The following is a 112074-nucleotide window of genomic DNA, read 5'->3' as shown; positions in this document are numbered from 1 at the left end:
TCCTCCTCGGCCTTGAGCACGCGCTCGATGTTGGTCTGCTGCTGCTTGAGCTCAGGGAAAGCCTCGCCCATCTCGGCCACCAGCGCGGCGACGATCTTGTAGAAAAAGCTGCCAGTGGCGCCCAGCTTGTTACCGTGGCGGCAAGCGCGACGGATGATGCGGCGCAGCACGTAGCCACGGCCCTCGTTGGAGGGCAGCACGCCATCGGCGATCAGGAAGCCGCAGGAACGGATGTGGTCGGACACCACCTTGAGCGAAGACTGGCTTTCATTGGCGCAGCCAATGGCCGCCGCCGAGGCGCTCAGCAGGTTGGTGAACAGGTCGATTTCATAGTTGGAGTGAACGTGCTGCATCACCGCACTGATCCGCTCCAGGCCCATGCCGGTGTCCACCGACGGCGCCGGCAGCGGATGCAACACGCCGTCGGCGGTGCGGTTGAACTGCATGAACACGTTGTTCCAGATTTCGATGTAACGGTCGCCGTCTTCTTCCGGCGAGCCCGGCGGGCCGCCCCAGATGTCGGCGCCGTGATCGTAGAAAATCTCGGTGCAGGGGCCGCACGGGCCGGTGTCGCCCATGGTCCAGAAGTTGTCGGACGCGTACGGCGCGCCCTTGTTGTCGCCGATGCGAATCATGCGTTCGGCGGGCACGCCGATCTGTTGGGTCCAGATGTCATAGGCTTCGTCGTCCGTCGCGTAGACGGTGACCCAGAGCTTTTCCTTGGGCAGCTTCAACACGCCGGTGAGGAAGGTCCAGGCGAAGGTGATCGCATCTTTCTTGAAATAGTCGCCGAAGCTGAAGTTGCCCAGCATTTCGAAGAAGGTGTGGTGGCGAGCGGTGTAACCGACATTCTCCAGGTCGCTGTTCTTGCCGCCGGCGCGTACGCACTTCTGGCTGCTGGTGGCGCGGGTGTAGGCGCGCTTTTCCTGGCCCAGGAAGCAGTCCTTGAACTGGTTCATCCCCGCGTTGGTGAACAGCAGGGTCGGGTCATTGCCTGGGATCAAGGAGCTGGAGGAGACACGGGTGTGACCTTGCTCTTCGAAGAAGCGAAGGAAGGCTTCACGGATTTCTGCGCTTTTCATTAGGTTCTTCCACGGAGGCTGCGGCCAAAGGCCAGTGCGCAACATCATCAGACGGAGCGACGGCAAAGGGCCGCATTATATCGGCCCTTTGCCGGGGGTACAGCGTGTTTATACGATAGAAACGTTCAATTAGACGGCCTGCACCTGTCAGTTGCGCGAAAACTCGACAAATGCCCGCACCACCTGTTCGAGCTGCGTGCGGTTCACATCCATGTGCGTGACCATACGCAGGCGTGGCGCCGTGCTCAATTTGATGCCCCTTTCGCCAGCAAAATCCTTGAACGCCTGGTGACGGTCACCCATCTGCACGTAGACCATGTTGGTCTGCACCGGCTCCACGGGGTAGCCGGCATCGCGCAGCGCCTCGCCCAGCCACTGAGCGTTGGCGTGGTCGTCGGCCAGGCGCTGCACATGATGATCCAGCGCATACAGCCCCGCCGCCGCCAGCGACCCCGCCTGACGCATGCCGCCACCGACCATCTTGCGCAGGCGCCGCGCCTTGGCGATCAGCGCTGTGGAGCCGCACAGCACCGAGCCCACTGGCGCGCCCAGGCCCTTGGACAGGCACACCGACACCGAATCGAAATGCCGGGCGATCTCCCGCGCCTCCACGCCCAGCTTGACCGCCGCGTTATAAAGCCGCGCGCCGTCCAGGTGCAGGGACAGGCCATGTTCGTGGGTAAACGCGCGGGCCCTGGCCAGGTAATCGAGCGACAGGACCTTGCCCTGCATGGTGTTTTCCAGCGCCAGCAGGCGGGTAGGCGCGAAGTGAAAATCGTCGGGCTTGATCGCTTCCAGCACCTGGCCCAGATCGAGGGAACCGTCGGCCTGCGCCTCCAGTGGCTGGGGTTGAATCGAACCGAGCACCGCCGCACCACCGCCTTCGTATTTGTAGGTGTGCGCCTGCTGGCCGACGATGTACTCCTCGCCGCGCTCACAGTGGGCCATCAACGCCAGCAGGTTGCTCATGGTGCCGGTAGGCACGAACAGCGCGGCGGCAAACCCCAGGCGCCGGGCCAGCTCGGCCTCCAGGCGATTGACGCTGGGGTCTTCGCCGTAGACGTCATCGCCAGTGGCGGCAGTGGCCATGGCATCAAGCATACCGGGCGTGGGTTGGGTCACGGTGTCGCTGCGCAGGTCTATGACGTTCATCAAGCAGGCCTCTGACGGTGGGGTGTAGTGACGATTACTGCGGGCAACGCCGCGCAATATCAAGCCCTGTGTGGTCAGGAATCGAATATCCATCAAACAAACCGATCTAGGTGATCGATACGGCAATCGTGCAGTTTTGCAAAAACCGTGTTAAAAACCCTTCGCCGTCAGGGTTCTGACGGCAACGTTCTCAGGGCGGGGTGTAATTCCCCACCGGCGGTAATTGCGCGCAATGTGCATAGCCCGCGAGCGCTTGGCGCCTCGAACTGCTCACGCAGGACGGCGGCAAGGTCAGCAGACCCGGTGTGATCCCGGGGCCGACGGTCATAGTCCGGATGAAGAGAGAACGGGATTGGCACCCAAGCGCCGCGCGTCGACCTCATGCCTGCATGACGTCGCTGTTCGTACCCTTGAAATCCCATTCGATTCATAACGCCCTGTTTTTTTCTTAAACAGGAGTCAGAACATGCAACCCACCGCTATCGACAGCAAAAGCAAAAACCATCACGGCGAGCGCGTCGCGTTTATCCAGGCCTGCTGGCACAAGGATATTGTCGACCAATCCCGCAAAGGCTTCCTCGCCGAAATGATCGCCCAGGGCTACCAGGAATCGGACATCGATTTCTTCGAAGTCGGCGGCGCCTTTGAAATGCCCCTGCACGCCAAGCTGCTGGCCAAGACCGGCCGTTACGCCGGCATCGTCGCCGCTGCGCTGGTAGTGGACGGCGGCATCTACCGTCACGAATTCGTCGCCCAATCGGTGGTCAGTGGCCTGATGCAGGTGCAGCTGGAAACCGAAGTGCCGGTGTTCTCGGTGTCCCTCACCCCGCACCACTTCCACGCCGGCAGCGAGCACCACACCTTCTTCTACGAGCACTTCGTGCACAAGGGCCAGGAAGCGGCGCGCACCTGTGCCGATACGCTGCACAAGATTCGCGCGATCTATCAGAGCGAGCTGCAAAAGCGCGTCAGTTGAGTCCGATTGCCGCCCAATCGCACGGGCAGTCCCGTGCGATTGGGCATCCTATATAAGTAAAGCCAGCAACCGCGGTACCGACGATGTAATGGCGTTGACGCTTGTCACAAGCGCTTCCCAACCATCATCGGAGTCACCATGTCTCACGTTCCTTCACTTCCCCTTGCCCCTCGTGGCGCTGACCTTCAATGGCTCATTGACGGCCGCCTCAGCGCGCCCGCCAGCCGCACCCGCTCTCTCAACAGAGACCTCCATATTCAAAAAACGCTGACGTTCATTACGCTGCATCAAACGCCTCTCGTCACCGTCGAACGAGAGTTGGCCGATGAACTTCACGACTACATCGTGTTTACCACCCACGACGAGGACGACCGAATCCACGTCGATATACGCCCTCAAGATAACGGCCTCATGGTGGTGATCAATAGCGAGCACTTTGTGGTTACCTTGGCCGGGTTGAACCAGTTCGTCGTCTTTCGAACGCAGGGTGGCAATGACTTGATCCACATCGCCGAGAACGTGACGCGGCCGATACTGGTCGACTCGGGGGAAGGTGACGATCATATCTTCGCCGGAGGCGGCTATACGCGCATTTTTGCAGGCCCTGGCAACGATATAATCCTGAATCACCGAGGCCCCGCCTATATCGAAGGGGGCGACGGCGCGGACCAGATTTTCTCCCTCGCAGACGGTGAAATGACCGTCTACGCCGGCGCAGGAGACGACAAGGTTATCGCCGCAAGCGGGCTGGCGTTCATCAATGGCGGCGAAGGCGACGATCAATTAACGGGCGGGAGCGCGCACAACATCCTGACAGGAGGCCCCGGCAACGACTTGATACAGGCAGGCCCCCGCTCAAACGTGCTGTATACCGGCGAAGGGCTGGACGTGGTCACGCAGCTCAAACCAGATGACAAGGTCTTCGCCAACCCCAACAGCGGCCTCGCAGCGGCAGGACAGTTCATCGCACATGGTTTGACGCCCTCGGACACCTCACCCGAGTGCCCTCACCCTCAAGCGCTGGTGACCGATATCCAACCGCTCTCCCTGCAAAACAGCGGCATACGAGTCATCGGCAGCGTGGAATTTCAACAGCGGGTAAACGATGACTTGCAGCTGCTGGCCAACTCGCCCAACGGGCAGCACCTGTTCCGGGCGCTGGATGCCGCCGAACTGCGCAGCGGTACACCCATCAACATTTATGAGCTGCAGGACGAGGCCAATGGCCTGTTCGTGCCCAGCCCTGCTTCGACGCCTCCCGCATTCATTCAGGACAACAGGCCCGGCACGCCCTCCTATGGCGGCGCTGTGTATTACAACCCTTCGTTCATCGGCAATCGAATGAGCAATATCCCGTTGCTCTATCACGAACTGTGCCATGCCTATAACGTCGTCACCGGCACTTCGTTGCAGGGCGCCAGCCTTGACGGTGCAGACGGCAACAAACCGCGTCCGATCATCTCCAATCACGAACTTCAGGCAGTCGGCCTGCCGACAGACGCCATTGCTTTCGATTTCGACAATGACCCGTCCACGCCACCCACCCACACCAACGCCACACCGTTCACCGAAAACGGTATCCGAGAGGAGCTGGGCATGCCGCCGCGCAAGCAATATTCATCTCCACCTATTTGAACGCGGCGGCGCTCTCCGAGATCGGCACGATCAGGATCCCGGCGCGCAGGCCATTCTTCACCTTCGGGTTGGGGAAGATAATGCGCGCGCCCTCCTCCTCGATCACCCAGCGGGTCTTGGCCACGTCTTCGGCCAGCAGGTAGCCTTTGTCCAACTGCGAAAAGTTTTCCACGTCTGCCGGCAGATGCATCAGAAAGGCGTCGCTGTGTTTGATGACCTCACGGGCGACCGCGAACAGTTGCAGGCCGTCCAGGGTCTCGCCCGCAGGCTCCGTGTCCTCGATGATCTGCGTCAGGCGCGTTTCCAGACGCGACACATCAACGCCCTGGTTGTGCCCGAACGGCCGCGCCTTGCCCAACTCCAGGGTAAAGGCCTCGGCATCGAGCTGCTCATAGGTGAACGCGGTAAAGGTGATCGAGGCTTTATTCTGCAGCAGCACCGCTTGCATGCCGGCGGCGCTCAGGCGCGCCAGTTCGCGGCGCGAATGCTGGCGACCTTCTTTCCACGGGTAAAGCGCAAACTGCTCGATCTTCGAACCGCGAATGGCGGTGTGCAGGTCGTAATGCAAGCGCCAGCGGCCCGGCAGGCTGAAAAAGCTGCGGGCCAGTTGCTCGAGCTCGGCGGCGCGGATGGCCTCCGGGCCGATGTTTTGTTCATGCCGACCATTGAACAGCCGGTTGACGTCCAGTTCCAGGTAACGCTCGCCGCGACGCATGGCCTCGGGGTTACCGAACAGAAACAGAATACGGTTACGCGGTTTGATCTCGCCCCGGGCGATGCCATGCAACAGGCGGTCGAGCAGTTCGATCGGCGCGGTTTCGTTGCCATGGATGCCGGACGACAGCAGCAGGTCGCCGCCGGCGTCCAGGGCCTGCGGCGGGCGCACTTCGAGCGCGCCCTCGCTGAGCCAGCGCATCTGCACGCCGTCGACAGTCAGTTGAATTTTTTGCGCCGGTTCACGACCGGCGAGGGTCAGTTCAAGCAGTTTGCCGAGGGCGAGCATACGCAGCTTCCTTAGTGGTTGCAGCCTGGGCCATGGACGTGATCGTCGTCATCGCCGTCGACGTCGGCCGGTTCCATTTCCAGTTGCAGGCTCATCAGGTTGGTGGCCAACGGGCGCATCAGCAGGTTGGCGTACTCGGCGTCGCCCTCTTCCACGTCCACACCGATCAGCAACTGGCCACGGCCATCGTGCTGGATCCAGATCTCCTTGCCCTGCCAGACCACGGCAACGCGCGTGCAGGAGGTTTCCAGCTGGGTGCCGTCGGTGTCTTCAAGGATCAGTTTCAGGGTGTCGGTGGTCATAAATAACTCTCAGCCGTGGATGGGTATTAATTGATCTGGAACGGATAAACCGAGCCCAGTTTAAGGATTTGCGTCAGTTCATCCAGTGCCGTCCGGCACTCAATCAGCAATTGCGGGTCAGCCAGGTCGGTTTCGCGCAGGCTGTCGCGGTAGTGTCTGTCGACCCACTGAGTAAGGGTCTCGTACAGCGGCGCGGTCATGATAACGCCCGGGTTCACCGCCGCCAGTTCGGTCTCGTTCAACGCCACGCGCAAGCGCAGGCACGCCGGGCCGCCGCCGTTCTGCATGCTTTGCTTGAGGTCGAACACCTTGACTTCGCGGATCACGCCACCGGCGGTGGTGAGGGTTTGCAGGTAACGCCACACGCGCTCGTTGGCACGGCATTCCTGCGGCACGATCAGCAGCATCGAGCCGTCCGGCAGGGTCAGCAACTGGCTGTTGAACAGGTAGGAACGCACCGCGTCCTCGACGCTGACCTCGGCGCGCGGCACACACACCGCCTGAAAATGGCCGCCCAGCCTGGCCAGCTTGCCGTGCAGTTCGGCGAGCACCTGCTCGGTGTTGAGGAACGCATCCTCGTGATAGAACAGCACCTCGCCATTGCCCACCGCGATCACATCGTTGTGGAACACCCCGGCATCGATCACCGCCGGGTTCTGCTGGGCGTAGACCACGCCGTCATCCGCCAGGCCGTGCAGGCGTGCGACGGCCTGGGACGCTTCCAGGGTCTGGCGCGCCGGGTACTTCTGCGGCGCCGGGTAGCGCGGGTCGAAGGCGCTGCGGCCGAACACGAAAAACTCCACACCGGCCTCGCCATAGCTGCGGCAAAAACGCGTGTGGTTGGCCGCGCCTTCGTCGCCGAACTGCGCCACCGCCGGCAAGGCGGCGTGATGGGCGAAGCGCTGCGCGTCGGCGAACATCGCCCCCAGCACGCGGCTGGTGGTGGGGTGTTCGATGCTGCGGTGGTATTTGCAATTGAGGTTGGCGGCGGTGAAGTGCACGCGGCCGTCAATGGTATCGGCGCTCGGGCTGACCGTGGCGGCGTTGGCCACCCACATGCTCGAGGCGGAGCAACTGGCGACCAGCAACGGCATCGCCTGCCTGGCGGCCAGCTCGATGACCTGCGCGTCGCTGCCGCTGAAACCAAGGCTGCGCAAGGCGGCCACATCGGGGCGCTCCTGGGGCGCGAGCACGCCTTGCACAAAGCCCATGTCCATCAGCGCCTTCATTTTCTGCAGGCCCTGCAACGCCGCTTCCCTGGGGTTGGAATGCTGCTGGCTGTTGCTCTGGGACGCGACGTTGCCGAAGGACAAGCCGCCGTAGTTATGGGTCGGCCCCACTAGACCGTCAAAATTGACTTCACAGGATTTCATCGGCGAGGCTCCACGAACATCTGTTTTTATAGGCTTCAAAAGTCTCAACACACCCCTCCCACAAGGGCACACACACACTTTCAGAGCAGTGTGATGCCCGGGGTCAGTGCTGCTGGCAACGTCAGACTCGGGGTCTCCAGCGACGCCACCGGATACGCGCAATAATCCGCCGCGTAATACGCACTGGCGCGATGATTGCCCGAGGCGCCTACCCCGCCGAACGGCGCGGTGCTGGCGGCACCGGTCAGTTGCTTGTTCCAGTTGACGATGCCCGCCCGGCTTTCTAGCCAGAACTGCTGGTAGCGCGCTTCGGAGTCCGACAGCAAGCCTGCGGCCAGGCCGTATTGAGTGTTGTTGGCCTCGACAATCGCCGCCTCGAAATCGGCGTAGCGAATCACCTGCAGCAGCGGGCCGAACAGTTCTTCGTCTTCGCGCTCGCTCACGTGCGTCACGTCGATAATGCCCGGGGTGAGCAGCGCGGCCTGGTCCTGGGGTTGAGTCATCTCCAACAGCGCGACCGCGCCATTGGCCAGCATCCATTCCTGCGCGTCCATCAACGCCTTGGCCGCCGCGAGGGAAATCACCGAGCCCATGAACGGTGCCGGTTGCTGGTCGAACGCGCCCACTTCGAGGGTCGCGCAAACCGCCACCAGGCGTGCGAGCAGGGCATCGCCCCAGGCGCCTTGCGGCACCAGCAGGCGGCGCGCGCAGGTGCAGCGCTGGCCGGCCGAGATGAATGCCGACTGGATAATGGTGTACACCGCTGCATCCACATTAGCCACTTCATCGACCACCAGCGGGTTATTGCCGCCCATTTCCAGGGCCAGGATCTTGTCCGGGCGCCCGGAGAACTGCTGGTGCAGGTGATTGCCGGTGCGGCTGGAGCCGGTGAAGAACAACCCGTCGATGCCAGGGTTGGCGGCCAGCGCGATGCCGGTCTCGCGTGCGCCCTGCAGCAGGTTCAGCACGCCCGCTGGCAGGCCGGCGTCGATCCAGCATTGCACGGTCAGCTCGGCGACTTTGGGGGTCAGCTCGCTCGGTTTGAACAGCACGGTATTGCCCGCCAGCAACGCCGGCACGATGTGTCCGTTGGGCAAGTGGCCCGGGAAGTTGTACGGGCCGAACACCGCCACCACGCCGTGGGGTTTGTGACGCAGCACGGCGGTGGCGTCGCCCAGAGGGCCGCTCTTCTCGCCGGTGCGCTCACGGTAGCTTTGCACCGAGATGGCAATCTTGTTGGCCATGCTGGTGACTTCGGTGGCCGACTCCCACAGGGGCTTGCCGGTTTCTTCACCGATGCAGCGGGCGATTTCATCGGCGCGCTTTTTCAGGGTGGCCGCGAAGGCTTCGAGCACGCTGATACGCTCCTCCAGCGAGCGCCGGGCCCAGGCCGGGAACGCCTGGCGCGCGGCCTGCACGGCGGACTCGACCTGCTCGACAGTGGCGCCGTGGCCGGCCCACAGCACCTGCTGGGTCACCGGGTTGCGCGATTCGAACAGCTCTCCCTGGCCGGCCAGCCAGCTTCCTGCGATATACAGCGAATTCATTATTTCGACTCCCGGGCAGCAGACAACGGTACGGCGCGCACTTGATCGCCCACTACCAGTTGCAGGCGCTTGGCGGTCAACGGGTCGACTACCAGCGTACCGGCAGCCAGGCGCGCCGGCGCGGCGGTGATGCGGCAGTCTTCGCGCTTGCGGTTATGGATCAGGAACGGCGTGGCGTCGTCCCCCGGCGTGCCGATGGCCAGCACCAGCGCCTGGCTATCGCGCACCGCACGGATCCTGGCGGTTTCACATTCCACTGCCGGGCCGGCGTCGAAAATATCCACGTAGCCCTGATAACTGAAACCCTCGCTCTTGAGCATGCTCAACGCCGGTTCGGTATCGGGGTGCACCTTGCCAATCACGTTGCGCGCGTCTTCGGAAAGAAAGCAGCTGTACAGCGGAAACTTCGGCATCAGTTCGGCAATGAACGCCTTGTTGCCCACGCCGGTGAGGTAGTCGGCCTGGCTGAATTCCATCTTGAAGAAGTGGCGGCCCAGGCTTTCCCAGAACGGCGAGCGTCCGGCGTCGTTGGACACCCCGCGCATCTCGGCGATGATCTTGTTGCCGAACAACTGCGGGAACTCGGCGATAAACAGCATGCGCGCCTTGGCCAGCATGCGGCCGTTGAGGCCATTGCGGTAATCGGCGTGCAGAAACAGCGAGCACAATTCGGAATTGCCGGTGAGGTCGTTGGCCAGAAACAGCGTCGGGATCTCGCGGTAGATATTCAACTCCTGTGAGGCGCTGACGGTGAGGCCGACACGGAAGTTGTACCAGGGTTCGCGCAGGCCAACGGCACCGGCAATGGCGGAAATGCCTACCACCCGGCCTTCGTCGTTTTCCAGCACGAACAGGTAGTCGGCATCGCCGCGCCCGGCGTCGCCACGAAAGGTCTTTTCGGCCCAGCCTACCCGATGGGTCAAGCGTTCCTCGTTGGCCGGCAAGGTGGTGAGGCCGGTGCCGGTGCTGCGCGCCAGATCAATCAGGGCCGGTAAATCGCTGCTGCGTACGGGACGAACGATCATGCTATCTCCTCGAACGGGCCGCTGTGGTCAGCCACCCGCGAAACTCTCTCTTTAAACCGCAACCAGACGCACACTCGCGCCTTCGCCCACGCCCAACGCTTCAGCCGCCGCCAGGTCGAGGACCACCGGTTTGCCGGGCGCGTAGTCCAGCTCCAGCATTACCGCGCGGTAATCCTGCAACTGCGCGTTGCTGACCAGGTACTGGCGGCCTGCGCCCTTGACCATCTCACCGATCTTCACTGGCACCACGCGGCTCTGGGCAATCGAGCGAATGCCCGAGACTCGTGCATGCAGGGTCGGGCCGCCGTCGAAGATGTCGATGTAATGGTCGGTCTCGAAGCCTTCACGCATGAGGATGTCGAACGTGATCTGCGCCCGCGGGTGCACCTGGCCCATCGCCTCCTGGGCGGCGTCCGGCAACAGCGGCACGTAGATCGGGTAATGGGGCATCAGTTCGGCGAGAAACGTGCGGCTTTTGAGCCCGCACAGGCGCTCGGCGGCGGCGTAATTGAGGTCGAAGAAGTTGCGGCCAATGGCGTCCCAGAATGGCGAATCACCGTTCTCGTCGCTGTAACCGACGATCTCGGTCACCACCGAGTCGGCAAAGCGCTCGGGGTGGCTGGCGACGAACAGCAGGCGGCCACGGGAATTGAGTTCCGACCACGGCGAACCGACCAGCTCAGGCACCACGTAGAAACTGGTGAGCAGGCTGTTGCCGGTCAGGTCGTGGCATTGGGAAAGCACGTGGATCTTGTTGTGGATCTTCAGCTCGCGGGAGGCGTGCACGAAGGTTTCATTACGGAAACTGTAGAACGGCTCGGAGTAACCGGCCGAGGCAACGATGGCGGAGCAACCGGCGAGCTTGCCGGTGGCGGTGTCTTCGAGCACGAAGAAATAGCTTTCTTCGCCGTTGAAACTCACCTCGGCGGCGAATGAGGCTTCGCTGGCGGCGATCTTGTCGCTCAGGCGTTCCACATCGTCCGGCAGGGAAGTGACACCAATCGGGCTGTCCGCAGCCAGACGCTGTACCTCGCCCAGGTCAGCCATTTGCGCGGGGCGCATCACCAGCATGGGGTCACTCCTTAACTCGAAAAACTCATGGGGAAAATACCGGGAAGCCCGGGTACAACTCAGTTCCAATGTGGGAGGGGGCTTGCTCCCGATAGCGGTGGATCAGTCTCTGATGTATCAACTGACAGACAGCAATCGGGAACAAGCCCCCTCCCACATTGGGTCCGGTCCGGCGGATAGATTTTTATCAGGCCTGGGTCAGCGTTTTTACCGCACGCTCAAAACGATCCAGGCCTTCGTTGATGTCTGCCTCTTCCACCACCAGACTCGGCGCAAAACGCACCACGTCCGGGCCGGCTTGCAGGACCATCAGGTTTTCTTTCTCGGCCGCGTTGAACACGTCCTTGGCCCTGCCCTTGAATGCGTCGCTGAGCACGCAACCGATCAACAGGCCCAGGCCGCGCACCTCGCTGAAAATGCCGTATTGCGTGCCGATCTGCTGCAGGCGCGCCTTGAACTGCTCGTGCTTGGCGTTCACGCCCGCCAACACGTGCGGGGTGTTGATCACGTCGATCACCGCTTCGGCCACCGCGCACGCCAGCGGGTTGCCGCCGTAAGTGGTGCCGTGGGTGCCGACCACCAGGTGTTTGGCCAGCGCTTCGGTGGTGAGCATCGCCGCAATCGGGAAACCGCCGCCCAGGCTCTTGGCGCTGGTGAGGATGTCCGGCGTCACGCCGTAGTGCTGGTAGGCGAACAGGTGACCGCTGCGGCCCATGCCGGTCTGCACTTCGTCGAACACCAGCAGCGCGTCGTTGGCATCGCACAGTTCGCGCGCGCCTTGCAGGTAAGCCAGCTCGGCCGGCAATACGCCGCCCTCGCCCTGGATCGGTTCGAGCACCACCGCGCAGGTCTTGTCCGACACGGCAGCCTTCAGCGCGGCCAGGTCGTTATAAGGAACGTGGGTGATGCCGGTAATTTTAGGCCCGAAGCCATCGGAGTACTTGGACTGGCCACCGACGTTGACGGTGAACAGCGTCCGGCCGTGGAAGCTGTTGAGCGCGGCGATGATCTCGTACTTCTCAGTGCCGAACCGGTCGAACGCCACGCGACGGGCCAGCTTGAACGCGGCCTCGTTGGCTTCGGCGCCGGAGTTGCAGAAGAACACGCGCTCGGCAAAGGTGGCGTCGATCAGCTTGTGCGCCAGGCGCAGGGCCGGCTCATTGGTGAAGACGTTGGACACATGCCACAGCCGGTTGGCCTGTTCGGTGAGTGCACCGACCAGCGCGGGGTGCGCATGGCCCAACACATTGACCGCGATGCCGCCGGCAAAGTCGATCAGCTCGCGACCGGCCTGGTCCCACACGCGCGAGCCTTGGCCACGCACAGGGATGAAGGCGGCGGGTGCGTAGTTGGGCACCATTACCTGGTCGAAATCGGCACGTTGCACCGGGGCTTGCTCAACGGACATCGGAGTCTCCTGAAGAGGAACGCCCGCCTGAAACTGGCGGACGATGCAGGGATTGTAAGGACAGTTTTCCGGGCGACCTTGCCGCCAAGCGACAACTTCTTATAGCGCAAACCCCGGTTTTACGCGGGTTTACGCCAATGCGACATATAGCATCGCAATGGCGCAGTTTAAACGGATGAGACGGTTTTTTGCGGCAGTGGCGCAGGAATTTTGCGCCTCACACCTCAACCGCGCTCGGACGGCACCGACGACAACTCGAACGGGCTGCTGCTGCGGCGCTGGTTGCGGTCTTCACGGGGGGTGGCGCCGAAGAAGTTGCGGTAGGCGCTGGAGAAGTGCGGCCCCGAGGAAAAGCCGCACGACAGGCCGATCTGGATGATCGACTTGCTGGTTTGCATGAGCATCTGGCGCGCCTTATTCAGGCGCAATTCCAGGTAATACTGGCTGGGAACACGGTTGAGGTATTGCTTGAAGATCCGTTCCAGTTGTCGTCGCGACACGCACACGTGCTGGGCGATTTCATCGGTGGTCAGCGGTTCTTCGATATTGGCTTCCATCAGCAGTACAGCCTGGGTCAGCTTCGGATGGCTGGAGCCCAGGCGGTTTTGCAGCGGAATACGCTGGCGCTCGCCGCCTTCGCGGATGCGCTCCACCACCAGTTCTTCGGAGACGGCACCGGCCAGCTCGGCGCCGTGGTCGCGGGCCAGCACCGCCAGCAGCAGGTCGAGCACCGACATGCCGCCGCAGGCCGTCAGACGGTCGCGGTCCCAGTCGAACAGGTGGCTGGTGGCAATGACCTTGGGGAAGCGCTCGGCAAAGTCGTCCTGCCAGCGCCAGTGCACGGCGGCACGGTAGCCGTCGAGCAGGCCGAGCTGGGCCAGCGGGTACACACCGGCCGACAGGCCACCGATCACGCAGCCGGCGCGCACCAGTTGCTTGAGCGCGCTGCTGAGCTGGGACGCGATGACGGTGGGCGGCTCGTCCGCCAGCAGAAACAATTTCTGAAAGCCTTCGAGCTTGCCCGCCCACGGCTCGCCCGGCAGTTGCCAGGCGCCATGGATCGGCGGCTCGGCGTGCAGAAACGACAGTTCGTAGATCACCTCCGGATGCACCCGCTGAGCAACGCGCAAAGCCTCCTCAGCCAGCGCAAGCGTCAGTGCCTTGGTGCTGGGCCAGATGAGAAAACCAATTTTGTGGGCGGTCATTGAGGCTATCCGAAACGAAGAACGGTAATGAAGACAAGGGCCAATGCTAGCCCGTAAACCAACACAAATCTCAAAAACTGATGAAGATCAATGTGGGAGGGGGCTTGCTCCCGATGGCGGTATGGCAGAGACACCTGTGTTGACTGACACACCGCTATCGGGAGCAAGCCCCCTCCCACATAAAACAAAAGCAATTCCAGGCCGTGAGGACTATTTCAGGCTGCCGGACAGGAATTGCTGCAAGCGCTCGGACTGCGGGTTCACCAGCACTTCGCGCGGGTTGCCGCGCTCCTCGACGATGCCTTTGTGCAGGAACACCAGCTGGTTCGACACCTCACGGGCAAAGCCCATTTCGTGAGTCACCACCACCATGGTGCGGCCTTCCTGGGCCAGGTCCTGCATCACCTTGAGCACATCGCCCACCAGCTCCGGGTCGAGCGCCGAGGTGGGTTCGTCGAACAGCATCACCTCCGGTTCCATCGCCAGGGCGCGGGCAATCGCCACGCGCTGCTGCTCGCCACCGGACATGTGGCCGGGGAAGGCATCCTTGCGATGGCCTACGCCGACCTTGGCCAGGTAGTGCTCGGCCTTTTCGCGGGCGTCTTTTTTCGACACGCCGAGCACATGCACCGGGGCTTCCATCACGTTTTCCAGCGCGGTCATGTGCGACCACAGGTTGAAATGCTGGAACACCATGGACAGCCGTGAACGCATGCGCTGCAACTGTTTGGGGTCGGCGGCGCGCAGGGCGCCGTCCTTGTTGGCCACCAGGTTCAGCTCTTCGTTGTTGAGCAGAATCTTGCCGGCGTGGGGCTGCTCCAGCAGGTTGATGCAGCGCAAAAAGGTGCTTTTGCCTGAACCGCTGGAGCCGATGATGCTGATCACATCACCGGCCGCGGCGGCCAGGGACACGCCCTTGAGCACTTCATGACTGCCATAGCGTTTATGCAGGTCTTGGACTTCAAGCTTGTACATGCGGTCGGTTCTCACAAAAACAGGTGGTCAGTCGTTGAGCAAGCGCCCGTGACGCAGCGCTTCGCGCCCCGCCACCTTGGCCAGCCAGAAACCCGCTTGGGCATAACGCAGCCGTTCAACGGCGAACAACACCCCCGAGGTGCCCGCACAAATGGTGCTGACGCGGTCGTTGACGGGGTCGATCACTTCAAAAATTTCATCGCCGGCGTCTACCCGTTCACCGGCTTTACGCAGGTAACTGATCACCCCGGCGTGGGGCGCGAACAGCAACTCGGTGCCTTCGAAGGGCACGCCCTCGCAGGCCTCGTACTGCGGCGCGGGCCATTCGCCCCTGATCAGCCCCTGCTCGGCGAGAAACGCGAGGATGCCTTCGGCGTGGAAGATGGCTTCGTCACGCCCGGTATCGGCCTGGCCGCCCAGCTCCAGGGTGGTCGCCAGGCACGCCAGCGGGATCTGCGCCTCGGGGAACGCCCGCGACAACCGCAGCCACGGCAACGAACAGGCCTCGTCGAACGAGCTGCCGCCGGAATCTTCCGCCAGCAGACCGACCTTCACATTCAAATGCGCCGCCAGCGAACGCCACTGCGGCCAGTGCTGGGGCAATGCGTACATGTGCAGCGCGGCTTCGGCGTCGCAATGCAGGTCGAGGACGATGTCGGCAGTGCAGGCATGGCTCAGCAGTACGCGCTGCATGCCCTGCAACTGGCTGCCGGGTTCGGGCAAGGCGTTGAGCGCGTCGCTCATGGCCTGGCGAATCAGGCGCACATTGGCATGGGGATCATCGCCAAGCTTGCCGTGCAGCAACTGCGTCACCGGCTCGCTGAGTTCGACGAAATCACGGTTGAAATTCTTGCCGCTGCCGACTTCGAAACGGCCCTGGTGGCTGCCTTGCAACAGCTGGCCCAGGCCCATCGGGTTGGCCACCGGCACCAGCTCGATCACCCCGTTGAGGGCGCCTTGCTGTTCCAGTTCGGTGAGGCGTTTTTTCAGCTCCCAGGCGGCGCGCATGCCGGGCAGTTCATCGGCGTGCAGGCTGGCCTGGATATAGGCCTTGCGCTCGCCGCTGCCAAAGCGAAACACGCTCAGTTGGCGCTCGCAGCCCAGGTGGCCCCAGGGCAACAGGTGATCGATACGTTCCATATCAGTGCTTCCGTGGAGCCAGGTAGCTCAGCCAGCGGCGCTCGGCCAACTTGAACAGGCGCACCAGGATGAAGGTCAGGCACAGGTAGAACACGCCGGCGGTGATGTAGGCTTCGAACGGCAGGTAATACTGCGCGTTCACCGTGCGCGCGGCACCGGTGATGTCGATCAGCGTGACGATGGAGGCCAGGCTCGTGGTCTGCAGCATCATGATCACTTCGTTGCTGTATTGCGGCAGCGCACGGCGCAGGGCCGACGGCAACAGGATGCGGCGGTACAGCTTATAGCGCGACATGCCCATGGCCTTGGCCGCTTCGATCTCGCCATTGGGCGTGGCCTTGAGACTGCCGGCGATGATCTCGGCGGTGTAGGCGCTGGTGTTGATCGCAAAGGCCAGGCACGCGCAGAACGTGGCGCTCGACAGCCACGGCCAGAGAACGCTTTCGCGTACGGCTTCGAACTGGGCCAGGCCGTAGTAGATCAAAAACAGCTGCACCAGCATCGGCGTGCCGCGAATCACGTAGGTATAGAGCCAGGCGATGCCGTTGACGATCGGCTGTTTGGACACGCGCATCAGGCCCAGGGGCAAGGCAGCGAGCAGGCCGAAGAACAGCGAAATGGCGAGCAGTTTGAGGGTGGTCAGCAGGCCGCCGAGGTACAGCGGCATGGCCTCCCAGATGACGTTGTAGTCGAAGATCATAGATCGGCCGCCCTTACGCCTACCGAGTAGCGCTTCTCGAGGTAACGCAAGGCCAGCAACGACACACTGGTGATCACCAGGTACATCGCCGCCACTGCGAGGAAGAAGGTAAAAGGCTCACGGGTGGCGTCGGCCGCCTGTTTGGCCTTGAACATCATGTCTTGCAGGCCCACCACTGAAATCAGCGCGGTGGCCTTGGTGAGCACCAGCCAGTTGTTGGTAAACCCGGGGATCGCCAGCCGAATCATCTGCGGCACCATCACCCGGAAAAACACCTGGAAAGCGCTCATGCCATACGCCAGGCCGGCCTCGGCCTGCCCCTTGGGAATGGCCATGAAGGCGCCGCGGAAAGTTTCCGACAGGTAGGCGCCAAAGATGAAACCCAGGGTGCCGATGCCGGCGGCCATGGGGTTCAAGTCGATATAGTCGTCAAAGCCGAGCATCGGCGCGACGCGGTTGAGCAGGTCCTGACCGCCGTAGAAAATCAGCAGGATCAACACCAGGTCGGGGATCCCGCGGATCACCGTGGAGTACAAGTCACCCAGCCAGGCCAGCCAGCGCACCGGCGACAGGCGCAGCGCGACCCCGATCAGACCCAGAACAATGGCCAAGGCCATCGACGACAAGGCGAGCTGAAGCGTCAACCATGCGCCATCGAGGATAACGGCCCCGTAGCCTTTCAACATGATTCAGGTCCTCGAAAAGGGGGATGAAAAAATGGCGCAAACTTCAGAATGCTCTGTTGCTTGCGCCATTGGGGACGGACAGCTACGACGGTTTACTTGGTTTCAGGACCGTAAATGTCGAAGTTGAAGTACTTTTTCTCGATGGCCTGGTACTTGCCGTTGGCACGGATCGCGGCAATGGCTGCGTTGATGCGGTCCAGGTTTTCCTTGTCGCCTTTACGTACCGCGATGCCTACGCCGTCGCCGAAGTATTTGACGTCGGTGAAGGCCGGGCCCACGAACGCGTAGCCTTTACCGGCGTCGGTCTTGAGGAAACCGTCTTCGAGCAGGGTGGCGTCGGCGACGGTGCCGTCGAGGCGACCGGCGGCCACGTCCAGGTAGATTTCGTTCTGGGTGCTGTAACCCTTGATGTCGGCACCTTTTGGCGCCAGCACTTCACGGGCGAAACGGTCGTGGATCGAGCCACGCTGTACGCCGATCTTCTTGCCCTTGAGTTCGTCCAGGCTGTCACTGACGGTGGTGCCTTCCTTCAATACCAGGCGCGCCGGGGTCAGGTAGTAGCGGTTGGTGAAGTCCACGGACTTCTTGCGGTCGTCAGTGATGGACATGGACGACAGAATCGCGTCGATCTTGCGCACTTTCAGCGCAGGGATCAGGCCGTCGAATTCCTGCTCGACCCAGGTGCACTTGACCTGCATCTCTTCGCACAGGGCGTTGCCGATGTCGTAGTCAAAGCCGACGATGCTGCCATCTGGCGCCTTGGAGGCAAACGGAGGGTAAGCCGCTTCGATACCAATCTTCAGAGGCTTGCCTTCAGCGAAAGCCTGCATCGACAACACGGACAGCGCCAGGGCGCCCAACAGCACGAGTTTCTTCATCATGGGACTCCATCGGTATAGGGCAAAACAGCAGTATGAGCTATGGCCCACGATGCGGCGAATAGCGGCGCTGCGTCCGTGCTCAGGCACAGCCTGCGACGACGAGCGAGTGATCGGCATTCTAACGACAGGCCGGAAGCCGATATTTCTTCAATGCGACAACAATTTACAGAAGCACTGAGAAAGCGGTTCCAGCACATTGACAGCCTCTGATTTTTATGCAGAGACAAAAGATATTAAACCTGTTGATGCTGCAAATTGCGGGCCTATTATTCGCAAACCCTTCTGGCACGGCAAGTGTGGTGTTAAATCTTATTTCAAAGGGGGATGAGGGTGCGGCTTTTTGGAGCGAGGGTGTAGGGGGATGCCTCAGGTTTGGGCGGCAGGTTACACATTTGCGCCGGGCGGTAACGCCAGGAAGTCGGTCACTGCAGAAGTGGATATTTATTGGTAATAGAGATTGGCCCTGCCAATGTGACTCAAAAAATGTGGGAGGGGGTTGCTGTCGAGGGCGGTGTGTCAGCCACAGAGGTTTGACTGATACGCCGCCATCGGGAGCAAGCCCCCTCCCACATTGGAGTTTCTGTGTTGGCCGAGCCTTACGCGGCGTTCATGGTCTTGTGCGTTTCGATCAATTGCGCCACCACACCCGGATCAGCCAGGGTGGAGATGTCGCCCAGCCCGTCGTACTCAGCCGTAGCAATCTTGCGCAGGATGCGCCGCATGATTTTCCCCGAACGCGTCTTCGGCAAGCCCGGCGCCCACTGGATCACGTCCGGCGAGGCAATCGGGCCGATCTCCTTGCGCACCCAGTTCTTCAGCTCCAGGCGCAGCGCTTCGTTCGGCTCTTCGCCATTTTTAAGGGTGACGTACACATAGATGCCCTGCCCCTTGATGTCGTGCGGCACGCCCACCACCGCCGCTTCCGCGACTTTCGGGTGCGCCACCATGGCACTTTCAATCTCCGCCGTGCCCATGCGGTGGCCGGACACGTTCAGCACGTCGTCCACCCGCCCGGTGATCCAGTAGTAGCCGTCCTCGTCACGCCGCGCACCGTCACCGGTGAAGTACATGCCACGGAAGGTCTTGAAGTAGGTGTCCACAAACCGGTCATGGTCGCCAAACAGCGTACGCGCCTGGCCCGGCCAGGAATCGAGGATCACCAGATTGCCTTCGGCGGCGCCTTCAATCAGGTTGCCCAGGTTATCCACCAACGCCGGCACCACGCCAAAGAACGGCCGCGCCGCCGAACCCGGCTTGAGCGCATGGGCGCCCGGCAGCGGGCTCATCATGTTGCCGCCGGTTTCGGTCTGCCACCAGGTGTCGACAATCGGGCAACGGGATTGGCCGACGTTCTTGTAGTACCAGTCCCACGCTTCCGGGTTGATCGGCTCACCCACCGAACCGAGCAGACGCAGGCTGCTGCCGTCGGCGCCTTCGCAGGCAGCGGTGCCCGAGGCCATCATTGCGCGGATTGCGGTCGGTGCGGTGTAGAGGATATTGACCTTGTGCTTGTCGACGATCTTCGCCACCCGGGTGATGTCCGGGTAGTTCGGCACGCCTTCGAACAGCAAAGTGGTCGCGCCATTGGCCAGCGGGCCGTAGACGATGTAGGTGTGGCCGGTGACCCAGCCAACGTCGGCGGTGCACCAGTAGATTTCGCCCGGACGGTAGTCGAACACGCGCTCATGGGTGAGCGCCGCGTACAACAGGTAGCCGCCGGTGGTGTGCTGCACGCCCTTGGGCTTGCCGGTGGAGCCGGAGGTATAAAGGATGAACAGCGCTTCTTCAGCGCCCATCTCTTTGGGCGCACACACGGTGCCGGCCACTTTCATCAGGTCTTCGTACCAGATGTCGCGATGCTGGTTCCACTTGATCGCGCCATTGGTGCGCTTGCACACGATGACCTTCTGGATGCTGCTGGTTTCCGGGTTGGTCAGCGCGTCGTCGACGTTGGCCTTGAGCGGAATCTTCTTACCGGCACGGATGCCTTCGTCGGCGGTGATCACCACTTTCGACTTACAGTCGATGATGCGACCGGCCAGGGCTTCCGGGGAAAAGCCACCGAACACCACCGAGTGGATCGCACCGATGCGGGTACAGGCCAGCATGGCGACCACGGCTTCGGGGATCATCGGCATGTAGATGGTCACCACGTCGCCACGGTGCACGTCCTGGCCACGCAGGGCGTTGGCGAACTTGCAGACCTGCTCATGCAGCTCGCGGTAAGTGATGTTGCGGCTCTCGGCAGGGTCATCGCCCTCCCAGATGATCGCGATCTGGTCGCCACGCTCGGCGAGGTGACGGTCCAGGCAATTGTAGGAAACGTTCAAGGTGCCATCGGCGAACCACTTGATGTCGACATGGTGATCGTCGAACGAAGTCTGCTTCACCGTGGTGAAAGGCTTGATCCAGTCCAGACGCTGGGCTTGCTCGCGCCAGAAGCCATCGGGATTGACCACCGACTGCTGGTACATCGCCTTGTAGGTCGCCTCGTCGGTCAGCGTGTTGGCTGCTACTTCGGGACGAACGGGGTACAGGGAAGCCGCACTCATCTTTCTTACCTCGGTGACATAGTTGTTGTTGTATGGCCCAGTTGTAGCCGGGCCAGACCTATAGAACCATTCGACGATGGTAGTAACAAGACCCTACAAATTGCCCCGCCATAGCCCTTGCTGCTCTGGCCCGCGCCCCGTGGCGCTTTGCGACGTACTGAAAAAACCCTGATCGGCCGATTGTTACAAAAACCACCAAAAGTGTTTATCAAAAGCACGGGTATATGAACAACGCCCGCACGCCTAAAATCAACTCCGCCAACAAGGCACCGCGATTAACAACGCAACAGCCCCCACCCAGGCCACGTTAATCCGAACTTCCCAACTCTCAAGTGACACGCGTGGCCTCACAAGGGCCTCGTGACCCCTCTCGCCCTGAAAAAGGTAGACAGACCCGATGAAAGCTTTATTGATAATGACCCTCAGCAGCCTGTGCGCCACCGCCGCCCTGGCCGACGAGGCCCCCACTGAACTCGCCGGCCGCGACGCGCCGATTGTTGAAGACTACAGCTACAGCACCCACCTCGATGTCGCCAAGGTGGTGCACATGAGCAACGTTCCCGATGTATGCCGCGTGGTACCGGTGCAAATGGAATATGACGATTCCCAGGGTCAGCGGCATATTCTCAAGTACCACGTGATGGGCGGCGGTTGCTCCAACGGATAAGCGGATTCTTGCTCGCCGCAGGACATTGCTCTTGCGGCCAAGAGCCATCTGCTGACTGGAATGCGATTCAGGCGCTGCCCCCAATCCCATTGTGGGAGCGGGCTTGCTCGCGAAGGCGATAGCCGCCACACCACCACAATACTCGCCAAATGCCCTCCCCCAGCATCAACAAACCACCCCACCCCCCCTCAAAAATTTCCAGCCTCGCTAACCCCCTGTAAATCCTCGCCTTAGCCCAAATACCCGCCTGCCTGCGCCCCCACCGTGACCATCCGCCACAACACAAAGCCGATTTTTTCCCTATAATGCGCGGGTAAATCGGGCCTGCAATATCCCTTTACACAGGGACGAAGAGCCAGACCTGAGGCATCGCCAGGGCAAGCACCTGCACCTGCGCCCCTCAAGCCTCACGCAGCACCCGTTAGCCCATTCCGTTTTTTTGCCTGCGCGAGCTGTTGCAACAAACGATTCCTTAAGATCCACCGCGGCCCGAGGGCCGTGTGAACACCCAACCATCCGGTTTCACACGGGCACCTTTGCGCCCTCACGCAGGAGACGACACGTCATGCTGAGCTGGGACGAATTCGACAAAGAAGAAGACGGCGAAGTCGCCACCAAAGGCGCCAATGCCGGCCACGCCACCGAAGCCAACATGGACCGCCTCGACGGTGCCGGCGCCGCAGCCGCCATCGAAGCCCGCGCCGTCACCGCCAGTGACTCCGCCGCCATCGTGCGCGCCAAGGCAGCGCTGGACAAACTCGACGTCGCCGAAGGCCTCGCCGAACTCGAAGGCTCCGCCGCCCGCGTCGCCGTCGACGAAAAGCGCATGATCAACTGCCGCGCCGACCTCAACCAGCTCGTGCCTTTCAAATACGACTGGGCCTGGCAAAAGTACCTCGACGGCTGCGCCAACCACTGGATGCCGCAAGAGGTCAACATGACCGCCGACATCGCCCTGTGGAAAACCCCCGAAGGCCTTACCGACGACGAACGCCGCATCGTCATGCGCAACCTCGGCTTCTTCTCCACCGCCGACTCGCTGGTCGCCAACAACCTGGTGCTGGCCGTGTACCGCCTGATCACCAACCCGGAATGCCGCCAGTACATCCTGCGCCAGGCCTTCGAAGAAGCGATCCACACCCACGCCTACCAGTACTGCATCGAATCCCTGGCCATGGATGAAGGCGAGATCTTCAACATGTACCACGAGATTCCATCGGTCGCCAAAAAGGCCGCCTGGGGCCTCAAGTACACCCGCTCGATCTCCGATCCGAAGTTCGAAACCGGCACCGTCGACACCGACAAAGAGCTGCTGCGCAACCTGGTCGCCTACTACTGCGTATTGGAAGGCATCTTCTTCTACTGCGGCTTCACCCAGATCCTCTCCATGGGCCGCCGCAACAAGATGACCGGCGTGGCGGAACAGTTCCAGTACATCCTGCGTGACGAGTCGATGCACCTGAACTTCGGTATCGACGTGATCAACCAGATCAAAATCGAAAACCCGCACCTGTGGGATGCCGAGATGAAGGAAGAAGCGACCCAGATGATTCTGCAGGGGACGCAACTGGAGATTGAATACGCGCGGGATACCATGCCGCGCGGCGTTCTCGGCATGAATGCGGCGATGATGGAGGATTACCTCAAGTTTATTGCTAATCGTCGGTTGTCGCAGATTGGGCTTAAAGAAGAGTATCCGGGGACTACGAATCCGTTCCCTTGGATGAGTGAGATTATGGATTTGAAGAAAGAGAAGAATTTCTTTGAGACTCGGGTTATTGAGTATCAGACGGGTGGTGCGTTGAGCTGGGATTGATGATAGCAAAACGAAATGCTATAAAAGGCTAACCTACATGGACGTTGGGAAGCTTTTAGAAGGCCCCGCACATGCGGGGCTTTTTTATTTCAAGGAGCTAAAAAATTGGCTAGAGCAAAAAAAATACTTAAACCTCAGACTAAAACGCTTACGTTCTATAACAATAAGGGCGGCGTATCTAAAACAACCACGCTCTTTAATGTTGGCGCGTATCTATCTAAAGCCGGTAAAAAAGTTTTATTTATCGATGCAGATTCTCAATGCAACCTGACAGAGCTGTTTTTTGCTAACGACACCGAATATTTTGACAATCCTTCGAAGAAACTACCCGGCGATTCAATCCTTGATGTTTTTCGCCCACGCCTAGATGGCGCAGCAGCCAGAATCAACGTAGAAAATGTCAAGCTTGCGGAATCCAACATATATCAAAATCTGTTTCTTGTAAGAGGTGATATCGAATTCAGCGCTCAAGCAGAGCCTTATTTTGGCACGTCGATAAACCAAGCCATCACTACAAACATAAATGAAAAAAACACTTATATTAGTTTTCGCAGACTTATAAAAGACCTCGGACAGCATCTTGAATTAGATTATATTCTAATAGATTTAGGACCGAGCACGGGCGCCATTACTAGACTGGCGTTCCTCGCATCTGACAGATTTATTATTCCAGTAACCCCCGACCGCTTTTGCTACCTCGGAATAAACACGCTACCCAAACTCATCGAAGACTGGATAAAACATGACAAAATTATATTGAGCACTCTTGAACCTTACGGCATTGAAAGCAACTACGGCTCACCTGAATTTTGCGGACTAATAAATCAAAACTTTCAAGTTCATAAATCCCTGATTAAAGAATCATATCAAAAATGGTCAAAAAAAATAAAAACCGAAATAAAGTCAAAACTGATGGGTTCAAGCATAATTCGCATTAAGCAAAATCTTAGTGATCCGATAATCTGTTCAATTGAAAACTTAGGCCAGCTAGTTCCCGTATCACAAATGCTCGGAAAGGCCATCTTTGACTTAACGCAAGCGGATTCAGCACTTGCATCGAAAAGCGGTATCCAATTTTACGGAAGCGTATGGGAGCCTTGGGAGAAAAAAATTAAAGCTTACCGCGCCGAAATTCAAAAAATCACTGAGGCTGTCGAGTGATGGCGTATTCGTACTTTGCCTTCTTGGATGTCATGGGCTACCGATATTATTTAAAGAAAGACGAACTTGACGGCACAGAAATTTTCAAAGAAAAACTAATAACCTCATATAGAGCATTCGAACAAATAGATCTCGCCACCCTCAATCACAAGAGCATATCTGACTCTATATTTATGAGCTCTGCAACGGACATTGTTGGCTTTCTAAAAGCGACGAAAAATGTTTATCTTAGATTTTTAGAAAACGGTCTTTTGATACGGGGCGGAATAGCATATAACAAACACTTCCAAAACCAACATATAACTTACAGTCACGCACTAACAGACGCCTACAACCTAGAGTCTTCCAAATCTCTATTCCCAAGGATACTAATTCACAAATCAGTATTAGAGAAGCTAAAAAATGAGAGTCAAGGAGATGCACAAAGCCAGGAGCTATCTCAACTAATTCAGCAAAGATTGATAATAAAGTGTGGAGAACATTACCAACTTCACATTATAGACAAACAAAATTGGTCAACCGTTTATGAACACGCGAAGCTTGTCTACAAATCCAATGAAAAAGCTATAAATGAGGATCCTAAATTATTTGAGTATCACACATGGCTTCATAATTATATCTTTCACTTCAAACCCACGCGTAGTAAAAAACAGAAATATATCGAGCATTTCGAATTTTTAAGCTGAATTACCATTGTCAGACCAAAACGTGATGAGGTCTGCATTGACCATGCAGTCGGTTCTGCATATGCTGCATTCGGTGCCTAAGAAACACCTCACACAGCGGACTGACCGCACCCGACAGTAGCGGCTTTTTTGTGCCTACGGTTTTCTCGTGGGCATCGAAAATCTCTGTTATGCCGGGAGTGGGCTAATAAAAGACCCGAAAGGGGAATATGTCCGGCCCTCTGTGTGGGGTTTCTTAACTCCCGGCACCCAGCCCTAAGAAAGCTGAAATCACACAGAGGTAATGGAAAATGCCTAGAATTTTCACCTTCCGAGCGAAGCCTTACTACTACGTAAGAAACGCCGTTGGAGCGCCTCTGGCCTCGGAGGTATGCCATGCATGATCCCCTTGTTCCTATCGTATTCACACGTCAAAACCTCTCTCTGCACACCCTCCTTCTGGAAAACCAACCCTGGTTCTGCGCTCGCGACCTTGGGCGTTTAATGGGCTGGTTTCTGGATGAGCGAACGACCCGCAAACTCGATGAAGACCAGCGAAGAACTATAAAACTGTTATTCCACGGCCAACCTGAAGAAATGCTGATGATCAGCGAGTCCGGAGCCTACGCATTACTGGTCTATCACTACACGCCAGGCAATCGCCTACTCCGTAGCTGGCTCACCCATGAAGTCGTACCGACTTTGCGGGACGAGTGGCAGCCCCAGACGGCAGAGCGCCCGATGTTGAGCATGTTGGATTGGCCAGAAATGTCGTTAAACCTATTGCATTGGCAGGATGAAGGCTGGATACGCCTTCGGGATATGCCGTACTTGCTGGTGAATCGCACCTACCGTAAAGAGTCAGCAAGGCTTCCGTGGTGGCGAAAGCTCATTCAACCTTTCCGAACGAAGCAGCACACTTACTGACGTAAACGAGCGCCAAATCCAACCGACGTGTAGGAAATTTCCTAGACGCAATAATGGCTACTTAGTATCGTCCGAGGGTTTTCTACCCTCGGCGGCTGTATGGATAGTACGAAAGACAAAACGGATTGGAGCGACGCGGAGCTGGCAGCGGCGGTCGAGGCTTATCTAAAGATGTGGACCTGGGAAAAGACCGGGCAACCCTTCAACAAAGCCCTCGAAAACCGTCTTCTGCGCGAGGGCCCGGTTGCCGGTCGCGCAAAAGGCTCCATCGAATTCCGTATGCAAAACATCTCCACCGTACTCGTCCAAATGGGTTGGGACCGTATCCAAGGCTATAAGCCAGCCAAAAACGTAGGCTCAGGCGTAGAGCAGCGCATCCGTCATGCCCTAGCTGCACAGGGTATCTTTGAGTCCGAAGACGCTGCCCAAACTGCCGATGAGCAAACACTTATCCGCCGCGCCTGCAAACTTCAGCAACAACCGTTCCCAAAACTACCGGACGGCATCGTCCAACCGCAGAAAGTGTCCACCGTCAGCGCAGCCTTTGTGCGTGACCCAAAGGTTCGCGCTTGGGTACTGAAGCAAGCCAACGGAATCTGCGAAGGCTGCGGTTCAAATGCGCCTTTCGAGGTCGACGGCCAGCCATTTCTTGAAGTACATCACGTCAAGCACCTCGCCCAGAAGGGTTCGGATCGCATCTCCAATGCTGTAGCCTTGTGCCCCAATTGCCATCAGCGTTGTCACCGGTCGAGCGACCGGGATGCTTTCACTGAAGCGCTTTACGCCAAAGTCGGAAGATTGGCACGGGAGTAAACTCCTGCGGTCACACCTGATGCACGTTCAAACATATTCGATAGGACCGAGGCCAACCCGTGAACCCAGACATGCTCGAAGCCGGCCCCGCTGACGCCAAAGTACTCTCTGTCTTTGACTTCGACGGCACCCTCACCCACCACGACAGTTTCGTGCCCTTTCTCAAGTTCGCTTTCGGCACGGGCGCGTTCTATGGCCGCATCGTGAAGCTGGCGGTGCCGGGCCTGCGCTTTCTGGTGCGGCAGATCAGTCGGGACGAGTTGAAGGCGCAGTTGATCCGCACCTTTATGGCCGGGGTGGAGAAGACGTGGGTGCAGCGCAAGGCCGAGGAGTATTGCCAGCGCAATTGGGCGCGGTTGATGCGCCCGGCGGGTGTGTTGTCGGTGGAGCAGGAGTTGGGCTCGGGGGCGGTGGTGACGCTGTGTTCGGCGTCGCCGGCGTTGGTGTTGCAGCCGTTTGCCGATCGGCTGGGGATCCGCTTGATCGGGACCGAGCTTGAGGTGGTGGATGGCGTGCTGACCGGCAAGCTCACGGGGAATAATTGCCGCTGCGAGAACAAGGTGCTGCGCCTTGAAGCCGTGTATGGGGACCTGGGGGCCTATCGGCTCAGGGCCTGGGGCGACACGCGCGGAGATCGCGAGTTGCTGGCGGCGGCGCAGGATGCGCATTTTCGGCATTTTCATGCGAAAAAGAAGCGGCGGCCGCGGTTGCAGCGTTGATGCGCGAAGTGGGGGTTGGCGGTGGAGCGAGGCGATCCCATCGCTGCCTCGCGGGGCTCGACAGCTCTTATCAAACACAAAATAACTTTTTGATTTAAAACCTGAAATTCCAGACAGCCACATTCCTGTGGCGAGCAGGCTTGTCCTGCGTTGGGCTGCGCAGCAGCCCCAAAACCATGCTCCGGGCAGCGTCAGGTATACCGTGTTTCCCTTGATTGGGGGCGCTGCGCACCCCAACGCGGGGCAAGCCCGCTCGCCACATAGGCTCCAGCTTGCTGCGCGACAGCGTTAAGTCGAAGACTTGGCGGAGCCTCCCACATTTTTGCTCTGCGTCAGTCTGATAGTTGCGTAGTATCGGGCCATCCCTCTCACGGACCCGAGCCCCATGAAGTTCGATACGGCCTATAGCCTGAGTCTCGATGACAAGCTGTCGATCTACGACGTGCGAGACCTGAATTTCGACGAAACCGCCGCCTACGATTCCGACAAGGACAGCTTCCTGTGCCCCAACGATGCATGCCGGGCGGCGTTCGAGACGGGCAATACGCTGGCCACGTTCAACGCGAAAAACGTCAACTACCTGCGCACGCCCCACTTCAAGAACAGGACCGGCACCCAGCATATCGACGGCTGTCGCTATGCCAGCCTGCACAAGGCGGCGAGCGGAGAAAGCGACGACGCGCGCGAGGATAATTTCCCCTCAGAATTTGTGTTGACCCGCCGCAGCTACCCGCGCAAAACGCCAGCTGCCGGCAGCCAGGGGCAGGCCTTGCCTGAGCCTGCGAACCCGTCCGCCAACCGCGTCAGCCTGCCCGTGAGTTCAAGCGACACCACCCCGGACAAGACCAGCGTGTTCGCCCACCCGGTGGAATGTTACGTGTCGAACATCGACGACAAGGACCGGCTCAAGGCTATGCCGCTGAAGATCGGCGAGCACACCGCGACCTATTGGACGTTTTTCAAGAAAATCGAATACCTGCAGGACAACAAGGGCCTCATCTACTGGGGCAGGATCAAGGCCATCAAGGACTACACCAGCAGCTTTCGCATCGACTTCGACAAGAAGGTGTGGCTCGACAAAAAACCGTATTCGGTCAACGTGTACCTGAGCAAAAAACTCATCGAGAACTACCGCAAGCGCACGGCGTTCCTGGAGCAGATCAAGGCGGCGGCGAGCAGTGAGCGGGCGTTGTATTGCTTCTTCTACGGCGTGACGCCGGAGCTGAAACAGGTGCCGAGCAAAAAGAACCCCGAGCAGACGTTCGGGGTGTTCAGTGCGAATATCGAGAACCTGGATCATCTGATTATTCGCGAAGCGCCGGGGCTGCAGACGCTTTAAGCAGTCGCGCGTGCACACGGCGCATTTGCCCAGTAGATGAACGGCGCAAACAACTGTACAAAAAACCAGTATAGTTTGCCTTCCCGTCGAATCCTGGAGAAACCCCATGTCCTCTCTGGCAATGAGCTCGTTCGTAGACCAGCAGATCGTCCTGCACCAATTCACCGCCAAACACAGCGTACAGGCCCGTGCCATGCTGGGCTGGAGCCACGAAGACCTGGCCCGCCAGGCCGGGGTTTCGGTGGCGTCGGTGCAACAGTTTGAAAGCCGCGCGCAGGTGGACGATGAGGTGCGCCTGGCGCTGGCGTTTCGGTTGGAGGCTGAAGGCCTGGTGTTCTTCCCGGGGTTTGCGCCGGGGTGGGGGATGAGTGTGCGCCGGTTTGATACCGCCGCGCCCGAGCCGGCCGCCCCAGGCATTCTCTCGCGGTTCATGGGTTCAACAGCGTCATCAATTGACTCATCAACCCCTCAACCGAATGGTGCGTAGTATCCAATCGAATAACCGGACACTTCAGCGGTTTCAACCAGCGTTCATGCCGACACGCACTGCACAGGCTGTGGTTGCTGCCATGGTAGCGCGCGGCCCAGGCCAGGAATGCCGTGCTGTCAGCATGGCGGCTGCCGCCTTCCAGTATCTGGTCACCGTAGCGCCGCACTTCCCGCAGGCGCAGGCGGTGCAGTCGGGTTTGCGGGCTCAGGCTCTGAAATATCACCTGGGTAAACCAGGAGATCATCGAATCGCCCCAGCCACAGAGTGAGCCGGATAGCGCCCCCTTCATGGCCGTGCCGTGATCAGGTCGCACTCCCCTGCCGCTTGTAGCAGCGCTGAAAAACCTTGAAAAGTCATTTTCCAAAGGTGTCCGCGCCTCAGCTTGAGACGCGCGCCTGCGCACCTTGAGTCTCAACCTCCAGCCACCAAGCGTGCCCGCGTTCCGGTTGATTCAGGCTGAACGCCTGCCCCATTGGCGGCGTGGTAATCGACACGTTGCGCTCCCAGGCCAGGGCCATGATGCGGTCGAAGGGTTCGTGCCAGGCGTGGAACGCCAGATCGAATGTGCCGTTGTGAATCGGCAGCAGCCAGCGGCCCCTGAGGTCGATGTGGGCCTGCAGGGTTTGCTCCGGTTGCATGTGCACGTGGGGCCAGTCGACGTTATAGGCGCCGGTTTCCATCAGCGTCAGGTCGAACGGGCCGTACTGCTCGCCGATGCGTTTGAAGCCGTCGAAATAGCCGGTGTCGCCACTGAAGAAAATGCGCCGCGCAGCATCGATCATCACCCACGAACACCACAGGGTCTGGTTGCTGTCAAACAGCCCGCGCCCGGAAAAGTGCTGGGCGGGCGTGGCCACGAAACGAATGCCCTCCACCTCCGTTCCTTCCCACCAGTCCAGTTGCCGCACTTTGCTGGCGTCCACTCCCCATTTAACCAGCGTGTCGCCCACGCCGAGCGGTGCCAGAAAGTAACGGGTCTTGTCGGCCAGTTGGATGACAGCCTTGCGGTCCAGATGGTCGTAATGGTTGTGGGACAGAATCACCGCCTCCAGCGGCGGCAGCGCTGCAAGGCTGATGGGCGGCTGATGAAACCGCTTGGGCCCGGCCCAACTGAAAGGCGATGCGCGCTCGGCAAACACCGGGTCGGTGAGCCAGAACTTGCCGCGCATTTTCAGCAACACGGTGGAGTGTCCCAGGCGAAACACGCTGTGATCGGGCGCGGCCAGCAGTTGCTCACGCGTCAAGGGTTGCACCGGGATCTCGCCCACCGGCCGTGTGTTGCGCGGTTTGTGGAACAGCATCTTCCAGAAGATGCCCAGGGTTTTGCCAAACCCGCCGTGGGGCACCCGGGTGCCGTTGCTGAACTGCCCCTGTGCCTGCTCGGCAGGCGCGGTGTCTTGGGATGAGGTGGTGGCCATTACAACAAAGCTCCTGCGAACTGCGGGAAAATTACACTGCACAGTGTAGTTTCAAGATTGCAACAAAACCCGGAGCAAGTAAACTGCCGAGTGTAATTTCTCTCGGAGCCCATCGCCCGCCATGACTGCCCCCCAACGCCTCACCGACCGCAAGCGCGAAGCCATTGTGGCGGCGGCCATCGCCGAGTTTCGCGCCAATGGGTTCGAGGTCACCAGCATGGACAGGATTGCCGCCACCGCCGGTGTCTCCAAGCGCACGGTGTACAACCACTTCCCCAGCAAAGAGGAGCTGTTCGCCGAGATCCTCCATCAACTCTGGGCCAGCAGCGTCGCGCAACTCGACATCAGCTACGCCGGCGACCGCCCGTTGCGTGAGCAACTGCGCGGCTTGCTCGCCGCCAAGATGCAGATGATGTCGGACGCCAACTTCCTCGACCTGGCGCGCGTGGCGATCGCCGCCACCATCCATTCGCCGGAGCGCGCGCAGGATATGGTCAACCGCCTGAGCTCACGCGAAGAAGGCTTTACCCAATGGGTGCGCGCCGCGCGTGACGATGGCCGCCTCAGTTGCACCGACCCGGCGTTCGCCGCGCACCAGATCCAAAGCCTGCTCAAGGCCTTTGCGTTCTGGCCGCAGATCACCCTCGGCCAACCCACCCTGGAAGCGGCCGAACAAGCCCGCGTGATCGAGTCGGCCATCGACCTGTTCCTCGCGGGCTACGAAGTCCGCCCCACGCCCCTCACTGGCACTGTGCAATAAGCGACATCGACGGTCGCTTTTGGCGCATTCGTCACCCGATTTGTGCAAATGGCCTCCAAGGCCACTGATTATTCCCTTACAAATAACTGACAATATTCCCGGTCATTATCCGATCAACGGTTGATCCAGCGAACGCGCACCGCCGTACCTGTAAAAAATCAGCTGGGCCAGGAATTTATGGAAAACAGACGAGGCAAAGGACTTTCATTTGCCAGGCGTATCTACCAGCCAAGGATCATCGGCCTGGTTGTCGGCAGCATCAGTGTCACCGGTGCGTTATACCCGCTGGCCATGCCGGGTTGGGTGTGGGCGTTTCTGCTGTTCAACGGGTTCATATGGGGACACGCGGCGTACCAGTTATCGACCCGTTCGCAATTTCCCTACCAGGCCGAACAGCGCAACTTCCTGTACGACTCGGTGTTCGGCGGCTTCTGGGTCGCCGCCGTGCAATTCACACCGCTGACCACCGTGACCATCCTGTCGATGATCACCATGAACAATGTCGCGGCCGGCGGCAAGCGTCTGTTCCTGCGCGGCCTGCTGGCCCAGGGCGTCGGCATCGCAGTGGCGTGGGCGCTGTTCGGTGTGCGCTTGAACCCCGATGTCAGCCGGCTTCAGGTCTACAGCTGCCTGCCGATGTTGACGCTCTACCCCATGGCCATCGGCATGGTCTGTTACCAATTGGCAATCAAACTGTCGGAACACAAACGCGCGCTCGGCGCCCTGAGCCGTACTGACAGCCTCACCGGCCTGCTCAACCACGGCTCCTGGAAAGACCTGCTGCACCTCAAGTTCCACGAGTGCCAGCAACAGCGCAGCCACGCCACCATTGCGCTGATCGATATCGACCACTTCAAGCAGATCAATGACACCCACGGCCACATCGTTGGCGACACAGTGCTGCGCGAGCTAAGCCTGGAACTGCGACGCAAGCTGCGGGAAAAGGACCTGGCCGGGCGTTACGGCGGCGATGAGTTCTGTGTGATTCTTCCGCAAATGCCGTTGGCTGACGCCGCGCAGATCATGGAACGCATGCGCGAGACCTTCAGCAATTACCGTCACCCGCAGATTCCCGAATTAAGGGTCAGCCTGAGCATCGGCCTGGCGGATTTCCAGCCCTTCTTCAGCGATGCCTCGATGTGGCTGAATGCGGCGGACCGCGCGCTGTACGACGCCAAGGACACCGGACGCAACCGGGTCAAGGTCAGCGACCAGGTGATTGCCCATTTCGCCTGAAGTCGTCGTACGACACCTCGTCAGAATCTTCTTTCATCGCGCTCCGGCGACAGCATAATGCCACTATCGGTCACCTGCCCAAAAAAGGTCCTGCCCCTGGGGCGAACTAGTTGTCAGGCTGATCACTCATAAGCCCGTTCCACCTTCTGTCGGCATCAGGAAGTCGACAATGAGCACGTCCGCCGTAGGCCAAGCGCCAAACGGGGCAAGCGCCAATCCATGGATAACTCACGACGTTGCTTGTCCGAGCACTGCACATGCTATTCAACGCCTACAAAAAAACCATCACTGCCCTGCAACACACCCTTGCCCAGCAATCCAGCCTGCTCGACGCCATTGAGCGTTCCATGGCCGTGATCGAATTCGACCTGCAAGGCACCGTGTTGCGCGCCAATGACAATTTTCTGCAAGCCATGGGCTACCGCGCCGAACAAGTCATCGGCCAGTCGCACCGCCTTTTCTGCACGCCCGAATTTGCCCGCAGCGCGCAATACAGCCAGCTGTGGACCCAACTGCGCAATGGCCAGTTTCAGTCCGGCACCGTTGAGCGGCTGAGCAGCAATGGCCAGTCAGTGTGGTTGGAAGCCAGCTACAACCCGGTGCGTGACGAAGCGGGCACTGTGATCAAAGTGGTGAAGTACGCCCTGGACGTGACGCCACGCCTGCAGGCCGAAAGCGAGGCCAACGCCAAACTCGAAGCCATCGGCCGCGCCATGGCGGTGATCGAGTTCAACCTCGACGGCACCATCATCACCGCCAACGAGAATTTCCTTACGCGTATGGGCTATAGCCTGGCGCAGATTCAGGGCAAGCATCACCGCCTGTTCTGCACGCCGGAATCGGCCAACAGCGCGGCCTATGCCGATTTCTGGAAGCGTCTTAACCAGGGCGAACTGTTCAGCGGACAGTTCGAGCGAATCGACAAAAATGGCCAGACCGTGTGGCTCGAGGCCAACTACAACCCGGTGTACGACGCCAGCGGGCGCCTGTGCAAGGTGGTGAAGTTCGCTTCCGACATCACCGCCCGCGTGCAACAACATGCCGCCGACGCCGCGAGTGCGGCGCAGGCGTATCACATCTCCGTCAGCACCCGCGACATCGCGGAACAAGGCGCCGAGGTGATTCAGCAATCGGCCAGTGGCATGCGCGAAATTGCCGCAGACATCGACGGCTCGTCGCAACTGATCGCCAAACTGGGCGAGCGTTCGCAACAGATCACCGCCATCGTCAACACCATTCGCGGGATTGCGGATCAGACCAACCTGCTGGCCCTCAACGCGGCCATCGAGGCGGCACGGGCCGGCGAACAGGGCCGCGGTTTTGCGGTAGTGGCCGATGAAGTACGGCAACTGGCGGCCCGCACCAGCGGTTCGACCATGGAAATATCCGGCATGATCGCAATGATCCAGGAAGAGACCCGCCAGGCCATCGACAGCATGGACGGCACCCGCGACCGCGCAGCCCTCGGCGTGGACCTCGCCAACCGCGCCGGCACGGTGATCCTGCAGATTCGCCAGGGCACCAGCGAGGCGGTGCAGGCAGTGAGTGCGTTTGCCGGTGAGCGGGTCAGCAACTGACCCTGCTTGATCCGCCAAACGGTGCCAATGCCAAAGGGTGCCTAATGTGGGAGGGGACTTGCCCTAATGCCAGTCAGTTAAGCGCAGCTCCCCTGTGGGAGCGGCGGTGCGACGATTCGACTTGCCCGCGAAAGCGGTGGGTCTTCAACATCAATGTTTGCTGGGCCGACGCCATCGGGAGCAAGCCCCCTCCCACATTTTGTACAGCGTTCGGCAGACCATTTCGGTCGGCTCTCAGGCCGCCACGCTTTTGCTTTTGCTTTTGATCTGGAAGCGCCCCGTCAAACACGCTCCCACATTTGAGCTTGCTCTCACATTGGGAATTGCTGCACATCCGAGTCCGCATACCTCAGTTGGGCCTCGCTCCGGGCACGTGCTGCGCCAACTGCTCAAACAGCGTCACCACCGAACGCAACGCCCGGCAATCCGGGCGTGTCAGCAGCCATAGCGCGGTATCGTGCCCTGCCAGCGCAGGCCCCAGGGGTTGCAGTTGCGCGTCCAGTAAAAAGTCCGGCAAGGCCGCCACCCCAAGCCCGGCCCGCACCAGTTCGGTCACCGAGAGCATGCTGTTGCAGCGGTAACTGAGGCGCACACCCGGCAGGTGTTCACGGCGCCAGGCCACGGTGGGGTGATCGGGCAGGAAATCATCCGGCGCGATCCAGTCCAGCTCGGCCAACGCGCGGCCCGCGTGCCGGCGCGCATACTCGGCGCTGGCACACACCCGATACGCCACGCTGCCCAGGTTGCGTCCGACCAGGTGCTGCGGCGGCGTCCGGGTCAGGCGCAGGGCAATGTCGGCATCGCGGCGGCTGAGGTTGGCAAAGTCATTCGACGTGCTCAGCTCCAGCGTCAGCGCCGGGTAAGCCGGCATGAACTGCGCCAGTGCCGGCAACAGCAGGCTTTGCAGCACAGAGTCGGTGCAGGTCAGGCGTACCGTGCCGCTGATCACCTCGCCGCCCTGCTCCACACCGATGCGCGCGGCTTCCAGGGCCTGCTCGGCACGTTCAGCCTGCTGCGCCAGGTTGCTTGCCAGGCCGGTGGGCAGGTAACCGGCGCGGCTTTTTTCAAACAGCGTTTGCCCCAGTGCCGCCTCCAGCCGCCGCACCGCGCGGAACACCGTGGACACATCCACCCGCAACAACGCCGCCGCCCGCGCCAGGCTGCCGCCGCGCACCAGCGCCAGGATCAGGGACAGGTCGGTGTAGTCGATTTGATAGTGCGTAGCTGCATTGAGCATGTGGGAAAACGCCAATTTTGATTGCGTGAGCGCCAATCTATAGTGCGCATCAGGACACAACAAGCCATGGGATGCCTCTGATGAAAACCACCGCTCTGCACATTGCCCTGATCGGCGACTACAACCCGGATGTGATCGCGCACCAGGCGATCCCGCTCGCGCTGCAACAGGCCGCGCACACCCTGGGCCTGACGGTGCACGTCAAGTGGCTCGCCACCGACACGCTCACCTCCACGGCGCTGTTGCAGGGTTTCGACGGTTTTTGGTGCGTGCCCGCCAGCCCCTACCGCGACACGCAAGGCGCCTTGCGCGCGGTGCGTTTTGCCCGCGAACAGCGGCGCCCTTTCCTCGGCACCTGCGGCGGTTTTCAGCACGCTGTGCTCGAATATGCCCGCCATGTACTGGGCTGGGCCGATGCCGAACACGGTGAACTGGTGCCGGATGCCCAGCGTGCGGTGATCGCGCCGCTTGGCTGCGCGTTGGTGGAGGCGATCGACACCATACGTTTGGTCCCCAACACCCGCATCGCCGATGCCTACGGCCAGCTGGATCTCGAAGAAGGCTACCGCTGCCGCTACGGCATCAACCCCGCCTTCGAAAGCGCTCTGCTGGAAGGCGACTTGATTGCCAGCGGCCACGACGCCGCCGGCGAGCCGCGCGCCGTCGAACTGCTGAACCACCCGTTCTTCGTCGCCACGCTGTTCCAGCCCGAACGTGCGGCGCTCAAGGGCACCACGCCGCCACTGGCGATGGCGCTGCTCAAGGCCTGCCAGGCGCTTTCGGCATGATCGCCAACACACCCGCGCCGCCCTACTACGCGGTGATCTTCAGCTCGCTGCGCAGCGAGGGGGACCAGGGTTACGGCCAGGCAGCCCTGCGCATGCTGGAACTGGCCCGCGAACAACCGGGGTTCCTCGGCGTGGAGTCGGCGCGCGAGGACGGGCTGGGGATTACGGTTTCGTATTGGCGTAGCGAAGCGGCGATTCTGGCGTGGAAGCAAAACGCCGAGCACACGCAGGTACGCGAGCAAGGGCGCGCCAGCTGGTATTCGGCGCTTCATACGCGCGTGTGCAAGGTCGAAAGGGCTTACGCCTTTTCAGTCTGAAATGCACACCTCTGTGGGGAGGGGCTTGCTCCCTCCCCACAATTTGATCTTTACCGGGTCAAGAAAGACCCTAAAACACCCCGCGCGCACGTTAATGTCGGTTTGGTGATAGCGCCGTTCACAATCACTTGTTAAAAAGGAAGCCTTCTCAAGTTACCTCCACGAAAGGACTTCGCTTATGCCTGTCACGTTTTCCAAGAGCGCTTTGCTGCTCGCACTGATGCTCGGTCTTGGCCAGGCGCAGGCAGCCGACTCGATCAGCCCGGCCGAGTTGGCGACAAACGAAGGCATCCCCTACCCGGCCGTCATCGCCCACCGTGGTGCGTCCTACGATGCCCCCGAATCCACCGCCGCGGCCTACAAGGTCGCGCGCGACCTGGGCGCCGACTACCTGGAAATGGACCTGCAGCGCAGCAAGGACGGCGTGCTGTTTGCCCTGCACGACAATAACCTGCAGCGCACCACCGACGTGGCCAGCAAGTTCCCCGAGCGCAAAGACGCGCCGGCCAACGAGTTCACCTGGAAAGAACTGCAAACCCTCGACGCCGGCAGTTGGTTCAACGCCGCTTACCCGGACCGCGCCCGCCCGGGCTTCGTCGGCCTGAAAATCCAGAGCCTGGACGACATCATCAAAATCGCCGAAGGCAACCCGCAGCACAAACCCGGCCTGTACATCGAGACCAAGGAGCCCAAGCAATTCCCGGGCATCGAAGCCGACCTCAAAACCAAGCTGCTGGACAAGGGCTGGCTGAGTTCCGCCGGTTCCAAGCTGGGCAAGAGCAACACCGGCGTCGGCCAGGGCAAGGGCCGCGTGGTGCTACAAACCTTCGAGGTGTCGAGCCTCAAAGAGCTGCAAAAGGAAATGCCGAACACGCCGAAGATTCTGCTGCTGTGGGTGGGTGAAGGCAGCATCGAGCCGAAATCCAAACAGACCTTCGCCGAATCCGGCGAGCCGACCAAGGCCGCCTACTACGCCAAGCAAGAGCCGAAAGACGCCGCCGAGTTCGAAAAATGGGTCGACCAGGCCAAGGACCTTGGCGCCATCGGCACCGGCCCTTCGGCCGAGCAGACCCATCACGGTGACCAGAGCTACACCGACCTGGTGAAACCGCAAATGAACAAACTGACCCACGATAAAGGCCTGCTGGTGCACGTCTACACCGTCGATGAGCCGGTGGATTTCGAAAAAGTGATGAACGCCGGTGTCGACGGCATCTTCACCAACCGCGCGGCCGAACTGCTGAAGTTCTACAAGCGCTGGCCGTCGTCCAGCGTGCAGGACCTGCTCAACGACTATAAATACTGAGGCATTGGTGTCAGTGCGCCATTAAGGATGAATTAAGTTGCGCTGGTTAATCTGGCGCCACTTAAACAGTTCACCCAAGAGGACACACCATGAAAACTTTGACTGCCCTGTTCGCTGCCACCGCCCTGACCCTGACCGCCGGTTTGGCTCAGGCGGATGTTCGTCCGGATCACATTGATGGCCTGCTCAAGTCGGGCGCCGTGATGCCTTTCGACAAGCTCAACGCAGCAGCCGTGGCAACTCACCCTGGCGCTTCGATCACTGACACTGAGCTGGACACCAAACACGGCTTCGCTGACCAGTATGTCTACGAAGTGGACCTGACCGACACCACCGGCAAGCGCTTTGAAGTGAAGCTCGACGCCAAGACCGGTGCCGTGCTGGAAAACAAGCAAGACACTTGAGTTGAATCCCCAAAAAACCGCGCCACCTTCGGGTGGCGCGGTTTTTTTATGGGCGCAGGAAAATTCCTACTTTATTAAAGGAAATTACCCTCACGCCACCCAAGGTCGTTAAAATCCCCCGCATCGGGCAGGGAACCACGCCCTTCACGCTGCGCACAGAGGCTGCTGCATGGAACCAAAAGCTGCCGACATCGCTACCATTGGCCGGATCAGCGCCGTGCCCGCGATGCTTCAGGTCATCAGCGACATGACCGGCCTGCGCTTCGCTGCCGTGGCCAGGGTGACCGACGACACCTGGACCGCCTGCGCCGTGCTTGACCACCTGGAATTCGGCCTCGGGGTCGGCGGCGAGCTGGACCTGACCACCACTATCTGCCACGAAATCCGCGGTTCCCATGTGTCCGTGGTGATCGACAAGGCCAGCGAAGACCCGCTTTATCACGACCACCACACGCCGCGTATCTACCAGTTTGAAAGCTATATTTCGGTGCCGGTGTTCCGCACCGACGGGCGTTTTTTCGGCACCATCTGCGCCCTCGACACCAACCCCGCCAACCTGCGCAGCAGCGCGATCCAATCCACCATGGAGTCGTTCGCGCGGGTGCTGTCGCTGCAGATCGAAGCCGAAGAAGCCCTGCAACATACCGAAGCGCAACTGCACGAAGAACGTGGCACCGCAGAACTGCGCGAGCAATTTATCGCGGTGCTGGGCCATGACCTGCGCAACCCCTTGTTCGCCATCAACTTCAGCGCCGAACGCCTGCTGCGCAAGCATTCATCAGCGGCCACCGACCCGCTGGTGCAGCACATTCTCACCAGCGGCCGGCGTGCTGCGCAGTTGGTCGAAGACGTGCTGGATTTCGCCCGTGGCCGCATGGGCAGCGGCATTCCGCTGCACCTGAGCGATTGCGAAGGGTTGCAGAGCGCCCTGCAACACGTGGTGTCCGAAGTGCAGAGCGTGCACCCCACGCGGGTGATTCGCGCCGATATCGGCGACCTGCGTGGCGTCCACGGCGACCGCGAGCGCCTGGCGCAGTTACTCTCGAACCTGGTGGCCAACGCCATCCATCACGGGCGCCCTGAGGGACCTGTGGACGTCACGGCGAAGATCGAGCATGGCCTCTTCACGCTCTCGGTAAAAAATTCCGGGCAGATCAGCCGGCAGGCCTTGCCTCGCCTGTTCGAGCCCTACGCGCGCCCCGTCACCGACACCCCGCAAGCAGGCCTGGGCCTGGGTTTGTATATCGTCAAGCAGATTGCCGACGCCCACGGCGGGGATCTGGAGGTATTGACCTGCGAGCATTCGGGGACGTGCTTCACCTTCATGCTGACGACGCGCTGAGCAAGTTTTCAAAGCGTCACAAAATCGTCATCCAGCCTTGCAATGATTCGCGCATGCGAACCTGTGAAACGTCCTACAGGCGCTTTCCCTGCGAGACTCCATGAACCACAGCATTGACCACAGCCACCAGGATCCCGATCTGTTTGGCCTGCTTTACGGTTTCCGTTTTCGCCCCGGTGAAAAGGGCGAACAGATCGACTCCGCCACCGCCCTGCAGGCCCTGCAACAACCGGCCGACCCCGACGAGTTTTTGTGGCTGCACCTGAACCTGGCCCACGCCGCGTGCGAACGCTGGATGCAGGCGCATCTGGATTTGCCCGAGGAGTTCTTCGAAGCCCTGCACGAAGGCTCGCGCTCCACGCGTATCGAACATGTGGACTCGGCCTTGCTGGCGGTGGTCAACGACGTGGTGTTCAACTTCAGCAGCCTGGTGTCGTCGGACATTTCCACCTTGTGGGTGTGCGCCCGCAGCCGCCTGCTGGTGAGCGCGCGCCTGCAACCGTTGCACTCGGTGGACAAGTTGCGTTCCTCGGTGAAGGCCGGTGAGGGCTTTCGCTCACCGCTGGCGCTGCTGGTGCATTTGCTGCGCGATCAGGGCGAAGTGCTGACGCAGATCGTGCGCAAGACCAGCATCAGCGTCGACCATATCGAAGACCAGCTGCTGTCCTCGCAACTGGCCACCAACCGCGCCGAACTCGGTGCCGCGCGCCGTGTGCTGGTGCGCCTGCAACGCCTGCTGGCGCTGGAGCCGGGCTCGCTGCTGCGCCTGCTCAATCGCCCGCCACAATGGCTGCAAAAGGAAGACGTGAAGGAGTTGCGCAAATCCACCGAGGAGTTCGCGCTGATCATCAACGACCTCACGGCCCTGGGTGAACGTATCAAGCTGTTGCAGGAAGAAATCGCCGCCAATCTCAACGAGCAGAGCAACCGCACGCTGTTCACCCTGACCGTGGTCACGGTGCTGGCGTTGCCGATCAACATCATCGCCGGTTTCTTCGGCATGAACGTGGGCGGCGTACCGCTCTCCCAGGACCCGGAAGGCTTCTGGATCCTGGTGGCGCTGGTGGCCACCTTCACCTTGATCGCCGGGCGCTGGGCCTTCCGCAAACGCAAAGACTACTGATTGCAATGCAATCAACTGTGGGAGGGGGCTTGCTCCCGATAGCGGTGGGTCAGTGACACATCAGTGCCTGACACTCCGCTATCGGGAGCAAGCCCCCTCCCACATGGGGTTGGCGGTGAGTTCTGGACAAGTGGCCATTTCATTCGCGTGAACACTGACCTGTTGCAGTATCTCTGTAACATTTTGTAATGATCATGGGCGACATCCTTCCTCACACAGGATGCTCCGGCATGGCCACCCCTTCACTGACTGCCTCCACCACCGCCTCACACGGCGATCCCAAACCCCGACTGGACAAGAAACCCGGCCTGATCACCGTGATCATGTTCTTCGCCGTGCTTGCCATGGGCCTGTTGTTCACCGCCTACAGCCTGATGCACGACATGAAGGAAATGGGCGCCGTTGTCACCACCTGGACGCCGTTCCTGCTGCTGGGTGTGGCGTTGTTGATCGCGCTGGGTTTCGAGTTCGTCAACGGCTTCCACGACACCGCCAACGCGGTCGCAACCGTGATTTACACCAACTCGCTGCCGCCGCACTTTGCGGTGGTGTGGTCGGGGTTCTTCAACTTTCTCGGCGTGTTGCTTTCCAGCGGCGCGGTGGCATTCGGCATCATCGCCCTGCTGCCGGTCGAGCTGATTCTGCAGGTGGGCTCCTCGGCCGGTTTTGCGATGATCTTCGCCCTGCTGATTGCAGCCATCCTGTGGAACCTCGGCACCTGGTGGCTGGGTTTGCCGGCCTCCTCTTCCCACACCCTGATTGGCTCGATCATCGGCGTCGGCGTGGCGAATGCCTTGATGCACGGGCGTGACGGCACCAGCGGCGTGGATTGGGGCCAGGCGATCAAGATCGGTTATGCGCTGCTGCTTTCGCCACTGATCGGCTTCGGCTTTGCCGCGCTGCTGTTGCTGGCCCTGCGCGCCTTCGTCAAGAATCGCGCGCTGTACAAGGCGCCCAAGGGCGACGCCCCGCCGCCGTGGTGGATCCGCGGCATGCTGATCGTCACCTGCACCGGCGTGTCGTTTGCCCACGGCTCCAACGACGGGCAAAAAGGCATGGGCCTGATCATGTTGATCCTCGTCGGCACCCTGCCGATGGCCTATGCCCTCAACCGCGCCATGCCCGCCGAGCAGTCGTTGCAGTTCGCGGCGGTGGCCGAGGTGACCCAGGTGGCGCTGGTGAAAAGCGCACCGCAGCCATTGCTCGGTGACCCGCGCCCGGTCCTCTCCACCTACGTGCGCACCAAGGAGCCCACGGCGGACCTGGTGCCGGCGCTGGCCGCCCTCACCGGCCACATCGGTGACGAAGTAAAAGGCTACGGCTCCCTCGCCAAAGTCCCCGCCGAAGCGGTAGGCAACGTGCGTAACGACATGTACCTGACCAGCGAAACCATTCGCCTGATGGACAAGGGCAAGGTCGGCAACTTCGACGCCGACACCCAGGACAAGCTGCAACTGTTCAAACAGCAACTCGACAACTCCACGCGCTTTATTCCGCTGTGGGTGAAAATCGCCGTGGCCATCGCATTGGGGCTGGGCACCATGGTTGGCTGGAAGCGCATCGTAGTGACGGTGGGCGAGAAGATCGGCAAGACCCACCTGACTTACGCCCAGGGCGCATCGGCGGAAATGGTCGCGATGCTGACCATCGGCGCGGCGGATATGTATGGATTGCCGGTGTCGACCACCCACGTGTTGTCATCGGGCGTGGCGGGCACGATGGTGGCCAATGGTGGTGGGTTACAGATGCGCACCATCCGTAACCTGCTGATGGCATGGGTGCTGACCTTGCCGGCGGCGATTCTGCTGTCGGGCAGCCTGTACTGGCTGTTCACCCAACTGTTCTGACCGGACACTGTTCAAAATGTGGGAGGGGGCTTGCTCCCGATGGCGGCAGGTCAGCTACCTGAAAATTGGCTGACCCACCGCTATCGGGAGCAAGCCCCCTCCCACAGGGGTTTTCTGTGTTTTTCAGGACGTGAATAACCCGGCCATTATGTTGAGGCGCTTCTTGTAGACGCGCCGCGCCTCCAGCGCCTCTTCCAGGCTGACCGCCACAAACCCCGCCCGCTGGTTCGGCTGCATCTGTCCGATCAAGTCCAGGTCGGCACTGATCACGGTGCCGATCATGGCGTAGCCACCGCCCGACACCGCGTCGCGGTGCAGCACGATCGGCTCCAGACCCGCCGGTACCTGGATCGAGCCGATCGGGTAGCAGCTGTCGACAATATTCGACGGATCGGAGCCGGCGCCAAACGGCTGCTCCCGTGGCTGAAAGCTCAACGCGCTGCCGCCCTTGAAGCGATAGCCGATGCGGTCGGCCTCGGAGCCCACCGTCCAGGGTTCGGCAAAAAAGCTGCTTTTCGCGCCCGTGGTCAAGCGCTCGTAATACAGCCCCGGCACCACGCGCAGGGTTATGTCGCCGCCCACCGAACGGCGCAAGGCCATCGGCAGGCTGTTGCCGACACGACCCGCGCCGCTGGCTTCGCCGACCGGCAACACATCGCCCTCCTGCAGACGCCGGCCATGGAAACCGCCCAGCGCGCCCAGGGTATAAGTGGAGCGACTGCCGAGCACCAGCGGCACATCAATGCCGCCCGCCACGGCCAGGTATGTGCGTGCGCCGGCCACGGGAAACGTGAAGCGCAGTACCTGGCCGGCGCGCACCGCAAAGGCGGTGTCCTGGTGCACCACCTCGCCGTCCAGGCGCGGTGACATCAATGCGCCGCTGAGTGCCACCAACGCGTCCAGCGTAAACTCAAGCTCAGGGCCGATCAAGGTGCATTCCAGCCCCGCCGCCCCCAGCGGGTTGCCCACCAGGTGGTTGGCCGCGCTCAGCGCGTATTGGTCCAGCGCACCCGAAGGCGGGATGCCCAGGTGGTAATAACCTTCGCGGCCCAGGTCCTGCACGGAGGTGGCCAGGCCAGGTTTGAGCACCTTGATCATGCCAGCGCCTCCTGCAGGGTTTTCGGGTAGCCGACGGGGTCGGCGAGAAACGCGTCGAGGGAAAATTCCACCGGGCGGATGCGCAGGTCGAAGCGCCCGGCGTCCACTTCAGCCACCGCCAGGTCATAGGCATCACGGTCAATCGGCTTGAACTGCACGATGTCGCCAGGCCGGAAGAACACCATGTGCTCCTTGAGGTAAGCCAACTGCTGCGCCGGGTCGTAGATCGGTGCCGGGGTCACCCCAAACATCTGATAACCGCCGGCGCCGCGCACCGAGTAGATGCAGCCGAAACAGCCGCCATGGCCCAGGGTCAGTTTGGGCGTGTCGGTGCGCGGGCGCAGGTACTTGGGCACCTGCAACTGCCGCGCGCGCTCGACCATCTGAAACATGAACGGCAAGCCCGCCACAAACCCGACCATCGACACAAACCACGGCGCACCGCTGTGGGCGTGGATGAACGCGTCCACATCGGCCAGGCCGTTGATGCGCGCGGCGTATTCCAGGTCAGTGCCGCTGGGGTCCTGATGACGGTCGCGAAAACGCATCAGGGTTTCATGGGTCCAGGGGTCGTTGTAGAGCACCGGAATTTCGATGATGCGCGTGTGCAGGGTGCGCTCGGCCACGGCCTGGGCCTCGGCGCTTTGCACGGCGTCGAGCAACACGTGGGGCGCGATACGGTCGGGATCGAAGCGGATCTGGAACGAGGCGTTGGCCAGACAGATATCCAGCACGCCTTCCAGCGCCAGACGCTCCACCGCGCGGGTCACCGCCATGCCTGTGAAGAAGGCCTCCAGGGACATGCTGTCGCTGACCTCGGCGAACAGGTGTTCGTCAGCACCGAAGCTGTAGCGGATGGGGGACGTTTCAGCCATGTCTGTTCCTCTTGGAATCATTGTAGAAAGGCAGGCAAAAAAGTTAGCGGGTCGATCTTATTGGGGGGTTCTGACGTCAATACCGGCGCGGTCCAGCGCTTCACGGGTGGCTTCCACCAGTTCCAGCGCGCCGGGGGTGTCACTGTGCAGGCAGATGGAGTCGAATTCGATGAACAGGTCTTCGCCTTCCACAGTGCGCACCCACCCGCTCTGGCACGCGCGCAGCACCCGCGCCGCCACGGTGGCCGGGTCCAGCGCACGCACGTTGCGGGTAAACACGATGGAGCCGCTGAGGTCGTACTCACGGTCGGCGTAGAACTCGCGCACCACGGGTTGCCCCAGCTCGCTGGCAACGCGCCAGATCACCGAGTTGGGCATGCAGTACAGCAACAGCGTCGGCTCGATGATTTGCAGGTTTTGTACCAGCAGGCGCGCGGCTTCCTCGTCGCGGGCCAGGTGCATATAGAGCGCGCCATGGGGTTTGATGTGCTGCAGGGTCACCCCCTGGGCCCGGGCGATTTCGCGCAGGGCGCCGAGCTGGTAGAGCATGTCGTCCACCAGTTCCTGGGCCGGCGCGTTGATATGGCGGCGGCCGAAACCGACCAGGTCGCGAAAGCCCGGATGCGCACCGATGGCGACGCCCAGCTGTTTGGCGCGCGCCACGGTGCGGCGCATGGTGCCGGGGTCGCCGGCGTGAAAGCCGGTGGCGATATTGGCCGAGCTGATATAGGCCATCAACTCCGCGTCGACGCCGTCGCCGATGGTCCAGGGGCCGAAGCCTTCGCCCATGTCTGAATTGAAATCCACTGCCTGCATCGCGTGCGCTCCGTCAAAGGGGATGCAGCGAAAGTAGGCTGCCCCTTGACCCCTTGGGAAGATCTATTATCAGATGGGGCATCTTCTGAAAATCAGATACCCCCAAGTACTGGAGAGGCAGATGTCCCTCACCCTGCGCCAGGTCCGTTACTTTGTCGCCACCGCCGAAATCGGCCAGATTTCCCAGGCGGCGATTCACTTGAACATCTCCCAATCGGCGGTCACCACGGCGATCAAGGAGCTGGAAGCCCTGCTCGGCGTGCAGTTGTTCATGCGCTCGGCCCAGGGCATGAACCTCACCGACGCAGGCCGGCACTTTCTCAACCGTGCCTATGTGATCGTGCGCAGTGTCGACGACGCGCTGAACAGCCCCTTGCCGGACCACCGCGCCAGCGGCGTACTGCGCGTCGCCGCCAGTTACACCGTGCTGGGCTATTTTTTGCCGCACCACTTGCAGCGCATGGAGCACTGGCACCCGGACGTGACCATCGAGGTGTTCGAACAGGAGCGCCAGGCCATCGAACAGGGCCTGCTCGACGGCGGGTTCGACATGGCCGTGGTGCTCACCGCCAACCTCACGCACCCGGCGATCGTCTCGGAAATCCTGTTCAACTCCGAACGCCGCCTGTGGCTGCCCAGCCATCATCCGTTGTGCGAACGGGGCGCGGTGAGCCTGGCGGACGTGGCGCAGGAGCCTTATATCCTGCTCACCGTGGACGAGGCCGAACACAGCGCCATGCGCTACTGGGAACAGGCCGGGCAGACGCCAAACGTGCGGCTGCGCACCAGTTCGGTGGAAGCGGTGCGCAGCATGGTCGCCAATGGCAGCGGCGTGGCGATCCTGTCGGACCTGGTGCACCGGCCCTGGTCGCTGGAAGGCAAGCGCATCGAAACCCTGACCGTCACCGACCCGGTAACGCCCATGAGCGTGGGCCTGGCCTGGCACCGCGAGCGCGCGTTTACCCCGGCGATGCAGGCGTTTCGCGACTACTTCCACGACGCGTTCCTGGCGCCGCAGCAGTTGTCGGCGCGGCGTTAGAGCTGCGCTTGCAGCACGCCGGCCAGCCAGTCCATGAACACCCGCACGCGCAACGGCAAATGCCGCTGCCCGGCGTACAGCAATGAAACGTCCAGCGGCGGTGCCGGGTAGTCCGGCAATACCGCCACCAGCTCACCGCTGGCCAGTTCAGCGCCGAGGCCCAGGGCTGGCACCTGAATAATCCCGAAACCGCCCAGGCATGCCGACTTGTAGGCATCGGTGCTGTTGACCGTGACCCGCCCGGCCATGGGCAGGCGCTGCACCTTGTTGCCCTGCAGGTATTCGAACCCCGCCGAGCGTGAGCCCAGTGGCCGCACGTAATGCACCAGATGGTGGTTGGCCAGGTCGGCGAGTGTGTGCGGCGTGCCAAAGCGTTGCAGGTAGGTGGCGCTCACGCAGTTGAGCATCGGCAGGCTGCACAGCCAGCGGGCCACCACACTCTGGTCCGGCTGCGCACCCACGCGCAGCACGCAGTCGAACCCTTCGGCGAGCAGATCGACCTGGCGGTCGGTGGTGCTGATTTCCAGCTCGATCAGCGGGTGCGCGTGCATGAAGTCGGGCAGGCGCGGCAGGATCAGGTCCCGCGCCATCACATTGGGCATGTCCACCCGAATACGTCCCGCCAGTTGCGCTTCATCCTGACGAAACAGCCCTTCGAGCTCCTCCATGTGCGCCAGCAGATCCTTGCTGCGCTCATACAGCACAAGGCCGTCCTGGGTCGCCTGCACCTTGCGCGTGGTGCGCTGCAACAGGTGCGCGCCGAGCAGTTCCTCCAGCGCCTGCACATGCTCGGACACAGTGGAGCGCGGCAGGCCAAGGCGCTCGCCTGCCTGGGTAAAACTCGACAGTTCGGTGACCCGTACAAAGGTGCGCAGCAGTTCAAGCTTGTTCATGGATTGTTCGCCTTATCCGGCCAGTGATTCCGGTATAGCGCTGTTTATCACGTTGCGGTCGGACAAATACACTCATTCCACACCCACACGCAGAGGCACTCACCATGACCCGTAAAATCGCATTGATCACTGGCACCAGCCGTGGCCTGGGCAAAAACGCCGCCCTGCACCTGGCAGCGCAGGGCGTCGACATCATCGGCACCTATCACAGCAAGGCCGACGAGGCGCAGGCGCTGGTGACGCAGATCGAGCAACTGGGCGGCCGCGCGGCGATGCTGCAACTGGATGTGGGCCAGAGCGCCACCTTCGACGCGTTCGCTGGCGACATTACCCGAGTGCTCAGAGATGTTTTCGCACAGGATCACTTCGATTTTCTGGTCAACAACGCCGGGATCGGCATTCACGCAAGCTTTGCCGAGACCACCGAAGCGCAGTTCGATCAGTTGCTGGCGATTCAATTCAAGGGGCCATTTTTTCTGACCCAGAAGCTGTTGCCGTTGATCCGCGACGGCGGACGCATCCTCAACGTGTCCAGCGGCCTGGCGCGCTTCAGCCTGCCTGGTTACGCCGCCTATGCCGCGATGAAAGGCGCGATGGAAGTGCTCACCCGCTACCAGGCCAAGGAACTCGGCACCCGTGGCATCAGCGTCAACATACTCGCCCCCGGCGCCATTGAAACCGACTTCGGCGGCGGCGCCGTGCGCGACAACGCCGGCCTCAACGCCATGGTCGCCAACAACACCGCCCTGGGCCGCGCCGGCTTACCGGATGATATCGGCGGCGTCATCGCCAGCCTGCTGGCCGACGGCAGCGCATGGATCACCGGGCAACGTATCGAGGCGTCGGGTGGCATGTTTTTGTAGGAACCTGTCGCGCAACACGTCGTAGCCCCAGTGATACACGTAGGTGTACGGCAGAAAAAACAGCAGCACGCCAATGTCGAGCATCAGGGCCTGCAACAGGCTGATCTTCATCCACGCGGCAATCAACGGCACGGCCACGATGATCAGCCCGCCTTCGAACATCAGCGCGTGCAGCACGCGAGTCCAGGCGCCGCCGGCGAGTTGCAGGCGCAACGTGAGTCGGTCGAACAGGCTGTTGAAGATGATGTTCCAGGTCAGCGCCAACAAACTCATGCCCAGGGTCACCGCGCCCATTTCCAGCGCCGGTCTGCCGGTGATCCACACCAGCAACGGCGTACAGATCAACAAGGCCAGGCCCTCGAAACCGAGGGCCTGGCAAACGCGTTCAGTGATCGATTTGGTAGGGTTCATGGCCCGGCTCCGTGATTGACGACGGTTGCCATGCTCACCCGCCACACCGATACTTCATAACCAATAACCATCGACCAAGGCGATACCTCATGGCCTCTCACGAAGTGCTGCAGGCGTTTGTTCAGGCCGCCACCCAGGGCTCTTTTTCAGCGGCGGCGCGCAAGCTGGGCAAGAGCCAGTCGACCATCAGCGCGGCGGTGGCGAGCCTGGAGATTGACCTGGATGTGGTGCTGTTCGACCGCAGCAGCCGCAAGCCCACACTGACCCCGGCCGGGCGTGTGCTGCTGCAACGGGCGGAACAGGTGCTGGAGGCCAGCAGCCGCCTGCAACTGGCGGCGAGTCAACTGGCACAGGGCCTGGAGCCGAAAGTGACGATTGCCATGTCGGACACCTACCAGTCGCCGCGCTTCGAAACCGCAATCCTCGTCTTTGCCGAACGTTACCCGGACCTGGAGCTGGAATGGCTGATCGCCGAATGCGATGACCTGGTCGACCTGGTGCAAAGCGGCCGCGCGCACATGGCGTTTATCGAGCAGCAGGACGTCTACCCGCCCGACCTCACCAGTTCGCCGGTGCAGGAGCGCACCGAAACCGCATTGTTCGTGTCACCGCAGCATGCCCTGGCGAGCCTTGCGCAGGTGGACCCGCAGCGCTTGAAACAGCACCGCGAACTGCGCCTGGCGAGCATCGTCAAACCCTACGACAACCGCGCGGCCGGGCGCGTGTGGTCGGCCGCCAGTTACCTGATGCTGATGGAAATGGCGCAACTGGGGTTCGGCTGGGCGCCCCTGCCCCGCTGGCTGGTGGAGCGCTTCGGCAATGCCAGCCTGGTGGAACTCAAGGTACGCGGCTGGCCGCGTTCGGTGGCGATCGACGCGTTATGGTCACGGCAACGACCACCGGGGCCGGCAGGGAGCTGGTTGCTGGGGCAGATGCTTGACTGAGCCCTTTCAGACAAAGGGCATTTGCGTGTGACCAGCAGGCTTGTGGTGGTGGCGAGCGGGCTTGCCCCGCGTTGGGGTGCGAAGCAGCCCCAAACCATACTCCTCGTAGTGTCAGGTACACCGCGTTTTCCTTGATTGGGGGCGCTTCGCACCCCAACGCGGGGCAAGCCCGCTCGCCACAGGAGTGATCTTCTTTGTCTGGGCGATCAGGGAAGGCGTTAAACTGCTTTCCTCACTGCGCCGTTCGGTTTTCCCTATGCAAACCCGCCTTGTTTCCTACGAAGCGCTGACTGCTGTGCAACAGCAGCAACTGCGCGACATCGAAGTTCACCCCGAGCAACTGCCGTTTTCCGGTGACATGTACTGCGCCCTCAATACGCTGCTGGTCAACCCCAGCCCTGGCGTGAAGGGATTTGCCCTGCTGGCCGACGAGATTCCCGTTGCCTTCCTACTGCTCAAGCGCCCCCCGTGCCTGCCCCAATGGGCCGATGAACACAGCGCGACGCTGCACGCGTTGCAGGTGGATCGGCGCCAGCAAGGGCGCGGGTTTGGCAAGGCTTGCCTGCTGGCGTTACCCGCTGTGGCCATTGAAACCTGGCCGCAGATCAAGGCACTGGAATTGTCGGTGGACAGTGACAACGTCGCGGCGATGGGCCTGTACCTGCGGGCGGGGTGGGTGGACAGCGGGGAGGCGTACAAAGGGCGGATCGGGTATGAGCGCAGGTTGCGCCGGGCGTTTGATTCATGACGGTAAATGTCACGTAAACATGACTTCAGAAACGAATGTCATGTTTACGTGACGTCAGCTGCTGGTGCTGGCTCAGGCCTTCTGCCCAACCGGCAACCAGACCTCTACCGTGCCGGTGCCCTTGCGCCCGTCAAAGTCCGCGCTGTAGCGCTCGAAATCCGCCCCCACGACCTTGTAGCCCGACTGCGGCAGCCATTCGAACATGATGCGCTCGTACGTCTGTGCCAGTGCCTGCACCGGCCCGTGATGGGCGAACACGGCGTAGTTGAGCGGCGCGATCTCGATGGATTCGAAGTTGCCGGGCACATCGCCTTTGGTGGGTACTTCAACACCGGCCATGTAGTCGAATTCGCCATGGTGCGCGTTATGACACACGCCATAGGTCACCCCGCCGACGCGCTTGCCGATGTCCTTGATGCAGGTGTCGAACAGCTCCCACAGGCGCGGGATGTCACCGATGGTGGCCTTGGAATAACGCCCTTTTACGCCCGCAATCACCATGGCCCTGCCCGCTTCCATGCGCGGCTCCAACGGTTGTTTTGTCTGCTGATCCATACGAACAGTCTCCTTCTTATGAGGGAACAAACCCGCGTCGAGTATAGGGGTATATCGGCGCCCTGCTCCATGCGGAAATTTTTCCCACGCGTATGGACAACTGGCCATCATCGACCGTATTGTCTGCCGCAGGCCACCGCAGTGGCCAACGTCGCTCGGACGGTTCCGGGCGCTTACGTACTTCGAGGCAACAATGGCCGACCAAGGTTCGCCGCGCCGCTTTGCGCGCATAGATCGACTCCCTCCCTATGTTTTCAATATCACTGCCGAGCTGAAGATGGCTGCGCGTCGGCGCGGCGAAGACATCATCGACTTGAGCATGGGTAACCCTGACGGCCCCACACCCCCGCACATCGTGGAAAAAATGGTCACCGTCGCCCAGCGTGAAGACACCCACGGCTACTCCACCTCTAAAGGCATTCCGCGCCTGCGCCGGGCCATTTCGCGCTGGTACAAGGACCGTTATGACGTGGACATCGACCCCGAGTCGGAGGCCATCGTCACCATCGGTTCCAAGGAAGGCCTGGCGCACCTGATGCTGGCCACCCTGGATCAGGGCGACACCGTGCTGGTGCCCAACCCGAGCTACCCGATTCACATCTACGGTGCGGTGATTGCCGGCGCCCAGGTGCGTTCGGTGCCGCTGATTCCGGGCGTGGACTTTTTCGCCGAGCTGGAGCAGGCCATCCGTGGCTCGATCCCCAAGCCGAAGATGATGATCCTCGGCTTTCCGTCCAACCCGACCGCGCAGTGCGTGGAGCTGGATTTCTTCGAACGGGTGATCGCCCTGGCCAAGCAGTACGACGTGCTGGTGGTGCATGACCTGGCCTACGCCGATATCGTCTACGACGGCTGGAAAGCGCCGTCGATCATGCAGGTGCCCGGCGCCAAGGACATTGCGGTGGAGTTTTTCACCCTGTCCAAGAGCTACAACATGGCCGGCTGGCGCATCGGTTTCATGGTGGGCAACCCGGAACTGGTCAACGCCCTGGCGCGGATCAAGAGTTACCACGACTACGGCACCTTCACCCCGCTGCAAGTGGCGGCGATTGCCGCGCTCGAAGGCGACCAGCAGTGCGTGAAGGACATCGCCGAGCAGTACCGCCAGCGCCGTAATGTGCTGGTCAAGGGCCTGCATGAGCTGGGCTGGATGGTCGAGAATCCCAAGGCGTCGATGTACGTATGGGCGAAGATCCCCGAGGCGTATGCCGCCATGGGCTCGCTGGAGTTTGCCAAGAAATTGCTGCTGGAAGCCAAGGTGTGTGTGTCGCCGGGCATCGGCTTTGGCGAGTATGGCGACGACCATGTGCGCTTTGCGCTGATCGAGAACCAGGACCGGATTCGCCAGGCCGTGCGCGGGATTCGCGGGATGTTCAGGGCGGATGGGTTGGTTGCCAGGGCCTGAATTCAATGCTGTAACAACGGTGGGAGGGGGCTTGCTCCCGATGGCGATGGATCAGTCACCAGATGCAGTGACTGACACTCTGCCATCGGGAGCAAGCCCCCTCCCACATTGGATTGGGCTCACACCGTTGTTTTGCGGTGTGGCTTACACCACCAGCGACAACAACATGATGAAGATCAGCGCCACCACCGACAGGATGGTCTCCATCGCCGTCCAGGTCTTGAACGTCTCCACCACGGTCATGTTGAAGTACTGCTTGACCAGCCAGAACCCCGCATCGTTGACGTGCGACAGGATCAACGAACCTGCTCCCGTCGCCAGCACCAGCAGCTCACGGTTGACCCCCGGGATCATGCCCACCACCGGCACCACAATGCCCGCGCCGGTAATGGTCGCCACGGTCGCAGAACCGGTAGCCACACGAATCACCGCCGCCACCAGCCAGGCCAGCAGGATCGGGTTGATCTGCGCGCTCACCGCCATATGGCCGATCACGTCGCCCACGCCGCTGGTCACCAGCATCTGTTTGAAGCCACCGCCGGCGCCGATGATCAGGATGATCGCGGCGGTCGGTGCAAGGCTGGCGTCGAGCAGCTTGAGGATCTGTTTGGCGTGGATGCCCTGGCGATGGCCAAAGGTGTACAGCGACAGCAGCAGCGCCAGCAACAGCGCAGTGATCGGGTGACCGATCATGTCCATCCAGTTGCGCACCACATGGCCGTCCGGCAGGCCGATGTCGGCGAAGGTCTTGAGCAGCATCAGGAACACCGGCAGCAGCACGGTGACCAGCGTGATGCCGAAGCTCGGCAGGGTTTTCGCTTCCGGCTCGCGGGCCAGTTGGTCCACCAGTTCCTGGGACGGGTTGCCCGGAATGTACTTGGAAATGAACGTACCGAAGATCGGCCCGGCGATGATGGCCGTCGGCAGCGCAACGATCAGGCCGTACAGGATGGTCTTGCCGATGTCCGCACCGAACACGCCGATGGCCAGCAGGGGCCCCGGGTGCGGCGGCACCAGGCCGTGCACCGCCGACAGGCCGGCGAGCAACGGGATACCGATCTTGATCAGCGACACGCCGGTGCGCCGCGCGACGATGAATACCAGCGGAATCAGCAGCACGAAGCCGATCTCGAAGAACAGCGGGATGCCCACCAGGAACGCGGCGAACATCATCGCCCACTGCACCTTTTCCTTGCCGAAGGCGCGGATCAGGGTCTGCGCGATCTGATCGGCGCCGCCGGATTCGGCCATCATCTTGCCGAGCATGGTGCCCAGCGCAAGGATGATGCCGACAAAGCCGAGCACTCCGCCGAAACCGTCCTGGAAGGCCTTGATGATCTTGTCCACGGGCATGCCCGAGGTCAGGCCGAGAAAGCCGGCCGCGATGATCAGTGCAATGAACGGGTGCACCTTGAATTGGGTGATCAGTACGATCAACCCGATGATAGTGACCACTGCATCAAGCAGCAGGTAGGACTCGTGGGACATGCCAAACATGGGGGGTCTCTCCTGTTTGTTGTTGTTATTAAAGCGGGTGTTGAATTTCCTGCCGGGGATAGCGCTATCTCTTCCGGCAAAAAATCAATGAGTAGGTTCAAAACCGTGCTTGAGCCACCAGGCATTGGTTTGCTCGGCCAGCGCTTCGACGCTGTCTTCGCTGGCGTTGAGGGCCAGGGTCAGCGGCTCGCCTTTGGGCGATTCAAGGGTGGCGAACTGGCTGTCGATCAAGCTGGCCGGCATGAAATGGCCGGGGCGATGGGACACGCGGTCGGCGGCCACCGCACGGGTCAGATCCAGAAACACGAAACCCAGGCCCGGCGCGGCTTCGCGCAGGTGGTCGCGGTATTTTTTCTTGAGGGCCGAACAGGTGAGCACGGGATGCTCGCCGGCCTTGAGCGAACGGCGCAGCTCATCGCAGAGGATGTCGAGCCAGCCGGCGCGGTCGTCGTCGTTGAGGGGGTGGCCGGCGCTCATCTTTTCGATGTTCGCGGCAGGGTGAAAGCTGTCGCCTTCGATGGCGGTGGCGCCGTTCAGGCGGCACAGGGCCTCGCTGACGCTGGACTTGCCACAGCCGGAAACACCCATGATGACCAGGGCGGTAACAGGTTGACTCATGAAACACCTCAGGACGCAGATAGCGCTACCTTTGCACGCTGTAAGGCTAGTGCAAAAACAGGCTTTTCCCGCGCCGTCTTGTCTTTTTTTATGGAGTGACGCGTGCATCCGTTCCAACTGACTTGCTTCTAGCACTGAACCGGATCAGGCAACCCAGGGTTCAATCATTTGCAGCCCTTCGGAGACAGCGCTACCTTAGTGCCTCGATTTTTGTTTGGCAAGCCGCCTGATGACCTCCAAGAACGATAAGAATACGCGCACCACGGGTCGCCCGACCCTCAACGAAGTCGCCCGTCTGGCCGGCGTCAGCCCGATCACCGCCTCGCGCGCCCTGCGTGGCATCAGCAGCGTGGCCACGGAACTGGCCGAAAAAGTGCGGCAGGCCGCCGCCGAGCTCAACTACGTGGTCAACCCCGCCGCCCGCGCCCTCGCCTCGGCCCAGAGCCATTCGGTGGTGGTGCTGGTGCCGTCGTTGTCCAACCTTTTGTTTATCGAAACCCTCGAAGCCATCCATCAGGTGCTTAGGCCCAAGGGCTTCGAAGTGCTGATCGGCAACTCCCACTATTCGCGCGACGAAGAAGAAAACCTGCTGCGCAACTACATGGCCTACCAGCCACGCGGCCTGCTGCTGACGGGTTTTGATCGCACCGAAAGCGCGCGACGAATGGTCGAATCCAGCAACGTGCCCTGCGTGTACATGATGGACCTGGACCCCAATGCCGGGGTGAACTGCGTGGGGTTCTCGCAACTGGCAGCGGGCGAAACGGCCGCCGCGCATTTGCTGTCCCGTGGGCGCAAACGCCTGGCCTATATCGGCGCGCAGCTGGACCAGCGCACCCTGCTGCGCGGCGAAGGTTTTCGCCGGGCGCTGCAACAGGCCGGCCTGTACGACCCGGCGCTGGAAATACTGACACCGCGCCCGTCTTCCGTGGGCCTGGGCGGCGAACTGTTCCTGCAGTTGCTGGCGGCGCACCCCGACGTGGATGCGGTGTTCTTCGGCAACGACGACCTGGCCCATGGCGCGCTGCTCGAAGCCATGCGCCACGGCATTCAGGTGCCTGGGCGAGTGGCGGTGCTGGGGTTCAACGACTTGCCGGCGTCCTCGTTCATGGTGCCGCGCCTGAGCAGCATCAGCACGCCACGCGAAGCGATCGGCCGGCGAGCAGCGGAGCATTTGTTGACGATCATGGCGGGTAATCGGATTGCCAAACCGGTGGTGGATATGGGGTTTGAGTTGCAGGTGAGGGAGAGCACGTAGGAGGCCTGTAGGAATGGGCTGACATTGCGGTAAGCACCTTGCTCCGTTGCCTACGCTTACGTCAGAATCCGCCGGCTTGTGCGCCAGGGTCAGTCTATCTAAGGTTTGTCCGTCGCCGAATTTCTCGGTGGTCGGGTTTAGTAGCCCGAATTCCTTTGCACAATATGCACAGGCCCATTATGGCGGCTGTGCGTAGGGCGCCCTCGGGCGCGCCGGGTTTTGTGCGGGATTACCGGTCTACTAACCTGCGTACAGCTGCCACCTCTCGTTTAGTAGCGATGCGGGCGCCGGCAAAAATCAGGTACTTAGCCATGCAAAGTGTCAATCCCCCGCATACGCTCTTCACCCTCGTCCCCGATATTTCCACCGAATCCCTGCTGACCAACAGCTACGAAACCGTATGCTCCGTCAGCACCCTGCTGCTCGACCTGTCCGATGACCTCACGGGCAAACACCGCGATGTTGCGCTCGCCATTCATCAACTGAGTGAGCTGAGCGTATTGCTGGTGGGCAAAGCGATGGATCAACACATGCCACGCACTTGAAAGCCGGCCGCAATAAAACGGTGCAGCGCTGTGCCAAGCAGACTTGTCGTGGCGAGCGGGCTTGTTGTGGCGAGCGGGCTTGCCCCGCGTTGGGGTGCGAAGCGCCCCCAATCAAGCAAAACGCCGTGTACCTGATACGGCTCAGCGCCTGGCTTTGGGGCTGCTGCGCAGCCCAACGCAGGACAAGCCTGCTCGCCACAGGGAATCTGCGCTTAACTGAACGGCATTAGGGCTTGCCCCGCGTTGGGGCGCGAAGCGCCCCCAATCGAGCAAAACGCGGTGTACCTGATACGGCTCAGCGCCTGGCTTTGGGGCTGCTGCGCAGCCCAACGCAGGACAAGCCTGCTCGCCACAGGGAATCTGCGCTTAACTGAACGGCATTAGGGCTTGCCCCGCGTTGGGGCGCGAAGCGCCCCCAATCGAGCAAAACGCGGTGTACCTGATACGGCTCAGCGCCTGGCTTTGGGGCTGCTGCGCAGCCCAACGCAGGACAAGCCTGCTCGCCACAGGGAATCTGCGCTTAACTGAACGGCATTAGGGCTTGCCCCGCGTTGGGGCGCGAAGCGCCCCCAATCGAGCAAAACGCGGTGTACCTGATACGGCTCAGCGCCTGGCTTTGGAGCTGCTGCGCAGCCCAACGCAGGACAAGCCTGCTCACCACAGGGAATCTGCGCTTAACTGAACGGCATTAGGGCAAGCCCGCTCGCCACATATTACGGACTGTGCTCGCCTCGCATCCCCTGCTAGATTGGCCATTCTCAATTGCCAGGGGCGCACCATGGGGCATTCGCTGAAAATCTTGGGCCGCACGTCTTCCATCAATGTGCGAAAAGTACTCTGGACGTGCCAGGAACTGGGCATCGACTACGTGCGTGAGGACTGGGGCATCGGCTTCAAGCCCACCCAATCCGCTGAATTCCTTGCCCTCAATCCCAATGCGCAGATACCGGTGATGATCGACGACCACGGCGTGCTGTGGGAGTCCAACACCATCTGCCGCTATCTCGTGGGCCTTTACCAGCGCCATGACCTGTTGCCCATCGAGCCGGCGCCGCGCGCCCGGGTGGAGCAATGGATCGACTGGCAAGCCGTCGAACTCAACCGCGCCTGGGGCGCTGCCTTTACCGCGCTGGTGCGAAACAACCCGGAGGGTCTGGATGCGACACAAATCGCCGCCGCCGTGCAGGTGTGGAACGACAGGATGGGCATTCTCGAACAACAGTTGGCGAACACCGGTGCCTACGTGGCCGGCAATGAGTTCACCCTCGCCGACATCCTGATCGGCCTGTCGGTCCATCGCTGGCAGATGACGCCAATGCAGCGCCCGCACTATCCCGCCGTCGCGGCGTACTACCAGCGCCTGGCCCGGCACGCGGGCTTTCACACCTTCGCCCTGGACGGTCACAACTGAAAAAACAGGGGCGACACGCGTTAAGTTGTAAGTAAACGTGTTTAGCTTGACGCTGAATGCCATTCCTTACCGCTCACCAAAGGGTCCCTCATGTCGACACTCACCGCCTCTTCCACGGACGGCATCGATCCGGTCCGGGCCGCCCATATCAGTGCGCGCATCGACCGCCTTCCTCCCGTTGCGACTATTTGGCGCCTGGTGGCGTTGCTGTCGATTGGCGGTTTTTTCGAGCTGTATGACCTGTTCCAGACCGCCTACATCAGCCCAGGCCTGATCAGCGCCGGCTTGTTCCACATCGGCAGCGAAGGCGTGTTCGGCTTCTCCGACCAGGCCGCCTTCGCAGCGGCGACGTTTCTCGGCCTGTTCTTCGGCGCCAGCCTGCTCAGCCCCATCGCCGACCGCTACGGGCGCCGCGCGATCTTTACCTTCGCGCTGGTCTGGTACACCGTCGCCACGGTGTTGATGGGCCTGCAGACCTCCGCCCTGGGCATCATTTGTATGCGCTTTCTGGTGGGCATTGGCTTGGGGATCGAGCTGGTGACCATCGACGCCTACCTCTCGGAGCTGGTGCCCAAGCGCATGCGCAGTTCGGCGTTTGCCTTTGCGTTTTTCATTCAGTTTCTGTCGGTGCCGACCGTGGCGTTGATGTCGTGGTGGCTGGTGCCCCAGGCGCCGTTTGGCATTGCCGGGTGGCGCTGGGTGGTGCTGAGCAGTGCGGTGTTTGCGCTGTTTATCTGGCAACTGCGCAAGCGCCTGCCGGAGTCGCCGCGCTGGCTGGCGCAGCAAGGTCGGTTCGACGAAGCCGGCGCCATCATGGACAACCTTGAAGCGCGCTGCCGCAAAGATCACGGTAACCCCCTGGATGAACCGGAACCCGAGGCGGTCAACGTGCAGGGCAATGGCCGGTTCGCCGATATCTGGCAACCGCCCTACCGCCGCCGTGCGCTGATGCTGATCGTGTTCCACGTATTCCAGGCCATCGGTTTCTTCGGCTTTGGCAATTGGCTGCCAGCGCTGCTGTCGGGCCAGGGCGTCAGCGTGACCCACAGTCTGTTGTATGCGTTCATCATCACCCTCGCCTACCCGCTGGGGCCGCTGCTGTTCGTGAAGGTGGCCAACCGCTTTGAAAACAAGTGGCAGATTGTCGGCTCGGCCATGGGCGCGATGATCTTCGGCAGCCTGTTCGCCTTGCAGACCAGCGCGGTGGGGCTGATCTTCTGCGGCGTGATGATCACCTTCTGCAACGCCTGGCTGAGCTACAGCTACCACTCGTATCAGGCCGAACTGTTCCCGACCAATATTCGCGCGCGGGCGGTCGGCTTCTGCTACTCGTTCAGCCGCTTGTCGACAGTGTTCAGCAGCCTGTTGATCGGTTTTATCCTCGAACACCTGGGCACTCCGGGGGTGTTGGCGTTTATCGCCAGCAGCATGCTCATCGTAATGATCACCATCAGTTGGTTCGGGCCGCGTACGCGCAACCTGACACTGGAAAACATCGCCCATTGACGGCAAGGGTTGGCCGTCGACGGGCCATCGGTTGCCGCGACATCGGCCCGAGGCCCAATAAAACGGGCACGGCGCACGCGGCACGCTATTTGCTCCAGAGTTCGTACTGAACACTTGCGCAGGTGACCGATCATGCTGGTTAACAACAACACCCAGGCCGTATCTAACGTCCAACAGGTCAATCGGCCCGACATGGACCCGGCCAATGCGGCCGCCAGCACCCTGTACAGCGGCGTGCTGGCAGCAACGCAGCCTGCCTTGACCCTGCCGGCCGCGCAGAAGGATCTGGACAAGGCGAGCGGGCGTATTGACGAGGCGTTTGCCAAGACCCGTGTGCAGCTCCAGGCCTCGGCGCCCGCCTCCGGCACGCGCGCGGAACTCACCGAGTACATGAGCAAATCCCCGGGCGAACGCATTCGTGAGCAGTTGCTCAAGGAACAGGGGTTGACCGAAGAGCAGGCGCAGGCGCTGCCGCAGGAAAAACAGGACGCGATTTCCAGGGAAGTGGCTGCACGGTTGAAGGAACAGCAGCAGGTGGCGTCGACCACCGGGCCGGCTGAGCCGGTAAAACAGGCGCTGGCGGCCCTCTAATCAAGCATTCAAATGTGGGAGGGGGCTTGCTCCCGATTGCAGTGTGTCAGTCGTCAAAGATGTTGACTGAACCACCGCTATCGGGAGCAAGCCCCCTCCCACATTGGCTTCTCTTTCACCGAGTATCGCCTTTCACATGGGTTTGCATGTGTGGGTGAGTTACTGCAATTGCAACGTCGAGTTGAATTGACCGATCGCGTCCACCACGTGCCGTGAGCCTTCCTGGATTTCCAGGATCACCTGCCCGGCCTCGTTGGCCAATTCCACGCCGAGCCCCGTACGGTTCAAGCTCGACTGCATACTCGATACCGCGCTCGCCGACAGGTCGTGGTTCTTGCGCACCACCTCGACAATCTCCAGCGTCGCCTGGCTGGTGCGCGCGGCAAGGCTGCGCACTTCGTCGGCCACCACCGCAAAACCGCGTCCATGCTCACCGGCGCGGGCGGCTTCGATGGCGGCGTTGAGCGCCAGCATGTTGGTCTGCTCGGCGATGCTGCGGATGGTCTGCACGATGGTGCCGATGATCTCCGATTGCTTGTTCACCGCGTCGATGCTCACGGCGGCCTGGTTCAGGTCGTGGGAAATGTCTTCGATAATCTGCACCGTCTGCTGCACCACCTGCGAGCCCTTGCGCGCGCAGACGTCGTTTTGCACCGAGGTGGCGTGGGCCGAATCGGCAGCGGTGCGCAGGCTGGTGACCTGGTCGGTGATGTCGCTGGCGAATTTCACCACTTTGTACAACCGACCGCTGGCGTCGAAGATCGGGTTGTAGGAAGCCTCCAGAAACAGCGTCTTGCCGTATTTGTTCTTGCGCTCAAAACGGTGCGAGTGATACTCGCCCCGGTTGAGCGAGGCCCAGAACGCCTTGTAGGCCGGTGACTCAACCTCCTCACGGTGACAAAACAGGCTGTGGTGCTGGCCGACGATTTCACCCAGCGAGTACTGCACCGTGCTCAGGAAGTTATCGTTGGCGTTGAGGATCTGCCCCTGGGGCGTGAACTCGATCATCGCCATGGAGCGACCGATCGCATCGATCAGGCTTTGGTTTTCGTGTTCGCGGTGGACCCGCGCGGAAATATCCGACGCCACTTTGATCACGCTGAGCACCCGCTGCTCGTCGTCCAGCACCGGCATGTAGCTGGCTTCGAGCCAGACCTCCTCGCCGCGTTTATTCAGACGCATGAAGGTGCCGCTGATGGCTTCTCCCCGCGCCAGGTCGCGCCAGAGCGTGGCGTAGGCCTCGGTGTGGGTGTAGGCCTCTTCGCAGAACAGCCGGTGATGTTTGCCGCGAATGTCTTCCACGCTGTAGCCCATGGCTTTGCAGAAGTTGTCGTTGGCATCGAGGATCACCCCCGCAGGATCGAATTCGATCATGGCCATGGAGCGGCCGATGGCGGCGAGTTTGGCGTTGGACTCGGTGAGGGCGCAGGAGAAACGCTGAATCTCGAGCAGGTCGGATTTGTGGTGGAGGTTGAACATGGTCGGATCTCCCTGATTCCCGGCGCTGAGGGGCGCATTTCCATTCGAATGAGCATAGCCACGACCAGGCGCTATGCAAGGCGACAGTGCCGGGACGAACGCTCAGGGCGCTTTGAAGACTGCTTGCTGAACATCGACCTTTTTCGGAATCAGGCGGTTGGCGAAAAACAGCTCGGCGGTACCTTGCTGGGTAGCGATGTCGGCGGCTGTCAGCGGGCGGATCGGCGTGGGTGAGCGATGCTCGAAGTAACGCTTCACCACGGCCGGCGGCAGGCCCAGGGTCTTGGCCATCAGCGCGATACTTTCCTGCGGCTGGTCCAGGGACAAGCGCTGCGCCTTGCCCAAGGTTTGAATGATCGTGGCGATGGCATGGGGGTGCTGCTTGGCGAACCGGCTGCTGACCACGAAGAAACTGCCCGCCGGGTTGAGCCCCTGCCCGTCGCCCAGCACTCGGGCAGAACCGTCGACCACGGCGGCCGAGTAGTAAGGGTCCCACACCACCCAGGCGTCCACCTTGCCCTGTTCAAACGCGGCACGGCCATCGGACGGCGACAGGTACACCACGTTCACGTCCTGCCACTGCAACCCGGCACGCAGCAGGCTCTTGAGGAACAGGTTGTGAGCACTGGAGCCCTTGAGCAATGCAACACGTTTGCCCTTGAGCTCGGCCACGCTGTGCAGCGTGCTGGCCTTGGGCACCAGAATCGCTTCGGTTTTGCCGTCATTGGGCTCGACGGCGATGTATTGCAGGTCGATGCCGGCGGCCTGGGCGAAGATCGGCGGGATGTCGCCGATATTGCCAATGTCCAGGCTACCGGCATTGAGCGCTTCCATCAGCGGCGGGCCGCCGAGAAATTCGACCCATTGCACCTGGGTGCCCGGCAGCGCCGCTTCGAAAAGCTTGTGCTCACGGGCCAGCACCATGCTCACCGAGCCTTTCTGATAGCCGACACGCAAGGTTTCAGTGTCGTCAGCCAGTGCCGTTTGGGCCAGCAACGTCAGCGCCAGCAACGAGCCCGCCAGCAGGTATTTTAGTGGTTTCATGGGTAGCCTCTTGATGATCCATTGGGGCGATCCTAACAAGCAGGCTTATTCTTTAATAATATTTAAAACTCACCAATATATGATCAAAAAGAATATAAACCTTGATGGATTAACCCATAACCGAACGCGCTTATAATCCTCGCCCCCTGATCACGCGCACCTGAACACAATGTCCGAAGTGTCCATCCAATTGCTGAGCGAACCGCTCTGGCCGCTGCTGAACAAGTTTTACCGCGCCCACGGTTCATCGATGAAAGCGCTCAAGGGCGGTCGATTATGGGTGGCGCGTGACGCCGAGATCGTCGCCGGGCTATGCCTGACGCCGGTGGTGGGCGGGCACTGGCTGACGGGGCTGTTCGTCGACCCGGCGTATCGCGGGCAAGGGCTGGCGGCGCGGCTGGTTCTGCGCGCAGTGCAACCGGTGGAGGGCACGGTGTGGCTGTTCTGTCACCCGGACCTGCAGGGTGTGTATGACCGGATGGGCTTCACGCAGGAAACGCTGTTGCCGCAATCGCTCAGCGAGCGGCTGGTGCGCTATAAACGCAACAAGCCGCTGATCGCGATGGGCTTAAAAACCTGAAATGCAGCCCCATGTGGGAGGGGGCTTGCTCCCGATTGCAGTGTGTCAGCTACTCAAGCGTGACTGGCACTCAGCCATCGGGAGCAAGTCCCCTCCCACATGTTCAAGCGGTGTGGCGTCAGAGGGTTACTCTTCTACCGCCGGCTCCAGCTCAGGGAACAGCACGTCGGTAAACCCGAATTTGCTGAAGTCGGTAATCCGCGACGGGTACAGCCGGCCGATCAGGTGGTCGCACTCGTGCTGCACCACCCGCGCATGGAAGCCGTCGGCAAAACGCACAATCGGTTCGCCCTTGGGGTCGAAACCTTCGTAGCGAATCTGCTGGTAGCGGTTGACCGCCCCGCGCAGGCCGGGCACCGACAGGCAGCCTTCGTAGTCCTCTTCCAGCACCGGGCTGAGCGGCGTGATCAGCGGGTTGATCAGGATAGTCTGCGGCACCGGCGGCGCGTCCGGGTAGCGTTCGCTGGCCTCGAAACCGAAGATCACCAGTTGCAGGTCGACGCCTATCTGCGGCGCGGCCAGGCCAACACCGCCGACATGTTCCATGGTCTGGAACATGTCATCGATCAATTGCCACAGCTCGGGGCTGTCGAACATTTCCGGCGGTACAGGCGCGGCGATACGCAGCAGGCGCTCGTCGCCCATTTTCAGGATGTCACGGATCATCAATCAGGCTCTACGGGAGTGGGCTTGGAGTGGTCTCGGCCTAAGCCTGAGACATGCTGTTTCTCATCGGTGTGGCCGGGCTCATCAAATTCCTTTTCGCCCGCGTCCTTGCCCTCGGCCGACATGTGTTCGATCACGGCGTTCATCTCCGCGCCGAGCAACAGCACGGCGGCGGAAATATAGAAATACAGAAGCAGCACGATGATCGCACCGATACTGCCATACATGGCGTTGTAGTCGGCGAAGGTTTTAACGTAGTAACCAAAGCCCAGGGACGCGACGATCCAGACCACCACGGCCAGCACGGAGCCTGGGGTGATGAAGCGAAATTTCTGCTCCACGTCCGGCATCACGTAATACATGAGGGCCACGGCAAACATCAGCAGAATCACGATCAACGGCCAGCGCACAATGGTCCACAGGGTAACGACGAATTCCTGCATGCCGATCTGCCCCGCCAGCCACTCCATCACTTGCGGGCCCAGCACCATCAGTGCGGCGGCGGCCAACAACATGCCGGCGATGCCGATGGTGTAGAAAATCGACAGCGGGAAACGCTTCCAGATCGGCCGGCCTTCCACCACGTCGTAGGCGGCGTTCATCGCGCTCATCATCAGGCGCACGCCGGCCGAAGCGGTCCACAGCGCGATCACGATACCCACCGAGAGCAGGCCGCCCTTGGATTGCTGCAACTGGTCGATCACCGGGTTGACCTGTTCCAGCGCCTGGGGCGGCAACACCAGCTCCGATTGCAGGCGCAACCAGCTGAAGAAGTCCGGCAGGTGAAGGAAACCGATCAGGGCAATGAGGAACAGCAGGAAGGGAAACAGCGAAAACAGCATCTGGTAGGCCAGTGCCGAGGCGTAGGTGGGCATCTCATCATCGATGAATTCGGTGACGGTGCGCATCAGCACCTTATGCAGCTTGAGGCCTTGTAGTACCGGAAAGATCATAGCGTCTCCTTTCGCCGCAAAAAGGTCAGATTCGTGGGCGACTCAGGGGCCGTTTTCTACATCAAAGTAGCCCATTTGGCGACTTTGAAACAATTTCCAAAGTTTAGTTGCAGCAGCTGACACAAAAACGGCCATCCGTGGATGGCCGCAGGTCTGCGCAAACGCAGTGCCGGGTCAGGCTTTGTCGACGGTATTCTTGACCGCATCCTTGGTCTTGCCAACGGCTTGCTGGGCTTCGCCCTTCAGTTCCTGAGCCTTGCCTTCAGCACGCAGTTTGTCGTTATCGGTGGCTTTGCCGACGCCTTGCTTGACGTTGCCGACGGCTTCGTTAGCCATGCCTTTTACCTTATCGGAAGTGCTGCCCATGGTATTACTCCTGATAACAATCAAATGGTTTTTAATGACTACTTAAAGATTGACCCGGGGCCGTTCTGTAGAGTTTCAATTATTTTCAGACGGCATTTGATCGCTCCATAAAGGTTTGGCTTTATGTTTTGCAGCCAACCCACGAGAATGCCCGGCAGATTCAGGCTGAAACGCTGAATAACAGATCCCGTAGGAAGGTTATGAAACTCGATAAGACACAGGCCATCGCCCGCAGAAACCAGGCATTGGGCGGCGCCGTACTCGGCGTCAACAACTGCCACTTCACCGACCTGGACCGCAAACGCAACATCTGGTGGTTCGACCTGCCGCTGGTGCGCATTGGCGTGGGCCAGTACGAGTGGATCCACCTGTTGATGCATAACGCCGAGACCGACCAGTTGCTGCACCTGAAGGTGCCCACGCTGTTCCTGCGCGAGAACCTGGAAGGGCTGGTGGTGCGCAATGCAGGCAAGCGCAAGCCGGAGATCACCCTGGAGTTGAGCGCGGACAAGGATTCATACCTCAAGGATGTGCGCCCGGCGGGTGCAGGAATCAGCTTTGCGCAGTTCGCCCTGTAAAAATGTGCAGGCCATAAAAAACCCCGCATTGGCGGGGTTTTTTATTGGGTTACTTTTTCAGGCCCAGCTTCTTCAGTTCTTCATCGCGCAACTCGCGCCGTAGAATCTTGCCCACATTGGTGGTCGGCAACACATCGCGGAACTCCACCGCCTTGGGCACCTTGTAGGCGGTGACGTTGGCGCGCATGTGTTCCATCACTTGGTCCTTGGTCAGGGTTGCACCGGGCTTGACCACGATGAACAGCTTGATGATCTCCCCGGATTTTTCGTCCGGCACGCCGATGGCGGCGCACTGCAATACGCCCGGCAGGCCGGCCAGCACGTCTTCCAGCTCGTTGGGGTAAACGTTGAAGCCGGACACCAGAATCATGTCCTTCTTGCGGTCGACAATGCGCAGGTAGCCGTCGGGCTGGATGATCGCGATGTCACCGGTCTTCAACCAGCCTTCGCTGTCGAGCATCTCGGCGGTGGCGTCTTCGCGCTGCCAGTAGCCCTTCATCACTTGCGGGCCTTTGACGCACAGCTCGCCGGTCTCGCCCAGCGCCAGTTCGGTGCCGTCGTCGGCGATGACCTTGCACGCCGTGGACGGCACCGGAATACCGATGGTGCCGATCTGGATATGCTGAATCGGGTTGACCGTGGCCACCGGGCTGGTCTCGGTCATGCCATAACCTTCACAGATGCCACAGCCGGTCACGGCCTTCCAGCGCTCGGCAGCCGCCAGTTGCAGGGCCATGCCACCGGACAGGGTGACCTTGAGCGCCGAGAAGTCCAGCTTGCGGAAGCCTTCGTTATTGCACAGCGCCACAAACAGGGTATTGAGGCCGACAAAGCCGCTGAACTTCCACTTTGACAATTCCTTGACCATCGCCGGCAGGTCGCGCGGGTTGCTGATCAGGATGTTGTGGTTGCCGATCAGCATCATCGCCATGCAATGAAAGGTGAACGCGTAGATGTGGTAAAGCGGCAGCGGCGTGATGAGGATCTCGCAACCCTCATTGAGGTTGGAGCCCATCAGCGCCTTGCACTGCAGCATGTTGGCGACTAGGTTGCGGTGGGTGAGCATCGCGCCCTTGGCCACGCCGGTGGTGCCGCCGGTGTATTGCAGCACCGCCACATCATCGCTGGCCGGGCTCACTTCGTTGACGGTCTGGCCATGGCCCCTGGCGAGCACATCATTGAACTTGATCGCCTTCGGCAAGTGGTAGGCCGGGACCATTTTCTTCACGTACTTGATGACACTGTTGATCAGCAGGCGCTTGAGCGGCGGCAGCAGGTCGGCCACTTCGGTGACGATCACGTGCTTGACGGCGGTTTTGGGCAAGACCTTTTCCGCCAGATGGGCCATATTGGCCAGGCACACCAGGGCCTTGGCCCCGGAGTCGTTGAATTGGTGTTCCATCTCCCGCGCGGTGTACAGCGGGTTGGTGTTGACCACGATCAGCCCGGCACGGATGGCACCGAACACGGCGACCGGGTATTGCAGGACGTTGGGCAGTTGCACCGCGATGCGGTCGCCGGGCTGCAGGTCGGTGTGCTGTTGCAGATAGGCGGCAAAAGCGCCGGACAATTCGTACAGCTCACCGTAGGTGAGGGTCTTGCCCAGGTTGCTGAAAGCCGGCTTGTTGGCGAAGCGCTGGCAGGACTGCTTCAATACCGCCTGAATATTCGGATACTCGTCTGGATTGATCTGTGCAGCAATCCCGGCGGGGTACTTATCCTTCCAAAAGTCTTCATTCATGGAAGCCCACTCCTCAGCGACGCGAATTCATCATCGCATTTGATGCGATTATTATTGGTGTATGTTTTTTGTACGGTGAATCCGGCGCTTCAAGCAGGCCCAGACGTCACAAAGCGCGCCGAGAGTAGCAGCTTTGCCAAGGGCCGCCTAGAGCCAAACGAGGGCCCCGCAGTCATAATCACGACTGTCCTACAATATTTGGTCACACTTTAAACACGCGTTGAATATCCCGGCAAACCGCTCTGGAACAAGCCCTCCAGCGCACTCCAAAGCAAATGCGGAAGGGGGCTTGCTGCCGATAGCGGCATATCAGTCACCCAATATGTTGACTGACCCACCGCTATCGGGAGCAAGCCCCCTCCCACACTTTTAGACCATTTCAGTTACAGGTTCAGGCGATGTCGCGCAGCTCCCGTCGCAGGATTTTCCCTACCGGCGTCATCGGCAACGAGTCGCGCAACACGATCTGCTTGGGCACCTTGTAGCCGGTGAAGTTGGCCTTGCAGTACGCCTTCAGCTCTTCAACGCTCACGCCCTGGGCACGCGCCACCACGAACAGCTTCACCGCCTCCCCCGTGCGCTCGTCCGGCACGCCGATCACTGCGCAATTGGCCACGGCCGGATGCGCCATCACCACGTCTTCGATCTCGTTGGGGTACACGTTGAAACCCGAGACGATGATCAGGTCTTTCTTGCGATCGACAATGCGTATGAAGCCGTCCTCATCGATCACGGCAATATCGCCGGTCTTGAACCAGCCTTCGGCGTCCAGCGCCTCGGCGGTGGCTGCCGGTTGCTGCCAATAGCCCTTCATCACCTGCGGGCCCTTGATGCACAGCTCGCCACGCTCGCCCAACGGCAGCTCGACACCCTCGTCGTTGATCACCTTCATTGCAGTGGCCGGCACGGGAATGCCCACGGTGCCCAGTCGCGACTTGTCGCCGTACGGGTTGGCGCTGGCCACCGGGGAAGTTTCGGTCAGGCCATAACCCTCGCCGATCGCGCAGCCGGTGAGCTGCTGCCAGCGTTCCGCGGTGGCCTTGATCAGCGCGGTGCCGCCGGAATTGGTGGTTTTGAGGTGAGAGAAATCCAGCTGCTTGAACTCCGGGTGATCCATCAGCGCGACAAACAGCGTGTTGAGCCCCAGCAGCCCGGTGAAGCGCCACTTTTTCAGCTCCTTGATAAACCCGCCGATGTCCCGTGGGTTGGTGATCAGCACGTTGTGGTTGCCCGAGACCATCATGCACATGCAGTTCGCGGTGAAGGCATAGATGTGGTACAGCGGCAGCGGCGCGATCATCACCTCCTGCCCCTCCTTGACCAGCGGCAGGCCGTCGTCGCCAGTCTGCGACATACAGGCGCGCACCTGCTGCATGTTCGCCACCAGGTTGCGGTGGGTGAGCATCGCGCCCTTGGCCAGGCCGGTGGTACCGCCGGTGTATTGCAGCACGGCGATATCGTCCAGGCTCACCGGATGGCGCGTCACGTCCAGGCTTGCCCCCATACGCAGGGCGCGCTTGAACGGCACTGCGCGCGGCAGGTGGTAGGCCGGTACCATTTTCTTCACCTTGTCGACCAGGGTGTTGACCAGCCAACCCTTGGCGGCCGGCATGAAGTCGCCCATTCGGGCTTCGATCAAGTGGTCGATGGCTGTGTCGGCGCACACCTCCTGCACGCGCGAACCGAACAGGTTGAGGTAGACCAGCGCACGCACGCCGGCATCCTTGAACTGGTGGCGCATCTCGCGCGGGGTGTACAGCGGGTTGGTGTTGACCACGATCAGCCCGGCGCGCAAGGCACCGAACACGGCAATCGGGTAATGCAGCACGTTGGGCATCTGCACCGCGATGCGCTCGCCGGGCTTGAGGTCGGTGTGCTGCTGCAGGTAACCGGCGAACGCCGCACTCTGGCGCTCAAGTTCGGCGTAGGTCAGGGTAATCCCCATGTTGCTGAATGCCGGACGGTCGGCGAAGGTCTTGCAGGAGCGCTCGAACACTTCGATCACCGAGGTGTAGGCGGTGAGGTCGATGGTATTGGGAACACCGGGCGCGCGTTTGTCATTCCAGAAATCAGGTTGCATTATTCTTGTCCTCTTACCTGAGTGTGTCCGGCCGCTGCTATAAAAAGCGGAGCTTTGGGGACGGTAGCAGCTATAACCAAACAGGCAAATACGCTAAATCGTGTCATTGATTGTATGAATCTTGCCGCTGAGGCATGGGCAGATACCTGGTGCGCGATACACTGCACCCATCCCGAGCAAAGGAAAGCGCCATGAACCACAGCACCTTCTGGCTGACCGCGACTGACCAAAGCCGTCTGTACGTCAATCAATGGCTGCCGGAGGGTCCCGCCAGGGCCGTGGTGATGGTGTCCCATGGCATGGCCGAACACAGCGGGCGCTATGGGCGCCTGGCCGCAGCATTGTGCGCCGGCGGCTACGGCGTGTATGCGCTGGACCAGCGTGGCCACGGCCGTACCGCCGAGTCAGGCACCCTGGGCCTGTACGCCGAGCAGGACGGCTGGAACACGGTGGTCGGCGACCTCGCCAGCCTGCACCAGCACATCGGCCAGCAGCAGCCGGGGTTGCCGATCATTCTGCTGGGTCACAGCATGGGCAGCTACATCGCCCAGGCCTACCTGCTGCACCACAGCGCCAGCCTGCATGGGGCAATTCTCAGCGGTTCGAATTTCCAGCCGGTGGCCCTGTATCGCGCCGCCCGGGTGATAGCGCGTGTCGAACGCGCTCGACAGGGCTTGCGCGGGCGCAGTGCGCTGATTGACTGGCTGTCGTTCGGCTCATTCAACAAGGCGTTCAAACCGACGCGTACAGCATTTGACTGGCTCAGCCGCGACCCCGTCGAAGTCGACCGTTACATCAACGACCCGCTCTGTGGTTTTCGTTGCACCAACCAGCTGTGGATCGACCTGCTGGGCGGCTTGCAGCACATCAGCAAAGCGTCCAACCTCGCGCAGATCGATCCGGGCCTGCCGATTCTGGTCGTGGGCGGCGAATGTGATCCGGTGAGTGACGGCAAGCGTCTCAACAGCCTGGCCCAAGCCCTGCGTGAGGCCGGCTGCCAGCACCTGCAATTGACTGTCTACCCGCAGGCGCGGCATGAAGTGTTCAACGAAACCAACCGCGATGAAGTGACCGCGGATGTACTGCACTGGCTCGACCAGGCCCTGACCCTGCGCAGGCCGGCGCGCTGCGAATGACCTTTGCAGAACCGGCCATTAAATTACCGACTAGCCACAGGATGCACCTTTAGATGACCCAGGTAACCAACACACCGTACGAAGCCCTCGAAGTCGGCCAGACCGCCAGCTACAGCAAGACCGTCGAAGAGCGCGATATCCAGCTGTTCGCCGCCATGTCCGGCGACCACAACCCGGTGCACCTGGACGCCGAATACGCCAAGACCACTATGTTCAAGGAGCGAATCGCCCATGGCATGTTCAGCGGCGCGCTGATCAGTGCCGCCGTGGCCTGCGAGTTGCCTGGGCCGGGCACTATCTATGTGGGCCAGCAGATGAGCTTTCAGAAGCCGGTAAAGATCGGCGACACGCTGACGGTGCGCCTGGAAATTCTGGAAAAGTTGCCAAAATTTCGCGTGCGCATCGCCACGCGCGTGTTCAACCAGCGCGACGAACTGGTGGTGGATGGCGAAGCGGAGATCATCGCGCCACGCAAGCAGCTTGAATTGACGCTGACCCAGTTGCCACCGATCAGCATTGGCTGAGTCCAAACCCAAATCCAACGCAAAAAAATGCGGGAGGGGGCAAGCCCCTCCCGCATTGGGTTACAGCGCAGTGCTTACGACTGAGCGCGAGCCTGGTTACGCAGGGCTTTCACTTGGTCGTGGTTGCGTTGCACGCCATGGTACTGACGCTCTACCAGGTCACGAATGCCCAGCAGGTTGTGCTTGTTGATTTTCTCGATCGCCTCTTTGTAAGCCTTCAGTGCGTGGTCTTCACCGCGCTCGGCTTCGTTCAGTACGGCTTCTTCGTCCTTACCGCTGACCATCGACTTCACGTCGACCCAGCCACGGTGCAAGGCGCCGGCAACGCTGCCGGAATCTTCCGGATCGCCACCCAGAGCACGCACGGCGGTTTTCAGTTCTTCGGCAGCGCTGGCGCAATCAGCCGAACGCTTGGCAAACAGAGCCTTCAGTTCCGGGTGCTTGATGTCTTCAGCGCACTCTTTAAAACCTTTCTGACCGTCAATGCTGGTCTCGATCAGGTCGTTCAGTACGGAGATGGATTCTTTATTGATGTCAGTCATTTTTCAATTCCTTATGGCAGGTTTAAAAGGATGCAAGAGTAATTGCAGTGTCCGTGCCAGCTTTCTGAAAAATATATTCCTATTTAAAATCAAACATTTATGAATTATTGAACCATCTGCGCCGATGTTATTTGCATGATCTGTCCTTTGGCCTTCATGCAGAATGCCTGTATTTTCACTGTCATCGTCTTAACCGCCCAAGATCGCCATGAATCCAGAGAAACTCGAACTGCTGATCACCCGCCAGATGCCCTTCGGCAAATACAAGGGCCGGATCATCGCCGACCTCCCCGGCCCCTATCTCAATTGGTTCGCCCGCGAAGGTTTCCCCCATGGCGAACTGGGCGGCCTGCTGGCCTTGATGCAGGAAATCGACAGCAACGGCCTGGCCGAACTGCTGGAACCACTGCGCGCCAAACACGGTAAGCCCGCCCCTCGCCATTAGGAGTTTCGCCATGCCAGGGAATGCAAACAACGAGCAGCACTGGCGCACTATCGCCCAGCGCTATGAGCAGGAGCCAGGCCCGATCAACCTGGAGAACGGCTACTTCGGGCGCATGAGCCGCGCAGTGCAGGCGCAGTATCTGGAACACGTAGCGTTCATCAACCGCAGTAATTCGCTGCATGTGCGCCAGCGCTTCGAGCGCGGTGACAATGACGCCATCCGCTGCCAACTGGCCGGCTTGATCAACGCCGATCCGCAGGCGATAGCGTTCACCCGCAACGCCACCGAAGCCCTGCAGTCGCTGATCCGCAATTACAACCGCCTGCAACCGGGCGATCAGGTGCTGATCAGCGATCTGGAGTACGACACGGTCAAGGGGGCGATGCGCTGGCTGGCGGGCTATCGAGGTGTGGAGGTGATCGAAATCGCCCACCTTCATCCGGCCAGTTTCGACAGCCTGGTGCACACCTATCGCGAGGCATTTGTGCAGTATCCGCGCCTGAAGCTGATGGCACTGACCCATGTCACCCACCGTACCGGCCTGGTGATGCCGGTCGAAACCATCGCCAGGGCCGCGCAAGCACACGGCGTGGATGTGATACTCGACGGCGCCCACGCGCTGGGCCAGATCGACTTCAATCTCGCCGAACTGGGTATCAGCTTTGCCGGCTTCAACCTGCACAAGTGGATCGGCGCGCCGCTGACCCTGGGTTTCCTCTACATCGCCCCCGAGCGCCTGGCCGATATCGACCCGGACATGGGCGAGTGCCACTACCCCGCCACCGACGTGCGCGCACGCACGCCCTATAGCACACCAAACTTCCCTGCGTTGATGACGTTGCCATGGGTGCTGGAAGAACATCGCAGCCTGGGTGGCGCGGCGGCCAAGGGTGCGCGGCTCAATTACCTGAGGGACATGTGGGTGAGTCAGGTGCGGTCGCTGCCCGGGATTGAAGTACTCACGCCGGATGACCCCAGACTGTATTGCGCGATTACCGCATTCAAGTTCAATGGGCGGGACCAACAGGTGATGGTGGACCGTCTGCTCAAGGAGCACGGCCTGTTTACCACGACCCGCACGGGGCCGGCATTTGGCACGTGTATTCGGGTGACGCCAGGGGTGGTGACCTGTGCTGAGGACATCAATGTCCTGATCAACGCAATCACTCAACTGGCCACCGACTGACAGGTGGGAGGGACTTGCTCCCTCCCACACTAGCCCTCGTCCACATCAGGCATGTGTGACTTTGAGGTTTTTACAGGCAAAAAAAAGCGGCACACCGACCAAGTGCGCCGCAAAAATGCCGTTAAGCACAGCAACAACGATTCTTTACATCCGATCAGTCCAACAGGGCCAGCGCTTGCGCAGTGACTTCCTGAATACGTGCCCAGTCGCCGTTCCTGATCCACTCCGGGTCAAGCATCCAGCTACCGCCCACGCACATCACGTTCTTCAACGCCATGTAGCTCTTGATATTGGCCGGGCCCACGCCGCCGGTAGGGCAGAACTTCACTTCGCCAAACGGGCCGCCCAGCGCCTTGATTGCCGCCACGCCGCCGCTGACTTCAGCCGGGAACAGCTTGAAACGGCGATAACCCAGGGCATAGCCTTCCATGATGCCGGACGCATTGCTGATGCCCGGCAGCAGCGGGATCGGGCTGTGCACCGAGGCTTCCAGCAGGTCGCGTGTAATGCCGGGGGTGACGATGAATTGCGAACCGGCCACCTCGGCGGCGTCGAGCATCTGGCGGTCAAGCACAGTGCCGGCACCGGTGCACAGTTCAGGGCGCTGCTCGCGCAGCACCTGAATGGCCTTGAGGCCGAACTCGGAACGCAGGGTTACTTCCAGCGCGGTCAAACCACCGGCTGCCAGCGCATCGGCCAGCGGCAGGATGTCCTGTTCGCGGGCGATGGTGATCACCGGCAGGATCCGCGCCCTGGCGCAGAGGCTGTCGATCAGGGCAACTTTGTCCGCCATGGAAACGGTCGGTTGAGGGCTTTTCATAGCGGCTGATCCTTGGCTCATGGGCACCAGTAAATCTCTAAGGTAGGTTGCAAAAACGCGCGAATCGGCATGGCAGCAACGTCGTCACTGGCCAGCGCGGCGCTCAAGGTGGTCAATTTGGCGCTGCCGGAAATCGACAGCACGGTGTACCTGGCCGTGGCCAACAGCGCGCGACTCATGGTCAGGCGCTGATGGGGCACGGTCGGCGCCAGCATTGGCCAGCAACGGCGGGTACCCTCCGGCGCCAGCGCATCGCCAAGGTTCGGGCTGTCGGGGAACAGCGAGGCGGTGTGGCCGTCATCGCCCATGCCCAGCACCAGCACATCAATGCCAGGTAATTCGGCCAGCAGGTGATCGGCCTGCTCGGCCGCGTCTTCAAGGTTGGCCGCAGCGCTGTAGAGGCTCAGGAACTTCGCCTTGGCGGCCGGGCCCTGCAACAGGTGCTGCTTGAGCAGGCCGGCGTTGCTGTCGGCGTGTTCCACCGGCACCCAGCGCTCGTCCGCCAGGGTGATGGTGACCCTGGACCAGTCCAGGCCCTGCTTGGCCAACTGCTGGAAAAACGCCACCGGGCTGCGGCCGCCGGACACCACCAGGGTGGCCTCGCCACGCGCGCTGATGGCCGTGCGCAGTTGTTCGGCCACATCATTGGCCAGGCCGTCCGCCAGCAGCGCAGGCGTGCGGTACTCATGGGCCGTTACGCCCTGAGGCAGTTTCAATTCAGATATCGCCATACCACGACCTCCCATCCCGCGTGATCAGTGCAATCGAGCTCATCGGCCCCCAGGAACCCGCCGCGTACGGCTTGGGCGCATCACCGGATTTTTTCCACCCGGCGATCAACTGGTCACACCACGTCCACGCGGCTTCGATTTCATCTTTACGGACAAACAGGTTCTGATTGCCGTTCATCACTTCCAGTAGCAACCGCTCGTAGGCATCGGGAATCCGTGCGCTGCGATAGGTATCGGAAAAATTCAGTTGCAGCGGGCCGCTGCGCAGTTGCATGCCCTTGTCCAGGCCCTGCTCCTTGGTCATCACGCGCAAGGAAATGCCTTCGTCCGGCTGCAGGCGGATGATCAGCTTGTTGCTGATCTGCAGGCGCTGCTCGGGGGCGAATATATAGTGGGACGGTTCCTTGAAGTGGATGACGATCTGCGACAGTTTTTGCGGCATGCGCTTGCCGGTGCGCAGGTAGAACGGCACCCCGGCCCAGCGCCAGTTGCGGATATCGGCACGCAGGGCGACGAAGGTTTCGGTGTCGCTCTGGGTGTTGGAATTTTCTTCTTCCAGGTAACCCGGCACCGGCTTGCCGGCGCTGTAGCCGGCGATGTACTGGCCGCGCACCACCTGGGTGGTCAGGCCTTCCGGGCTGATCGGCGCCAGGGCCTTGAGCACCTTGACCTTCTCGTCGCGGATGCTGTCGGCGGACAGGTCGGCCGGCGGGTCCATGGCGATCAGGCACAGCAGCTGCAGCAGGTGATTCTGGATCATGTCGCGCAGCTGGCCGGCCTTGTCGAAATACCCCCAGCGCCCTTCGATGCCGACCTGCTCGGCCACGGTGATTTCCACGTGGGAGATGTAGTTCTGGTTCCACTGGGTTTCAAACAGGCTGTTGGCGAACCGCAGGGCGATCAGGTTCTGGACGGTCTCTTTGCCCAGGTAGTGGTCGATGCGGTAGGTGCGGTTCTCCGGGAAAAACTGCGCCACGGCATCGTTGACCTTGCGCGAGGATTCCAGGTCCGAGCCGATGGGTTTTTCCAGCACCACGCGGGTGTTGTCCGCCAGGCCGACCTTGGACAGGTTCTCGCAGATCGCGCCATACACCGCCGCCGGGGTGGCGAAGTAGGCGATCAGACGTTGCTCGCTGCCAACTTTTTCGGCGAGGGCGACGTAGTCGTCGGCCTTCATGAAGTCGACATGCAGGTAGGTCAGGCGCGCCAGGAAACGCTGGGCCACGTTCTCATCCAGCGCCTTGCCGACGTACTTGCGCAGTTCTGTTTCGATATGGGCCAAGTGCTGCTGCTCGGAACCGGCTTCACGGGCCAGGGCCAGGATGCGCGTGTCGTCGTGCAGCAGATCGGCGCCATCGAGGTGATAGAGGGCAGGAAATAACTTGCGAAGCGCCAGATCACCCAAGGCGCCAAACAGGGCAAAGGTGCAGGGTTCTACGGTTATCGAGGGCATGATGTTTGTTCTTTTATCAAGTTAAGCTACAAATACCTTTTTTCAAGGTATCACTCAAGGAAAAATGTAGTAATAACCACAACATTTTCCCGAGTTACGCATTCCGAGTGGTGGTGTTCAGCTACCCTCAGTAGGATAGGCCACCGCGAAAAGCCACTCATCGATTGGTTACCGCCTTTTTATTTGCATCGTCGCCCGAAGGAAAGACTGAATGGACCGCGTGCGAAATCTTCTGGAACAGATCCGGAACCGCCTCGAAGAATTGAACAAGGCCGAGAAAAAAGTCGCCGAGGTCATCCTGCTCAACCCGCAGCAGGCGACCCGCTTCTCCATCGCCGCCCTTGCCCAGGCCGCTTCGGTCAGTGAACCGACGGTCAACCGCTTCTGCCGTTCGTTCGGCGTCAGTGGTTACCCTGAACTTAAATTGCAGCTGGCGCAAAGTCTGGCCAGCGGCGCGGCCTATGTCAGCCGCGCGGTGGAAGCCGATGATAACCCCGAGGCCTACACGCAGAAGATCTTTGGCAGCGCCATTGCCTCCCTGGACAGCGCCTGCCAGGCCCTGGACCCGGCCCTGATCAGCAAGGCGGTGGATTTGCTGATTCAGGCGCGGCAGATCCACTTCTTTGGCCTGGGCGCTTCGGCACCGGTGGCCATGGATGCGCTGCACAAGTTTTTTCGCTTCAACCTTGCGGTCACTGCCCACGCCGACGTGCTGATGCAGCGCATGATCGCGTCGGTGGCGCATACCGGCGAGCTGTTCGTGATTATTTCCTACACCGGGCGTACCCGTGAGCTGGTGGAAGTGGCGCGCATCGCCCGCGGAAACGGCGCCTCGGTGCTGGGGGTGACCGCCGAGAACTCGCCGCTGGCCAAGGCCAGTACGGTGAGCCTGAACATCCCGTTGCCGGAAGACACGGACATCTACATGCCGATGACGTCGAGGATCATCCAGTTGACGGTACTGGATGTGCTGGCGACCGGCATGACGTTAAGGCGCGGGGTGGATTTCCAGCCGCATCTGCGCAAGATCAAAGAGAGCTTGAATGACAGTCGGTATCCGGTGGGGGATGAGTTTAACTAAGTCAGCATTTGTGTTGGCGTTACTGGCCTCATCGGGGGCAAGCCCCCTCCCACTTTTGAATGGGTTCACAAATCAACTGTGGGAGGGGGCTTGCTCCCGATGAGGCCATCAGCCACACCACTAGACCCCTGCCCTGGCCTGCAAACTCAAATGCGCCCGCTCCCCCGGCGCCAGGCAGGCCGCCGCCATCGCCGACTCCACGCACACAAACCCTGACGCCTCGTTAAAACTGACGCCCAGCAGCGGCCGGCTGCCGGGATGCCACACCACGGTGTCGGCGCTCTCCCCCGTGTCGATGCACAGCTCGCGCTGCCAGGCGTGATCCTTGAGCTGCAATTCACCTTCGTGCTGGAACACCCGCTGACAGCCGCCGTCCACCCGCAGCTCGCCTTCCTGCTGGCAAACCTGGCGATTGAGCTGGTCATACCCTTGCGCGCCATCCAGGCCAGACAGCGCTACCTCATCGACGTGACCAATACGCCAGTAAGCATGCAACGCGTGGCTCAACTGGCATGGCAGCTCGTCCTGATGCTCGGTGCTCAGGCGCAGCTCCAGGGCATCGCCCAAGTGGGCGTGCAGGTCGACCTGCCAGTCGCACAGCTGCAATTGCCAATGCAGGCGCACGCCATCTTCTGCGGTGCTGCTGTCGAGCAGTTTCCAGTCGATCAGCCGCGCCCAGCCATGGGACGGCCACGCGTTTTCACTCGGATGCCGGCCATACCACGGCCAGCACACCGGCACGCCGCCACGGATGGCGCCGACCTGCGGCCACTTGGCCGCGCACCACAGCCAGGGCTTTTGCCCGGCAGGTTGAAAATGCAGCAATTGCGCGCCCTGACGACTGAACACTGCCTGGCACAGCGGATGGTCGATCACCAACACATCGCGCATCTGAAAGCGCTCCCAGGCGAACACCGGACGTTCGCGCAGGGATTTGAAAAAGCGTTGCAGCGGATGCTCATGCATGTGCCACGGTCCTGAATTTCACAGTGCTGCGCAAAAAAAAGCGGATAGCCATGGCTACCCGCAAAATGCGCACAGAGAGAGGAGCTTATCGCAGCAGGGTTAGAACACCGACTGAATTTTCAGGCCGGCGACTACCGCGTTGTCGACTTTATCCACGCCACCTGGGTGGGTGACGTATTGCAGGTTGGGACGCACGGTCAGCCAGTTGGTAACGTGGAAGCCGTAGTTGATTTCGTAGTTGTACTCGGTAGAACGCAGTGGCGCGAAGCCTGCCTGGTCGTAGTCGGTGAAACCATTGGAGGCGTTGACCAGTTCAGCGTTCTTGCGCACATCGTCGTTGACGTGCAGACGCGCAGCGCCAATACCGATGTCGTCTTTTGGACGCGCATCGAATGGGCCCTTGTACACCAGCATGATCGACTGATAGTTGTCGACCAAGTTGGTTTCCTTGTCGTGGAACGTGGCGTTGGCCGCGATGTTCAGACCACGGGAGGCGTCGCCGTTGTGGGTGGTGAGTTGCTGTTGCGCAACGAACCAGTAGCCCTTTTTGCTGCTGTGGGTACGGAAGGCCGCGCCGGTGGTGCCCGCGTCGTTGCCGTTCACGTCTTCACGAACGTCGGCTGCATCGGCCGCGCTCTTGTAGTAGCCCACACGGTATTCGCCCGGCAGGTTGTTGACCTTCGGCGACCAGACCAATTCCACCGGAATCACGGTGCCCTTGGTGCCGCTGCCGCTGAGTTTGAAGCCGTTGCCGTGCTCCAGCTGCGACGGGTTCTGGTTGTAGGCGCCGATCTGCGCATACAGCTCAGGCGTGATGTTGTACTTCACGCGGATGGCCGCCTGGCTGACTGGCCAGTTGTACCAGGTGTTCACGTAGTTACCCACTTGCGAGCCGCAGAACGACAGGTTCTGGAAGTCGCACGGGAAGGTGTTGAAATCTTCGCCTTCGCCGAAGTAACCGAGTTTCACGTCCAGCTTGTTGTCGAACATCTGGTGCTGGATCCAGAACTGGGTCAGACGCACCATGTGGCCACGGCCGTAGACTTCCATGGACGAACTCAGCGTGCCGGCACGCGGGTCGCCAATGCGGTCGTTGGAGATGTTCTGGCCATTACGGTTGGTCAGCTGGATCTTGGCCTGGGTGTTATCCCAGCCCCACAGCTTTTGCAGGTCCAGTGCCACGCCCAGACCGAACTGGTCGGAGTAGCGACCGGTCTTGTCATCGTTAAAGCCGCCGTGGGCGTTGTAGCCCATCTCGCCCACGTAGTCGGCCTTGATGTCGATACCTTGCTCGATCAGCTTGGTACGCTCGCCACCCCAATCGCCGGTCATCCACTTGGAATCGGCACTGAATGCATCGGCCGCCATCGCATTGGCGGACAATACCAGGGCTGCTGCTGCGGACAGTTGGCAGAGCAGTCGAGTGTTGTTGTGTTGCTTTTTCATCCCTACATCCTCGTCTTTATTGTTATTAAACTGTTTTTATCTAACGCGGTTTACATTTTTTTCAGCTAAAACAACCAGTTAACTGATTCAACGGCTTTTGAACTGGGCCACATTATCGGCTTGTCCCGATGAAGGCAATGCAGCTGACGTGCCCAGGCGCTCGCCGGTTTTGGCATCGAACAGCAATACCTTGGCCGGATCGAACTGCAGGGTCAGGGTCTCGCCCACCTGCGGTGCCACGTCCGGTGCCAGGCGGCAGCAGACCTTGGTGTCATTGAGCTGCACGAATACCAGAGTGTCCGGGCCGGTCGGCTCGGTCACCTGGACTTCGGCGCGAATGCTCGAAGCGCTGTTGCCCTCGCCCGCCGCCAGCATGATCTGCTCCGGGCGCAGGCCCAGGATTACGTCGCGGTCTTCAAGGCCGGCATCGCTCATGTTCAGCGCCAGCTCGCAACGGGCCTGGCCGCTGTCGAGCAGCGCCACCAGACGACCGTCCTTGCGCTGCAGGCGCAGCGGCACGAAGTTCATCGGCGGCGAACCGATGAAACTCGCCACGAACTGGTTGGCCGGGTTGTTGTAGATCTCTTTGGGCGTGCCGAACTGCTGAATGATGCCGTCCTTCATCACCGCCACCTTGTCGCCCAGGGTCATCGCTTCGATCTGGTCGTGGGTGACGTAGACGGTGGTGGTTTTCAGGCGCTGGTGCATCAGCTTCATTTCGGTGCGCATCTCGACGCGCAGCTTGGCATCAAGGTTGGACAGCGGTTCATCGAACAGGTAGATCTTCGGCCGACGCGCCAACGCACGGCCCATGGCCACACGTTGTTGCTGGCCGCCGGAGAGCTGGCCCGGCTTGCGGTTGAGCAGGTGTTCGATCTGCAGCAGCTTGGCCACGCGCGCCACTTCGGCGTCGATATCGGCCTGAGGCATCTTGCGGATCTTGAGGCCGAACTCGATGTTCTCGCGCACACTCATGGTCGGGTACAGCGCGTAGGACTGAAACACCATGGCGATGTCACGGTCCTTGGGGCTCATGCCGCTGACGTCCTGATCACCGATCATGATCGCGCCGCCAGTAATGGTCTCCAGGCCGGCGATGCAGTTCATCAGGGTCGACTTACCGCACCCGGAAGGGCCGACCAGAATCAGGAATTCACCTTCCTTGATCGACAGTTCGATGTTCTTCAAGGTGTCGGGCAGGCCGGCGCCATAGGTCTTGTTTACATTGCGAAGTTCAAGCGTAGCCATGATTACCCCTTGACCGCGCCGGCCGTGAGGCCGCGCACGAAATACTTGCCTGCGATCACATAGACCAGCAGGGTCGGCAGCCCGGCGATCATCGCCGCCGCCATATCCACGTTATATTCCTTGGCCCCGGTGCTGGTGTTGACCAGGTTGTTCAGCGCCACCGTGATGGGCTGGGAGTCGCCGCTGGAGAACACCACGCCGAACAGGAAGTCGTTCCAGATCTGGGTGAACTGCCAGATCAGGCAGACCATGATGATCGGCGTCGACATCGGCAGAATGATCTGACGGAAGATGGTGAAGAACCCTGCACCGTCCAGGCGGGCCGCCTTGATCAGCGCGTCCGGAATGCTCACGTAGTAGTTACGGAAGAACAGCGTGGTGAACGCCAGGCCGTAGACCACATGCACGAACACCAGGCCCGTGGTGGTGCTGGCCAGGCCCATCTTGCCGAGGGTGAACGAGGCCGGCAGCAGCACAGTCTGGAACGGCAGGAAGCAGCCGAACAGCAGCAAGCCGAAGAACAGCTGCGAACCCCGAAAACGCCAGAACGACAGCACATAGCCGTTCAATGCACCAATCGCCGTGGAGATCAGAACGGCCGGAACCGTGATTTTCAGTGAGTTCCAGAAGTAGCCATCCACCGTGGCCCAGGCCTTGACCCAGCCGATGCCGGTGACCACGGTGGGCCAGCTCAGCAGGTTGCCGGTGCTGATGTCTTCCGGGGTCTTGAAGCTGGTCAGCAGCATCACCACCAGCGGCACCAGGTACAGCAATACGGCGAGGATCAGCACCGCGTAGATCGCGATGCGGCTCAGGCTGATCGCCGGTTTGTTAGCGAGACTAGTCATTACGCTTGGTCCTCAGCTCGGAGTAGAGGTAAGGCACGATGATCGCGAGGATCGCACCGAGCATCAGGATCGCACTGGCCGAGCCCATGCCCATCTGGCCACGGCTGAAGGTGAACGAATACATGAACATCGCGGGCAGGTCGGACGAATAGCCCGGGCCACCGGCGGTCATGGCCGCGACCAGGTCGAAGCTCTTGATCGCGATGTGCGCGAGGATCATCACGGCACTGAAAAACACCGGACGCAGGCTGGGCAGCACCACGCTCCAGTAGATGCGCGGCAGGCTGGCGCCGTCGATCTGCGCGGCGCGCACGATCGATTGGTCGACACCCCGCAGCCCGGCGAGGAACATCGCCATGATAAAGCCCGAGGCTTGCCATACGGCGGCGATCACCAGGCAATAGACGACGCGGTCCGGGTCGATCAGCCAGTCCAGACGGAAGCCTTCCCAGCCCCAGTCACGCAGCAGTTTGTCCAGGCCCATGCCGGGGTTGAGCAGCCATTTCCAGGCGGTACCGGTGACGATCATCGAGAGCGCCATCGGGTACAGATAAATAGTGCGGATGAACCCTTCGCGGCGGATTTTCTGGTCGAGGAAGATCGCCAGGGTCACGCCGATTACCAGGGTGATACCGATGAACATGCCGCCAAACAGCGCCAGGTTCTTGCTTGCGACCCACCAGCGATCGTTGTCGAACAACCGTTCGTACTGCGCAAGCCCCGCCCACTTGTAGTTGGGCAGGAACGTAGAGGTCGTGAACGACAGTACAAACGTCCACAGGATGTAGCCATAGAAGCCCACCAGAACGATGAACATGCTCGGCGCCAGCACCAGTTTGGGTAGCCAGCGCTGCAGTGCATCGAACGGCGAGGCCTTGCTGAACACAGCAACAGAACTCATGGGAAAATCCAGTACAGGAAAAAGGGACTACACAAACAAGCCTTGTGAGGGGTCAGGGGGTTTCCCCTCACAAGGACCAGCAGCTAAGCGTTACTTGGCCGACTTGATCGCAGCACCAAGCTTCTTGGCCGTGTCGGCCGGGTCGGCTTTCGGGTCGTTGATGTAGTTGGTCACGACGTCAAAAAACGCACCTTGCACCGCCAGGGTGGTGGCCATGTTGTGCGCCATGCTTGGCTGCAGGCCGCCGGACTTGGCGTCTGCCAGGAAGTCCTTGGCAGCGGTCTGGGCACAGGCGTCGAAGCCCAGCTTGTCCATTTGAGTGAGCATGTCGGTGCGCACAGGGATTGAACCCTTGTTGATGCTGAACACTTTCTGGAAGTTTTCACCCAGCACGACTTTGGCGATGTCCTGCTGACCGGCCGCAGTGCCTTTGTCTTTCTGCTTGAACACGGCCAGGGAGTCGATGTTGTAGGTGAAGGCCTTGTCGGTGCCCGGGAAGGCTACGCACTCATAGTCCTTGCCGGCGACTTTCTTGGCGGCGGTCCATTCGGACTTGGCCCAGTCACCCATGATCTGCATGCCGGCCTTGCCGTTGATGACCTTGCCTGCTTCGAGGTTCCAGTCCTGGCCTTTGCCGTCGACGTCCATATAGGTCGCGACTTTCTTCAACTCGGTGAGCGACTTGATCATTTCCGGACCGGTCAGCGCCGCGTTATCGAGGTCAACCAGAGCCTTTTTATAGCCCTCCGGGCCCATCACCGACAGGACCACGGCTTCGAATACGGTGCTGTCCTGCCAAGGCTGGCCACCATGGGCGAGCGGAATGAAGCCCGCAGCTTTGAGCTTGTCGCCGGCTGCGTAGAATTCTTCGAGGGTGGTCGGGTTTTTGGTGATGCCGGCTTTCTTGAAGACTTCCGGGTTGATCCACAGCCAGTTCACGCGGTGAATGTTCACCGGAACGGCCACGTAGTCACCGTCGTACTTCACGGTATCGGAGACTTTTTTGTCGAGCAGGGAATCCCACTTCTCTTCCTTGGCCACGTCCTTGAGGACGTCGGTGTCGAGCAAGCCAGTGGACGCCCATTCCTGAATGTCGGGACCTTTGATCTGGGCAACGCCTGGTGGGTTGCCGGCCACCGCGCGGCTTTTCAGCACGGTCATGGCAGTGGCGCCGCCGCCACCTGCGACGGCACCGTCTTTCCAGGTGAAGCCGTCTTTCTCGACTTGGGCCTTCAAGACATCCACAGCCGCCTTTTCACCGCCCGAGGTCCACCAATGCACGACTTCAACCGTACCTTTGGAGTCTGCGGCAAATACACTGAGGGGAAACAAAGAGGCAACGGAAACAGCTAGAGCGAGGCGATTAATCGCGTTCATCACAATACCTTTTCTTGTTGTTATGCATGCAAGTCTAGAGCTTGCGCTGCACGGAGTTTAAACATGGATTTTTCAAGTGCAGGTAACAAAGGGATGCACAAATGTCACCACTTGGTGACATAGCGCCCGGCGCCCAGAGCGGTCGTCATGCTCGGCCACAACGGCAGTGCAGGCAGCACCACCGCCTGCCAGGCATGGTACAGGTCCGGTTTACCGCCCCAGATCCTGCTGCCGGGCTGGTTATGCGGGCTGAGTTCGTGGTGCCAGCTGCCGTGGACGCGGTCGATGAACTGAGTTTCGCAGAACTCCCAGAGGCGTCTATACCAAATTTCGTAATGCAGCTCACCGGTACGCTTGAGCAAGGCCTGGGCAGCGGCGCTGGCTTCGGCATGGGTCCAGTGCAGGCGCTCGCGCACCACCGGGCGATGGTTCCAGTCCAGCGTGTAGACAATGCCCGGCGCCCCATCCACGGCCCAGGCGTATTCGCAGGCGCTGGCGAACAGGCCTTTGGCGTCGCTCAGCAGCCAGTCAGGCGTGGCCAACCCGGCTTGCAGGCGCGCGGCCTCGAGGTGCAACAGCAGCCGTGCCCACTCGAACCCATGGCCAGGCGTGATGCCGTATGGACGAAAGCCGTCGGCGGGGTTGTCTTCGTTATACGCAGGCAGCGGTTTCCAGTGCGCGTCAAAATGCTCGATCACCATGAACTGCTTGCCGGCCGCAAAGGTGTGGATCAGCCGTTCGACGATACGCAACGCGCGGTCCAGCCAGCGGGTGTCGCCGGTGACATCGGCCAGGGCGAGGAAGGCTTCGGTGGCGTGCATGTTGCTGTTGGCGCCCCGATAAGCCTCAACGCCGCTCCAGTCTCGGGCGAAGGACTCGAGCATCACGCCCTCCTCTTCGCTCCAGAAGAACTGATCGATGATGTGGATCGCATCGTTGAGCAGGTTCTGCGCGCCGGGTGCACCGACCACCGTGGCCGAGCTGGCCGCCAGGGCAACGAACGCATGCAGGTAGGCGGCCTTGCCGGTATTGCCATCGCAGGCATTGGCCGCGGCGAACCAGCCACCGTGCTCGCCGTCGCGCAACGGGCCGCTCAAGGCTGCGACACCGTGTGCCACCCGTTCGGCATAGCCGGGTAACCCCATGGCATGGGCCATGGCGAAGCTGTGGGTCATGCGGGCAGTGTTCATGGTTTCAGCGCGAGCGTCGGCCGGCAGTTGACCTTTGTCGTCGAGGTTGCCAAAACCGTCAGGCAGGCGTGAGGCCTTGGCGAATGACAGCAGGCGCTGGCCTTCGGCGGCAAGCCAGGCGTGATGGGCAGGAGCGTTCAGCCAACTGCTGGCAGGCAGTGGTTGCGTGGTCATGGGTGGCCCTTATTATTTTTTGTGGGATGACCGGAGTCTAAACAAGGGCGCAAAAGGGGCAAGTAACGAAGCGGAAGGTAAATGTCACAGGCTGGTGACATTCTTGAATTCGACCGCAATCCAGGGAGGGAGCAAGCCTGCGCTGATCAACCACAAATAATTTTTTGATTTTAAGCCTGAAGTTTCAGGCAAGCCCATTCATGTGAGAGCGTCGGTGCCACTTGGTCGGCTCTCAAGCCGCCGCGCTCTTGATCTTGATCTGAGGCGCCCCGTCAAACACGCTGGCCGAACCTGGGCGAGGTGCCGAGTATTGGGGCGAAGCGTTTTTGGTTACTTTTTGCGCTCTTCAAAAAGTGACTCGCTGTAAGAGCGGAACCCCAAGTCGTCGTTACCGCAGAAACGGATATGTACATCACGTTTTTTTGATTTGGGGGCTGCTACGCAGCCCAACGCGGGGCAAGCCCTAATGCCGTTCAGTTAAGGAAAATGTGTGGGCTTATTGTGGCGAGCGGGCTTGCCCCGCGTTGGGGTGCGAAGCGCCCCCAATCGAGCAAAACGCGGTGTATCTGATACGGCTCAGCGCCTGGCTTTGGGGCTGCTGCGCAGCCCAACGCAGGACAAGCCTGCTCGCCACAGGGAATCTGCGTTTAACTGAACGGCATTAGGGCAAGCCCGCTTGCCACAACAGGCCCGCTCACCACAGAGGCTCCAGCTCGCTGGGCGATAGCGTCTGGCGGAGCCTCTCACCGCTGACCCGCATCAGGTCACTGACCGCCTCGCGGCGCGTTGAGCTGCTGACTCAGGGTCTGCACCTGGCTCTGCAGGGTGGTGATATTGCGCGTGGTCTGGATACGGAATACGTCGAACTCTTTGTTGGTCGGCGCATCGACGTTGGCGGGCTGGTTTTCCTGCGCACTTTTGAGCACAACCATGTCCTGCTCAAGGCGGGCAATGGCGGCCGTCGGGTTGCCCTGCTTTTTCAACGCAGCTACATCAGCCGCCAGCTCCCGGAGCTCGGCATCGCGCTTGCCGGCATCCCCCTGCGCCACCTTGAGCGTCGCCACGGCATCCGTCAGCGCCTGCACCTGGCCCTGCAATGCGGCATTGGCGCTGGCCAGCTCAGTGGTGCTGGCAGTCATCTGCGCCAGGCGCTTGTCCAGCTCGGTAGCCTGGCCGGCCACGCCGACCTGTTGCTTGCCCTGCTCCAGCAGTTGGGTTTCCAACTGCTTGATCTGCTGTTTGAGCGCTTCGCTGCCGGTGTTGACGTTGGCTTCACTGGCCACCACCTTGCCGGAAATATCCTGCAGGCGCCCCGCCGCTTCCTCGCTGATGCGCGCGAAACTTTCCTGGGTGGCAACCAACTGCTGGCCCATCAGGGAGATCTGCTGGAAACTCCACCAGGCAAGGCCGGCAAACGCGATCAGCAGCGCGCCGACCAGCGCCCACAACGGCCCGGTGCTGGCGCTCCTGACCTTGACCACGGGCGCGGGCCGCGAGCGTACGGACGTGGCGGGCGTCGGCACGAAATCATCATCGTCCCCGGTATCGGCCCGCAGGCTGGGAACATTGTCGAAATCGTCGTTGGCATCGTTACGCATGAATCAACCCTGAATCGGTGAGATGGCTGGCAAGCCGAGCGACGCGAGTATAAACCGCGCGCCCGCCGCACTGATCGACCCGGAACCGTAAATTCGGTTCCCGATGTGTTGCTGGTTGTGAGCTTATTTAAGCCCCGGATCCTGGGCCTTCCACCAACTGCAGAACTCGTCGAGGGCGGCCCACAGACTGACCTTGGGCTCATAGTCGAGATAATGCCTCGCCCGACTGATGTCCAACGTGAAATCTTTGTTCATTACCTGCATGCCCAGGCGCGACAACGCAGGCTCCGGGCGCCCGGGCCACATCGCGCAGAAAGCTTCGTTGAGCGCCGCCACGCTGTAGGACAAACCGTAGGACCGATAACGGGTCACCTGGGGCATTTCCATCTGGCGCATCACGTAGTTGACCACATCCCATACCGGCACCGGCGTGCCGTTGCTGATGTTGTAGGCCTTGCCCAGCGCGGAACCGGTGGCAAGCAAACCGCTGAGCAAGGCTTCATTGAGGTTGTGGATACTGGTGAAGTCGACCTTGTTCAGGCCATCGCCGACGATCGCCAGGCGGTTCTTGCGCTGCATCTTCAGCAAACGCGGGAAGATGCTCATGTCGCCCGCGCCGGTGACGAATCGCGGACGCAGGGCCAGCACCTGGAGCCCGAATTCCTGGGCGCCGAAGACTTTTTGCTCGGCCAGGTACTTGGTGGCGGCGTACGGATGCTTGAAGCGCTTGGGCACCTGCTCTTCGGTCAGGCCCAGGTGGTCGCGCCCGTCAAAGTAGATCGATGGCGAAGACAGGTGGACCAGGCGCCCGACCCGCTGCTTGAGGCAGGCTTCGACGACATTTTCGGTCACCAGCACATTGCCTTGATGAAAGTCCTGGTACTTGCCCCACAACCCGACGGCGCCGGCGCAATGCACCACCGCTTCGACGTCCCGGCACAGATGGCGCACCAGTTCGGCATCACTCAGATCACCCTGGATAAACTCGGCGCCGCGCCGTACGAGGTGCTCCACGCTTTCGGCGCGCCGCCCGTTGACCCGCACGTCCAGGCCCTGCTCCAGGGCGAAGCGCGCAAAGCGACCGCCGATGAAGCCGCTTGCGCCGGTGACCAGAATCTTCATGTATTACTCCGTGTTCTTTCGTTTTTCATCGCTGCTACCTTGACGCCCGTCATCCCTCCAACGGCACCAGCCATTGCCCGCATGACCGGGCCAGATGCTCGGTCAACAGGCCCAACAGTTGCCCGCCGCTGCGCCAATGATGCCAGTACAAGGGCACATCAATGGGCTTATCGGGCAACAACTCGACCAACAGGCCACGCTGCAACGAGTCGCGCACCTGCAGTTCCGGCACCAGGCCCCAGCCCAGGCCGGCTTCGGTGAGACGGATAAACCCTTCAGAGGATGGGCATAAATGGTGCTCAAAACCGCCATCCACGCCGAGGGAAGCCAGGTAACGGTGTTGCAGGAAATCATCCGGACCAAACACCAGTGCCGGTGTGCGCACCAGTTCCTCGGCCTTTACCCCGGCGGGAAAGTGCCGCGCGATAAAGGCCGGGCTGGCCAGCGCGCGGTAGCGCATGGCACCGAGCAACAGGCTGCGCGCACCGGCCACCGGGCGTTCACTCGCGCAGATGCAGGCCGCCACTTCACCGGCGCGCATGCGTTTGAGACCGACGGTCTGGTCTTCCACCACCAGGTCGAGCAACAGATGCTGCTCGGCGCAAAAGTCGCTGACAGCCTCGGCCCACCAGGTGGCCAGGCTGTCGGCATTCAGCGCGATACGCAGGCGCTCGGGCATGCCCTCCTCGTCCAGGGCGGGCACCTGGCCCTGCAGGTCGCGCTCCAGCAGCCGCACCTGCTGCACATGGTTGAGCAGCCGTCGACCAATCTCGGTGGGCGTAGGCGGCGTGGCCCGCACCAGCACCGGCTGGCCGACACGCGCTTCGAGCAGCTTGATGCGCTGGGAAATGGCCGACTGCGACAGCCCCAGTACCTGCGCGGCACGCTCGAAGCCGGCCTGCTCCACCACCGCTGCGAGGGCGGACAGCAATTTATAGTCGAACATCAGTTTCTCTAATGAGCGATCAGCAATATTGGTTTTTCTTATACAGCCCATCCGATGAAAATAGCCAGCATTGCCTCTCTTTAACAAGGACCTTCACATGGCTGGCGAAACCACCCTGGCGACCCTGCTGCGCAGCATGAGCCCTCATCTGAATGACGGCGACTACGTGTTCTGCACCCTCCCCGATAACCGCATTCCTGCCGGTTGCGAGGTAATCGGCAGCTTTCGCGAACAGCAAGGCTTGACCCTGATCGTGGAGCGTCAGCAAGCCGAACAGGCCGGGCTGGCCTTCGACTATGTGGCCGCGTGGATCACCCTGAACGTGCACTCGGCACTCGAAGCGGTGGGGTTGACCGCCGCCTTCGCCGGCGCCTTGGGCCAGGCCGGGATCAGTTGCAATGTGATCGCCGGTTATTACCACGACCACCTGTTCGTCGGCCGCGCCGATGCGCAACGCGCCTTGAAGGTGCTGCGGCAGTTGGCGGCGGACGCGGAGTAAACCCTATGTGGCAAAGTTATGTGAACGGGCTGTTGATCGCCCTCGGCCTGATCATGGCCATCGGCACGCAGAACGCTTTCGTGCTGGCGCAAAGCCTGCGCCGTGAACATCACCTGCCGGTAGCGGCGCTGTGCATCGTGTGCGACGCGCTCCTGGTCGCAGCCGGGGTGTTCGGCCTGGCCACGGTGCTGGCGCAGAACCCGCTGCTGCTGGCGATTGCACGCTGGGGCGGCGCGGCGTTCCTGTTGTGGTACGGCGCCCTCGCCTTGCGTCGCGCGTTTTCGAAACAGAGCCTGGACCAGGACGCAGGCTTCAACGCGCGCTCACTGCGCGCGGTGATGCTCAGCGCGTTGGCGGTGACGTTGCTCAACCCCCACGTCTACCTCGATACGGTGCTGCTGATCGGCTCACTGGGCGCGCAACAGGCGGCACCCGCGGCGTTCGTGGCCGGGGCCGCGAGCGCTTCATTACTGTGGTTCGCCACCCTGGCGCTCGGCGCCGCGTGGCTGGCGCCGTGGCTGGCGCGCCCGGCAACCTGGCGGCTGTTGGACCTCTTGGTGGCCGTGATGATGTTCAGCGTGGCCTACTCATTAATAAGCATGCCCTGAAGTTATTTCGAAAGGCTCTGGAACCTCTATCCCACACAGTTGTTGCGTGGTTTTGCCGCACCCCCGGTGCTATGATCCTGCCCCTGCGCCGCAAAGAGTACAAACTCCCCGGCGCTTGTTTGGCCGCCCGTGATCGGCCTTGCGCTCACCGCAACTGACCTGATTAGGAGAATCATCATGGCTTTCGAATTGCCGCCGCTGCCCTACGCACACGATGCCCTGCAGCCGCATATCTCCAAGGAAACCCTGGAGTACCACCACGACAAGCACCACAACACCTATGTCGTGAACCTGAACAACCTGGTGCCTGGCACCGAGTTCGAAGGCAAGACCCTGGAAGAAATCGTCACCTCTTCTTCGGGCGGCATCTTCAACAACGCCGCTCAGGTCTGGAACCACACGTTCTACTGGAACTGCCTGGCGCCAAACGCCGGCGGCCAACCGACCGGCGCACTGGCTGAAGCCATCAACGCAGCCTTCGGTTCCTTCGACAAATTCAAGGAAGAGTTCACCAAGACGTCCGTCGGCACCTTCGGTTCCGGTTGGGGCTGGCTGGTGAAAAAGGCTGACGGTTCCCTGGCCCTGGCCAGCACCATTGGCGCCGGCAACCCGCTGACCAGCGGCGACACCCCGCTGCTGACCTGCGACGTGTGGGAACACGCCTACTACATCGACTACCGCAACGTGCGTCCAAAGTACGTGGAAGCGTTCTGGAACCTGGTCAACTGGAAGTTCGTGGCCGAGCAGTTCGAAGGCAAGACCTTCACTGCCTGAGTAACGCTTGCAGGATAAAGAGCCCGGCAATTGCCGGGCTTTTTTGTGGGCGACAATACTGAGCAGGATGCGGGATGCATGGAACTCAGCGGCAACAATTTGCCACGCAGACAATGAGAGAAATAACTCTCTCATTTCATGCAGGAGAGTTCGTAATGGATCCTATATCGATGGGTATGTCGGCTATGTCAGCGATCATGCCGATGCTGGAAAAAGGCATGGACATGATGAGCAAGATGATGGATCAGCAACAGCAAGGTCAAGATCAGGAGCAGGGCAAAATCGGCGAAGACACACACAAAGCCAACTCCATGCAGATTACGTACAACTCGTAATAAAGCTGACCTGCGCGCACGGGTCTCACGCCCAAGCGCCGTATCAGAGAGCGGCGGATGTCATCCGCCCTCTTCCCTGCCTCCCCTCCTTCAGCCTCTTCCGGTTGCCCCGTCCGAATGTTCCTTTGACTGCCATGCGTGGATTGCCAATACTCATGGCATATTGAAGGCCACCCGCATGAGACAAGGAATGCCCCTTTGAAGCTGGAACTCAAAAACAGCTTGTCGGTGAAGTTGCTACGGGTTGTGCTGCTGTCGGCGTTGATCGTGGGCGTGACGCTGAGCGTGGCGCAGATCGTTTTCGATGCCTACAAGACGCGCCAGGCCGTCGCCGGCGATGCCCAGCGCATCCTCGACATGTTTCGCGACCCGTCCACCCAGGCCGTCTACAGCCTGGACCGCGAAATGGGTATGCAGGTGATCGAAGGACTGTTTCAGGACGAAGCGGTGCGCACGGCCTCCATCGGCCACCCCAACGAGACCATGCTCGCGGAAAAAAGCCGCCCACTGGAGCAATCCGCCAGCCGCTGGTTGACCGACCTGATTCTGGGTCAGGAACGCTCATTCACCACGTCACTGGTCGGCAAAGGCCCTTACAGCGAGTATTACGGAGACCTGAGCATCACCCTCGACACCGCCACCTATGGCGAGGGTTTTCTGGTCAGCTCGGTGATCATCTTTATTTCCGGCGTGCTGCGTGCGCTGGCCATGGGGCTGGTGCTGTACCTGGTGTATCACTGGATGCTGACCCGGCCGCTGTCGCGGATCATCGAACACCTGACATCGATCAATCCCGACCGGCCCAGCGAACACAAGATCCCTCAGCTCAAGGGCCATGAACGTAACGAGCTGGGGCTGTGGATCAATACCGCCAACCAGTTGCTCGAATCCATCGAACGCAACACCCATTTGCGCCACGAAGCCGAAAGCAGCCTGCTGCGCATGGCCCAATACGACTTTCTAACGGGCCTGCCCAACCGCCAGAAGCTGCAGGAGCAACTGGACAGGATCCTGATTGACGCCGGCCGCCGACAACGCTGCGTGGCCGTGCTTTGCGTAGGGCTGGACGACTTCAAAAGTGTAAACGAACAGTACACCTACCAGGCCGGTGACCGATTACTGCTGGCCCTGGCCGACCGCCTGCGCGCCCACAGCGGACGGCTCGGCACCCTCGCGCGCCTGGGCGGTGACCAGTTTGCGCTGGTGCAGGCTGACATCGAGCAGCCTTATGAAGCCGCCGAACTGGCGCAAAGCATTCTCGATGACCTCGAAGCAGAGTTCGCCCTCGAACACGATCACATCCGCCTGCGTGCCACCATCGGCATCACGCTGTTCCCGGAAGACGGCGACAGCACCGAGAAGCTGCTGCAAAGAGCCGAACAGACCATGACGCTGGCCAAGACCCGCTCGCGCAACCGTTACCAGTTCTATATCGCCAGTGTCGACAGTGAAATGCGCCGCCGCCGCGAGCTGGAGAAAGACCTGCGCGACGCCCTGGGCCGCGAGCAGTTTTACCTGGTGTACCAGCCGCAGATCAGCTACCGCGACCACCGCGTGGTCGGTGTGGAAGCGTTGATCCGCTGGCAGCATCCGGAGCACGGCCTGGTACCGCCCGATTTGTTTATCCCGCTGGCGGAGCAGAACGGCACCATTATTCCGATCGGCGAGTGGGTGCTGGACCAGGCCTGTCGGCAATTGCGCGAATGGCATGACGCAGGTCTCACCGAGCTGCGCATGGCGGTCAATCTGTCCACTGTGCAGCTGCACCACAGCGAATTGCCGCGCGTGGTCAACAACCTGATGCAGGTCTATCGCTTGCCGCCCGGCAGCCTGGAACTGGAAGTCACCGAGACCGGCCTGATGGAAGACATCAGCACCGCCGCCCAGCACCTGCTGAGCCTGCGCCGCTCCGGCGCGCTGATTGCCATCGACGACTTCGGCACCGGCTACTCATCCCTGAGTTACCTCAAGAGCCTGCCGCTGGACAAGATCAAGATCGACAAGAGTTTCGTTCAGGACCTGCTGGACGACGATGACGATGCCACCATCGTGCGCGCCATTATCCAACTGGGCAAAAGCCTGGGCATGCAGGTGATCGCCGAGGGTGTGGAAACTGCCGAGCAAGAGGCCTACATCATCGCCGAGGGTTGCCACGAAGGTCAGGGTTATCACTACAGCAAACCACTGCCGGCGCGGGAACTGGCGGCTTACCTGAAGCAATTGGAGCGCAATCGGGTGGTGATTCCTTAGGTTAAGAAATCGATACTTGATGTTTCCCTCGTATAACCCTTTACACAAAATGCAAATCTTTCGCATTATGTCGCAGTTTTTGCGCGCCCCCGCGTGCCCTATCAACACTCGAAGCAGGATGTTCGCCATGATTCGTATGCCCCTGGCCACCGCCAGTCTGCTGGCTATTGCCATTTCTCTTGCCGGTTGCGGCGAAGGTAAAGACAAGGCCGCAGCACCCCAGGCGCCGACCCCGGCTGCCAGCACCACCGCTCCAGCGGCTGCCACAGCGGCAGGCAACGTCGACGAAGCGGCCGCCAAGGCTGTGGTCGCGCATTACGCTGACATGGTGTTTGCGGTATACAGCGATGCCGAGTCCACGGCAAAAACCCTGCAGACCGCCGTCGACACGTTCCTTGCCAATCCGAACGAGCAAACCCTGAAAGCCGCGCGCACCGCCTGGGTCGCCGCCCGCGTGCCGTACCTGCAGAGTGAAGTGTTCCGCTTCGGCAACACCATCATCGACGACTGGGAAGGCCAGGTGAACGCCTGGCCCCTGGACGAAGGCCTGATCGACTACACCGACAAATCCTACGAGCACGCCCTGGGCAACCCGGGCGCCACCGCCAACATCATCGCCAACAACGAAATCCAGGTCGGCGAAGACAAGGTCGACGTCAAAGACATCACCCCGGAAAAGCTCGCCAGCCTCAATGAGCTGGGCGGTTCGGAAGCCAACGTCGCCACCGGCTACCACGCCATCGAATTCCTGCTGTGGGGCCAGGACCTCAACGGCACCGGCCCAGGCGCTGGCAACCGCCCGGCGTCGGACTACCTGACCGGCGACGGTGCCACCGGCGGCCACAACGAGCGCCGTCGCACCTACCTGCGTTCGGTGACCCAACTGCTGGTCAGCGACCTCGAAGAAATGGTCGGCAACTGGAAGCCCAACGTCGAAGACAACTACCGCGCCACCCTGGAGAGCGAACCTGCCACCGACGGCCTGCGCAAAATGCTGTTCGGCATGGGCAGTCTGTCGTTGGGCGAGTTGGCCGGTGAGCGCATGAAGGTGTCCCTGGAGGCCAACTCGCCGGAAGACGAACAGGATTGCTTCAGCGACAACACCCACAACTCGCACTTCTACGACGCCAAGGGCATCCGCAATGTCTACCTGGGCGAATACACCCGTGTCGACGGCACCCAGATGACCGGTCCGAGCCTGTCATCCCTGGTGGCCAAGGCTGACCCGGCTGCCGACACTGCACTGAAGGCCGACCTGGCCGCAACCGAAGCCAAGATCCAAGTCATGGTTGACCACGCCGGCAAAGGCGAGCACTACGACCAGTTGATCGCCGCCGGTAACGATGCGGGCAACCAGATCGTACGTGACGCCATTGCGGCGCTGGTCAAGCAGACCGGCTCGATCGAAGCCGCTGCCGGCAAGCTGGGTATCAGCGACCTGAACCCGGACAGTGCTGATCACGAGTTCTAAACAAGACGCGTGATGGTTGCACCACACTGAAAATGCCCCGACTGGTTCGGGGCATTTTTTTTGCGTGCGGGCCTGTTGTGTCAGATCCGAATCACGTAGATGAGCGGGGCGCGTCCCTCGAAGCTCAACTGAATGCCGCCGATCAGCGGCACCAACGGAGCGCTGCGGGCCTGCGCAGTCATCAGCGAAGCTCTCGGCGCCGCCTGGCTCGCACGGCTGCCCACTGCATGGCCAAACGCGCTGCGCACCTGCATCCAATACACCGTTTCATGCGCCGGGTTCTTGAACAGCAGCTCACCCACCTGATCGTAGCTGGGTATGAGCTGATAACGGTTGCGGGCAAGCACGTCGGCCATCAATGCCTTGAGCGCTTCCTGACTGCCATGGGTAACCGCATCCTGGAGCAGGCCGCGAACCTGATCCGTACGAAAGGTGAGTTGTGTGTACCGCCCTGGCTGACGATGCAATGACCAATCGCCGCTCACCGAACGCGGGGTCACGGGCAGCATAAGCAGCGGGTCAGCCAGCTTTGCCTCAATCAGCGTGCGCTCCCGACGCCAATGCCTAAGGACTCTCTGCAGGGTCGCAACCCCTAGAAAGCTAAGGTTATGCCTGTTGACGTTGTTGAACAGGCTGCGGGCCACGTCAGCCTGGCTGGAAACGGACAGCATGGGCCAGGCATCGCTTACATAGGCGGCAAGGGTTTTCTGGAACGGCAGGGCAATATCGTTGATCCAGCGACCGTCTGCCCTCGCGAAGGTCGCTGCACGTGGCTGGCTGTTGGGATCCGTCCTGAGCATCGTTTCAAATTGGTCATACGTGCGAATCGCAATGTCGGGATCGTGCATAAGAACAGTGGCGGCCTGCGCCGGCCTGGCTACGCCGTCAGGCAGGATGGGAAAGTAGCGTTCGTCGATTTTGAGGTATTCGGTGCCCCTGAGCGCCGGATCCCCGCCCACCCGCTGATAGACCCCGTAGTCGGCATCTTTTAACAGCATTTCGTCAGCGTCTATGAACCGTCCCCAATCGGCAATTCGTTCATACGCCGGCCTGGCTCGCCGGACCTGGCTGGGGCCTGGTACAGGCTCAATGGACGTGAGCGGCAGCCCTGGGATTTCGCCGCCACGCACACGCAGCGAAAATCGCTGGGGCGTCACTCTCAGATATTGATAGAAGGTGTCATGTAAAGTGCCCGCCCCAAGGTGGTGAACCACGCTCAATTGAAGCTCCAGTTCACGCCCGCGCGGGAAATTGAACGACTCGAACACAAGACGAGCCTGACTCTCGGAGAGGTTCGGGTAGAGCGTCCTTAACGCCTCAATCGGTGAAAGGCCTCCACGCAATCCTCGGCCGGGATGCGAACCCACTTCCCAGCGGCCATTGGCGCCCTGGCGGATCGGGTCATGGTGATAACGGTGAGGTTTACGCACATCCCTGAGGCGCCAGGCCTTTTCGCCGCCCTCGTCGAGGATCGAAAACCAGCGGTTGTGCTCATTGAGAAAATACTGGCGGTTACCCTCGGTGCCAACCGCCTTGTAATAGATGCCCTTGCCTTCCCAGCCGTCAAGTGCCTGTACATCGGCAGGATTTTTCTTCAGGGCCATCAGCGGGTTCAACCCACTCTCCCCAGGTACGGAGGCGCGCGCGCCGGTCAACCCGGCCACAGCGCCGTCGATCAAGGCGCCGGTAAACTCGCCCAGCGCACGCACCAGGTGATGGGCCGACTCGGCACGGTCTCCCAGCGTGGCGGCGTCCACCGCCCTGAACACCGAGAAAAGGCTTCGAGCCAGGCCGATGGGCACCATTATTTTGATCGGTAACACCAGAGTAATGAGATCGAACGCTGCCGTGCCCACCGATATCGCGGTGGACAGGTCGGTTTCGCCGGTGGTAGTCGATTGCGCAGCGGCATCATTGATCGCGAAGCTGGCCTGCGCCTCGTAGGCCTCCTCGAACAGATTGTCGGCAATCCTGGGCATATGCACCATCGTCGCGGAGCCGCGTCCGCGCAGGATGCCGCGGATCCTTGGGCGCTGTGCCAGCTCCACGCGGCTCACCAGATAATCACGCCAGGAGCTGCTGAAGACGAAGTCCTTCAACAATCGTTCGTCGTGATACTCATGAAACATCCGTCCGCCTGGCGCTTGCGGCGTGTAAACGACGGTGGAGGCGACCGCCGAGGACGTCGTGCGAAACAACCACACGCCACGTACCCGCGCGCCACGCAGCATCAAACTTTGCACCATGATTCGATGGGCTTCGACGGTCTGGCGCCGGTCGCTGTCTACAGGCTCATCCAGCACCACCTGCACCCAGTTGAAGCCGCGATCGGCATGATCCGGAAGAAAATCTCCGGCGATTTTTGCCTCGATGGCATCCATCCGTACCTGCAACGCCAGGTATCGGGCGAAATGGCTTTTGCGGGCAATGGCCTCGGGCGAGGTGATCAGCCGATCCTTTAAAAAGACGTCATAGCGGTTACCAATATTGGCCGTGCGCACCAGGTCCTTGACCTGATCGACGCTCAGGGCGGTGTAGGCCTGCTTTTTTTTGTCGGTCAGATGGGAAAAGTGGGTGAAGTTGAAATCCAGGCCACCAACATTTTCAAGCGCCAGTTCGCTGAGACTGCGTTGGCGATACGTATAAAGCGGCGCACCTGACTCCCTCGGTGCAGGCGCGGGCGCGCCTGGTACGAATGGGGCCAGCGGCACCTCAGGCGCGCGCGTGTGGACCTGAATCTCATCCGGATCCGCCTGCACACCCCATTGCGCTTCAATCAACGCGCTCAGCTGCGCCCTGCTGTAGGCGCGCATGACAGTTTTGTCACTGAATTGGGCGAGCGACGGCAGCCCCTCGGACTCAGGCAGGCCTTTGAGTCCATCGCAATAAGACAGCATCGCCGTTCGCCAGGCTTGCTTGTCGGCGTCGGTCGCCCCGTCAAGAAAAATGTTGAGCTGAGCCTGCGCACGCTTTTGAATGCGGGCCACCAGCACCCGTTCCGTATCCAGAGCGCGCACAAGATCAGTGACGCGATCCAGGCTCTCGGCCAACCGTGCGCTCTCGGTCTGCGCAGTGTGCGTCTGGTAGCGGGCCACGGCCGTGGCGAAGTCTTCATGAAGCTTGAGGCATTGATCTTCAAGTGAATGACTGAAGGGCGAGTCAAGCCACTCGACGTACTCAAATTGACCGCTCGTTTTCGCCTCGTGGTGCAGCGCCAGAGCATGGGGCTGGTGTTCTTGAGTCATCAAGGCCGACAGCTGAGTGAATTGCACAGGATGGTTCAGGCGTTGGTGCAGTTCGCGATCAAGACTGGCCAGGGAATCGAACGCTTCCAGTCCGTTGCCCGGGCTGCACAACAGGACAAGGCCAAGGTTGCTGGAAGGGTCGACAGGACGCACCTGCGGCGGCGCCGACGTGTCTGTTTCCCAGCCGACCTCGGCATCCCGCGGGTCGCGGGCGGTCAGGATAAACGCGCCGTGGAGCGCCGGATTAACGGCATCCTTGCCCTTGAGCGCCAAACCATACACGCACGGTTTATAGGCCTTGAGCGCGCGGCGCGCCAGCGCATCGGGAAGGCGTGCCACCGTCTCGAACAATGCCTCGCCCGCCGTGGTGAGCAAGCCGTCATTTTTCAGCAGGGCCACTTCGTTGCGCAGTTGCTCGATTCGGCTGTCAACGACTCGCTGCCGGCGGCTGCGCGCATCGGTCGCGCGCTGCTCGTCCCAATAGCGCTGCATGAAGGTTGTGTAGTGGGAAGCCAGGCTCGCAGCCAGGTTGTCGACGAATTCATCGAAGGCCTTGCCGGTCAACTCGGGGATGGGCTGCGGTTCGCCACCGTCCTCGGACGCGCGCAAAAACGCGGGATCACCGCTGGCATGGGTCGATGCCTGGCCCGTCACGATGCGCTGTACCACGGCGTCCAGCACCGTGGGCAGGGGAGCTTTGAGGTCCAGTGTTTCTTCCAGTGTGGTTGGCTCGGATGTTGGCGATTCCGGCCGGGGTGCCTGGCTTTGCACAAACACACTGTGCACCTGCGCAGCAGGGGTGAGATTGAAATGCTGTTCGAAGCGATGCTGTACAAAGTCTTCGAAGCGGGGTTGAGGGGCCAGGTCCTGCATGATCCGAGCGTTGAGCGAGGACAGCTGTTTTACCAGCGCCATTTGCGACGGGCTGTCATTGGCATTCAAGCGCCGTATAAACGGCGTGTCGGTTAGGGCTTCATACGGCATGGACGATCTCTCGAAACACTTAAGAAGCCTTCATGCTGAACACGCGCACAGCCACCCGTGCTTTATACATGTGTCGGTTTACATGCCCTGCACCCCAGGTAGAATGGCGCCTCCCGCGACCATCCGAGCAGACTTCATGGCGTTGCCGACACTACGCATCATCGGTTTCATCATCGGCATCTTCCTGATCACCCTCGCGATCGCCATGGTCGTGCCCATGGCCACCCTGGTGATCTTCGACCGCACCGGCGACCTGCCCTCGTTCCTGTGGGCCAGCCTGATCACCTTTATCGCCGGCCTGGCCCTGGTGATTCCGGGCCGCCCCGAGCATGTGCACCTGCGCCCCCGGGACATGTACCTTCTTACGGTGACAAGCTGGGTGGTGGTGTGCATATTCGCTGCGCTGCCGTTTCTGCTGACCCAGCACATCAGCTACACCGACTCGTTTTTCGAAAGCATGTCCGGCATCACCGCCACTGGCTCCACGGTATTGAGCGGGCTGGACAGCATGTCGCCGGGCATCCTGATGTGGCGCTCGCTGCTGCACTGGCTCGGCGGGATCGGCTTTATCGGCATGGCGGTGGCGATTCTGCCGCTGTTGCGCATTGGTGGCATGCGCCTGTTCCAGACCGAGTCCTCGGACCGCTCGGAAAAGGTCATGCCGCGCTCGCACATGGTGGCGCGTCTGATCGTGGCGGCGTATGTGGGCATTACCATCCTCGGCAGCCTGGCGTTCTGGTGGGCAGGGATGGGTTTGTTCGATGCGATCAACCACGCGATGTCGGCGATTTCCACCGGTGGCTTTTCCACCTCCGACGAGTCCCTTGCGCACTGGAAACAACCGGCCGTGCACTGGGTGGCGGTGGTAGTGATGATCCTCGGCAGCTTGCCGTTCACCCTGTATGTGGCCACTTTGCGCGGTAACCGCCGGGCACTGATCAAGGATCAGCAGGTACAGGGCCTGCTCGGTTTGCTGGTGGTAACCTGGCTGGTGCTCGGCACCTGGTACTGGTGGACCACCAACCTGCATTGGCTGGAGGCGCTGCGCCATGTGGCGTTGAACGTCACCTCAGTGGTGACCACCACGGGCTTTGCCCTGGGCGACTACAGCCTGTGGGGCAACTTCTCACTGATGCTGTTTTTCTACCTGGGCTTTATCGGTGGCTGCTCGGGCTCGACCGCCGGCGGGATCAAGATTTTCCGCTTCCAGGTCGCCTATATCCTGCTCAAGGCCAACTTGAACCAGTTGATTCACCCGCGCGCGGTGATTAAACAAAAGTACAACGGCCACCGCCTCGACGAAGAGATCGTGCGGTCGATCCTGACCTTCTCGTTTTTCTTCGCCATCACCATCTGCGCCATCGCCCTGGCCTTGTCGTTGCTGGGCCTGGACTGGATGACCGCGCTGACCGGCGCCGCCAGTACCGTGTCCGGTGTAGGCCCGGGCCTTGGCGAAACCATCGGGCCGGCCGGCAACTTTTCCAGCCTGCCGGATGCGGCCAAGTGGATCCTGTCGCTGGGGATGCTGCTGGGCCGGCTGGAAATCATTACGGTGTTTGTTCTATGCATTCCGGCGTTCTGGCGTCACTGACCGTCGACGCCTGCAGCAGCCGCGCCCGGTACTCGCCGGGGGTGGCATCGAACCAGCGGCGAAACGCGCGGAAGAAGTTGCTCGGGTCGGCAAAGCCCAGCAGGTAGGCGATCTCCAGCAGGGTCATGCTCGGCTGCGCCAGGTACTGCTCGGCCAGTTCGCGGCGAGTGTCGTCGAGCAGCGCCTGGAAACTGGTGCCCTCCTCCTGCAGACGCCGCTGCAAGGTGCGCTGTGACAGGTGCAGGGTCTGGGCCACCACTTCACGCTTGGGTTCGCCCTGGGGCAGCAGGCGACACAGCACCTGACGCGCCTTGTGGGTCACGCGGCTTTCGGAGAACCGCGCCAGGTACTCACCGGCAAAGCGGTCGTGCAGCAGCGCCATGGCTTCGTTGGCCGTGGGCAGCGGCGCGTCCATGTCGGCGCGCTCAAAGATCAGCGCGTCATAGGCCGCATCGAATTCCAGCGGGGCGTGGAACGCTTGCCTGTAGGGCGCAAGATCCGCCGGCTGAGCGCCCTGCAGCAGCACCTTGCGCGGTTGCAGGGTGCGCCCGGTCAACCAGCCGCACAGCGCCAACGCACTGGCCAGTGACGCTTCGGCGCTTTGCCGGGTGGGAGGGAGGTGGTCGCCATGCACGGTCAGAATCAGCGCATAGCCTTCGGGCAAGAGTCTGAAACTCAAGTCGGCGCTTTCGGCAATGATGCGCTGGTAACGCACCAGGCGCATGAAGCCTTCGGCCAGGGTGTTGCTGGACATCAGCGCATACCCGACCACATGAAACGACGCCGGGCGCACCACCTTGCCCATGTTCAGGCCAATCGCCGGATTGCCCGACAGCTCCACCGCACGCTGCCACAGTCGCGTCATCGAATCCTGCGGGAAACGCGCGTCGGGGTCGCTCAGCGCGGCATAGTCCAGACCCAGTTGCCTGAACAGGCTACGGCAGTCCAGGCCGTCCATTTCCAGTGCCTTGACTATCCCCATCGCCCAGCTTGCAGAAGTTGTTCGTTCGCTCATGGCGTCTTCTTAATTAGGCTGGCTTGAACGGCAGCCGGGAAGCCAAGGATACTAAAGTGGCATCTATTGTCACTGGCTGTTGCCACTGATCACTCTAGACTCAATTAAGCTCCCCGCCGAACATCTGTTCGGCGGCACAACAATCAACGGGCCGCCAATCTTGGAAAACGTCAGGAAATTCAACAGCTTTGCTGAGTTTTACCCGTATTACCTGAGTGAACATGGCAATAGCACCTGCCGCCGCCTGCACTTTATCGGCACCACGCTGGTGATCGGGATTCTGGCGTATGCCATCGGCAGAGGCTCATTGGCGCTGTTGATCGCCTTGCCGATTGCCGGCTACAGCTTTGCCTGGATTGGCCACTTTTTCTTTGAAAAGAACCGTCCGGCAACCTTCCAGCATCCGTTCTACAGCTTGCTGGGTGACTTTGTGATGTACCGCGACATGATTCTGGGCAAGGTGCCCTTCTAGCGATTTAATAGTCTGTTTGTCATTTACAGTGCTGTATCCTGCCAAGGCTTTTTGAGCGCGCGCAATCACCTGCGATTGAACAAACAGACTTTGCAAGGAGCGACGACGATGCACGAGATACCTAATCTCCCCTTCCCAAGCCTGCACGAAACTGAGCAGCCAACCCCGCAACAGGCCAGCGAGAAGCAGCCTGAAGCCAAACAAGCACAACCAGTGGCCAGCGAAAGCCAGGACTGACGCCGTACCAGACCGTGTGGAAAGCGCAATGTGAGCGCTTTCCACACTGCCTGAACCATGAGATACCCGCCATGACCGATCAATCCCCCACTACTCCCCCCGACGCCGCCGTACTCGACACTGCCTTGCAGATAGTCGAAGTGTGGAACCGCCTCAGCGAAGACAAGCAAGCGCTATTGCTCAAGCGTTTCGGCACCCAGGAAAACGCCCTCGCCGCCCTGGTCACCACGCAACTGCTCGCCCCTGCCCAGCCCTGATTGCGGATTTTTTCCTTTCGCCGCCCTGCGCAGGCTGAAGCATCGGTATCATTAGCAGCCTATCTTTACCTGCTGCGACAGTGGACTCTCTCCCATGCCAGATACCCAGCGCCCCATGGCGGTCACGCTGCAAGTTGTTTCCATCGTGCTGTTCACCTTTATCGGCTACCTGAACATCGGCATCCCCCTGGCCGTACTGCCGGGCTATGTCCACAGCGAGCTGGGCTATGGCGCGGTCATCGCCGGGCTGGTGATCAGTGTGCAATACCTGGCCACCCTGCTGAGCCGCCCTTATGCCGGGCGCATGATCGACACCCTGGGCTGCAAGCGCGCGGTGCTGATCGGCATGACCGGTTGTGGCCTGAGCGGTGTGTTCATGCTGCTTGCGGCATGGCTTGCGAGCTTTCCGGCGCTCAGCCTGGCCAGCCTGTTCATCGGCCGGCTGGTGCTGGGCAGCGCCGAGAGCCTGGTCGGCTCGGGCGCCATCGGCTGGGGCATCGGCCGCGTGGGTGCTGCCAACACCGCCAAAGTCATCTCGTGGAACGGCATCGCCAGCTATGGCGCATTGGCCATCGGCGCGCCGTTGGGTGTAGTGCTGGTCAGCCAGCTCGGGCTGTGGAGCATGGGCGTCAGCATCATTTTGCTGGGGGTGATGGGCGTGGCGCTGGGCTGGCGCAAGGAAGCGGTGCCGATTGTGGCCGGTGTGCGCCTGCCGTTCATGAATGTACTGGGCCGGGTGTTTCCCCACGGCTGCGCACTGGCGCTGGGCTCGATCGGCTTTGGCACCATCGCCACCTTTATCACCTTGTACTACACCACCCAGCATTGGGATAACGCGGTGTGGGCCCTGAGCCTGTTCGGTGCCAGCTTTATCGGCGCGCGGCTGTTATTCGGCAACCTGATCAACCGCATCGGCGGTTTTCGCGTGGCGATTGCGTGCCTGTCGGTGGAAATTCTCGGCCTGCTGCTGTTATGGCTGGCGCCGGACGCACACCTGGCACTGGCCGGCGCGGCGTTGAGCGGCTTCGGGTTTTCCCTGGTGTTTCCGGCGCTGGGCGTGGAAGCGGTGAACCTGGTGCCAGCCTCCAGCCGTGGCGCTGCGGTGGGGGCCTACTCGCTGTTTATCGACTTGTCGCTGGGCATTACCGGCCCGCTGGCAGGAGCCGTGGCGGCAGGCTTCGGTTTTGCCTCGATCTTCCTGTTCGCCGCGCTAGCCGCCCTGGGTGGCATGCTGCTGTGCCTGTACCTTTACCGCCAGGCACCCAAGGCCCGCGAAGCGCGCAACGCCTAGAAATCGACCTTGCCGCGCCCGGCCTTGATGCTGCCACGCTTGGTCTTGGACTCCAGCCGACGCTTTTTCGAACCCAGTGTGGGCTTGGTGGGCCGGCGCTTCTTCTCGACCTTGGTGGCGCTCTGGATCAACTCCACGAGACGCTCCAGCGCATCGGCACGGTTCTGTTCCTGGGTCCGGTATTGCTGGGCCTTGAGCACCAGCACGCCGTCACTGGTAATCCGACTGTCGCGCAGCGCCAGCAGGCGCTCCTTGTAGAACTCCGGCAACGACGACCCTGGAATATCAAAGCGCAGGTGCACCGCACTCGACACCTTGTTGACGTTCTGCCCACCCGCGCCCTGGGCGCGAATGGCAGTCAGCTCGATCTCGGCGTCGGCGATGTGGACGGTGTTGGAAATCACCAGCATGACAAGCCCGACTCCAGATTCAAGGGTTTATACGATCACGACTTCAGCGCTGCGGTCGCCGCCGCCCGCTTGTTCTTGATGCCATAGCACAGGCCCATGAAGGCCACCCACACCGGAATCGCATACACCGACACCTGAATCCCCGGAATCATCAGCATGATCACCAGGATAAACACCACAAACGCCAGGCAGATGTAATTGCCATACGGATACCACAGCGCCTTGAACAGCGGCACCTGGCCGGTGCGGTTCATATGCTGGCGGAATTTCAAGTGGGAATAGCTGATCATCGCCCAGTTGATCACCAACGTGGCCACCACCAGCGACATCAATAACTCCAGGGCGTGTTGCGGGATGAAGTAATTCATCAGCACCGCCACCAGGGTAACCGCCGCCGAGGCGAGAATCGCGCGCACCGGCACGCCGCGCGTGTCGATCTTCGCCAGGGCTTCGGGGGCGTCGCCCTGTTCGGCCATGCCCAGCAGCATGCGGCTGTTGCAGTAAGTGCCGCTGTTGTACACCGACAATGCGGCGGTCAGCACCACGAAGTTGAGGATATGCGCCGCCGTGTTGCTGCCGAGCATCGAGAACACCTGCACGAACGGGCTGCCGCTGTAGGGATCGCCGGACGCGTTGAGGGTTGCCAGCAGGCTGTCCCAGGGTGTCAGCGACAACAGCACCACCAGCGCACCGATGTAGAAAATCAGAATGCGGTAAATCACCTGATTGATCGCCTTGGGGATCACGGTGCGTGGCTGGTCGGCTTCGGCGGCGGTAAAGCCGAGCATTTCCAGGCCACCGAAGGAGAACATGATGATCGCCATGGCCATTACCAACCCGCCCACGCCATGGGGGAAGAAACCGCCGTGCTCCCACAGGTTGCTCACCGAGGCTTGCGGGCCGCCGCTGCCGCTGACCAGCAGGTAGCTGCCCAGGGCGATCATGCCGACAATCGCCACCACCTTGATGATCGCGAACCAGAACTCGGCCTCTCCGAAGACTTTGACGTTGGCCAGGTTGATCAGGTTGATCAGCACGAAGAACGCCGCCGCCGAGACCCAGGTCGGAATCTCCGGCCACCAGTAGTGCACGTATTTGCCAACGGCCGTCAGTTCCGACATGCCCACCAGAATGTAGAGGATCCAGCAGTTCCAGCCCGACAGGAACCCGGCGAAACCGCCCCAATAGGTGTGGGCAAAGTGGCTGAAGGAGCCGGCGACCGGCTCTTCGACGATCATCTCGCCGAGCTGGCGCATGATCATGAAGGCGATGAAGCCGCAGATGGCATAGCCCAGGATCATCGACGGGCCGGCGGACTTGAGCACGCCGGCCGAGCCCAGGAACAGCCCGGTGCCGATGGCGCCACCGAGGGCGATCAACTGGATATGGCGATTTTTCAGGCCGCGTTTCAGCTCGCCTGACGGGGAATGGGGTTCACTCATGAATAGGCTCTCACGCAAGGTTTGATGATGTTGAATGCAGGTTGCTGCCTTGAATTACCGACTCAAGCAGCGCCGCTCAAACCCCAGCGCAGGCACCAGGAGTACAGCGTCGTTCTAACGGTCATGCGTCACCTGTTTGTTTTTATCTGTGACGAAATCGAACCCGCCAGGCTCGTGGCCGGACGGAGTGATCGGGGTGGGTAAACCCCCGGTTCTTGGCCTTGTGCGTGGTATACGCGAGGCGGTCACAGTAAAACGCGGGGCATTGTACACCGCTCGCCCGCTTCGGCACGCCCCAGGACGGTGCGCGCGACACTCTGTCAGCCAATCCTTACAGCCCAGGCACACGGCTGCACGACCGGCCATAACCGTAAATCTATCGTTACAACCCGGAAAGCCTGCGTTACAGCGAGGTTTTTTGGCGGATTACGAAAAATTGTCGGTTGGAAATTCCTGAAGAATCGGTTCAGCCAATTGCCTGTTTTTTCTGCATAAACCTTTTTTCGAAAAAAACCGAAGAAAAAATCCAAATGAAACCGTGTCAATAAATATTTTGCATTTTGAAACACTCTCTCCTAGGTTCATCCCACTTGCCAGCGAAGCCCGTTGGCAAGCGTTCTCAAACAACGTCCTCTAGGAGATACACCATGCAAGCACTGGAAAAAGACCTGGAAACCGAACTGCAACTTGACGATTGGTTTGAAGCGCCGACCCATGAGGCCGCCGTGGAAATGATGCAAGCCGACGCCGTTGTGCCGTTCGGCACCGCGATGTGGCCGTTCTAACACCCGGCAGGCAATCGGCAGGTGCTGTGCACGGCACCTGCCCCCTTACCCAAGGCACAGAAGGACACACGTCATGGACAAGGCCCGCGCCGTCGAACACTTTCTCTACTACCTCGCTCATCACCCGGCCCTTGAAGGCCTGAGCCGCCCTACCGTGCTGCTGGGCCATACCGAGCGCTATGACGCCATCGCCCAGGCCATCACCCACGGCAGCAACGCTCGTTTCAACTTCCAGGTGCAGCGCCTGGACCTGGCCGCCAGTGACGCCCTGGCCCAGTCCATCGAAGCCTGCGACCTGTATCTGTTTCTCTATGATTCCTCGACCCTGCCCAACCCACGTGCCGAAGGCCCGGATTTCATCCGCGCCTTGCAGAGCGTGATGGCGGAGCACTGGAAGAAATCCCTGCTGTTCAAGGACTATGGCGACTATTTCTACGACACCTTCAGCGTCGCGCCACAGCGCATTGCCGACCTCAACGCCACGCTGATCCGGCGGATGAGCCAGGCCAACGTGCTGAGCTTCACCGACAAGCACGGTTCACGCATTGAGGCGCCGATGAGCAGCATCAAGAAGTGGACCAATATCAACGGGGTCGGCAACCACGACCTCGCCCCCGGCGAGATCGCCACCCACAGCGAAGCCATCAATGGCCAGGTGCGCTTTGTCGGCACCTTTCTGAGCACCATCCCGTTTGCGCGCAAGTACGGCGTGCTGGAGTCCCCGTTGGAGCTGTGGATCGAGAACTCGACCATCTGCAGCGTGGCCAGCGAGGTGCCGGGACTGGCCGATGACTTCAACAAATACCTGAATGCCAACCCGTCCAATCGTCGCGTCGAGGAACTGGGGATCGGCACCAACGAAGGGGTCAAGGATTTGTATGCACGCAATGCAGGCTTCGAGGAGCGCCACTGCGGGTTGCACCTGGGATTGGGCGGCGGACAGAAAGGCAGCCACCACCTGGACCTGATCTTTGCCAGCGGCGTGTTGGCGCTGGATGACAAGCCGGTGTTTGATGGCACGTTTGCGTTTTAGCAGAACATCGCAAATTCAGATCGAAAAAAAACGCCAACCCGAAGGTTGGCGTTTTTTTATGCAGCACTTACATCACTGCGGCTTCTTGCGACCGAACCCGGGACGCTGTCCCGAACCCGCAGGGGCGCCACGGCGCTTGCCCGATGGCTCGTCGGCGACCAGTTTCGGGCCGGGCCGCTTGTTCGCCGCCGGCTTGGCCGGGCGCTTGGTGCTGGCGTTGTCGGCCGGACGGTCCGCTTCACCACGGTTGCTGCGACCGCCACTCGGCGCTTCGCCACGCGCAGGACGCGGGGCGCGCGGTGCACGCTCGCCTTCCTGGCGCGACGGCGCGACAGGACGACGCTCACCTTCGATGTGCGGCTGACGGGAGATACGCCCGCCGGCGGCCGGTGCATCCAGCGCCGGGCGCAGGGTGCGGGCCACACGCTCGGTGCGGGGCACTGGGCGCGACGATTTGCGCTGCATACGCTCAAGCTTGTCTTTGCTCTTGGCGTTCATCTGCGGCATGGCGACCGGTGTCAGGCCGACTTCGGCGCTGAGAATGTCGACCTCATACTGGCTCATTTCGCGCCAGCGGCCCATCGGCAGGTCGGAGTTGAGGAACACCGGGCCAAAACGCACACGCTTCAGGCGGCTGACCACCAGGCCCTGGGATTCCCACAGGCGACGCACTTCACGGTTGCGGCCTTCCATCACCACGCAGTGGTACCAGTGGTTGAAACCTTCACCACCGGGGGCCTGCTTGATGTCGGTGAATTTGGCCGGGCCGTCTTCGAGCACCACGCCCGCCTTGAGGCGTTCGATCATCTCGTCGTCGACTTCGCCGCGTACACGCACCGCGTATTCGCGGTCCATCTCGTAGGACGGGTGCATCAGGCGGTTGGCCAGTTCGCCGTCGGTGGTGAACATCAGCAAGCCGGTGGTGTTGATGTCCAGGCGACCGATGTTGATCCAGCGGCCTTCCTTGGGCTTGGGCATCTTGTCGAACACGGTCGGACGGCCTTCCGGATCGTCACGGGTGCAGATCTCGCCGTCTGGCTTGTTGTACATGATCACACGGCGCACCGATTCGGCGGCCTCTTCACGCTTGATGACCTTGCCATCAATGGTGATTGCATCGTGCAAGTCGACGCGCTGGCCGAGGGTGGCCTCGACGCCGTTGACCTTGATGCGCTTCTGGGTGATCCAGGCTTCGACGTCGCGGCGCGAGCCCACGCCGATACGCGCCAGCACCTTTTGCAGTTTTTCGCCTGCTGGGCCGATTTCCTGGCTGTCGTTCTGGTCTTTGTCGTTCATCTTAAGCACCTCCCGGTGGGTCGATTCAGGCCTGGCCTGAAGAGTGTTGAAAGCGGGGCTTTGCGCGACTGCGTCGGCAAAGGGTCGCGAATCATACGCGTATGGCGCGCGTTGCGCATCACAGAGTAGTCGATAAGAGCACGGTCATTTGCTTTTCCGCCGACCGGTGGCGCCCAGCGCAAGCAGACGCAGCTCGGCTTCGGCCAGCACGGTGCGCTTGTCGACCTTGTCGAGTTTCTTCCAGGCACGGATTTCGCGCTTGCTGCGACCACAGCCGACGCAGATGTCGTCGCTGAATTTGCAGACGCTGATGCAGGGGTCTTTGGTGGAACTCATGCATTTTTCCCTGACAATAATAAGGCTCAAAATGTGGGAGGGGGCTTGCTCCCGATAGCGGTAGATCAGCTACAGATGATTTGCCTGACCCACTGCAATCGGGAGCAAGCCCCCTCCCACATTTGATTGCGTCAGTCTTCGAGTTGGCGGCGTTCGTTTTCGATAGCTTCGGCCAGGGCGCGCGCTTCGTCTTCTTCGTCGCTCAGCGGGGGCTGTTCGAGGGCAGCTACGGCGGCCAACAGTTTTTCACGCGCCTGGGCAATACCCAGGATGTCCTCTTCTACGACTTCAGCCTCGGCTTCAACGTTCAGTTGAGTGTCCGGCTCAGGAGCAGCTTCACGCAACAAGTCATCGAAGTCGGTCTTGATGCCCTGCTCCATATCATCCAGCTCCAGCAGCAAGGTATGGAAACTGGTTTCGTCTTTGGCCTCTTCGGGCTCCGCCGTGGCATCGGCCAGTTCCTGCAGGCTCGCCGGGACCGGCGCGTCGTCGAAATCGAGCACCGGCTCGGCTTCCATTTCGCGCAACTCGGCGAGGGGCGGCAAGTCGTCGAGGTTCTTCAGGTTGAAATGGTCGAGGAACACCTTGGTGGTGGCGAACATCGCCGGTTTGCCGGGCACGTCGCGGTAGCCGACGATGCGGATCCATTCGCGCTCCAGCAATGTCTTGACGATATGGCTGTTCACCGCCACACCACGCACATCCTCGATCTCGCCTCGGGTGATCGGCTGGCGATAGGCGATCAGCGCCATGGTTTCCAGCATCGCCCGTGAGTAGCGTTGCGGGCGCTCTTCCCACAGGCGGCCGACCCACGGGGAAAATTTCTCACGGATCTGTAGTCGATAACCCGACGCCACTTCGCGCAGTTCAAAGGCGCGGCCTTCGCAGGACTTGCGCAGGATTTCCAATGCCTTCTTGAACACTGGCGGCTCGGGACGTTCGGCCTCTTCAAAGAGTTCGAACAGGCGCTCAAGAGATTGCGGCTTGCCCGAGGCCAGGAGGAAGGCCTCCAGCAGCGGCGCCAGTTCACGGGGTTCAGTCAGATTCATCGATTCAGCTCTTTATTCGGCTCGCGCCCGCACGTGGATAGCCGCAAAAGGCTCATTCTGCACCAGCTCGACCAGGGATTCCTTGACCAGCTCGAGGATCGCCATGAACGTAACCACTACACCCAAGCGCCCCTCCTCGGCGGTGAACAGCTCGACAAACGGCACAAACCCGCCGCCCTTGAGGCGCTCGAGCACGTCGCTCATGCGCTCGCGGGTCGACAGTGCCTCGCGGCTGACCTGGTGGCTTTCAAACATGTCGCCACGGCGCAGCACTTCGGCCATGGACATCAGCAATTCCTCCAGGCTCACGTCCGGCAGCAGCTTGCGCGCGCGGGCCTCGGGCGCGTCCAGCTTGGGTACCACCACGTCACGGCCCACGCGGCTGAGGCCATCGATGCCTTCGGCGGCGGCCTTGAAGCGTTCGTATTCCTGCAGGCGGCGGATCAGCTCGGCGCGCGGATCGTCTTCCTCGGCCTCGACGGTTTCGGAACGTGGCAGCAGCATGCGCGACTTGATCTCGGCAAGCATGGCGGCCATCACCAGGTACTCGGCGGCCAGCTCCAGGCGCACCGACTGCATCAACTCGACATAGCCCATGTACTGGCGGGTAATTTCCGCCACCGGGATGTCGAGGATGTTGATGTTCTGCTTGCGGATCAGGTACAGCAGCAAGTCCAGCGGGCCTTCGAAAGCGTCAAGGAACACTTCCAGGGCGTCCGGCGGGATGTACAGGTCCAGCGGCATTTCCATCACGGCCTGGCCGTAGACCATGGCAAATGGCAGTTCCTGCTGGGCGCCCGCCTGGGGATCGGCGGTTTCCACGGCCGACATTCAGGCCTCGACCATGAAGGGCGTCGGGTCGCCGCAACCGACCCGCACCACTTGCGGCTCGCCGTCAGCCAGGTTGATCACGGTGGACGCCTTGCCGCCGCCGAAACCGCCGTCGATGATCAGGTCCACCTGTTTTTCCAGGAGCTGACGCATTTCGTAGGGGTCTTCCAGCGGTTCGGTGTCGCCGGGCATGATCAACGACACGCTCATCAGCGGCTCGCCCAACTCGGCCAGCAGCGCCAGGGCAATCGGGTGCTCGGGCACGCGCAGGCCGATGGTGCGTTTCTTCGGGTGCAGCAACAGGCGCGGTACTTCGCGGGTGGCGTTGAGAATAAAGGTGTAGGGCCCGGGTAGATGGGCCTTGAGCAGGCGGAAGGTGCCGGTGTCGACCTTGGCGAACAGGCCCAGTTGGGACAGGTCGCTGCAGATCAGCGCAAAGTTGTGGTTCTTGTCCAGGTCACGCAGGCGTCTTACACGCTCGACCGCACTCTTGTCGCCGATCTGACAACCGATAGCGTAGGACGAATCCGTGGGGTAGATCACCACACCGCCGGCGCGGATGATCTCGACCGCCTGTTTGATCAGGCGCGCCTGGGGGTTTTCCGGATGAATCTGGAAGAATTGACTCACGTGCTCTACCTGTTCAGACGGTGGCAATAATGGGGTCATGCTTGAATCGCCCCCACAACAGCGGCAAATCTTCCGGGATGGCGCGGTACTCGCCGATCTCGGACCAGCCGCCTGGGCCATGGAAATCACTGCCGGCACTGACCAGCAGACCAAATTCGCGGGCAAGGATCGCCAGGCTGCCCACCTGATCGGCGGGTTGATGCCCGTTGACCACTTCAATCGCGTGGCCGCCGGCCCCCATATAGTCGCCAATCAGCTTGCGACGCTTGCTGCG

108 protein-coding genes, 2 pseudogenes and 1 riboswitch (2 of these 111 only partly in view) are annotated in these 112074 nt (G+C 60.9%); of the genes and pseudogenes, 51 read left to right on the top strand and 59 right to left on the bottom strand.

Translation table 11 applies throughout. The features are described from left to right. Together alaS and ltaE are read right to left on the bottom strand one after the other, a co-directional pair. On the bottom strand, window positions 1-1082 hold the 5' portion of the coding sequence (gene alaS, locus ACXX81_RS04220; protein WP_458571260.1) for an alanine--tRNA ligase. Its footprint begins 1537 nt before the window's first position; the window shows 1082 of its 2619 coding nt (coding positions 1-1082); its start codon is at window positions 1080-1082; its stop codon lies beyond the left edge, outside the window. 147 nt (window positions 1083-1229) lie between these two features. Continuing rightward, complete coding sequence (gene ltaE, locus ACXX81_RS04215) at window positions 1230-2234, bottom strand: low-specificity L-threonine aldolase (protein WP_209984002.1); 1005 nt, start codon at window positions 2232-2234, stop codon at window positions 1230-1232. Window positions 2235-2416: 182 nt separating this feature from the next. After that, a riboswitch (FMN riboswitch) is annotated at window positions 2417-2586 on the top strand. A 114-nt stretch (window positions 2587-2700) separates the two neighbouring features. On the opposite strand from ltaE, the gene ACXX81_RS04210 reads away from it, so the two are divergent. After that, window positions 2701-3210 carry a 6,7-dimethyl-8-ribityllumazine synthase gene (locus tag ACXX81_RS04210; RefSeq protein WP_209984004.1) on the top strand — a complete coding sequence of 170 codons (510 nt, stop codon included), beginning with the start codon at window positions 2701-2703 and terminating at the stop codon, window positions 3208-3210. Between the two features lie 138 nt (window positions 3211-3348). Beyond that, window positions 3349-4845: a M91 family zinc metallopeptidase gene (locus ACXX81_RS04205; RefSeq protein WP_458571259.1), complete on the top strand. Its 1497-nt coding sequence runs from the start codon at window positions 3349-3351 to the stop codon at window positions 4843-4845. Here ACXX81_RS04205 and astE read toward each other — a convergent pair. The 14 genes from astE to acs form a co-directional block, all read right to left on the bottom strand. After that, window positions 4838-5848 carry a succinylglutamate desuccinylase gene (gene astE, locus ACXX81_RS04200; protein ID WP_458571258.1) on the bottom strand — a complete coding sequence of 337 codons (1011 nt, stop codon included), beginning with the start codon at window positions 5846-5848 and terminating at the stop codon, window positions 4838-4840. The two genes, ACXX81_RS04205 and astE, sit on opposite strands and share 8 nt — an antisense overlap. An 11-nt stretch (window positions 5849-5859) precedes the next feature. After that, window positions 5860-6150: a hypothetical protein gene (locus ACXX81_RS04195; protein ID WP_060757326.1), complete on the bottom strand. Its 291-nt coding sequence runs from the start codon at window positions 6148-6150 to the stop codon at window positions 5860-5862. Between the two features lie 26 nt (window positions 6151-6176). After that, the gene (gene astB, locus ACXX81_RS04190) at window positions 6177-7523 is read right to left on the bottom strand and encodes an N-succinylarginine dihydrolase (protein WP_458571257.1); all 1347 of its coding nucleotides are present in this window, start codon (window positions 7521-7523) and stop codon (window positions 6177-6179) included. A gap of 80 nt (window positions 7524-7603) precedes the next feature. Continuing rightward, window positions 7604-9073: a succinylglutamate-semialdehyde dehydrogenase gene (astD, locus tag ACXX81_RS04185; protein WP_458572565.1), complete on the bottom strand. Its 1470-nt coding sequence runs from the start codon at window positions 9071-9073 to the stop codon at window positions 7604-7606. After that, on the bottom strand, window positions 9070-10095 hold the full coding sequence (gene astA, locus ACXX81_RS04180; RefSeq protein WP_209984012.1) for an arginine N-succinyltransferase: 1026 nt from the start codon (window positions 10093-10095) through the stop codon (window positions 9070-9072). Before astA ends, astD begins: the two co-directional genes overlap by 4 nt. Window positions 10096-10146: 51 nt before the next feature. Beyond that, window positions 10147-11166, bottom strand: coding sequence for an arginine/ornithine succinyltransferase subunit alpha (gene aruF / locus ACXX81_RS04175; RefSeq protein ID WP_209984015.1), 1020 nt, complete (start codon window positions 11164-11166; stop codon window positions 10147-10149). Window positions 11167-11353: 187 nt separating this feature from the next. Further along, window positions 11354-12574 (bottom strand): aspartate aminotransferase family protein, encoded by a 1221-nt coding sequence (locus tag ACXX81_RS04170; protein ID WP_209984016.1) that lies wholly within the window; start codon window positions 12572-12574, stop codon window positions 11354-11356. Between the two features lie 224 nt (window positions 12575-12798). Next, window positions 12799-13779: a GlxA family transcriptional regulator gene (locus tag ACXX81_RS04165; protein WP_057010051.1), complete on the bottom strand. Its 981-nt coding sequence runs from the start codon at window positions 13777-13779 to the stop codon at window positions 12799-12801. Between the two features lie 210 nt (window positions 13780-13989). Continuing rightward, window positions 13990-14754 (bottom strand): ABC transporter ATP-binding protein, encoded by a 765-nt coding sequence (locus ACXX81_RS04160; protein ID WP_209984018.1) that lies wholly within the window; start codon window positions 14752-14754, stop codon window positions 13990-13992. 27 nt (window positions 14755-14781) lie between these two features. Beyond that, window positions 14782-15894: a succinylglutamate desuccinylase/aspartoacylase family protein gene (locus ACXX81_RS04155; RefSeq protein WP_231422916.1), complete on the bottom strand. Its 1113-nt coding sequence runs from the start codon at window positions 15892-15894 to the stop codon at window positions 14782-14784. A 1-nt stretch (window position 15895) separates the two neighbouring features. After that, window positions 15896-16594 (bottom strand): ABC transporter permease, encoded by a 699-nt coding sequence (locus tag ACXX81_RS04150; RefSeq protein ID WP_209984023.1) that lies wholly within the window; start codon window positions 16592-16594, stop codon window positions 15896-15898. After that, a complete protein-coding gene (locus ACXX81_RS04145; protein ID WP_057010047.1) occupies window positions 16591-17280 on the bottom strand; it encodes an ABC transporter permease in 690 nt (229 codons plus the stop codon). Before ACXX81_RS04145 ends, ACXX81_RS04150 begins: the two co-directional genes overlap by 4 nt. Before the next feature lie 92 nt (window positions 17281-17372). After that, a complete protein-coding gene (locus ACXX81_RS04140) occupies window positions 17373-18158 on the bottom strand; it encodes an L-arginine-binding protein AotJ (RefSeq protein ID WP_003233533.1) in 786 nt (261 codons plus the stop codon). A gap of 599 nt (window positions 18159-18757) precedes the next feature. Then, on the bottom strand, window positions 18758-20713 hold the full coding sequence (gene acs, locus ACXX81_RS04135; protein WP_209984025.1) for an acetate--CoA ligase: 1956 nt from the start codon (window positions 20711-20713) through the stop codon (window positions 18758-18760). A 397-nt stretch (window positions 20714-21110) separates the two neighbouring features. Between acs and ACXX81_RS04130 the strand changes: the two genes are divergently transcribed. From ACXX81_RS04130 to ACXX81_RS04090, 9 genes are all read left to right on the top strand, one after another. Continuing rightward, the gene (locus ACXX81_RS04130; protein WP_231422915.1) at window positions 21111-21380 is read left to right on the top strand and encodes a DUF2790 domain-containing protein; all 270 of its coding nucleotides are present in this window, start codon (window positions 21111-21113) and stop codon (window positions 21378-21380) included. A gap of 565 nt (window positions 21381-21945) precedes the next feature. Continuing rightward, on the top strand, window positions 21946-23196 hold the full coding sequence (locus ACXX81_RS04125) for a ribonucleotide-diphosphate reductase subunit beta (RefSeq protein ID WP_209984029.1): 1251 nt from the start codon (window positions 21946-21948) through the stop codon (window positions 23194-23196). Window positions 23197-23301: 105 nt separating this feature from the next. Further along, the gene (locus ACXX81_RS04120) at window positions 23302-24357 is read left to right on the top strand and encodes a ParA family protein (RefSeq protein WP_458571256.1); all 1056 of its coding nucleotides are present in this window, start codon (window positions 23302-23304) and stop codon (window positions 24355-24357) included. Then, window positions 24357-25043 (top strand): hypothetical protein, encoded by a 687-nt coding sequence (locus tag ACXX81_RS04115; RefSeq protein ID WP_458571255.1) that lies wholly within the window; start codon window positions 24357-24359, stop codon window positions 25041-25043. Before ACXX81_RS04120 ends, ACXX81_RS04115 begins: the two co-directional genes overlap by 1 nt. 375 nt (window positions 25044-25418) lie before the next feature. Continuing rightward, window positions 25419-25949: a BRO-N domain-containing protein gene (locus tag ACXX81_RS04110; RefSeq protein ID WP_458571254.1), complete on the top strand. Its 531-nt coding sequence runs from the start codon at window positions 25419-25421 to the stop codon at window positions 25947-25949. A 99-nt stretch (window positions 25950-26048) separates the two neighbouring features. Beyond that, complete coding sequence (locus ACXX81_RS04105) at window positions 26049-26762, top strand: HNH endonuclease (protein WP_458571253.1); 714 nt, start codon at window positions 26049-26051, stop codon at window positions 26760-26762. Between the two features lie 71 nt (window positions 26763-26833). Continuing rightward, window positions 26834-27481, top strand: a complete 648-nt coding sequence (locus ACXX81_RS04100; protein ID WP_003237904.1) for an HAD-IB family hydrolase — start codon at window positions 26834-26836, stop codon at window positions 27479-27481. Window positions 27482-27866: 385 nt separating this feature from the next. Next, entirely contained in the window at window positions 27867-28820 is a 954-nt protein-coding gene (locus ACXX81_RS04095; protein WP_458571252.1) for a hypothetical protein, read from the top strand. A 106-nt stretch (window positions 28821-28926) separates the two neighbouring features. Next, complete coding sequence (locus ACXX81_RS04090; protein ID WP_322214319.1) at window positions 28927-29307, top strand: helix-turn-helix domain-containing protein; 381 nt, start codon at window positions 28927-28929, stop codon at window positions 29305-29307. Here the strand turns inward: ACXX81_RS04090 and ACXX81_RS04085 are convergent. Continuing rightward, entirely contained in the window at window positions 29249-29554 is a 306-nt protein-coding gene (locus tag ACXX81_RS04085; RefSeq protein WP_322214320.1) for a P-loop NTPase family protein, read from the bottom strand. The two genes, ACXX81_RS04090 and ACXX81_RS04085, sit on opposite strands and share 59 nt — an antisense overlap. Before the next feature lie 133 nt (window positions 29555-29687). Beyond that, window positions 29688-30728, bottom strand: a complete 1041-nt coding sequence (locus ACXX81_RS04080) for an MBL fold metallo-hydrolase (protein ID WP_231422910.1) — start codon at window positions 30726-30728, stop codon at window positions 29688-29690. A gap of 121 nt (window positions 30729-30849) precedes the next feature. Here ACXX81_RS04080 and ACXX81_RS04075 point away from each other — a divergent pair, with 121 nt between their 5' ends. The 3 genes from ACXX81_RS04075 to ACXX81_RS04065 all read left to right on the top strand — a co-directional run bounded on the left by ACXX81_RS04075 (window position 30850) and on the right by ACXX81_RS04065 (window position 34301). Then, the gene (locus tag ACXX81_RS04075) at window positions 30850-31488 is read left to right on the top strand and encodes a TetR/AcrR family transcriptional regulator (RefSeq protein ID WP_458571251.1); all 639 of its coding nucleotides are present in this window, start codon (window positions 30850-30852) and stop codon (window positions 31486-31488) included. 177 nt (window positions 31489-31665) lie between these two features. After that, a complete protein-coding gene (locus ACXX81_RS04070; protein WP_231422908.1) occupies window positions 31666-32724 on the top strand; it encodes a diguanylate cyclase in 1059 nt (352 codons plus the stop codon). A 257-nt stretch (window positions 32725-32981) separates the two neighbouring features. Then, entirely contained in the window at window positions 32982-34301 is a 1320-nt protein-coding gene (locus ACXX81_RS04065) for a methyl-accepting chemotaxis protein (protein ID WP_209984048.1), read from the top strand. 349 nt (window positions 34302-34650) lie between these two features. On the opposite strand, the gene ACXX81_RS04060 is transcribed toward ACXX81_RS04065, so the two are convergent. Continuing rightward, on the bottom strand, window positions 34651-35538 hold the full coding sequence (locus tag ACXX81_RS04060) for a LysR family transcriptional regulator (RefSeq protein WP_458571250.1): 888 nt from the start codon (window positions 35536-35538) through the stop codon (window positions 34651-34653). Window positions 35539-35618: 80 nt separating this feature from the next. Between ACXX81_RS04060 and ACXX81_RS04055 the strand changes: the two genes are divergently transcribed. The 7 genes from ACXX81_RS04055 to ACXX81_RS04025 all read left to right on the top strand — a co-directional run bounded on the left by ACXX81_RS04055 (window position 35619) and on the right by ACXX81_RS04025 (window position 42665). Continuing rightward, the gene (locus ACXX81_RS04055) at window positions 35619-36326 is read left to right on the top strand and encodes a CTP synthase C-terminal region-related (seleno)protein (RefSeq protein ID WP_231422905.1); all 708 of its coding nucleotides are present in this window, start codon (window positions 35619-35621) and stop codon (window positions 36324-36326) included. Further along, window positions 36323-36643 (top strand): antibiotic biosynthesis monooxygenase family protein, encoded by a 321-nt coding sequence (locus tag ACXX81_RS04050; RefSeq protein ID WP_458571249.1) that lies wholly within the window; start codon window positions 36323-36325, stop codon window positions 36641-36643. Before ACXX81_RS04055 ends, ACXX81_RS04050 begins: the two co-directional genes overlap by 4 nt. Window positions 36644-36821: 178 nt before the next feature. Continuing rightward, the gene (locus ACXX81_RS04045) at window positions 36822-37949 is read left to right on the top strand and encodes a glycerophosphodiester phosphodiesterase family protein (RefSeq protein ID WP_458571248.1); all 1128 of its coding nucleotides are present in this window, start codon (window positions 36822-36824) and stop codon (window positions 37947-37949) included. Between the two features lie 89 nt (window positions 37950-38038). Next, window positions 38039-38353, top strand: coding sequence for a PepSY domain-containing protein (locus ACXX81_RS04040; RefSeq protein WP_209984059.1), 315 nt, complete (start codon window positions 38039-38041; stop codon window positions 38351-38353). A 169-nt stretch (window positions 38354-38522) separates the two neighbouring features. Further along, window positions 38523-39695 (top strand): GAF domain-containing sensor histidine kinase, encoded by a 1173-nt coding sequence (locus ACXX81_RS04035; RefSeq protein WP_458571247.1) that lies wholly within the window; start codon window positions 38523-38525, stop codon window positions 39693-39695. A gap of 100 nt (window positions 39696-39795) precedes the next feature. Next, the gene (locus ACXX81_RS04030) at window positions 39796-40818 is read left to right on the top strand and encodes a transporter (protein WP_057007087.1); all 1023 of its coding nucleotides are present in this window, start codon (window positions 39796-39798) and stop codon (window positions 40816-40818) included. Window positions 40819-41048: 230 nt separating this feature from the next. After that, a complete protein-coding gene (locus ACXX81_RS04025; protein WP_209984062.1) occupies window positions 41049-42665 on the top strand; it encodes an inorganic phosphate transporter in 1617 nt (538 codons plus the stop codon). Between the two features lie 123 nt (window positions 42666-42788). Here the strand turns inward: ACXX81_RS04025 and ACXX81_RS04020 are convergent, their stop codons facing one another. From ACXX81_RS04020 to ACXX81_RS04010, 3 genes are read right to left on the bottom strand one after another with little or no spacing between them, the layout of a single operon-like run. Then, window positions 42789-43763 (bottom strand): 5-oxoprolinase subunit C family protein, encoded by a 975-nt coding sequence (locus ACXX81_RS04020; RefSeq protein ID WP_458571246.1) that lies wholly within the window; start codon window positions 43761-43763, stop codon window positions 42789-42791. Next, window positions 43760-44638 carry a 5-oxoprolinase subunit B family protein gene (locus tag ACXX81_RS04015; RefSeq protein WP_338478267.1) on the bottom strand — a complete coding sequence of 293 codons (879 nt, stop codon included), beginning with the start codon at window positions 44636-44638 and terminating at the stop codon, window positions 43760-43762. Before ACXX81_RS04015 ends, ACXX81_RS04020 begins: the two co-directional genes overlap by 4 nt. 57 nt (window positions 44639-44695) lie before the next feature. Next, window positions 44696-45454: a 5-oxoprolinase subunit PxpA gene (locus tag ACXX81_RS04010; RefSeq protein ID WP_458571245.1), complete on the bottom strand. Its 759-nt coding sequence runs from the start codon at window positions 45452-45454 to the stop codon at window positions 44696-44698. A gap of 121 nt (window positions 45455-45575) precedes the next feature. Here ACXX81_RS04010 and ACXX81_RS04005 point away from each other — a divergent pair, with 121 nt between their 5' ends. After that, on the top strand, window positions 45576-46493 hold the full coding sequence (locus ACXX81_RS04005; protein WP_209984070.1) for a LysR family transcriptional regulator: 918 nt from the start codon (window positions 45576-45578) through the stop codon (window positions 46491-46493). On the opposite strand, the gene ACXX81_RS04000 is transcribed toward ACXX81_RS04005, so the two are convergent. Then, window positions 46490-47386: a LysR family transcriptional regulator gene (locus ACXX81_RS04000; RefSeq protein WP_003237862.1), complete on the bottom strand. Its 897-nt coding sequence runs from the start codon at window positions 47384-47386 to the stop codon at window positions 46490-46492. The two genes, ACXX81_RS04005 and ACXX81_RS04000, sit on opposite strands and share 4 nt — an antisense overlap. A 104-nt stretch (window positions 47387-47490) precedes the next feature. On the opposite strand from ACXX81_RS04000, the gene ACXX81_RS03995 reads away from it, so the two are divergent. Beyond that, window positions 47491-48249, top strand: coding sequence for an SDR family NAD(P)-dependent oxidoreductase (locus tag ACXX81_RS03995; RefSeq protein WP_458571244.1), 759 nt, complete (start codon window positions 47491-47493; stop codon window positions 48247-48249). On the opposite strand, the gene ACXX81_RS03990 is transcribed toward ACXX81_RS03995, so the two are convergent. Next, window positions 48148-48660 (bottom strand): multidrug/biocide efflux PACE transporter, encoded by a 513-nt coding sequence (locus ACXX81_RS03990; protein ID WP_209984074.1) that lies wholly within the window; start codon window positions 48658-48660, stop codon window positions 48148-48150. The two genes, ACXX81_RS03995 and ACXX81_RS03990, sit on opposite strands and share 102 nt — an antisense overlap. A gap of 89 nt (window positions 48661-48749) precedes the next feature. Here ACXX81_RS03990 and ACXX81_RS03985 point away from each other — a divergent pair, with 89 nt between their 5' ends. Both ACXX81_RS03985 and ACXX81_RS03980 read left to right on the top strand, forming a co-directional pair. After that, complete coding sequence (locus tag ACXX81_RS03985) at window positions 48750-49604, top strand: LysR family transcriptional regulator (RefSeq protein WP_458571243.1); 855 nt, start codon at window positions 48750-48752, stop codon at window positions 49602-49604. 256 nt (window positions 49605-49860) lie between these two features. After that, window positions 49861-50352, top strand: a complete 492-nt coding sequence (locus tag ACXX81_RS03980) for a GNAT family N-acetyltransferase (protein ID WP_458571242.1) — start codon at window positions 49861-49863, stop codon at window positions 50350-50352. A 72-nt stretch (window positions 50353-50424) separates the two neighbouring features. Here ACXX81_RS03980 and ACXX81_RS03975 read toward each other — a convergent pair whose 3' ends face one another. Further along, on the bottom strand, window positions 50425-50907 hold the full coding sequence (locus tag ACXX81_RS03975; RefSeq protein ID WP_458571241.1) for a GyrI-like domain-containing protein: 483 nt from the start codon (window positions 50905-50907) through the stop codon (window positions 50425-50427). 193 nt (window positions 50908-51100) lie between these two features. Here ACXX81_RS03975 and alaC point away from each other — a divergent pair, with 193 nt between their 5' ends. Next, window positions 51101-52312: an alanine transaminase gene (gene alaC / locus ACXX81_RS03970; RefSeq protein WP_209984085.1), complete on the top strand. Its 1212-nt coding sequence runs from the start codon at window positions 51101-51103 to the stop codon at window positions 52310-52312. Between the two features lie 144 nt (window positions 52313-52456). Here the strand turns inward: alaC and ACXX81_RS03965 are convergent, their stop codons facing one another. Both ACXX81_RS03965 and ACXX81_RS03960 read right to left on the bottom strand, forming a co-directional pair. Beyond that, window positions 52457-53809 (bottom strand): GntP family permease, encoded by a 1353-nt coding sequence (locus ACXX81_RS03965; protein WP_186751752.1) that lies wholly within the window; start codon window positions 53807-53809, stop codon window positions 52457-52459. Between the two features lie 84 nt (window positions 53810-53893). Beyond that, window positions 53894-54427: a gluconokinase gene (locus ACXX81_RS03960; protein ID WP_458571240.1), complete on the bottom strand. Its 534-nt coding sequence runs from the start codon at window positions 54425-54427 to the stop codon at window positions 53894-53896. Window positions 54428-54653: 226 nt separating this feature from the next. Between ACXX81_RS03960 and gntR the strand changes: the two genes are divergently transcribed. The 5 genes from gntR to ACXX81_RS03935 all read left to right on the top strand — a co-directional run bounded on the left by gntR (window position 54654) and on the right by ACXX81_RS03935 (window position 59738). Further along, window positions 54654-55685, top strand: coding sequence for an HTH-type transcriptional regulator GntR (gene gntR, locus ACXX81_RS03955; protein ID WP_209990484.1), 1032 nt, complete (start codon window positions 54654-54656; stop codon window positions 55683-55685). A gap of 311 nt (window positions 55686-55996) precedes the next feature. Next, entirely contained in the window at window positions 55997-56230 is a 234-nt protein-coding gene (locus ACXX81_RS03950) for a DUF6124 family protein (RefSeq protein ID WP_209984089.1), read from the top strand. Window positions 56231-57008: 778 nt separating this feature from the next. After that, window positions 57009-57641, top strand: coding sequence for a glutathione S-transferase family protein (locus ACXX81_RS03945; protein WP_209984091.1), 633 nt, complete (start codon window positions 57009-57011; stop codon window positions 57639-57641). Window positions 57642-57731: 90 nt separating this feature from the next. Beyond that, a complete protein-coding gene (locus tag ACXX81_RS03940) occupies window positions 57732-59147 on the top strand; it encodes an MFS transporter (RefSeq protein ID WP_209984093.1) in 1416 nt (471 codons plus the stop codon). 132 nt (window positions 59148-59279) lie between these two features. Beyond that, window positions 59280-59738 carry a hypothetical protein gene (locus tag ACXX81_RS03935; RefSeq protein WP_458571239.1) on the top strand — a complete coding sequence of 153 codons (459 nt, stop codon included), beginning with the start codon at window positions 59280-59282 and terminating at the stop codon, window positions 59736-59738. 159 nt (window positions 59739-59897) lie between these two features. Here the strand turns inward: ACXX81_RS03935 and ACXX81_RS03930 are convergent. The 3 genes and pseudogenes from ACXX81_RS03930 to ACXX81_RS03920 all read right to left on the bottom strand — a co-directional run. Continuing rightward, window positions 59898-60320, bottom strand: a pseudogene (locus ACXX81_RS03930) (methyl-accepting chemotaxis protein); the annotation flags it as partial. Window positions 60321-60491: 171 nt separating this feature from the next. Next, window positions 60492-61112 (bottom strand): annotated as a pseudogene (locus ACXX81_RS03925) (PAS domain-containing protein); the annotation flags it as partial. Between the two features lie 207 nt (window positions 61113-61319). Further along, a complete protein-coding gene (locus ACXX81_RS03920) occupies window positions 61320-62261 on the bottom strand; it encodes an aliphatic sulfonate ABC transporter substrate-binding protein (protein WP_458571238.1) in 942 nt (313 codons plus the stop codon). Between the two features lie 169 nt (window positions 62262-62430). Here ACXX81_RS03920 and ACXX81_RS03915 point away from each other — a divergent pair, with 169 nt between their 5' ends. Further along, entirely contained in the window at window positions 62431-62841 is a 411-nt protein-coding gene (locus ACXX81_RS03915) for a GNAT family N-acetyltransferase (RefSeq protein ID WP_209984100.1), read from the top strand. A 126-nt stretch (window positions 62842-62967) separates the two neighbouring features. Here ACXX81_RS03915 and def read toward each other — a convergent pair whose 3' ends face one another. The 3 genes from def to ACXX81_RS03900 form a co-directional block, all read right to left on the bottom strand. After that, window positions 62968-63507 (bottom strand): peptide deformylase, encoded by a 540-nt coding sequence (def, locus tag ACXX81_RS03910; protein ID WP_057007110.1) that lies wholly within the window; start codon window positions 63505-63507, stop codon window positions 62968-62970. Next, window positions 63507-64460, bottom strand: a complete 954-nt coding sequence (locus ACXX81_RS03905; protein ID WP_209984102.1) for a YihY/virulence factor BrkB family protein — start codon at window positions 64458-64460, stop codon at window positions 63507-63509. Before ACXX81_RS03905 ends, def begins: the two co-directional genes overlap by 1 nt. Window positions 64461-64634: 174 nt before the next feature. Then, on the bottom strand, window positions 64635-64826 hold the full coding sequence (locus tag ACXX81_RS03900; RefSeq protein WP_003237824.1) for a CsbD family protein: 192 nt from the start codon (window positions 64824-64826) through the stop codon (window positions 64635-64637). Window positions 64827-65026: 200 nt separating this feature from the next. On the opposite strand from ACXX81_RS03900, the gene ACXX81_RS03895 reads away from it, so the two are divergent. Further along, the gene (locus ACXX81_RS03895) at window positions 65027-65404 is read left to right on the top strand and encodes a hypothetical protein (protein ID WP_057007112.1); all 378 of its coding nucleotides are present in this window, start codon (window positions 65027-65029) and stop codon (window positions 65402-65404) included. A gap of 49 nt (window positions 65405-65453) precedes the next feature. On the opposite strand, the gene fadD1 is transcribed toward ACXX81_RS03895, so the two are convergent. Both fadD1 and fadD2 read right to left on the bottom strand, forming a co-directional pair. Continuing rightward, on the bottom strand, window positions 65454-67145 hold the full coding sequence (fadD1, locus tag ACXX81_RS03890) for a long-chain-fatty-acid--CoA ligase FadD1 (protein WP_231422895.1): 1692 nt from the start codon (window positions 67143-67145) through the stop codon (window positions 65454-65456). Between the two features lie 391 nt (window positions 67146-67536). Next, entirely contained in the window at window positions 67537-69225 is a 1689-nt protein-coding gene (gene fadD2 / locus ACXX81_RS03885) for a long-chain-fatty-acid--CoA ligase FadD2 (RefSeq protein WP_458571237.1), read from the bottom strand. Window positions 69226-69416: 191 nt separating this feature from the next. On the opposite strand from fadD2, the gene ACXX81_RS03880 reads away from it, so the two are divergent. Together ACXX81_RS03880 and ACXX81_RS03875 are read left to right on the top strand one after the other, a co-directional pair. Beyond that, window positions 69417-70361, top strand: coding sequence for an alpha/beta hydrolase (locus ACXX81_RS03880; protein ID WP_458571236.1), 945 nt, complete (start codon window positions 69417-69419; stop codon window positions 70359-70361). A 53-nt stretch (window positions 70362-70414) separates the two neighbouring features. Then, complete coding sequence (locus ACXX81_RS03875) at window positions 70415-70885, top strand: MaoC family dehydratase (RefSeq protein ID WP_057007116.1); 471 nt, start codon at window positions 70415-70417, stop codon at window positions 70883-70885. A gap of 74 nt (window positions 70886-70959) precedes the next feature. Here the strand turns inward: ACXX81_RS03875 and ACXX81_RS03870 are convergent, their stop codons facing one another. Next, window positions 70960-71427, bottom strand: a complete 468-nt coding sequence (locus tag ACXX81_RS03870) for a ferritin-like domain-containing protein (protein WP_458571235.1) — start codon at window positions 71425-71427, stop codon at window positions 70960-70962. 208 nt (window positions 71428-71635) lie between these two features. On the opposite strand from ACXX81_RS03870, the gene ACXX81_RS03865 reads away from it, so the two are divergent. Together ACXX81_RS03865 and ACXX81_RS03860 are read left to right on the top strand one after the other, a co-directional pair. Further along, entirely contained in the window at window positions 71636-71872 is a 237-nt protein-coding gene (locus ACXX81_RS03865; protein ID WP_017735664.1) for a DUF3820 family protein, read from the top strand. Window positions 71873-71882: 10 nt separating this feature from the next. After that, window positions 71883-73058: an aminotransferase class V-fold PLP-dependent enzyme gene (locus tag ACXX81_RS03860; RefSeq protein ID WP_458571234.1), complete on the top strand. Its 1176-nt coding sequence runs from the start codon at window positions 71883-71885 to the stop codon at window positions 73056-73058. A gap of 154 nt (window positions 73059-73212) precedes the next feature. On the opposite strand, the gene ACXX81_RS03855 is transcribed toward ACXX81_RS03860, so the two are convergent. The 3 genes from ACXX81_RS03855 to zwf are packed head-to-tail and all read right to left on the bottom strand — an operon-like array spanning window position 73213 to window position 76062. Further along, the gene (locus ACXX81_RS03855; protein ID WP_057007119.1) at window positions 73213-73878 is read right to left on the bottom strand and encodes a bifunctional 4-hydroxy-2-oxoglutarate aldolase/2-dehydro-3-deoxy-phosphogluconate aldolase; all 666 of its coding nucleotides are present in this window, start codon (window positions 73876-73878) and stop codon (window positions 73213-73215) included. 17 nt (window positions 73879-73895) lie between these two features. Next, complete coding sequence (gene pgl, locus ACXX81_RS03850; RefSeq protein ID WP_458571233.1) at window positions 73896-74609, bottom strand: 6-phosphogluconolactonase; 714 nt, start codon at window positions 74607-74609, stop codon at window positions 73896-73898. Beyond that, the gene (zwf, locus tag ACXX81_RS03845; protein ID WP_209984120.1) at window positions 74596-76062 is read right to left on the bottom strand and encodes a glucose-6-phosphate dehydrogenase; all 1467 of its coding nucleotides are present in this window, start codon (window positions 76060-76062) and stop codon (window positions 74596-74598) included. The genes pgl and zwf overlap by 14 nt, the downstream gene beginning before the upstream one ends. A gap of 220 nt (window positions 76063-76282) precedes the next feature. On the opposite strand from zwf, the gene ACXX81_RS03840 reads away from it, so the two are divergent. Beyond that, complete coding sequence (locus ACXX81_RS03840) at window positions 76283-77143, top strand: MurR/RpiR family transcriptional regulator (RefSeq protein WP_172832156.1); 861 nt, start codon at window positions 76283-76285, stop codon at window positions 77141-77143. Window positions 77144-77263: 120 nt separating this feature from the next. Here the strand turns inward: ACXX81_RS03840 and ACXX81_RS03835 are convergent, their stop codons facing one another. The 10 genes from ACXX81_RS03835 to ACXX81_RS03790 all read right to left on the bottom strand — a co-directional run bounded on the left by ACXX81_RS03835 (window position 77264) and on the right by ACXX81_RS03790 (window position 88959). After that, window positions 77264-78109 carry a D-hexose-6-phosphate mutarotase gene (locus tag ACXX81_RS03835; RefSeq protein WP_322214343.1) on the bottom strand — a complete coding sequence of 282 codons (846 nt, stop codon included), beginning with the start codon at window positions 78107-78109 and terminating at the stop codon, window positions 77264-77266. Between the two features lie 99 nt (window positions 78110-78208). After that, window positions 78209-79555, bottom strand: a complete 1347-nt coding sequence (locus ACXX81_RS03830) for a carbohydrate porin (RefSeq protein ID WP_003237795.1) — start codon at window positions 79553-79555, stop codon at window positions 78209-78211. 87 nt (window positions 79556-79642) lie between these two features. After that, window positions 79643-80803, bottom strand: a complete 1161-nt coding sequence (locus ACXX81_RS03825; protein WP_209984126.1) for an ABC transporter ATP-binding protein — start codon at window positions 80801-80803, stop codon at window positions 79643-79645. A 2-nt stretch (window positions 80804-80805) separates the two neighbouring features. Beyond that, window positions 80806-81651, bottom strand: a complete 846-nt coding sequence (locus tag ACXX81_RS03820; RefSeq protein WP_057007126.1) for a carbohydrate ABC transporter permease — start codon at window positions 81649-81651, stop codon at window positions 80806-80808. Then, the gene (locus tag ACXX81_RS03815; protein ID WP_209984129.1) at window positions 81644-82552 is read right to left on the bottom strand and encodes a carbohydrate ABC transporter permease; all 909 of its coding nucleotides are present in this window, start codon (window positions 82550-82552) and stop codon (window positions 81644-81646) included. The genes ACXX81_RS03820 and ACXX81_RS03815 overlap by 8 nt, the downstream gene beginning before the upstream one ends. Before the next feature lie 90 nt (window positions 82553-82642). Next, window positions 82643-83929 carry an ABC transporter substrate-binding protein gene (locus tag ACXX81_RS03810; RefSeq protein WP_209984132.1) on the bottom strand — a complete coding sequence of 429 codons (1287 nt, stop codon included), beginning with the start codon at window positions 83927-83929 and terminating at the stop codon, window positions 82643-82645. A 104-nt stretch (window positions 83930-84033) separates the two neighbouring features. Then, on the bottom strand, window positions 84034-85293 hold the full coding sequence (locus tag ACXX81_RS03805; RefSeq protein WP_209984134.1) for a D-mannose isomerase: 1260 nt from the start codon (window positions 85291-85293) through the stop codon (window positions 84034-84036). Between the two features lie 764 nt (window positions 85294-86057). Beyond that, on the bottom strand, window positions 86058-86891 hold the full coding sequence (locus tag ACXX81_RS03800) for an ATPase (protein ID WP_458571232.1): 834 nt from the start codon (window positions 86889-86891) through the stop codon (window positions 86058-86060). A 123-nt stretch (window positions 86892-87014) separates the two neighbouring features. Beyond that, the gene (locus tag ACXX81_RS03795; protein WP_458571231.1) at window positions 87015-88013 is read right to left on the bottom strand and encodes an NAD-dependent epimerase/dehydratase family protein; all 999 of its coding nucleotides are present in this window, start codon (window positions 88011-88013) and stop codon (window positions 87015-87017) included. A 49-nt stretch (window positions 88014-88062) separates the two neighbouring features. After that, complete coding sequence (locus tag ACXX81_RS03790; RefSeq protein ID WP_458571230.1) at window positions 88063-88959, bottom strand: LysR family transcriptional regulator ArgP; 897 nt, start codon at window positions 88957-88959, stop codon at window positions 88063-88065. Window positions 88960-89056: 97 nt separating this feature from the next. On the opposite strand from ACXX81_RS03790, the gene ACXX81_RS03785 reads away from it, so the two are divergent. The 6 genes from ACXX81_RS03785 to ACXX81_RS03760 all read left to right on the top strand — a co-directional run bounded on the left by ACXX81_RS03785 (window position 89057) and on the right by ACXX81_RS03760 (window position 94896). Next, a complete protein-coding gene (locus ACXX81_RS03785; RefSeq protein ID WP_458571229.1) occupies window positions 89057-89458 on the top strand; it encodes an ACT domain-containing protein in 402 nt (133 codons plus the stop codon). 5 nt (window positions 89459-89463) lie between these two features. Continuing rightward, complete coding sequence (locus ACXX81_RS03780) at window positions 89464-90066, top strand: LysE/ArgO family amino acid transporter (protein ID WP_458571228.1); 603 nt, start codon at window positions 89464-89466, stop codon at window positions 90064-90066. Between the two features lie 177 nt (window positions 90067-90243). Continuing rightward, window positions 90244-90840 carry a superoxide dismutase gene (locus ACXX81_RS03775; RefSeq protein WP_003237774.1) on the top strand — a complete coding sequence of 199 codons (597 nt, stop codon included), beginning with the start codon at window positions 90244-90246 and terminating at the stop codon, window positions 90838-90840. Window positions 90841-90995: 155 nt separating this feature from the next. Next, a complete protein-coding gene (locus tag ACXX81_RS03770; RefSeq protein WP_209984153.1) occupies window positions 90996-91175 on the top strand; it encodes a hypothetical protein in 180 nt (59 codons plus the stop codon). 198 nt (window positions 91176-91373) lie between these two features. Then, window positions 91374-93425 (top strand): putative bifunctional diguanylate cyclase/phosphodiesterase, encoded by a 2052-nt coding sequence (locus ACXX81_RS03765; protein WP_322214350.1) that lies wholly within the window; start codon window positions 91374-91376, stop codon window positions 93423-93425. Between the two features lie 127 nt (window positions 93426-93552). Then, a complete protein-coding gene (locus tag ACXX81_RS03760) occupies window positions 93553-94896 on the top strand; it encodes an imelysin family protein (protein ID WP_209984158.1) in 1344 nt (447 codons plus the stop codon). Window positions 94897-94976: 80 nt separating this feature from the next. Here the strand turns inward: ACXX81_RS03760 and ACXX81_RS03755 are convergent, their stop codons facing one another. Continuing rightward, a complete protein-coding gene (locus ACXX81_RS03755) occupies window positions 94977-99125 on the bottom strand; it encodes a dermonecrotic toxin domain-containing protein (RefSeq protein ID WP_458571227.1) in 4149 nt (1382 codons plus the stop codon). Window positions 99126-99261: 136 nt separating this feature from the next. Here ACXX81_RS03755 and ACXX81_RS03750 point away from each other — a divergent pair, with 136 nt between their 5' ends. Continuing rightward, entirely contained in the window at window positions 99262-100716 is a 1455-nt protein-coding gene (locus ACXX81_RS03750) for a TrkH family potassium uptake protein (protein ID WP_209984165.1), read from the top strand. Here the strand turns inward: ACXX81_RS03750 and ACXX81_RS03745 are convergent. Then, window positions 100673-101731 (bottom strand): AraC family transcriptional regulator, encoded by a 1059-nt coding sequence (locus ACXX81_RS03745; RefSeq protein ID WP_231422883.1) that lies wholly within the window; start codon window positions 101729-101731, stop codon window positions 100673-100675. The genes ACXX81_RS03750 and ACXX81_RS03745 overlap by 44 nt on opposite strands. Before the next feature lie 160 nt (window positions 101732-101891). Between ACXX81_RS03745 and ACXX81_RS03740 the strand changes: the two genes are divergently transcribed. The 4 genes from ACXX81_RS03740 to ACXX81_RS03725 all read left to right on the top strand — a co-directional run bounded on the left by ACXX81_RS03740 (window position 101892) and on the right by ACXX81_RS03725 (window position 103988). Further along, window positions 101892-102203 (top strand): Mpo1-like protein, encoded by a 312-nt coding sequence (locus ACXX81_RS03740; protein WP_209984171.1) that lies wholly within the window; start codon window positions 101892-101894, stop codon window positions 102201-102203. A gap of 108 nt (window positions 102204-102311) precedes the next feature. Further along, on the top strand, window positions 102312-102440 hold the full coding sequence (locus tag ACXX81_RS03735; protein WP_269457977.1) for a hypothetical protein: 129 nt from the start codon (window positions 102312-102314) through the stop codon (window positions 102438-102440). 71 nt (window positions 102441-102511) lie between these two features. After that, window positions 102512-102697: a hypothetical protein gene (locus ACXX81_RS03730; RefSeq protein ID WP_458571226.1), complete on the top strand. Its 186-nt coding sequence runs from the start codon at window positions 102512-102514 to the stop codon at window positions 102695-102697. A 94-nt stretch (window positions 102698-102791) separates the two neighbouring features. Next, on the top strand, window positions 102792-103988 hold the full coding sequence (locus ACXX81_RS03725) for an MFS transporter (RefSeq protein WP_209984177.1): 1197 nt from the start codon (window positions 102792-102794) through the stop codon (window positions 103986-103988). Here the strand turns inward: ACXX81_RS03725 and arfB are convergent. After that, a complete protein-coding gene (gene arfB, locus ACXX81_RS03720) occupies window positions 103985-104398 on the bottom strand; it encodes an alternative ribosome rescue aminoacyl-tRNA hydrolase ArfB (protein ID WP_458571225.1) in 414 nt (137 codons plus the stop codon). The genes ACXX81_RS03725 and arfB overlap by 4 nt on opposite strands. Before the next feature lie 35 nt (window positions 104399-104433). After that, the gene (locus ACXX81_RS03715) at window positions 104434-105840 is read right to left on the bottom strand and encodes an amino acid permease (protein WP_231422881.1); all 1407 of its coding nucleotides are present in this window, start codon (window positions 105838-105840) and stop codon (window positions 104434-104436) included. Window positions 105841-106487: 647 nt separating this feature from the next. On the opposite strand from ACXX81_RS03715, the gene ACXX81_RS03710 reads away from it, so the two are divergent. Continuing rightward, window positions 106488-106625 (top strand): hypothetical protein, encoded by a 138-nt coding sequence (locus tag ACXX81_RS03710; protein WP_003237751.1) that lies wholly within the window; start codon window positions 106488-106490, stop codon window positions 106623-106625. 73 nt (window positions 106626-106698) lie between these two features. Then, window positions 106699-107658: a CgnE/CgnB domain-containing protein gene (locus tag ACXX81_RS03705; protein ID WP_458571224.1), complete on the top strand. Its 960-nt coding sequence runs from the start codon at window positions 106699-106701 to the stop codon at window positions 107656-107658. A gap of 72 nt (window positions 107659-107730) precedes the next feature. Here ACXX81_RS03705 and rluB read toward each other — a convergent pair whose 3' ends face one another. The 6 genes from rluB to ACXX81_RS03675 form a co-directional block, all read right to left on the bottom strand. Continuing rightward, on the bottom strand, window positions 107731-108954 hold the full coding sequence (gene rluB / locus ACXX81_RS03700; protein ID WP_209984190.1) for a 23S rRNA pseudouridine(2605) synthase RluB: 1224 nt from the start codon (window positions 108952-108954) through the stop codon (window positions 107731-107733). A 144-nt stretch (window positions 108955-109098) separates the two neighbouring features. Next, entirely contained in the window at window positions 109099-109290 is a 192-nt protein-coding gene (locus tag ACXX81_RS03695; protein ID WP_003237744.1) for a DUF1289 domain-containing protein, read from the bottom strand. Window positions 109291-109421: 131 nt separating this feature from the next. Continuing rightward, a complete protein-coding gene (gene scpB, locus ACXX81_RS03690; protein ID WP_458571223.1) occupies window positions 109422-110339 on the bottom strand; it encodes an SMC-Scp complex subunit ScpB in 918 nt (305 codons plus the stop codon). Window positions 110340-110351: 12 nt separating this feature from the next. After that, window positions 110352-111170, bottom strand: a complete 819-nt coding sequence (locus ACXX81_RS03685) for a segregation and condensation protein A (protein WP_502316621.1) — start codon at window positions 111168-111170, stop codon at window positions 110352-110354. Next, complete coding sequence (locus tag ACXX81_RS03680) at window positions 111171-111800, bottom strand: L-threonylcarbamoyladenylate synthase (protein WP_003237737.1); 630 nt, start codon at window positions 111798-111800, stop codon at window positions 111171-111173. A gap of 13 nt (window positions 111801-111813) precedes the next feature. Beyond that, window positions 111814-112074 carry the 3' portion of a PHP domain-containing protein gene (locus tag ACXX81_RS03675; RefSeq protein WP_209984196.1) on the bottom strand. The gene runs 603 nt beyond the window's last position, so 261 of the gene's 864 nt are visible here — the last part of the coding sequence; its start codon lies off the right edge, out of view — the gene reads right to left on this strand; the stop codon is at window positions 111814-111816.

It is taken from the genome of Pseudomonas sp. GNP013, assembly GCF_054343995.1.
The sequence above is the reverse complement of the archived record's forward strand: the minus strand, read 5'-3'. Positions and strand labels throughout refer to the sequence as shown.

What these genes read in the sequence shown, in the direction of transcription:
- ltaE (WP_209984002.1), bottom strand. Translation starts at nt 2,234, where the DNA reads ATGAACGTCATAGACCTGCGCAGCGACACCGTGACCCAACCCACGCCC.
- ACXX81_RS04210 (WP_209984004.1), top strand. Translation starts at nt 2,701, where the DNA reads ATGCAACCCACCGCTATCGACAGCAAAAGCAAAAACCATCACGGCGAG.
- ACXX81_RS04205 (WP_458571259.1), top strand. Translation starts at nt 3,349, where the DNA reads ATGTCTCACGTTCCTTCACTTCCCCTTGCCCCTCGTGGCGCTGACCTT.
- astE (WP_458571258.1), bottom strand. Translation starts at nt 5,848, where the DNA reads ATGCTCGCCCTCGGCAAACTGCTTGAACTGACCCTCGCCGGTCGTGAA.
- ACXX81_RS04195 (WP_060757326.1), bottom strand. Translation starts at nt 6,150, where the DNA reads ATGACCACCGACACCCTGAAACTGATCCTTGAAGACACCGACGGCACC.
- astB (WP_458571257.1), bottom strand. Translation starts at nt 7,523, where the DNA reads ATGAAATCCTGTGAAGTCAATTTTGACGGTCTAGTGGGGCCGACCCAT.
- astA (WP_209984012.1), bottom strand. Translation starts at nt 10,095, where the DNA reads ATGATCGTTCGTCCCGTACGCAGCAGCGATTTACCGGCCCTGATTGAT.
- aruF (WP_209984015.1), bottom strand. Translation starts at nt 11,166, where the DNA reads ATGCTGGTGATGCGCCCCGCGCAAATGGCTGACCTGGGCGAGGTACAG.
- ACXX81_RS04170 (WP_209984016.1), bottom strand. Translation starts at nt 12,574, where the DNA reads ATGTCCGTTGAGCAAGCCCCGGTGCAACGTGCCGATTTCGACCAGGTA.
- ACXX81_RS04165 (WP_057010051.1), bottom strand. Translation starts at nt 13,779, where the DNA reads ATGACCGCCCACAAAATTGGTTTTCTCATCTGGCCCAGCACCAAGGCA.
- ACXX81_RS04160 (WP_209984018.1), bottom strand. Translation starts at nt 14,754, where the DNA reads ATGTACAAGCTTGAAGTCCAAGACCTGCATAAACGCTATGGCAGTCAT.
- ACXX81_RS04155 (WP_231422916.1), bottom strand. Translation starts at nt 15,894, where the DNA reads ATGGAACGTATCGATCACCTGTTGCCCTGGGGCCACCTGGGCTGCGAG.
- ACXX81_RS04150 (WP_209984023.1), bottom strand. Translation starts at nt 16,594, where the DNA reads ATGATCTTCGACTACAACGTCATCTGGGAGGCCATGCCGCTGTACCTC.
- ACXX81_RS04145 (WP_057010047.1), bottom strand. Translation starts at nt 17,280, where the DNA reads ATGTTGAAAGGCTACGGGGCCGTTATCCTCGATGGCGCATGGTTGACG.
- ACXX81_RS04140 (WP_003233533.1), bottom strand. Translation starts at nt 18,158, where the DNA reads ATGAAGAAACTCGTGCTGTTGGGCGCCCTGGCGCTGTCCGTGTTGTCG.
- acs (WP_209984025.1), bottom strand. Translation starts at nt 20,713, where the DNA reads ATGAGTGCGGCTTCCCTGTACCCCGTTCGTCCCGAAGTAGCAGCCAAC.
- ACXX81_RS04130 (WP_231422915.1), top strand. Translation starts at nt 21,111, where the DNA reads ATGAAAGCTTTATTGATAATGACCCTCAGCAGCCTGTGCGCCACCGCC.
- ACXX81_RS04125 (WP_209984029.1), top strand. Translation starts at nt 21,946, where the DNA reads ATGCTGAGCTGGGACGAATTCGACAAAGAAGAAGACGGCGAAGTCGCC.
- ACXX81_RS04115 (WP_458571255.1), top strand. Translation starts at nt 24,357, where the DNA reads ATGGCGTATTCGTACTTTGCCTTCTTGGATGTCATGGGCTACCGATAT.
- ACXX81_RS04110 (WP_458571254.1), top strand. Translation starts at nt 25,419, where the DNA reads ATGCATGATCCCCTTGTTCCTATCGTATTCACACGTCAAAACCTCTCT.
- ACXX81_RS04105 (WP_458571253.1), top strand. Translation starts at nt 26,049, where the DNA reads ATGGATAGTACGAAAGACAAAACGGATTGGAGCGACGCGGAGCTGGCA.
- ACXX81_RS04100 (WP_003237904.1), top strand. Translation starts at nt 26,834, where the DNA reads ATGCTCGAAGCCGGCCCCGCTGACGCCAAAGTACTCTCTGTCTTTGAC.
- ACXX81_RS04095 (WP_458571252.1), top strand. Translation starts at nt 27,867, where the DNA reads ATGAAGTTCGATACGGCCTATAGCCTGAGTCTCGATGACAAGCTGTCG.
- ACXX81_RS04090 (WP_322214319.1), top strand. Translation starts at nt 28,927, where the DNA reads ATGTCCTCTCTGGCAATGAGCTCGTTCGTAGACCAGCAGATCGTCCTG.
- ACXX81_RS04085 (WP_322214320.1), bottom strand. Translation starts at nt 29,554, where the DNA reads ATGATCTCCTGGTTTACCCAGGTGATATTTCAGAGCCTGAGCCCGCAA.
- ACXX81_RS04080 (WP_231422910.1), bottom strand. Translation starts at nt 30,728, where the DNA reads ATGGCCACCACCTCATCCCAAGACACCGCGCCTGCCGAGCAGGCACAG.
- ACXX81_RS04075 (WP_458571251.1), top strand. Translation starts at nt 30,850, where the DNA reads ATGACTGCCCCCCAACGCCTCACCGACCGCAAGCGCGAAGCCATTGTG.
- ACXX81_RS04070 (WP_231422908.1), top strand. Translation starts at nt 31,666, where the DNA reads ATGGAAAACAGACGAGGCAAAGGACTTTCATTTGCCAGGCGTATCTAC.
- ACXX81_RS04065 (WP_209984048.1), top strand. Translation starts at nt 32,982, where the DNA reads ATGCTATTCAACGCCTACAAAAAAACCATCACTGCCCTGCAACACACC.
- ACXX81_RS04060 (WP_458571250.1), bottom strand. Translation starts at nt 35,538, where the DNA reads ATGCTCAATGCAGCTACGCACTATCAAATCGACTACACCGACCTGTCC.
- ACXX81_RS04055 (WP_231422905.1), top strand. Translation starts at nt 35,619, where the DNA reads ATGAAAACCACCGCTCTGCACATTGCCCTGATCGGCGACTACAACCCG.
- ACXX81_RS04050 (WP_458571249.1), top strand. Translation starts at nt 36,323, where the DNA reads ATGATCGCCAACACACCCGCGCCGCCCTACTACGCGGTGATCTTCAGC.
- ACXX81_RS04045 (WP_458571248.1), top strand. Translation starts at nt 36,822, where the DNA reads ATGCCTGTCACGTTTTCCAAGAGCGCTTTGCTGCTCGCACTGATGCTC.
- ACXX81_RS04040 (WP_209984059.1), top strand. Translation starts at nt 38,039, where the DNA reads ATGAAAACTTTGACTGCCCTGTTCGCTGCCACCGCCCTGACCCTGACC.
- ACXX81_RS04035 (WP_458571247.1), top strand. Translation starts at nt 38,523, where the DNA reads ATGGAACCAAAAGCTGCCGACATCGCTACCATTGGCCGGATCAGCGCC.
- ACXX81_RS04030 (WP_057007087.1), top strand. Translation starts at nt 39,796, where the DNA reads ATGAACCACAGCATTGACCACAGCCACCAGGATCCCGATCTGTTTGGC.
- ACXX81_RS04025 (WP_209984062.1), top strand. Translation starts at nt 41,049, where the DNA reads ATGGCCACCCCTTCACTGACTGCCTCCACCACCGCCTCACACGGCGAT.
- ACXX81_RS04020 (WP_458571246.1), bottom strand. Translation starts at nt 43,763, where the DNA reads ATGATCAAGGTGCTCAAACCTGGCCTGGCCACCTCCGTGCAGGACCTG.
- ACXX81_RS04015 (WP_338478267.1), bottom strand. Translation starts at nt 44,638, where the DNA reads ATGGCTGAAACGTCCCCCATCCGCTACAGCTTCGGTGCTGACGAACAC.
- ACXX81_RS04010 (WP_458571245.1), bottom strand. Translation starts at nt 45,454, where the DNA reads ATGCAGGCAGTGGATTTCAATTCAGACATGGGCGAAGGCTTCGGCCCC.
- ACXX81_RS04005 (WP_209984070.1), top strand. Translation starts at nt 45,576, where the DNA reads ATGTCCCTCACCCTGCGCCAGGTCCGTTACTTTGTCGCCACCGCCGAA.
- ACXX81_RS04000 (WP_003237862.1), bottom strand. Translation starts at nt 47,386, where the DNA reads ATGAACAAGCTTGAACTGCTGCGCACCTTTGTACGGGTCACCGAACTG.
- ACXX81_RS03995 (WP_458571244.1), top strand. Translation starts at nt 47,491, where the DNA reads ATGACCCGTAAAATCGCATTGATCACTGGCACCAGCCGTGGCCTGGGC.
- ACXX81_RS03990 (WP_209984074.1), bottom strand. Translation starts at nt 48,660, where the DNA reads ATGAACCCTACCAAATCGATCACTGAACGCGTTTGCCAGGCCCTCGGT.
- ACXX81_RS03985 (WP_458571243.1), top strand. Translation starts at nt 48,750, where the DNA reads ATGGCCTCTCACGAAGTGCTGCAGGCGTTTGTTCAGGCCGCCACCCAG.
- ACXX81_RS03980 (WP_458571242.1), top strand. Translation starts at nt 49,861, where the DNA reads ATGCAAACCCGCCTTGTTTCCTACGAAGCGCTGACTGCTGTGCAACAG.
- ACXX81_RS03975 (WP_458571241.1), bottom strand. Translation starts at nt 50,907, where the DNA reads ATGGATCAGCAGACAAAACAACCGTTGGAGCCGCGCATGGAAGCGGGC.
- alaC (WP_209984085.1), top strand. Translation starts at nt 51,101, where the DNA reads ATGGCCGACCAAGGTTCGCCGCGCCGCTTTGCGCGCATAGATCGACTC.
- ACXX81_RS03965 (WP_186751752.1), bottom strand. Translation starts at nt 53,809, where the DNA reads ATGTTTGGCATGTCCCACGAGTCCTACCTGCTGCTTGATGCAGTGGTC.
- ACXX81_RS03960 (WP_458571240.1), bottom strand. Translation starts at nt 54,427, where the DNA reads ATGAGTCAACCTGTTACCGCCCTGGTCATCATGGGTGTTTCCGGCTGT.
- ACXX81_RS03950 (WP_209984089.1), top strand. Translation starts at nt 55,997, where the DNA reads ATGCAAAGTGTCAATCCCCCGCATACGCTCTTCACCCTCGTCCCCGAT.
- ACXX81_RS03945 (WP_209984091.1), top strand. Translation starts at nt 57,009, where the DNA reads ATGGGGCATTCGCTGAAAATCTTGGGCCGCACGTCTTCCATCAATGTG.
- ACXX81_RS03940 (WP_209984093.1), top strand. Translation starts at nt 57,732, where the DNA reads ATGTCGACACTCACCGCCTCTTCCACGGACGGCATCGATCCGGTCCGG.
- ACXX81_RS03935 (WP_458571239.1), top strand. Translation starts at nt 59,280, where the DNA reads ATGCTGGTTAACAACAACACCCAGGCCGTATCTAACGTCCAACAGGTC.
- ACXX81_RS03920 (WP_458571238.1), bottom strand. Translation starts at nt 62,261, where the DNA reads ATGAAACCACTAAAATACCTGCTGGCGGGCTCGTTGCTGGCGCTGACG.
- ACXX81_RS03915 (WP_209984100.1), top strand. Translation starts at nt 62,431, where the DNA reads ATGTCCGAAGTGTCCATCCAATTGCTGAGCGAACCGCTCTGGCCGCTG.
- def (WP_057007110.1), bottom strand. Translation starts at nt 63,507, where the DNA reads ATGATCCGTGACATCCTGAAAATGGGCGACGAGCGCCTGCTGCGTATC.
- ACXX81_RS03905 (WP_209984102.1), bottom strand. Translation starts at nt 64,460, where the DNA reads ATGATCTTTCCGGTACTACAAGGCCTCAAGCTGCATAAGGTGCTGATG.
- ACXX81_RS03900 (WP_003237824.1), bottom strand. Translation starts at nt 64,826, where the DNA reads ATGGGCAGCACTTCCGATAAGGTAAAAGGCATGGCTAACGAAGCCGTC.
- ACXX81_RS03895 (WP_057007112.1), top strand. Translation starts at nt 65,027, where the DNA reads ATGAAACTCGATAAGACACAGGCCATCGCCCGCAGAAACCAGGCATTG.
- fadD1 (WP_231422895.1), bottom strand. Translation starts at nt 67,145, where the DNA reads ATGAATGAAGACTTTTGGAAGGATAAGTACCCCGCCGGGATTGCTGCA.
- fadD2 (WP_458571237.1), bottom strand. Translation starts at nt 69,225, where the DNA reads ATGCAACCTGATTTCTGGAATGACAAACGCGCGCCCGGTGTTCCCAAT.
- ACXX81_RS03880 (WP_458571236.1), top strand. Translation starts at nt 69,417, where the DNA reads ATGAACCACAGCACCTTCTGGCTGACCGCGACTGACCAAAGCCGTCTG.
- ACXX81_RS03875 (WP_057007116.1), top strand. Translation starts at nt 70,415, where the DNA reads ATGACCCAGGTAACCAACACACCGTACGAAGCCCTCGAAGTCGGCCAG.
- ACXX81_RS03870 (WP_458571235.1), bottom strand. Translation starts at nt 71,427, where the DNA reads ATGACTGACATCAATAAAGAATCCATCTCCGTACTGAACGACCTGATC.
- ACXX81_RS03865 (WP_017735664.1), top strand. Translation starts at nt 71,636, where the DNA reads ATGAATCCAGAGAAACTCGAACTGCTGATCACCCGCCAGATGCCCTTC.
- ACXX81_RS03860 (WP_458571234.1), top strand. Translation starts at nt 71,883, where the DNA reads ATGCCAGGGAATGCAAACAACGAGCAGCACTGGCGCACTATCGCCCAG.
- ACXX81_RS03855 (WP_057007119.1), bottom strand. Translation starts at nt 73,878, where the DNA reads ATGAAAAGCCCTCAACCGACCGTTTCCATGGCGGACAAAGTTGCCCTG.
- pgl (WP_458571233.1), bottom strand. Translation starts at nt 74,609, where the DNA reads ATGGCGATATCTGAATTGAAACTGCCTCAGGGCGTAACGGCCCATGAG.
- zwf (WP_209984120.1), bottom strand. Translation starts at nt 76,062, where the DNA reads ATGCCCTCGATAACCGTAGAACCCTGCACCTTTGCCCTGTTTGGCGCC.
- ACXX81_RS03835 (WP_322214343.1), bottom strand. Translation starts at nt 78,109, where the DNA reads ATGCATGAGCATCCGCTGCAACGCTTTTTCAAATCCCTGCGCGAACGT.
- ACXX81_RS03830 (WP_003237795.1), bottom strand. Translation starts at nt 79,555, where the DNA reads ATGAAAAAGCAACACAACAACACTCGACTGCTCTGCCAACTGTCCGCA.
- ACXX81_RS03825 (WP_209984126.1), bottom strand. Translation starts at nt 80,803, where the DNA reads ATGGCTACGCTTGAACTTCGCAATGTAAACAAGACCTATGGCGCCGGC.
- ACXX81_RS03820 (WP_057007126.1), bottom strand. Translation starts at nt 81,651, where the DNA reads ATGACTAGTCTCGCTAACAAACCGGCGATCAGCCTGAGCCGCATCGCG.
- ACXX81_RS03815 (WP_209984129.1), bottom strand. Translation starts at nt 82,552, where the DNA reads ATGAGTTCTGTTGCTGTGTTCAGCAAGGCCTCGCCGTTCGATGCACTG.
- ACXX81_RS03810 (WP_209984132.1), bottom strand. Translation starts at nt 83,929, where the DNA reads ATGAACGCGATTAATCGCCTCGCTCTAGCTGTTTCCGTTGCCTCTTTG.
- ACXX81_RS03805 (WP_209984134.1), bottom strand. Translation starts at nt 85,293, where the DNA reads ATGACCACGCAACCACTGCCTGCCAGCAGTTGGCTGAACGCTCCTGCC.
- ACXX81_RS03800 (WP_458571232.1), bottom strand. Translation starts at nt 86,891, where the DNA reads ATGCGTAACGATGCCAACGACGATTTCGACAATGTTCCCAGCCTGCGG.
- ACXX81_RS03795 (WP_458571231.1), bottom strand. Translation starts at nt 88,013, where the DNA reads ATGAAGATTCTGGTCACCGGCGCAAGCGGCTTCATCGGCGGTCGCTTT.
- ACXX81_RS03790 (WP_458571230.1), bottom strand. Translation starts at nt 88,959, where the DNA reads ATGTTCGACTATAAATTGCTGTCCGCCCTCGCAGCGGTGGTGGAGCAG.
- ACXX81_RS03785 (WP_458571229.1), top strand. Translation starts at nt 89,057, where the DNA reads ATGGCTGGCGAAACCACCCTGGCGACCCTGCTGCGCAGCATGAGCCCT.
- ACXX81_RS03780 (WP_458571228.1), top strand. Translation starts at nt 89,464, where the DNA reads ATGTGGCAAAGTTATGTGAACGGGCTGTTGATCGCCCTCGGCCTGATC.
- ACXX81_RS03775 (WP_003237774.1), top strand. Translation starts at nt 90,244, where the DNA reads ATGGCTTTCGAATTGCCGCCGCTGCCCTACGCACACGATGCCCTGCAG.
- ACXX81_RS03770 (WP_209984153.1), top strand. Translation starts at nt 90,996, where the DNA reads ATGGATCCTATATCGATGGGTATGTCGGCTATGTCAGCGATCATGCCG.
- ACXX81_RS03760 (WP_209984158.1), top strand. Translation starts at nt 93,553, where the DNA reads ATGATTCGTATGCCCCTGGCCACCGCCAGTCTGCTGGCTATTGCCATT.
- ACXX81_RS03755 (WP_458571227.1), bottom strand. Translation starts at nt 99,125, where the DNA reads ATGCCGTATGAAGCCCTAACCGACACGCCGTTTATACGGCGCTTGAAT.
- ACXX81_RS03750 (WP_209984165.1), top strand. Translation starts at nt 99,262, where the DNA reads ATGGCGTTGCCGACACTACGCATCATCGGTTTCATCATCGGCATCTTC.
- ACXX81_RS03745 (WP_231422883.1), bottom strand. Translation starts at nt 101,731, where the DNA reads ATGAGCGAACGAACAACTTCTGCAAGCTGGGCGATGGGGATAGTCAAG.
- ACXX81_RS03735 (WP_269457977.1), top strand. Translation starts at nt 102,312, where the DNA reads ATGCACGAGATACCTAATCTCCCCTTCCCAAGCCTGCACGAAACTGAG.
- ACXX81_RS03730 (WP_458571226.1), top strand. Translation starts at nt 102,512, where the DNA reads ATGACCGATCAATCCCCCACTACTCCCCCCGACGCCGCCGTACTCGAC.
- ACXX81_RS03725 (WP_209984177.1), top strand. Translation starts at nt 102,792, where the DNA reads ATGCCAGATACCCAGCGCCCCATGGCGGTCACGCTGCAAGTTGTTTCC.
- arfB (WP_458571225.1), bottom strand. Translation starts at nt 104,398, where the DNA reads ATGCTGGTGATTTCCAACACCGTCCACATCGCCGACGCCGAGATCGAG.
- ACXX81_RS03715 (WP_231422881.1), bottom strand. Translation starts at nt 105,840, where the DNA reads ATGAGTGAACCCCATTCCCCGTCAGGCGAGCTGAAACGCGGCCTGAAA.
- ACXX81_RS03710 (WP_003237751.1), top strand. Translation starts at nt 106,488, where the DNA reads ATGCAAGCACTGGAAAAAGACCTGGAAACCGAACTGCAACTTGACGAT.
- ACXX81_RS03705 (WP_458571224.1), top strand. Translation starts at nt 106,699, where the DNA reads ATGGACAAGGCCCGCGCCGTCGAACACTTTCTCTACTACCTCGCTCAT.
- rluB (WP_209984190.1), bottom strand. Translation starts at nt 108,954, where the DNA reads ATGAACGACAAAGACCAGAACGACAGCCAGGAAATCGGCCCAGCAGGC.
- ACXX81_RS03695 (WP_003237744.1), bottom strand. Translation starts at nt 109,290, where the DNA reads ATGAGTTCCACCAAAGACCCCTGCATCAGCGTCTGCAAATTCAGCGAC.
- scpB (WP_458571223.1), bottom strand. Translation starts at nt 110,339, where the DNA reads ATGAATCTGACTGAACCCCGTGAACTGGCGCCGCTGCTGGAGGCCTTC.
- ACXX81_RS03685 (WP_502316621.1), bottom strand. Translation starts at nt 111,170, where the DNA reads ATGTCGGCCGTGGAAACCGCCGATCCCCAGGCGGGCGCCCAGCAGGAA.